Origin of the sequence: Thiothrix sp. (assembly GCF_028714775.1) — a bacterium.
In the GTDB taxonomy this organism is placed as follows: domain Bacteria; phylum Pseudomonadota; class Gammaproteobacteria; order Thiotrichales; family Thiotrichaceae; genus Thiothrix.
The window spans coordinates 57,672-173,014 of the sequence record NZ_JAQTLS010000011.1 but is presented as its reverse complement, the minus strand read 5'-3'; the positions used below and the strand labels follow the sequence as shown (position 1 = coordinate 173,014).

At 52.7% G+C, this 115,343-nt stretch carries 112 protein-coding genes and 1 tRNA gene (2 of these 113 cut by a window edge); 52 read left to right on the top strand and 61 right to left on the bottom strand.

Annotated features, from left to right (window positions below; genetic code table 11):
* The 4 genes from ilvB to PHE17_RS12420 form a co-directional block, all read left to right on the top strand.
* Positions 1 to 1,286: the 3' portion of a biosynthetic-type acetolactate synthase large subunit gene (gene ilvB, locus PHE17_RS12435; protein WP_301016183.1), read on the top strand. Its footprint begins 415 nt before the window's first position; 1,286 of the gene's 1,701 nt are visible here — the last part of the coding sequence; its start codon lies beyond the left edge, outside the window; its stop codon occupies positions 1,284 to 1,286.
* A gap of 8 nt (positions 1,287 to 1,294) precedes the next feature.
* Positions 1,295 to 1,789: an acetolactate synthase small subunit gene (gene ilvN, locus PHE17_RS12430; protein WP_301016182.1), complete on the top strand. Its 495-nt coding sequence runs from the start codon at positions 1,295 to 1,297 to the stop codon at positions 1,787 to 1,789.
* A 39-nt stretch (positions 1,790 to 1,828) separates the two neighbouring features.
* A complete protein-coding gene (gene ilvC, locus PHE17_RS12425) occupies positions 1,829 to 2,845 on the top strand; it encodes a ketol-acid reductoisomerase (protein WP_301016187.1) in 1,017 nt (338 codons plus the stop codon).
* Between the two features lie 177 nt (positions 2,846 to 3,022).
* The gene (locus tag PHE17_RS12420) at positions 3,023 to 3,367 is read left to right on the top strand and encodes a hypothetical protein (protein WP_301016181.1); all 345 of its coding nucleotides are present in this window, start codon (positions 3,023 to 3,025) and stop codon (positions 3,365 to 3,367) included.
* Between the two features lie 3 nt (positions 3,368 to 3,370).
* Here the strand turns inward: PHE17_RS12420 and PHE17_RS12415 are convergent, their stop codons facing one another.
* Positions 3,371 to 4,546 carry a glutathionylspermidine synthase family protein gene (locus tag PHE17_RS12415; RefSeq protein ID WP_301016180.1) on the bottom strand — a complete coding sequence of 392 codons (1,176 nt, stop codon included), beginning with the start codon at positions 4,544 to 4,546 and terminating at the stop codon, positions 3,371 to 3,373.
* 6 nt (positions 4,547 to 4,552) lie between these two features.
* The gene (locus tag PHE17_RS12410; RefSeq protein ID WP_301016179.1) at positions 4,553 to 5,227 is read right to left on the bottom strand and encodes a hypothetical protein; all 675 of its coding nucleotides are present in this window, start codon (positions 5,225 to 5,227) and stop codon (positions 4,553 to 4,555) included.
* Between the two features lie 193 nt (positions 5,228 to 5,420).
* On the opposite strand from PHE17_RS12410, the gene PHE17_RS12405 reads away from it, so the two are divergent.
* The 3 genes from PHE17_RS12405 (at position 5,421) to PHE17_RS12395 (ending at position 7,745) form a co-directional block, all read left to right on the top strand.
* Positions 5,421 to 5,834, top strand: a complete 414-nt coding sequence (locus tag PHE17_RS12405) for a helix-hairpin-helix domain-containing protein (RefSeq protein WP_301016178.1) — start codon at positions 5,421 to 5,423, stop codon at positions 5,832 to 5,834.
* A 66-nt stretch (positions 5,835 to 5,900) separates the two neighbouring features.
* On the top strand, positions 5,901 to 6,932 hold the full coding sequence (gene galE, locus PHE17_RS12400) for a UDP-glucose 4-epimerase GalE (protein ID WP_301016177.1): 1,032 nt from the start codon (positions 5,901 to 5,903) through the stop codon (positions 6,930 to 6,932).
* Between the two features lie 123 nt (positions 6,933 to 7,055).
* A complete protein-coding gene (locus PHE17_RS12395; protein WP_301016176.1) occupies positions 7,056 to 7,745 on the top strand; it encodes a polysaccharide biosynthesis/export family protein in 690 nt (229 codons plus the stop codon).
* Positions 7,746 to 7,798: 53 nt separating this feature from the next.
* Here PHE17_RS12395 and PHE17_RS12390 read toward each other — a convergent pair whose 3' ends face one another.
* The 3 genes from PHE17_RS12390 to PHE17_RS12380 are packed head-to-tail and all read right to left on the bottom strand — an operon-like array spanning position 7,799 to position 11,118.
* Positions 7,799 to 8,293, bottom strand: a complete 495-nt coding sequence (locus PHE17_RS12390) for a DUF3465 domain-containing protein (RefSeq protein ID WP_301016175.1) — start codon at positions 8,291 to 8,293, stop codon at positions 7,799 to 7,801.
* A gap of 19 nt (positions 8,294 to 8,312) precedes the next feature.
* Positions 8,313 to 9,707: a DUF697 domain-containing protein gene (locus PHE17_RS12385; RefSeq protein ID WP_301016174.1), complete on the bottom strand. Its 1,395-nt coding sequence runs from the start codon at positions 9,705 to 9,707 to the stop codon at positions 8,313 to 8,315.
* Complete coding sequence (locus PHE17_RS12380; protein ID WP_301016173.1) at positions 9,631 to 11,118, bottom strand: GTPase; 1,488 nt, start codon at positions 11,116 to 11,118, stop codon at positions 9,631 to 9,633. The genes PHE17_RS12385 and PHE17_RS12380 overlap by 77 nt, the downstream gene beginning before the upstream one ends.
* A gap of 111 nt (positions 11,119 to 11,229) precedes the next feature.
* Here PHE17_RS12380 and potB point away from each other — a divergent pair, with 111 nt between their 5' ends.
* Positions 11,230 to 12,102 carry a spermidine/putrescine ABC transporter permease PotB gene (gene potB / locus PHE17_RS12375; RefSeq protein ID WP_301016172.1) on the top strand — a complete coding sequence of 291 codons (873 nt, stop codon included), beginning with the start codon at positions 11,230 to 11,232 and terminating at the stop codon, positions 12,100 to 12,102.
* On the opposite strand, the gene dcd is transcribed toward potB, so the two are convergent.
* From dcd to apbC, 4 genes are all read right to left on the bottom strand, one after another.
* Positions 12,099 to 12,665, bottom strand: a complete 567-nt coding sequence (gene dcd / locus PHE17_RS12370; RefSeq protein WP_301016171.1) for a dCTP deaminase — start codon at positions 12,663 to 12,665, stop codon at positions 12,099 to 12,101. The two genes, potB and dcd, sit on opposite strands and share 4 nt — an antisense overlap.
* Positions 12,662 to 13,105 (bottom strand): LEA type 2 family protein, encoded by a 444-nt coding sequence (locus tag PHE17_RS12365; protein ID WP_301016170.1) that lies wholly within the window; start codon positions 13,103 to 13,105, stop codon positions 12,662 to 12,664. Before PHE17_RS12365 ends, dcd begins: the two co-directional genes overlap by 4 nt.
* Positions 13,106 to 13,219: 114 nt before the next feature.
* The gene (locus tag PHE17_RS12360; RefSeq protein WP_301016169.1) at positions 13,220 to 15,256 is read right to left on the bottom strand and encodes a tetratricopeptide repeat protein; all 2,037 of its coding nucleotides are present in this window, start codon (positions 15,254 to 15,256) and stop codon (positions 13,220 to 13,222) included.
* Positions 15,257 to 15,425: 169 nt separating this feature from the next.
* The gene (apbC, locus tag PHE17_RS12355; protein ID WP_301016168.1) at positions 15,426 to 16,514 is read right to left on the bottom strand and encodes an iron-sulfur cluster carrier protein ApbC; all 1,089 of its coding nucleotides are present in this window, start codon (positions 16,512 to 16,514) and stop codon (positions 15,426 to 15,428) included.
* Between the two features lie 339 nt (positions 16,515 to 16,853).
* On the opposite strand from apbC, the gene PHE17_RS12350 reads away from it, so the two are divergent.
* Positions 16,854 to 17,525 (top strand): hypothetical protein, encoded by a 672-nt coding sequence (locus tag PHE17_RS12350; protein WP_301016167.1) that lies wholly within the window; start codon positions 16,854 to 16,856, stop codon positions 17,523 to 17,525.
* A 6-nt stretch (positions 17,526 to 17,531) separates the two neighbouring features.
* On the opposite strand, the gene PHE17_RS12345 is transcribed toward PHE17_RS12350, so the two are convergent.
* On the bottom strand, positions 17,532 to 17,783 hold the full coding sequence (locus tag PHE17_RS12345) for a hypothetical protein (protein WP_301016166.1): 252 nt from the start codon (positions 17,781 to 17,783) through the stop codon (positions 17,532 to 17,534).
* A gap of 361 nt (positions 17,784 to 18,144) precedes the next feature.
* Between PHE17_RS12345 and PHE17_RS12340 the strand changes: the two genes are divergently transcribed.
* The 5 genes from PHE17_RS12340 (at position 18,145) to PHE17_RS12320 (ending at position 21,515) form a co-directional block, all read left to right on the top strand.
* Positions 18,145 to 19,023 carry an N-acetylmuramidase family protein gene (locus PHE17_RS12340; protein ID WP_301016165.1) on the top strand — a complete coding sequence of 293 codons (879 nt, stop codon included), beginning with the start codon at positions 18,145 to 18,147 and terminating at the stop codon, positions 19,021 to 19,023.
* A 15-nt stretch (positions 19,024 to 19,038) separates the two neighbouring features.
* Entirely contained in the window at positions 19,039 to 19,467 is a 429-nt protein-coding gene (locus tag PHE17_RS12335; RefSeq protein ID WP_301016164.1) for a hypothetical protein, read from the top strand.
* A 67-nt stretch (positions 19,468 to 19,534) separates the two neighbouring features.
* Positions 19,535 to 19,870, top strand: a complete 336-nt coding sequence (locus PHE17_RS12330; protein ID WP_301016163.1) for a thermonuclease family protein — start codon at positions 19,535 to 19,537, stop codon at positions 19,868 to 19,870.
* A 31-nt stretch (positions 19,871 to 19,901) separates the two neighbouring features.
* A complete protein-coding gene (gene cobB / locus PHE17_RS12325) occupies positions 19,902 to 20,630 on the top strand; it encodes a Sir2 family NAD+-dependent deacetylase (RefSeq protein WP_301016162.1) in 729 nt (242 codons plus the stop codon).
* Positions 20,631 to 20,633: 3 nt separating this feature from the next.
* The gene (locus PHE17_RS12320) at positions 20,634 to 21,515 is read left to right on the top strand and encodes an NAD(P)-dependent oxidoreductase (RefSeq protein WP_301016161.1); all 882 of its coding nucleotides are present in this window, start codon (positions 20,634 to 20,636) and stop codon (positions 21,513 to 21,515) included.
* On the opposite strand, the gene PHE17_RS12315 is transcribed toward PHE17_RS12320, so the two are convergent.
* From PHE17_RS12315 to PHE17_RS12285, 7 genes are all read right to left on the bottom strand, one after another.
* Positions 21,512 to 22,006 carry a Gmad2 immunoglobulin-like domain-containing protein gene (locus PHE17_RS12315; protein WP_301016160.1) on the bottom strand — a complete coding sequence of 165 codons (495 nt, stop codon included), beginning with the start codon at positions 22,004 to 22,006 and terminating at the stop codon, positions 21,512 to 21,514. The two genes, PHE17_RS12320 and PHE17_RS12315, sit on opposite strands and share 4 nt — an antisense overlap.
* A 114-nt stretch (positions 22,007 to 22,120) precedes the next feature.
* Positions 22,121 to 23,464 (bottom strand): DEAD/DEAH box helicase, encoded by a 1,344-nt coding sequence (locus tag PHE17_RS12310; RefSeq protein WP_301016159.1) that lies wholly within the window; start codon positions 23,462 to 23,464, stop codon positions 22,121 to 22,123.
* Positions 23,465 to 23,471: 7 nt separating this feature from the next.
* Positions 23,472 to 23,957, bottom strand: coding sequence for a CYTH domain-containing protein (locus PHE17_RS12305; protein WP_301016158.1), 486 nt, complete (start codon positions 23,955 to 23,957; stop codon positions 23,472 to 23,474).
* Positions 23,957 to 24,925 carry a beta-ketoacyl-ACP synthase III gene (locus PHE17_RS12300; RefSeq protein WP_301016157.1) on the bottom strand — a complete coding sequence of 323 codons (969 nt, stop codon included), beginning with the start codon at positions 24,923 to 24,925 and terminating at the stop codon, positions 23,957 to 23,959. Before PHE17_RS12300 ends, PHE17_RS12305 begins: the two co-directional genes overlap by 1 nt.
* The gene (plsX, locus tag PHE17_RS12295; protein WP_301016156.1) at positions 24,922 to 25,950 is read right to left on the bottom strand and encodes a phosphate acyltransferase PlsX; all 1,029 of its coding nucleotides are present in this window, start codon (positions 25,948 to 25,950) and stop codon (positions 24,922 to 24,924) included. Before plsX ends, PHE17_RS12300 begins: the two co-directional genes overlap by 4 nt.
* Before the next feature lie 88 nt (positions 25,951 to 26,038).
* Positions 26,039 to 26,233, bottom strand: coding sequence for a 50S ribosomal protein L32 (rpmF, locus tag PHE17_RS12290; protein WP_301016155.1), 195 nt, complete (start codon positions 26,231 to 26,233; stop codon positions 26,039 to 26,041).
* 7 nt (positions 26,234 to 26,240) lie between these two features.
* Complete coding sequence (locus tag PHE17_RS12285) at positions 26,241 to 26,786, bottom strand: YceD family protein (RefSeq protein WP_301016154.1); 546 nt, start codon at positions 26,784 to 26,786, stop codon at positions 26,241 to 26,243.
* A 126-nt stretch (positions 26,787 to 26,912) separates the two neighbouring features.
* Between PHE17_RS12285 and PHE17_RS12280 the strand changes: the two genes are divergently transcribed.
* Positions 26,913 to 27,500: a Maf family nucleotide pyrophosphatase gene (locus PHE17_RS12280; RefSeq protein ID WP_301016153.1), complete on the top strand. Its 588-nt coding sequence runs from the start codon at positions 26,913 to 26,915 to the stop codon at positions 27,498 to 27,500.
* 6 nt (positions 27,501 to 27,506) lie between these two features.
* Here PHE17_RS12280 and PHE17_RS12275 read toward each other — a convergent pair whose 3' ends face one another.
* The 4 genes from PHE17_RS12275 to prfB form a co-directional block, all read right to left on the bottom strand.
* The gene (locus PHE17_RS12275; protein WP_301016152.1) at positions 27,507 to 27,821 is read right to left on the bottom strand and encodes a hypothetical protein; all 315 of its coding nucleotides are present in this window, start codon (positions 27,819 to 27,821) and stop codon (positions 27,507 to 27,509) included.
* A gap of 119 nt (positions 27,822 to 27,940) precedes the next feature.
* Positions 27,941 to 28,603 (bottom strand): c-type cytochrome, encoded by a 663-nt coding sequence (locus tag PHE17_RS12270; protein WP_301016151.1) that lies wholly within the window; start codon positions 28,601 to 28,603, stop codon positions 27,941 to 27,943.
* Between the two features lie 162 nt (positions 28,604 to 28,765).
* On the bottom strand, positions 28,766 to 30,271 hold the full coding sequence (gene lysS, locus PHE17_RS12265; RefSeq protein WP_301016150.1) for a lysine--tRNA ligase: 1,506 nt from the start codon (positions 30,269 to 30,271) through the stop codon (positions 28,766 to 28,768).
* Positions 30,272 to 30,304: 33 nt separating this feature from the next.
* Positions 30,305 to 31,400, bottom strand: a protein-coding gene (gene prfB, locus PHE17_RS12260; protein ID WP_301016149.1) for a peptide chain release factor 2 whose coding sequence is annotated in 2 segments (ribosomal slippage) — positions 30,305 to 31,327 and positions 31,329 to 31,400 — 1,095 coding nt in all. Because the reading frame shifts where the segments join, the coding sequence is not laid out codon by codon here.
* Between the two features lie 122 nt (positions 31,401 to 31,522).
* Between prfB and PHE17_RS12255 the strand changes: the two genes are divergently transcribed.
* The 4 genes from PHE17_RS12255 (at position 31,523) to PHE17_RS12240 (ending at position 38,336) form a co-directional block, all read left to right on the top strand.
* The gene (locus PHE17_RS12255) at positions 31,523 to 32,941 is read left to right on the top strand and encodes a glutamate--cysteine ligase (RefSeq protein WP_301016148.1); all 1,419 of its coding nucleotides are present in this window, start codon (positions 31,523 to 31,525) and stop codon (positions 32,939 to 32,941) included.
* An 11-nt stretch (positions 32,942 to 32,952) separates the two neighbouring features.
* Positions 32,953 to 33,966, top strand: a complete 1,014-nt coding sequence (locus PHE17_RS12250) for a M14 family metallopeptidase (protein WP_301016147.1) — start codon at positions 32,953 to 32,955, stop codon at positions 33,964 to 33,966.
* Between the two features lie 73 nt (positions 33,967 to 34,039).
* Positions 34,040 to 36,073, top strand: a complete 2,034-nt coding sequence (gene metG / locus PHE17_RS12245) for a methionine--tRNA ligase (RefSeq protein ID WP_301016146.1) — start codon at positions 34,040 to 34,042, stop codon at positions 36,071 to 36,073.
* Positions 36,074 to 36,086: 13 nt separating this feature from the next.
* Positions 36,087 to 38,336: a DUF349 domain-containing protein gene (locus PHE17_RS12240; protein ID WP_301016145.1), complete on the top strand. Its 2,250-nt coding sequence runs from the start codon at positions 36,087 to 36,089 to the stop codon at positions 38,334 to 38,336.
* Here PHE17_RS12240 and PHE17_RS12235 read toward each other — a convergent pair.
* From PHE17_RS12235 to PHE17_RS12215, 5 genes are all read right to left on the bottom strand, one after another.
* Positions 38,326 to 39,222 (bottom strand): recombination-associated protein RdgC, encoded by an 897-nt coding sequence (locus tag PHE17_RS12235; RefSeq protein ID WP_301016144.1) that lies wholly within the window; start codon positions 39,220 to 39,222, stop codon positions 38,326 to 38,328. The genes PHE17_RS12240 and PHE17_RS12235 overlap by 11 nt on opposite strands.
* A gap of 48 nt (positions 39,223 to 39,270) precedes the next feature.
* On the bottom strand, positions 39,271 to 40,407 hold the full coding sequence (locus PHE17_RS12230; protein ID WP_301016143.1) for a DUF1501 domain-containing protein: 1,137 nt from the start codon (positions 40,405 to 40,407) through the stop codon (positions 39,271 to 39,273).
* Between the two features lie 15 nt (positions 40,408 to 40,422).
* The gene (locus PHE17_RS12225) at positions 40,423 to 41,715 is read right to left on the bottom strand and encodes a DUF1800 domain-containing protein (protein ID WP_301016142.1); all 1,293 of its coding nucleotides are present in this window, start codon (positions 41,713 to 41,715) and stop codon (positions 40,423 to 40,425) included.
* Positions 41,716 to 41,785: 70 nt separating this feature from the next.
* Complete coding sequence (locus PHE17_RS12220) at positions 41,786 to 42,811, bottom strand: hypothetical protein (RefSeq protein ID WP_301016141.1); 1,026 nt, start codon at positions 42,809 to 42,811, stop codon at positions 41,786 to 41,788.
* An 18-nt stretch (positions 42,812 to 42,829) separates the two neighbouring features.
* Positions 42,830 to 43,966: a molecular chaperone DnaJ gene (locus PHE17_RS12215; protein ID WP_301016140.1), complete on the bottom strand. Its 1,137-nt coding sequence runs from the start codon at positions 43,964 to 43,966 to the stop codon at positions 42,830 to 42,832.
* A 149-nt stretch (positions 43,967 to 44,115) separates the two neighbouring features.
* Here PHE17_RS12215 and PHE17_RS12210 point away from each other — a divergent pair, with 149 nt between their 5' ends.
* Entirely contained in the window at positions 44,116 to 44,328 is a 213-nt protein-coding gene (locus PHE17_RS12210; protein ID WP_301016139.1) for a hypothetical protein, read from the top strand.
* A gap of 46 nt (positions 44,329 to 44,374) precedes the next feature.
* On the opposite strand, the gene ychF is transcribed toward PHE17_RS12210, so the two are convergent.
* The 8 genes from ychF to PHE17_RS12170 form a co-directional block, all read right to left on the bottom strand.
* Positions 44,375 to 45,466, bottom strand: a complete 1,092-nt coding sequence (ychF, locus tag PHE17_RS12205; protein WP_301016138.1) for a redox-regulated ATPase YchF — start codon at positions 45,464 to 45,466, stop codon at positions 44,375 to 44,377.
* A 35-nt stretch (positions 45,467 to 45,501) separates the two neighbouring features.
* A complete protein-coding gene (gene pth / locus PHE17_RS12200) occupies positions 45,502 to 46,077 on the bottom strand; it encodes an aminoacyl-tRNA hydrolase (RefSeq protein WP_301016137.1) in 576 nt (191 codons plus the stop codon).
* 16 nt (positions 46,078 to 46,093) lie between these two features.
* Positions 46,094 to 46,666 carry a 50S ribosomal protein L25/general stress protein Ctc gene (locus PHE17_RS12195; protein WP_301016136.1) on the bottom strand — a complete coding sequence of 191 codons (573 nt, stop codon included), beginning with the start codon at positions 46,664 to 46,666 and terminating at the stop codon, positions 46,094 to 46,096.
* Between the two features lie 82 nt (positions 46,667 to 46,748).
* Positions 46,749 to 47,690, bottom strand: a complete 942-nt coding sequence (locus PHE17_RS12190) for a ribose-phosphate pyrophosphokinase (RefSeq protein ID WP_301016186.1) — start codon at positions 47,688 to 47,690, stop codon at positions 46,749 to 46,751.
* Between the two features lie 42 nt (positions 47,691 to 47,732).
* Positions 47,733 to 47,807, bottom strand: a tRNA-Gln gene (locus PHE17_RS12185).
* 13 nt (positions 47,808 to 47,820) lie between these two features.
* Complete coding sequence (ispE, locus tag PHE17_RS12180; protein WP_301016135.1) at positions 47,821 to 48,672, bottom strand: 4-(cytidine 5'-diphospho)-2-C-methyl-D-erythritol kinase; 852 nt, start codon at positions 48,670 to 48,672, stop codon at positions 47,821 to 47,823.
* Between the two features lie 3 nt (positions 48,673 to 48,675).
* On the bottom strand, positions 48,676 to 49,308 hold the full coding sequence (gene lolB, locus PHE17_RS12175) for a lipoprotein insertase outer membrane protein LolB (RefSeq protein WP_301016134.1): 633 nt from the start codon (positions 49,306 to 49,308) through the stop codon (positions 48,676 to 48,678).
* 24 nt (positions 49,309 to 49,332) lie between these two features.
* Positions 49,333 to 51,054, bottom strand: coding sequence for a tetratricopeptide repeat protein (locus tag PHE17_RS12170; protein WP_301016133.1), 1,722 nt, complete (start codon positions 51,052 to 51,054; stop codon positions 49,333 to 49,335).
* A 146-nt stretch (positions 51,055 to 51,200) separates the two neighbouring features.
* On the opposite strand from PHE17_RS12170, the gene hemA reads away from it, so the two are divergent.
* Genes hemA through prmC form a run of 3 tightly spaced genes read left to right on the top strand, consistent with a single transcriptional unit; the run spans position 51,201 to position 54,462 of the window.
* Positions 51,201 to 52,463 carry a glutamyl-tRNA reductase gene (gene hemA, locus PHE17_RS12165; RefSeq protein WP_301016132.1) on the top strand — a complete coding sequence of 421 codons (1,263 nt, stop codon included), beginning with the start codon at positions 51,201 to 51,203 and terminating at the stop codon, positions 52,461 to 52,463.
* A gap of 6 nt (positions 52,464 to 52,469) precedes the next feature.
* Positions 52,470 to 53,549, top strand: a complete 1,080-nt coding sequence (prfA, locus tag PHE17_RS12160) for a peptide chain release factor 1 (RefSeq protein WP_301016131.1) — start codon at positions 52,470 to 52,472, stop codon at positions 53,547 to 53,549.
* Positions 53,542 to 54,462 carry a peptide chain release factor N(5)-glutamine methyltransferase gene (gene prmC / locus PHE17_RS12155; protein WP_301016130.1) on the top strand — a complete coding sequence of 307 codons (921 nt, stop codon included), beginning with the start codon at positions 53,542 to 53,544 and terminating at the stop codon, positions 54,460 to 54,462. Before prfA ends, prmC begins: the two co-directional genes overlap by 8 nt.
* On the opposite strand, the gene PHE17_RS12150 is transcribed toward prmC, so the two are convergent.
* From PHE17_RS12150 to pilV, 5 genes are read right to left on the bottom strand one after another with little or no spacing between them, the layout of a single operon-like run.
* A complete protein-coding gene (locus tag PHE17_RS12150) occupies positions 54,459 to 58,382 on the bottom strand; it encodes a PilC/PilY family type IV pilus protein (protein ID WP_301016129.1) in 3,924 nt (1,307 codons plus the stop codon). The two genes, prmC and PHE17_RS12150, sit on opposite strands and share 4 nt — an antisense overlap.
* A 28-nt stretch (positions 58,383 to 58,410) precedes the next feature.
* A complete protein-coding gene (locus PHE17_RS12145; RefSeq protein ID WP_301016128.1) occupies positions 58,411 to 58,887 on the bottom strand; it encodes a type IV pilin protein in 477 nt (158 codons plus the stop codon).
* A gap of 13 nt (positions 58,888 to 58,900) precedes the next feature.
* Entirely contained in the window at positions 58,901 to 59,419 is a 519-nt protein-coding gene (locus PHE17_RS12140; RefSeq protein WP_301016127.1) for a PilX N-terminal domain-containing pilus assembly protein, read from the bottom strand.
* A gap of 11 nt (positions 59,420 to 59,430) precedes the next feature.
* Entirely contained in the window at positions 59,431 to 60,330 is a 900-nt protein-coding gene (locus PHE17_RS12135) for a PilW family protein (protein ID WP_301016126.1), read from the bottom strand.
* A gap of 8 nt (positions 60,331 to 60,338) precedes the next feature.
* Positions 60,339 to 60,854: a type IV pilus modification protein PilV gene (pilV, locus tag PHE17_RS12130; RefSeq protein WP_301016125.1), complete on the bottom strand. Its 516-nt coding sequence runs from the start codon at positions 60,852 to 60,854 to the stop codon at positions 60,339 to 60,341.
* Between the two features lie 67 nt (positions 60,855 to 60,921).
* On the opposite strand from pilV, the gene PHE17_RS12125 reads away from it, so the two are divergent.
* On the top strand, positions 60,922 to 61,053 hold the full coding sequence (locus PHE17_RS12125; RefSeq protein WP_301016124.1) for a hypothetical protein: 132 nt from the start codon (positions 60,922 to 60,924) through the stop codon (positions 61,051 to 61,053).
* A 74-nt stretch (positions 61,054 to 61,127) separates the two neighbouring features.
* Here the strand turns inward: PHE17_RS12125 and PHE17_RS12120 are convergent, their stop codons facing one another.
* Positions 61,128 to 61,310 carry a hypothetical protein gene (locus tag PHE17_RS12120; RefSeq protein WP_301016123.1) on the bottom strand — a complete coding sequence of 61 codons (183 nt, stop codon included), beginning with the start codon at positions 61,308 to 61,310 and terminating at the stop codon, positions 61,128 to 61,130.
* A 137-nt stretch (positions 61,311 to 61,447) separates the two neighbouring features.
* Between PHE17_RS12120 and PHE17_RS12115 the strand changes: the two genes are divergently transcribed.
* From PHE17_RS12115 to PHE17_RS12090, 6 genes are all read left to right on the top strand, one after another.
* Complete coding sequence (locus PHE17_RS12115; protein WP_301016122.1) at positions 61,448 to 62,338, top strand: formylglycine-generating enzyme family protein; 891 nt, start codon at positions 61,448 to 61,450, stop codon at positions 62,336 to 62,338.
* 10 nt (positions 62,339 to 62,348) lie between these two features.
* Positions 62,349 to 62,840 carry a hypothetical protein gene (locus tag PHE17_RS12110; protein ID WP_301016121.1) on the top strand — a complete coding sequence of 164 codons (492 nt, stop codon included), beginning with the start codon at positions 62,349 to 62,351 and terminating at the stop codon, positions 62,838 to 62,840.
* A 107-nt stretch (positions 62,841 to 62,947) separates the two neighbouring features.
* On the top strand, positions 62,948 to 63,280 hold the full coding sequence (locus tag PHE17_RS12105; protein ID WP_301016120.1) for a type II toxin-antitoxin system prevent-host-death family antitoxin: 333 nt from the start codon (positions 62,948 to 62,950) through the stop codon (positions 63,278 to 63,280).
* A complete protein-coding gene (locus tag PHE17_RS12100; RefSeq protein ID WP_301016119.1) occupies positions 63,277 to 63,777 on the top strand; it encodes a DUF3368 domain-containing protein in 501 nt (166 codons plus the stop codon). The genes PHE17_RS12105 and PHE17_RS12100 overlap by 4 nt, the downstream gene beginning before the upstream one ends.
* A 367-nt stretch (positions 63,778 to 64,144) precedes the next feature.
* On the top strand, positions 64,145 to 65,656 hold the full coding sequence (locus PHE17_RS12095; protein ID WP_301016118.1) for a hypothetical protein: 1,512 nt from the start codon (positions 64,145 to 64,147) through the stop codon (positions 65,654 to 65,656).
* Between the two features lie 2 nt (positions 65,657 to 65,658).
* Entirely contained in the window at positions 65,659 to 65,871 is a 213-nt protein-coding gene (locus tag PHE17_RS12090; RefSeq protein WP_301016117.1) for a hypothetical protein, read from the top strand.
* 81 nt (positions 65,872 to 65,952) lie between these two features.
* Here PHE17_RS12090 and PHE17_RS12085 read toward each other — a convergent pair whose 3' ends face one another.
* From PHE17_RS12085 to PHE17_RS12075, 3 genes are all read right to left on the bottom strand, one after another.
* Positions 65,953 to 68,196 (bottom strand): VWA domain-containing protein, encoded by a 2,244-nt coding sequence (locus tag PHE17_RS12085; protein ID WP_301016116.1) that lies wholly within the window; start codon positions 68,194 to 68,196, stop codon positions 65,953 to 65,955.
* 5 nt (positions 68,197 to 68,201) lie between these two features.
* Positions 68,202 to 69,005, bottom strand: coding sequence for a CbbQ/NirQ/NorQ/GpvN family protein (locus PHE17_RS12080; protein ID WP_301016115.1), 804 nt, complete (start codon positions 69,003 to 69,005; stop codon positions 68,202 to 68,204).
* 141 nt (positions 69,006 to 69,146) lie between these two features.
* Positions 69,147 to 70,526, bottom strand: a complete 1,380-nt coding sequence (locus PHE17_RS12075; protein WP_301016114.1) for a ribulose-bisphosphate carboxylase — start codon at positions 70,524 to 70,526, stop codon at positions 69,147 to 69,149.
* Between the two features lie 163 nt (positions 70,527 to 70,689).
* On the opposite strand from PHE17_RS12075, the gene PHE17_RS12070 reads away from it, so the two are divergent.
* Positions 70,690 to 71,610, top strand: coding sequence for a LysR family transcriptional regulator (locus PHE17_RS12070; RefSeq protein ID WP_301016113.1), 921 nt, complete (start codon positions 70,690 to 70,692; stop codon positions 71,608 to 71,610).
* A gap of 4 nt (positions 71,611 to 71,614) precedes the next feature.
* On the opposite strand, the gene PHE17_RS12065 is transcribed toward PHE17_RS12070, so the two are convergent.
* Genes PHE17_RS12065 through PHE17_RS12055 form a run of 3 tightly spaced genes read right to left on the bottom strand, consistent with a single transcriptional unit; the run spans position 71,615 to position 73,723 of the window.
* Positions 71,615 to 72,412, bottom strand: coding sequence for an ankyrin repeat domain-containing protein (locus tag PHE17_RS12065; RefSeq protein WP_301016112.1), 798 nt, complete (start codon positions 72,410 to 72,412; stop codon positions 71,615 to 71,617).
* 59 nt (positions 72,413 to 72,471) lie between these two features.
* Positions 72,472 to 72,891, bottom strand: coding sequence for a hypothetical protein (locus tag PHE17_RS12060; protein ID WP_301016111.1), 420 nt, complete (start codon positions 72,889 to 72,891; stop codon positions 72,472 to 72,474).
* 28 nt (positions 72,892 to 72,919) lie between these two features.
* Positions 72,920 to 73,723 (bottom strand): hypothetical protein, encoded by an 804-nt coding sequence (locus tag PHE17_RS12055; RefSeq protein ID WP_301016110.1) that lies wholly within the window; start codon positions 73,721 to 73,723, stop codon positions 72,920 to 72,922.
* Between the two features lie 117 nt (positions 73,724 to 73,840).
* Between PHE17_RS12055 and PHE17_RS12050 the strand changes: the two genes are divergently transcribed.
* Positions 73,841 to 74,533 (top strand): metal-dependent hydrolase, encoded by a 693-nt coding sequence (locus tag PHE17_RS12050; protein WP_301016109.1) that lies wholly within the window; start codon positions 73,841 to 73,843, stop codon positions 74,531 to 74,533.
* A 6-nt stretch (positions 74,534 to 74,539) separates the two neighbouring features.
* On the opposite strand, the gene PHE17_RS12045 is transcribed toward PHE17_RS12050, so the two are convergent.
* Both PHE17_RS12045 and PHE17_RS12040 read right to left on the bottom strand, forming a co-directional pair.
* Positions 74,540 to 75,403 (bottom strand): hypothetical protein, encoded by an 864-nt coding sequence (locus PHE17_RS12045; protein WP_301016108.1) that lies wholly within the window; start codon positions 75,401 to 75,403, stop codon positions 74,540 to 74,542.
* A gap of 131 nt (positions 75,404 to 75,534) precedes the next feature.
* On the bottom strand, positions 75,535 to 76,533 hold the full coding sequence (locus tag PHE17_RS12040) for a hypothetical protein (RefSeq protein WP_301016107.1): 999 nt from the start codon (positions 76,531 to 76,533) through the stop codon (positions 75,535 to 75,537).
* Between the two features lie 126 nt (positions 76,534 to 76,659).
* Here PHE17_RS12040 and PHE17_RS12035 point away from each other — a divergent pair, with 126 nt between their 5' ends.
* The 4 genes from PHE17_RS12035 (at position 76,660) to PHE17_RS12020 (ending at position 79,723) form a co-directional block, all read left to right on the top strand.
* Entirely contained in the window at positions 76,660 to 77,880 is a 1,221-nt protein-coding gene (locus tag PHE17_RS12035; protein WP_301016106.1) for an argininosuccinate synthase, read from the top strand.
* A 4-nt stretch (positions 77,881 to 77,884) separates the two neighbouring features.
* Complete coding sequence (locus PHE17_RS12030; RefSeq protein WP_301016105.1) at positions 77,885 to 78,088, top strand: SlyX family protein; 204 nt, start codon at positions 77,885 to 77,887, stop codon at positions 78,086 to 78,088.
* Positions 78,088 to 78,771, top strand: a complete 684-nt coding sequence (locus tag PHE17_RS12025) for a class I SAM-dependent methyltransferase (protein WP_301016104.1) — start codon at positions 78,088 to 78,090, stop codon at positions 78,769 to 78,771. The genes PHE17_RS12030 and PHE17_RS12025 overlap by 1 nt, the downstream gene beginning before the upstream one ends.
* A gap of 193 nt (positions 78,772 to 78,964) precedes the next feature.
* Positions 78,965 to 79,723 (top strand): metallophosphoesterase, encoded by a 759-nt coding sequence (locus tag PHE17_RS12020; RefSeq protein ID WP_301016103.1) that lies wholly within the window; start codon positions 78,965 to 78,967, stop codon positions 79,721 to 79,723.
* On the opposite strand, the gene PHE17_RS12015 is transcribed toward PHE17_RS12020, so the two are convergent.
* Entirely contained in the window at positions 79,692 to 80,192 is a 501-nt protein-coding gene (locus PHE17_RS12015) for a Fe-S cluster assembly transcription factor (protein WP_301016102.1), read from the bottom strand. The genes PHE17_RS12020 and PHE17_RS12015 overlap by 32 nt on opposite strands.
* A 94-nt stretch (positions 80,193 to 80,286) precedes the next feature.
* The gene (locus PHE17_RS12010; RefSeq protein WP_301016101.1) at positions 80,287 to 80,673 is read right to left on the bottom strand and encodes a DUF1249 domain-containing protein; all 387 of its coding nucleotides are present in this window, start codon (positions 80,671 to 80,673) and stop codon (positions 80,287 to 80,289) included.
* Between the two features lie 123 nt (positions 80,674 to 80,796).
* Between PHE17_RS12010 and PHE17_RS12005 the strand changes: the two genes are divergently transcribed.
* A complete protein-coding gene (locus PHE17_RS12005; RefSeq protein ID WP_301016100.1) occupies positions 80,797 to 82,434 on the top strand; it encodes an alpha-D-glucose phosphate-specific phosphoglucomutase in 1,638 nt (545 codons plus the stop codon).
* Positions 82,435 to 82,479: 45 nt separating this feature from the next.
* Here PHE17_RS12005 and PHE17_RS12000 read toward each other — a convergent pair whose 3' ends face one another.
* The 5 genes from PHE17_RS12000 to carA are packed head-to-tail and all read right to left on the bottom strand — an operon-like array spanning position 82,480 to position 88,715.
* The gene (locus tag PHE17_RS12000) at positions 82,480 to 83,208 is read right to left on the bottom strand and encodes an adenosylcobinamide-GDP ribazoletransferase (RefSeq protein ID WP_301016099.1); all 729 of its coding nucleotides are present in this window, start codon (positions 83,206 to 83,208) and stop codon (positions 82,480 to 82,482) included.
* 26 nt (positions 83,209 to 83,234) lie between these two features.
* Positions 83,235 to 83,840: an alpha-ribazole phosphatase family protein gene (gene cobC, locus PHE17_RS11995; protein WP_301016098.1), complete on the bottom strand. Its 606-nt coding sequence runs from the start codon at positions 83,838 to 83,840 to the stop codon at positions 83,235 to 83,237.
* Positions 83,840 to 84,325, bottom strand: coding sequence for a transcription elongation factor GreA (greA, locus tag PHE17_RS11990; protein ID WP_301016097.1), 486 nt, complete (start codon positions 84,323 to 84,325; stop codon positions 83,840 to 83,842). Before greA ends, cobC begins: the two co-directional genes overlap by 1 nt.
* Positions 84,326 to 84,340: 15 nt before the next feature.
* Positions 84,341 to 87,562: a carbamoyl-phosphate synthase large subunit gene (gene carB, locus PHE17_RS11985; RefSeq protein ID WP_301016096.1), complete on the bottom strand. Its 3,222-nt coding sequence runs from the start codon at positions 87,560 to 87,562 to the stop codon at positions 84,341 to 84,343.
* Positions 87,563 to 87,575: 13 nt separating this feature from the next.
* Positions 87,576 to 88,715, bottom strand: a complete 1,140-nt coding sequence (gene carA / locus PHE17_RS11980) for a glutamine-hydrolyzing carbamoyl-phosphate synthase small subunit (RefSeq protein WP_301016095.1) — start codon at positions 88,713 to 88,715, stop codon at positions 87,576 to 87,578.
* 295 nt (positions 88,716 to 89,010) lie between these two features.
* On the opposite strand from carA, the gene PHE17_RS11975 reads away from it, so the two are divergent.
* The 6 genes from PHE17_RS11975 to PHE17_RS11950 all read left to right on the top strand — a co-directional run bounded on the left by PHE17_RS11975 (position 89,011) and on the right by PHE17_RS11950 (position 97,574).
* Positions 89,011 to 89,742 carry a GntR family transcriptional regulator gene (locus tag PHE17_RS11975; RefSeq protein ID WP_301016094.1) on the top strand — a complete coding sequence of 244 codons (732 nt, stop codon included), beginning with the start codon at positions 89,011 to 89,013 and terminating at the stop codon, positions 89,740 to 89,742.
* A complete protein-coding gene (gene prpB / locus PHE17_RS11970; RefSeq protein WP_301016093.1) occupies positions 89,693 to 90,580 on the top strand; it encodes a methylisocitrate lyase in 888 nt (295 codons plus the stop codon). Before PHE17_RS11975 ends, prpB begins: the two co-directional genes overlap by 50 nt.
* Before the next feature lie 12 nt (positions 90,581 to 90,592).
* Entirely contained in the window at positions 90,593 to 91,741 is a 1,149-nt protein-coding gene (gene prpC, locus PHE17_RS11965; RefSeq protein ID WP_301016092.1) for a 2-methylcitrate synthase, read from the top strand.
* Between the two features lie 139 nt (positions 91,742 to 91,880).
* The gene (gene acnD, locus PHE17_RS11960; protein ID WP_301016091.1) at positions 91,881 to 94,484 is read left to right on the top strand and encodes a Fe/S-dependent 2-methylisocitrate dehydratase AcnD; all 2,604 of its coding nucleotides are present in this window, start codon (positions 91,881 to 91,883) and stop codon (positions 94,482 to 94,484) included.
* On the top strand, positions 94,484 to 95,662 hold the full coding sequence (gene prpF / locus PHE17_RS11955; RefSeq protein ID WP_301016090.1) for a 2-methylaconitate cis-trans isomerase PrpF: 1,179 nt from the start codon (positions 94,484 to 94,486) through the stop codon (positions 95,660 to 95,662). Before acnD ends, prpF begins: the two co-directional genes overlap by 1 nt.
* 22 nt (positions 95,663 to 95,684) lie before the next feature.
* Positions 95,685 to 97,574, top strand: coding sequence for a propionyl-CoA synthetase (locus tag PHE17_RS11950; RefSeq protein ID WP_301016089.1), 1,890 nt, complete (start codon positions 95,685 to 95,687; stop codon positions 97,572 to 97,574).
* Between the two features lie 62 nt (positions 97,575 to 97,636).
* On the opposite strand, the gene PHE17_RS11945 is transcribed toward PHE17_RS11950, so the two are convergent.
* The 5 genes from PHE17_RS11945 to PHE17_RS11925 form a co-directional block, all read right to left on the bottom strand.
* A complete protein-coding gene (locus PHE17_RS11945; RefSeq protein WP_301016088.1) occupies positions 97,637 to 98,569 on the bottom strand; it encodes an MBL fold metallo-hydrolase in 933 nt (310 codons plus the stop codon).
* Between the two features lie 21 nt (positions 98,570 to 98,590).
* Entirely contained in the window at positions 98,591 to 99,370 is a 780-nt protein-coding gene (locus tag PHE17_RS11940; RefSeq protein ID WP_301016087.1) for a toll/interleukin-1 receptor domain-containing protein, read from the bottom strand.
* Positions 99,371 to 99,373: 3 nt separating this feature from the next.
* Positions 99,374 to 103,525 carry a HEAT repeat domain-containing protein gene (locus tag PHE17_RS11935; protein ID WP_301016086.1) on the bottom strand — a complete coding sequence of 1,384 codons (4,152 nt, stop codon included), beginning with the start codon at positions 103,523 to 103,525 and terminating at the stop codon, positions 99,374 to 99,376.
* Positions 103,522 to 104,997: an SIR2 family protein gene (locus PHE17_RS11930; RefSeq protein WP_301016085.1), complete on the bottom strand. Its 1,476-nt coding sequence runs from the start codon at positions 104,995 to 104,997 to the stop codon at positions 103,522 to 103,524. The genes PHE17_RS11935 and PHE17_RS11930 overlap by 4 nt, the downstream gene beginning before the upstream one ends.
* An 86-nt stretch (positions 104,998 to 105,083) precedes the next feature.
* Positions 105,084 to 106,256, bottom strand: a complete 1,173-nt coding sequence (locus tag PHE17_RS11925; protein ID WP_301016084.1) for a pyridoxal phosphate-dependent aminotransferase — start codon at positions 106,254 to 106,256, stop codon at positions 105,084 to 105,086.
* 34 nt (positions 106,257 to 106,290) lie between these two features.
* On the opposite strand from PHE17_RS11925, the gene PHE17_RS11920 reads away from it, so the two are divergent.
* The 9 genes from PHE17_RS11920 (at position 106,291) to PHE17_RS11880 (ending at position 115,089) form a co-directional block, all read left to right on the top strand.
* Positions 106,291 to 107,082, top strand: a complete 792-nt coding sequence (locus tag PHE17_RS11920) for a peptidoglycan DD-metalloendopeptidase family protein (RefSeq protein WP_301016083.1) — start codon at positions 106,291 to 106,293, stop codon at positions 107,080 to 107,082.
* A 651-nt stretch (positions 107,083 to 107,733) separates the two neighbouring features.
* Positions 107,734 to 108,942, top strand: a complete 1,209-nt coding sequence (gene hflK, locus PHE17_RS11915) for an FtsH protease activity modulator HflK (RefSeq protein WP_301016082.1) — start codon at positions 107,734 to 107,736, stop codon at positions 108,940 to 108,942.
* Positions 108,942 to 109,811, top strand: a complete 870-nt coding sequence (hflC, locus tag PHE17_RS11910; protein WP_301016081.1) for a protease modulator HflC — start codon at positions 108,942 to 108,944, stop codon at positions 109,809 to 109,811. Before hflK ends, hflC begins: the two co-directional genes overlap by 1 nt.
* Positions 109,812 to 109,817: 6 nt before the next feature.
* Positions 109,818 to 110,009 carry a DUF2065 domain-containing protein gene (locus PHE17_RS11905; RefSeq protein WP_301016080.1) on the top strand — a complete coding sequence of 64 codons (192 nt, stop codon included), beginning with the start codon at positions 109,818 to 109,820 and terminating at the stop codon, positions 110,007 to 110,009.
* An 11-nt stretch (positions 110,010 to 110,020) separates the two neighbouring features.
* The gene (locus PHE17_RS11900) at positions 110,021 to 111,211 is read left to right on the top strand and encodes an ATP phosphoribosyltransferase regulatory subunit (protein WP_301016079.1); all 1,191 of its coding nucleotides are present in this window, start codon (positions 110,021 to 110,023) and stop codon (positions 111,209 to 111,211) included.
* Between the two features lie 39 nt (positions 111,212 to 111,250).
* Positions 111,251 to 112,546, top strand: coding sequence for an adenylosuccinate synthase (locus tag PHE17_RS11895; RefSeq protein WP_301016078.1), 1,296 nt, complete (start codon positions 111,251 to 111,253; stop codon positions 112,544 to 112,546).
* Between the two features lie 8 nt (positions 112,547 to 112,554).
* A complete protein-coding gene (locus tag PHE17_RS11890; RefSeq protein ID WP_363320111.1) occupies positions 112,555 to 113,295 on the top strand; it encodes a tRNA threonylcarbamoyladenosine dehydratase in 741 nt (246 codons plus the stop codon).
* Complete coding sequence (gene potC, locus PHE17_RS11885) at positions 113,292 to 114,056, top strand: spermidine/putrescine ABC transporter permease PotC (protein ID WP_301016076.1); 765 nt, start codon at positions 113,292 to 113,294, stop codon at positions 114,054 to 114,056. Before PHE17_RS11890 ends, potC begins: the two co-directional genes overlap by 4 nt.
* Position 114,057: 1 nt before the next feature.
* Positions 114,058 to 115,089 carry an extracellular solute-binding protein gene (locus tag PHE17_RS11880; protein WP_301016075.1) on the top strand — a complete coding sequence of 344 codons (1,032 nt, stop codon included), beginning with the start codon at positions 114,058 to 114,060 and terminating at the stop codon, positions 115,087 to 115,089.
* 3 nt (positions 115,090 to 115,092) lie between these two features.
* Here PHE17_RS11880 and rnt read toward each other — a convergent pair whose 3' ends face one another.
* Positions 115,093 to 115,343 carry the end of a ribonuclease T gene (rnt, locus tag PHE17_RS11875; RefSeq protein WP_301016074.1) on the bottom strand. Its footprint extends 391 nt past the window's final position, so the window shows 251 of its 642 coding nt (coding positions 392-642); its start codon lies beyond the right edge, outside the window — the gene reads right to left on this strand; the stop codon is at positions 115,093 to 115,095.

The following is a 115,343-nucleotide window of genomic DNA, read 5'->3' as shown; positions in this document are numbered from 1 at the left end:
CCACAACCATCAAGAAGGCATTCTATATTGCCAGCACAGGCCGCCCTGGCCCGGTTCTGGTCGACATCCCCAAAGACATTACAGTGGCACGTTGTGAATTCCATTATCCCAAGGAAATCACCATGCGCTCCTACAACCCGACCTACAAAGGCAACAAGCGCCAAGTCCGCCGTGCGGTTGACCTGATGTTGGAAGCCAAGCGCCCGGTACTGTATACCGGCGGTGGTGTTGTACTGTCTGGGGCTGCGCATGAATTGACCGAGATGACCCGTGAATTGGGCTTCCCGATCACCGAAACCCTGATGGGCTTGGGCGCTTACCCGTCAATGGATAAGCAATTCATCGGAATGCTGGGGATGCACGGCACGTATGAAGCCAACCATGCCATGCACAAAGCCGATCTGGTCATTGCCATTGGCGCACGTTTCGACGACCGCGTTACCGGCAATGTAGACAAGTTCTGCCCAGATGCACGCATCATCCACATTGACATTGACCCTGCATCCATTTCCAAGAACGTGCATGTCGATGTGCCTATCGTTGGCGATGTGAAACACGTCATCATCGACCTGCTGGAAGAACTCCGCAGCCGTACTGAGCGCCCCGATCCGGCGGCACTCGCGGTATGGTGGAACCAGATCAACGAATGGCGCAAAGTCAACTGCATGAAATACACGCAGGAACCGGAAGGCCCGATCCGTGCGCAATACGTCATCGACAAGTTGTGGGAACTCACTGGCGGCGAAGCGTATGTTGCTTCCGACGTAGGCCAGCACCAAATGTGGGCAGCGCAATTCTACAAGTTCAACAAACCGAACCGCTGGATCAACTCCGGGGGCTTAGGGACAATGGGCTTTGGCTTGCCTGCCGCAATGGGCGTGCAATTGGCTTACCCGGACGAAACCGTAGCCTGCATCACAGGTGACGGCAGCATCCAGATGTGTATCCAAGAATTGGCAACCTGCCTGCAATACCGCCTGCCGATCAAGGTTATCACCCTGAACAACGGCTACCTCGGCATGGTGCGCCAGTGGCAAGAATTCTTCTACCAAAAGCGTTACGCCATGTCGACGATGGATACCCAACCCGATTTCGTCAAACTGGCAGAAGCCTACGGGCACGTCGGGATGCGCATCGAAAATCCGGCTGACGTGGAAGGTGCACTGAAAGAAGCCTTGGCGATGAAAGACCGGCTGGTCTTCATGGATTTCGTCACGGCGCAAGAAGGCAACGTTTACCCGATGGTTCCAGCCGGTGCTGGGCATAACGAAATGATTCTGGTGTAGGTGACAAAATGCGGCATGTAATTTCCATCCTGATGGAGAATGAAGCGGGCGCGTTGTCGCGTGTTGCTGGGTTATTCTCCGCACGGGGTTATAATATTGAATCCCTGACAGTTGCACCGACCGATGATGCGACCCTTTCGCGCCTGACGCTGGTGACACGCGGCAGCGATGAAATCGTTGAACAGATCGTCAAGCAATTGAACAAGTTGATTGATGTGGTGAAGGTCATGGATCTTTCCCAGTATTCACACATCGAACGCGAAATGATGTTCGTCAAAGTCGGGGTAGAGAAAAATTCTGCCTGCGAAGCGGTCAAACGCCTGTCAGACATCTTCCGTGGAAACATCATCGACGTGACGGATAAAACCTACACGATTGAATTGACGGGCGACAGCAGCAAGCTGGATGCCTTCGTCAATGCGTTGAAGGAATTCCGTATCCTTGAAGTGGTACGTTCCGGCAGCATGGGCATTGCCCGTGGCGAAGCAGCTTTACGCGCTTAATTAAGTATTTGATTGATTTAAGGTAACATTCTCATGGCACTGAATATGTATTACGATAAAGACACAGACCTTTCCATCATCCGTGGTAAGAAAGTGTCCATCATTGGCTACGGCTCCCAAGGCCATGCCCACGCTTGCAACCTGAAAGACTCTGGTGTTGATGTCACTGTTGGCTTGCGTGTTGGCTCCCCTACCGTTGCCAAAGCCCAAGGCGCTGGCCTGAAAGTCGCGTCTGTTGCTGATGCAGTTGCTTCCGCCGATGTGATCATGATCCTGACCCCGGACGAGTTCCAAAGCCAACTGTACAAGCAAGAAATCGAGCCAAACCTGAAAAAAGGTGCAACGCTGGCATTCGCCCACGGTTTCGCTATCCATTACAACCAAATCGTGCCACGCGCTGATTTGGACGTGATCATGATCGCACCAAAAGCACCGGGCCACACTGTGCGTTCCGAATTCGTGCGCGGCGGCGGTATCCCTGACCTGATCGCGGTCTTCCAAGACGCTTCTGGCAAAGCCAAAGACGTGGCTCTGTCTTACGCTTCTGCTATCGGCGGCGGTCGTACTGGCATCATCGAAACCACCTTCAAAGACGAAACCGAAACCGACCTGTTCGGCGAACAAGCGGTTCTGTGCGGTGGCGCAGTTGAACTGGTGAAAATGGGCTTTGAAACCCTGACTGAAGCCGGTTATGAACCTGAAATGGCTTACTTTGAATGCTTGCACGAACTCAAACTGATCGTTGACCTGATGTTTGAAGGCGGCATTGCCAACATGAACTACTCCATTTCCAACAACGCGGAATACGGTGAGTACGTGACTGGCCCGAAAGTCATCAATGAACAGTCCCGTGCAGCCATGCGTGAAGCGCTCAAGCGCATCCAAACTGGCGAATACGCTAAGCAATTCATCCTGGAAGGGATGTCCAACTACCCATCCATGACTGCTTACCGCCGTAACAATGCAGCGCACCCTATCGAAGTGACAGGTGGCAAACTGCGAGCATTGATGCCTTGGATCACCGCTAACAAGCTGGTCGACAAGAGCAAAAACTGATTACTGGAAACCCCGGTAACAATAAAAGGGCGCGTTTATCGCGCCCTTTTTCGTGTTGGTCATAGATGGTACAGCAAGCCTCATTTATTTTTGCTATGAATACAGCAGGCACGTACTTGAGGGCTTGCTGAAACTCCCTCAAATACGTTTTTCCTCTACTTGTCTAGGTTTGCTGTTATGACCAAAGTAGATGTGCAGGCGTATGCTGCATGGCAACGTTCGTTATTCTGGGTGGCGTGGCTGGCGATGCTGGTTCCGCTCTATTTCATTGGGCACGGTTTTGCCCTCGCTGGTTCAATGGTGTTCAACGGCTATGGTGAGATGGTCGATTTCGTACTGATCCTAATCATGGGCACGGCTCTATTGGTCGTACTGCTGATCGGTATTTACACCCTGACGCGCTATTGGCATCAGGGCTATTCATTCAAGCGCTTATTGTTGTGGCTGACGCTCGGCATTGTGGGGATTCCGCTCGCCGCCTTATTGGGTAGCCTTTACGCTTATTTGAACCTGATCGTGTAGGTGCTACACAACCCGATGGGCGACGAACTTGCTGAGGTTATCCAGTATTTCACCACCCCGACGGAAACCTAAGCCGCAGCCTTCCCATGCAAAGAAAACGCCTGCTTGGTAGCTGCGCTCTTGCGCATCTTTCGGGTAGGTGGCGAACTCTTGGTAAATGGTACGGTAACGGTCGTATTCACCGGGCTGTTCTTTCAGGATGCTGCCTGCCGCATCGTAAATAATAGTGTTTGCACCCTCACGCCCGAACATCTTTTTCGCCACTTGTTTCTTGCCGCGCAAAGGTTCTGTGCGGGTTTCCAGCAAATAGGGTGAGTTCGGGAACAAGTCGTACAGCACTTTCATAATGCCCTTGCTTTGGAACAGCAAGGTATAGGCCGGGTTCAAAATCACCGTATCCGTATTGCGCGTAATATCATTCAGGATGCCGTTAATGCCATCGGTTTGCAGGGCAATGTCTTCCCACGGATACAACTTGAACCAGTAATCGAAACGGGTTTGGCTAGGGTTGAAAATACCCTCCTCTTCCAAAAAACCCACTTCGTCCATGTAGCAAAAATCGGTCTGGAAGCCTGCATCGCTCGCCATTTGCTGGAGGAAACGCACGGTGCGCTCATCTTCCGGCTGGTTGCGGATACTGGAGAACAGGATGTTCTGGAAATTGTAATACCGATCAAAGTTTTCCGGCTCGTCCTCGCCCGTCAACAGGCGGCGGAAGTTATTGCGGATGCTGTCGTAAACGGTGTTGAATTGCGCCGCTTCGTCCATGCCATTAGCTTTGAGCAAAGCCCATTGCACCACCGCCGTTTCAAACAGGCTGGTCGGGGTATCGGCATTAAACTCAATCAGCTTAATCGGCAAGCCATCCACCCCGCCCGCGAAGTCGAAACGCCCGTACAGGTGGCGATCGTCGTTATCCCAACTGCGCCGAATCTGGTCAGCCAGATTAAACGGAATATCGAGTTCCAAGAACAGGTCGTGGTCAATGACGTATTGCGCGGCCTCCACGTACATGTCATAGAGTTCGTTGGCGGCGGTGTAATAGGCTTCTGTCTCGGCTTCCGTGACCTGCACGATTTCGTCAGCGACGTAAGGCTGCCCATCCGGGTCAGTGTGCCAAGTCATGCCCACTTCTTCCATCAAAGCGGGGCTGATGGGTTTTACTTTTTGTAAATGCATTATGTATTAACCACCCGCTGAACTGCCGCCAACGGAACTGCCACCAGCCGAACTGCTGGATGAGCCATTGCTAGGATTTCCTGCACTATTACTGCCAAAGAACCCTGACTTGGGCTGGCTCGCGCCTTGGTTCACGCCTCGGGTATCCATACCACCAGCGGGACGGCTGATGCTGGATTGTGCCCGTTGTTGCTGGTATTGCTGATGCTGTTGGTAGTTTGAATTGCCCATCAGTTTATTGGCGATCATGCCACCAACCAAAGCACCCGCAGCGGAAGCCAGAATGGTTTCACCCAAGCTCAAGCCTTGGTTTTCTGCCGCAGGTTGGGCAAGTTTGGATGTGCCATCTTCAACTTTTTTGGCTTCCTCTTCCGCCATTTTTTTCAGTTCGTCTTGCGTCAGGATGCGCTCTTTGCCGTCCATGTCTTTGAGGATGGCGCGGGTTTCGCTGGCAGGGTACTTTTCCTTCAACTCGAACGTGTCAGGGTTCTTACCTGTTTGCTGGATCACCATGAACACACCTTCGCCCTTGGCTGCATCCGCAATCGTCCCAGCGGCTTGATCCTTCGGCGGCGTAGGAGGTTGGTCGCCACCACAACCTTGCAAGCTGGCAACGATGGTCAGGCCGAGACTACCGACCATTGAATAAGATAAGATTTTTTTGATGTAGGGTTTGTGCATGGCTGACTCCTGCAATGAATGTGTGCAGCAAGATAAACCAAGACGCACCGAAAAATCCACTAAACCGTACCATCTCACGGCTTAAAAGTTATCCAGCCGATTATCCAGAAAAATATTCGCAAAAGCAGGGCGATATGGGAAATTGCACACCGACAAATAACCTAAAACATTATTCCAATAAAAGGAACAACCCATGAAGAGAGTCATCTTTACCGCCACACTGCTGGCTTCCCTATTTGCGCCCCCTGCGGCTTTCGCTGAGATGGTTAACATCAACAAAGCAGATGCGGCCACTTTCGACACATTGGACGGCATCGGTGCAAAAAAAGCGGAAGCCATCGTTACCTACCGCACCGAACACGGCGAATTCAAGACGCTGGAAGACCTGAAAGAAGTCAAAGGCATTGGCGATAAGCTGTTCGACAAAATCAAGGCTGACATTTCCCTGACGGAAGGTGCGAGCACGGTTGCAGAAACTTCCAGCAAGGAAAAAGTAGCGGACAAGGCCGAAACAAGCACTGACAGCAAAACAGACAAAGCCGATGCCAAAGCCGCGCCTGCTGACAAAGTATCGGACAAAGGGGCAGCGAAAGCAGACAAATCTTAATTTGTTTTTGCTACCCTTAGGCAAGCGTACTTACCTCAGGTGCGCTTGCCTAATCTGAGAGTCAATATGGAAGCAAACAAAACAATTTTGGTGACGGGTGGCGCAGGCTATATCGGTTCCCATACCTGTGTGGAACTGATCGAAGCGGGTTTCCACGTCATCGTGCTGGATAACCTCTGCAACAGTTCACCAGAATCCACGCGCCGGGTCACTGAAATTACCGGGCAGGACAATATCCCGTTTTACCAAGGCGACATCCGCGATCCCGTCTTGCTGGATAAAATTTTTCAAGCGCATGACATTTACAGTGTCATCCACTTTGCCGGACTCAAAGCCGTCGGCGAATCGGTGGAACAACCGCTGGCCTATTACGACAACAATGTCGCCGGAACCATCACCCTCTTGCAAGCGATGCAACGCCACCGGGTAAAAAACATCGTATTCAGTTCGTCTGCCACCGTATATGGCGACCCGCACACCACGCCGATACAAGAACATTTCCCGCTTTCCGCCACCAACCCTTACGGACGTTCCAAGCTGATGATTGAGGAAATGCTCGGCGATTTGTACAAAGCAGACCCCGCGTGGAAAGTGGCTCTGTTGCGCTATTTCAACCCTGTCGGCGCACATCGCAGCGGCAAGATTGGTGAAGACCCGCAAGGCATCCCTAACAACCTGATGCCCTATATCGCCCGCGTCGCGGTGGGTACGTATGAATACCTGTCCGTCTTTGGCGGCGATTACCCCACCCCTGATGGCACGGGGGTACGTGATTACATCCATGTCGTTGACTTGGCGAAAGGACATGTGAAAGCGCTGCAAGCCTTCCTACGCGGCGATGTGCCCAACTTGCTGACCATCAACCTCGGTACGGGGCAAGGCTATTCGGTGCTGGACATGGCGAAAGCCTTTGCGCTAGCCAGCGGTCGGGAAATTCCCTACCGCATCGTTGCCCGCCGTGCCGGTGATATTGCCTGTTGCTACGCTGACCCCGCATTGGCACAGGAACTCATCCACTGGCAGGCGGAAAAAACGCTGGAAGACATGTGCCGGGATGCATGGTACTGGCAAAGCAATAACCCCCAAGGTTATAGCTGATCAGGAGCGGTTTCCTGTCGTCTGTGTTTTGTTTGCGTTCGGCTGGCAGCTAAGCGCAGCAGGCGCTGGGGCAGCGTAGTATTCCAAACATGAAGCAAAAACAATAAACAGGAAACTAATCCAATGAAAATGACAAGGTTATCGAAAGTCTTGCTGGGTTGTGCGGCAGTAACCACGTTGAGTGCCTGTTCATCCGCCCCCAGCCATTACGATGGTGCGCACATGACCCCGGTTAATGTGCCAATGGACACCACATCGCTGGGTAAAAGCACCAGCGACAGGATTGCACCCCACGATTTACTCGAAATTGATGTATTTAAAGTCCCCGACCTTTCCAAAGACGTGCGGGTAGATAATGACGGCAATATTACCCTGCCCTTGATTGGCTCAGTCCATGCGGAAGGGCTATCTGCCAGCAAACTGGAACAGGTTATTGCCCAACGTTTGGCAAAAGATTACATGAATAACCCGCAGGTTAATGTCTTTGTCAAAGAGTCCACCCACAACAAAGTCACCGTTGCAGGTTCTGTCCAGCAATCCGGCGTATTCCCCGTAACGGGCGAAGTCACCTTGCTACAAGCAATTTCGATGGCGGGCGGCGTAGATAAACTCGCTGATCACGGCAATGTGTACCTGTTCCGCAAAAACGGCAATGTTGTGCAACGTTACCGGGTCAATTTGGATGCCATCAGCCGAGGCTTAGCGCCTGACCCAACTTTGATGCCGGATGACCGCGTGGTGGTGCTGGACTCTCACGGCAAAGTGATGATGGATAACCTGCGTGGCTTGATTGCCCCTATTTCAGTCTTTTAAACCAGTTTCAGCCTGACACGGGCAACTGTTTGGGCGGCTTTTGGTCGCCCATTTTATTCGTAGCGCTTGCCCGCCACTTCAATCCAACCGCTTTTACGCCCTTGCGGGTCATGGTGTGTCCAATGTAAGACACCACCCTTGTCGTTCCACACATATTCCGCATTGAGCGTGATGGTTTCGCCCTGCTGGACCGGCACTCGCGGGGCAAGCTCAATATTGTGGGCAACCAGCAAGGTAATATCCGGCGCAATTTCCACCAAGAAACGTTGGTGCGGGCTGCCTTCGCGGTCATCTTTCAACAGCTTGACCACAGTTCCCTGCACGATTGCCCGGAATTTCGCGTCCGGGTTATTGCGGGAATTGCGGATTTTCTCAACAACTTGTTGGTAATCAGCGCTGGATGGCTTGCTGCCTTGGGTTTGCGTTGAAACCGTCGTGGGTGGGCGGGTGCTAGCTTGGGTATTATTCGGCTGCTGGAAATGCTGGTAAAGCGCCAGCAGGCCAGCGCCTACCAACACGACAACAGTCTTGGTCACATTTTTTTGCATGGGTGTTGAGTTCCTGTGTTCAGCCTTTGACAGTATTGCGCAGGTAAGTGACGATTTCTTCGCGGGCTTCAGCAAGCACGGAATCGCGGTCAAGTGTATCCAAAATCTGTTGCACGGTCAGTTTCGGGCCTGCATCGCCCCACGATTTGCCGTTTGCCAACCATTGTTCGGCGACGCGCCCCACTACCAATGTGCTATACCACGCCACTGCACCTTGGGTTGCCCCTGTAATGAGGGTGGAAAGTCCGCCCGTACCCAATTTAAGTGCGGAAGAAATCAGATGCACCGCCCATACCGTCCCCATCAGCAGCAACATTTGCGCAAGGATAGTACGCACCAAATCCCCTGCTTCACCGCGTGAAATCGGCAAACCGTACAAACGCGACAGGTGGATGATCATGCCTGCATCAATCACCGCAGCGGCAATCAAATCCGCCACTGGAATCGGGTTCAGTGCCACTGCAATGCCTTTACCGAGACAGTATAAGCGGATGGTTTTTTCACCCAATTCACGTTTGATGGCAAGGATACGCTGTCCTACTTCGTTACTGAGATTACCCGCGAATAGGGAGGCGTTGAGCGCGGCAAGGGTTTTGCCTTCCGCTTCGACAATATCCCACAGGCGCGATTTCAGTGCCGTGACATTGAGCGGACGCTCGCGGATGCCTTCGCGTTCCTGACCCTTTTCATCAACGAAAACCACCGTTTGGCGGCTGGCTTGTGCGGTGGTAAACACGATATTTTCCGGGGCAATAATTCCTTGGGTGCGGGTGCGTAAGATGCTGCGTAGTTGGCGCTGTTCGTCTTCGGTGTAGCGGTCGGCTTTGTTCACCACCAATAACAAGGGGCGGTGGGACGCTGCCACGGTTTTCAGTGCTTGGAATTCCACATCGGTCAAATCACTGTCGATCACGAACAGCAACAGGTCGGTGCGGCTGGCGACCTCGTGCGCCATCTTTTCGCGGGCTTCGCCGTCGATTTCATTGATGCCGGGGGTGTCGATGAGGAAGATGCCGCCGTCGGCGTATTCTTCCCACTGCTGCATGTTGACGCTGCGGGTTTCGCCGTGCAACACGCTGACACTGAACGCGGTTTTGCCCAGTAAGGCATTGAGCAAGGACGATTTGCCCACGCTGACGCGCCCGAATACCGCGACGTGCAAATGCCCGTGTTCCAGCTTGTCGAGCATACTGCGCACTTGGGCGTAATCGTCGCTCAGGCTGGTGCGGATGGAATCGGGAATCCGTGCATCTTCCAGCAATTGGCGCAGACTTTCGGTCGCAAGCTGTAAATGGGTTTCGCCAGTGGTGGGGGGAACGGGTTGCGCCTCCGCCAGATCATCCGTCTTGCTTGCCCCGATATTGTTCAATAACCAATCTGGCAAATGTTTTTGTACGTTCTTCCAGATTTCCACTGAGCATCTCCTGAAAAGCCGTTGCTGCCGTGGCTGCTTTCAGCACACCGCGTTGTTCGAGGGTATTTGCGACGGAGTGTCCGAGCGCGTCAAAAATCAGCCCGTAGGCAACCGCGTGAACCAGCCCGCCCGCGACCGTGCCGATACCGGGGAAGGCTTTCAAACCATTGCCCGCCACCGCCAACAACAGCGGCACACTTTTTTTGAGGCGGTCTTGGCTGAAATTGAGAAATTGATCAATATCGAGTTGGCTGACCGGGCTATCGTACAACTTGCAGAGTTCTTGCACCATGCGCGTGCCGATCACACCTTGGATCACGAGGTCAGTGCCGGGGCTGACGGAAGCCAGCGCCCCCAGTATCGCCTTGCGGGTGTAATTGCGCACGAGGTTATTAGCCTGTTCGATGCGGAAAGTAGCGCGGGTAACATCAAGTTTTTCCTGCACCAGATTCAACACACTGGTATCGCGTTGCTGCGACAGCCATTCTAGGCGCTGGTCGATTTCAGTTTGCAAATACTTGGCGAGCGCGGAAACGTCGGCCTTGCGCGGACGTTGCACCACTTCTTCACGTCCGTCCGGGTAGATGCGGGTGATTTCTTCCATCCCACCGGCTTGGATGAACACCACTTCTGCGGGCTTTGTTTTGAAACGCCCACGGATGCGCTCTGCCAGTTGTTGCTGTTCGGTGCGGCTGTATTGGTCGCTTTTGTTGATAGCAACCAGCATCGGTTTGCCGAAAGCAGCAAGTTCCTGAATGTCCTGATACTGGCTGCGGCTCAAGTCGGAGTCGGTCACGTAGACCACAATCTGCGCACGGATCGCTTCATCACGGGCAGCAGCATCCAACCCACCTTCCGCCTCATTACGCCCCGGCAAGTCGGTCAGCAGCAGGCTGTCACCCGCCACTGTCAGCCACGTGTATTCGCGGATGTCACGGGTAGAACCACCGCGCAAGCTGATTTCAACCCCCGCTTCCGGCAATAAGGCTTTGATAATGGAAGATTTGCCCGTGCTGACATCACCAAAAAACGCAATGTGGACTTGCCCAGCCGCCTTGCGCTCATTTAAGCGCTTGAGTTCCGCAGCTAACGGGGTGGTATCCATCCCGGCTGCTTCGATTTGGTTGATTTCTTGGGTAAGCTCGGCTTCTGTAATCGGTTCGAGGCGTTTGGCTTGCACAGGTTTAGAGCGCCCGCCCATCACCAGTTTGTAAATAACCCAAGCACTGAACAGCATGACCGCGCCAACCAGCCCGGTATAGAGGTAAAACAACCATACGGGCACTTGTTGCAGGCGATCCCACAAGTCGAGGAAATTTTTGGTGGCGAAAAATAGGAACAACAGGAATAACAAGGTCATCATCAAAATGACGCCTGCCAATAGCCAACGTAGTCGGGAGGTGATTTTCATGGGGTTACGGGTTCTTCCAAATCCTTTTCAATCCTGACGCACATTATCCATTGAATGTACCTGTGGGGGAAATATAATGGCAGCAACTCCCACCCCACAGGGCGAAAAATCTTGATAAAGCCTCACCTCTCCTTCCGTAGCAGCATTATTTTCCTCACCTTATTCTGGTTGGGGCTGTTTGTGCTGGTTCCGCATGTGCTGGTGTTGCTGACCAGTATTATGTCGCCCGACCCGCAACATCTGGCGGTGTGGCCTTTGACGCTGGATGCTTACGCCCGTGTGTTTGAGCCGCTGTATGCCGAAGTGTTCTGGCATAGTTTGTGGCTTTCAACGGTAACGACTGCAATCTGCCTGCTGTTGGGGTATCCGTTCGCGTGGATCGTGGCGAAATTACCCAAACTGTGGCGCGGGGTATTGCTCTTCCTGATGATCGTGCCGTTCTGGACGAATAGCCTGATCCGTACCTATGCACTCAAGCTGATGTTGGGCAATAAGGGGCTGGTGAATACGGTGCTGGTCGGCTTAGGTTTGAGCGATGAACCTGTGGAATTGCTCTACACCCCATTCGCGGTGATTTTCGGCTTGGTGTACGTGCTGCTGCCGTTCATGGTATTGCCGCTAGTATCGAGTTTCGACAAGCTCGACAAACACCTGATTGAGGCTGCGCATGATCTGGGCGCGGGATTTTGGCAACGCTTCCGCCATATTATCTTGCCGTTGACAATGCCGGGAATCATTGCTGGTTGCCTGATCGTGTTCCTGCCCGCGATGGGGATGTTTTACGTCGCGGACTTGCTCGGCGGTGCGAAAAACTTGCTGGTGGGCAATATCATCCGCAACCAATTTCTGGTGGTGCGGGATTGGCCTTTCGGCGCGGCTTTCAGCATCACCCTGATTGCGATCATGGCGATGCTGATGTGGCTGTATTTCCTTGCCAACCGACGTATCAATCGGCAAGGCGGCTTGGATGATGACGGGATTTAAGCCTTCGGCAGGGTAACGCCCAATTGCCCTTGGTACTTGCCGCCCCGGTCTTTGTAGGAAGTGCCACACACTTCATCCGACTCGAAGAACAGCATTTGCGCCACCCCTTCGTTGGCGTAAATTTTCGCAGGCAAAGTAGTGGTATTGGAAAATTCCAGCGTAACGTGGCCTTCCCATTCGGGTTCTAAGGGCGTTACGTTCACAATGATGCCGCAACGTGCATACGTCGATTTCCCTAAACACACCGTCAGCACACTGCGCGGAATACGGAAATATTCCACCGTGCGTGCTAGCGCGAACGAGTTCGGCGGGATAATACAGACATCACCTTTAAAATCGACGAAGCTCTTTTCATCAAAGGCTTTCGGGTCAACGATCGTGCTGTTGATGTTGGTGAAAATCTTGAATTCGTTGGCGCAACGCACGTCATAGCCGTAGCTGGATGTGCCGTAAGAGACGATCTTTTCGCCATTCGCGGTACGTACTTGCCCCGGCTCGAACGGTTCAATCATGCCCATTTGTGCTGCCATGCGGCGTATCCAATGGTCGGATTTAATGCTCATCGTTTCACCCCTACTCCGCCCTGACGCTGGAACGGCACTTTAATTAATGGCAGGCGCACTGCCCCACTTAAGTTGTATTGCACACTGCGGGCGCGGATCGCTTCCGGTGCTAGCTGCAACAGTTCAGCGAAATTCAATTTGACCGGAACAGTGACTGGCACTTCCTGATGCGCCCCAATAGTGACGCTTTGCGCTTGGTCGCCGCTAGCAACTTGCCGACCATTCAGCGTCAGGCCGTATTCAATGCCTTGTAACGGAATCGGGAAACCATTGGGGTTAGCGACATTCAACGTAACCAGTGCTGTGCCTTGGGTCAGGGAAATGTCCTGCAAACTGATATTCTGCACGGAAACTTTGGGTTGCTCGATAACACCGGGGACACTGCTACAGGCTTGCAGCAGCAAGAGCGTGGACAATAGGGGGAAAACTCGTTTCAGCATGGCTTTTTCTTTGTGTTAAGGGCGATAGCGAATACTAAAACAAAACGGCGGTGGTAAGAAGACCCTCACCCCCCAGCCCCCTCTCCCGCTAAGCGGTAGAGGGGGAGCAAGATACTACTTTTTCAACTCATTTTTCAGATCATCAATTTTCCATTGTTCTGAAGGAATGAGGCGATTTTCATCCTTCAGTCTTTGCAAAACTTTCAACGCTTCGCTTAATAATTCTTTGCGCTTATCCGGCTGAACTTGCGCCAACTTGTAGTAATTTACCACCAAGTCGTTTTGCCAGTCTGCCCGCTTCGGGTCGAATTCCACCAGCCTGTTTCTGATCACCAGCGAATCCTGATACGACTTCAGCGCGACAGGCGTGTCGCCGTTCGCCTTGTACAGGTCGCCGACAATGATGTAGCTCACCGACAGGTCGCGCTGCCATTCTGCCTGCTTCGGGTCGAGTTCCACCAGCTTCTGGGCTATCGACAGCGAATCCTGATACGCCTTCAGCGCGGCGGGCGTGTCGCTGCTCCCTACGTACAGGTCACCGACCTTGATGTAGCTCACTGACAAGTCGCGTTGCCATTCTGCCTGCTTCGGGTCAAGTTCCACCAGCTTCTGGATAATATCATGTCGTTTCTTATAGTTTTCCAACGCGGCGTTTGTGTCACCGCTTGCCAGATACATATTTCCTACCCGTTCATAACTAATTCCAAGATCGTATTGCCATTCCGCCTGCTTCGGGTCGAGTTCCACCAGCTTCTGGGCTATCGACAGCGATTCCTGATACGCCTTCAGTGCGGCTGACGTGTCGCCGTTCGCCTTGTACAGGTCGCCTACCTTGTTGTAGCTCACCAACAGGTCACGCTGCCATTGAGCCTGCTTCGGGTCGAGTTCCACCAGCTTCTTTCGGATCGTCAGCGAATCCTGATACGATTTCAGCGCAGCGGGCGTGTCACCGTGCGCCTTGTACAGGTCGCCCAGCTTCTCATAGCTCACCGATAAGTCGCGCTGCCATTCCGCCTGCTTGGGGTCAAGTACCACCAACTTCTTTCGGATCGTCAGCGAATCCTGATACGCCTTCAGCGCAGTGGGCGTATCGCCGTTCGCCTTGTACACATCGCCCATCCTATCATAGCTCACCGACAGGTCGCGCTGCCATTGAGCCTGCTTTGGGGCGAGTTCCACCAGTTTCTTTCGGATCATCAGCGAATCCTGATACGACCTCAGCGCAGCAGGCATGTCGCCATTCGCCCTGTATAAGTCGCCTATCTTGTTGTAGCTCACCGACAGGTCGCGCTGGCAGGCGGTATTATCGGGTTCTGCTTTGGCGGCTTTTTTTAGTGCTTCATGGGCCTGGAGAAATTTTTCCTGTGCAGTTTTTCCATCGCCGTTGGCTTTCAGGATGTCCGCTTCCCCGACTGTTGCGATAGCAAGCTCACGCTCCTGCTGTTGGGTTTTAGCGGCTTGTTGCATCCCGCGCCATGCGTCGAGGGCTTGGGTGGTGTCGCCGAGCTGTTGGGCGATTTTGGCAAATCTCCACCACGCTGTGACGTTATCCGGTTGGAGTTGGGTGACTTCGTGGTAGCGGGCGAGGGCTTTGTCGTGGTCAAGGCGCAGTTCGGCGACTTCAGCAAGGTCAAAGGCGCGTTGCGCAAGACGCTGGCGCGAGAGTTGGTAGTCTTTGTCGTAGGCTTGTTGCAGCAGGGTTTCGGCTTGGTCGAGGTTGCCTAAGTCGAGTTCGCGGCGAGCTTGTTGGGCGAGTTCGTCGGTTTTGGCGTATTCGCCTAAGCGTTGTTCCAAGTCGGCGTATTTGCGTTTGAGTTCTTCGAGTTCGGCGGCACGGTCAGATTCTGGCACACCTTTGGCAATCAGGTTTTGCAGCAGACGCTCTTCCGCTTCTTTAGAAAGCTGGACACGGACATCCCCATGATAAATGGCATTGTTAGAACTGTTCTGGAAATTGGTGATATTGGCATGATCGCCAGCAACAAAGCTGGTGGCTGCGGCATCTGCTTTTTTACCCCTGAACCAACCTGACAGCGGCCCCGTCGCAGCAAATAACGCACCGACACCACCAAGGATTGCTGAAATCACCGCAACCTTTTCGGGTGTACCTAAAGTGTCGTACCAAGTTAACCAATCCTGCAAAAAATCCATAACACTCCACGGAAACGGGTAGGGTTGCCCGAAAGTGTAGCAAGACACCAAAGGAAGTTATAGCGATTTTCAAGAGGTTATTCGCAAGAAAAGCGGCAATTGCCGCTTTTCTCTTGCTCCCCATCTACCGCTTCGCGGGAGAGGGGGCTGGAGGGGTGAGGGTCTTTGTTTAGACGTTCATGATCTTAATCGTCGGGAACTTGGTGCTGTAATCTTTGGCTTTCTGAGCCAATCGCGCACTCGCCCGGCGGGAGATGTCCTTGTAGATTTGCGCCACTTTGCCATCCGGGTCAGCCACCACGGTGGGGTTGCCGTTATCCACTTGCTCACGGATTTTGATGTCCAGTGGCAGGCCACCGAGGTAGTTCACGCCGTACTGTTCCGCCATGCGCTGACCGCCACCTTCGCCAAAGATATGCTCAACCGTGCCGCAATTGCTGCAAATGTGCATACTCATGTTTTCCACGATGCCCAAGATCGGCACTTCGACCTTCTCGAACATTTTCAGACCCTTACGCGCATCCAGCAAGGCGATGTCTTGCGGGGTGGTAACGATGATCGCGCCGGAAACCGGAATTTTCTGGGAAAGTGTCAATTGGATGTCGCCAGTGCCGGGTGGCAGGTCGATCACTAGGTAATCCAAATCGCCCCAGTTGGTGTCGCCCAGTAACTGTTCCAAGGCTTGTGTAACCATTGGGCCGCGCCAGATCATCGGGGTATCTTCTTCGATCAGGAAACCAATCGACATGGCTTTGATGCCGTGGTTTTGCATCGGCTCCAAGCTCTTGCCATCGCTGGATTCAGGTTGCCCCTTGATACCCAACATGCGCGGTTGGCTAGGGCCGTAAATGTCCGCATCCAACATGCCAACGCTTGCGCCGTCAGCTTTCAGTGCCAGCGCCAAGTTCACAGCAGTCGTGGATTTGCCGACGCCGCCTTTACCGGAAGCGACTGCAATAATGTTTTTGATGCCGTCTTTGCGCTTGACGCTCTTTTGTACTGCGTGGGCTGCCACTTGCGTGGTCACGCTGACATCCGCATCCGCCACGCCCGCTGCTGCCAACGCCGCTTTGATTTCTGCTGCCAATTCATCGCGGTAGCTGCCCGCTGGATAACCTTGCACGACGCGCACCACTACTTTGCCGCCGTCCACACTGATGTCCTTAACTTGGTGCAGGGATACGATGTCCTGTTCCAAATAACGGTCGTTAATCCCTTTCAGTAGCGCTTCAACTTGTTCGCGTGTCATATCTGCCATTCCAGTTTCCTCAATGCTTGAAAATCTGGGGGCGATTCTACACCATCTGTTGGCAGACCCGAAATAAGCACCCATTCAGGAATGGTAATTACCAAGCAGGATACTCAGGAATAGGTAGGCCGTTTGCTGACCGCACACCCGCAACTGATGCTCAAAAGTTGTTAATTATGCTCAAAAAGTATGTTAGCATCGGGTGATAATTTTCATCTATTAGAATTATGATGTCCCGGTTGGTCTGGGGGCTGTCAGGAAATTCAGCGATACCTTCTGTGGGGGTATATTACAAGGATTCCAGTAATCTCAGTAACTGTGACATGCTGTAGCAGGCGCGAGGGGATTATGCGGACAGCAACAAATACATCGGCGGGTTTCATCAGGAAACCCCATCTATTGGGTGCGCTCAGTTTCATGGTCGCGCTGTCTACGGGGGTTATTTTAGGGGTTGGCGCTTATGCATTCTTTGCCTCGTCACTACCCGGTTTTATACCCGCACCGGAAACTGCCTTGACTGACGCGATATTGGAAGAAAAAAGCCTCCAATATTACGTTGGGCAAGTCGATAGCATGATTGATTTCATGACAATGGTATTGGGCGTACTTTTAGCTGCACTAATTATCATACTGCTGGTGTTGGTTATGCAAATGCGGGGTTGGAATGATGACCGCAAACGCCTGATGGTATGGCGTGAAACTGGATTTGTGTGTGAGCGGCTAGAACTCCTGCCCGCTAATCGGCTACGCATTAATAACCTAGAAATACAACTCAACCGCACCCAAATGGACAGTTTTAGGAAATTGGTGAGTAAGCGCCAAGAAGGTTCTCCCTTACACGCCTTAGATATTGGGGATCACGGTGTACAAGCCATTAAACGGCTTCGGGAAGAATTGGGCGCTAAATTCTTGGAGCAGGCTTTCATCAAGGCACGCAAGGGTGAAGGTTATTGGCTGGAAGTCGAACCCGACAGGATTAAAGGGCTACCCCACCCCGAAGATGAAGTAGCCGTTGGATAAACGCACTTAGCGGATTTTGTATGAGATAACTTTCCAGTTATTTTGCTGCACTTTATCTAACGCATTTTTTTCACAGGCTTTTGCATCCGCACCTGTACCTTGGGCAGTACCCGACTTGAATTCTGGCCTTTCTGTCACACCATACCAACGCGGGTCTTTGTTGACACGCTTCGCTTTGTAATCCACCTCACAAGATACCGCCAAGGCATTCCCCGCCAATACAAGCAGGCAGGCTGCGACGTAACAATACGGCTTCATATTTTATACCCCTATTTTTCTCTATCAATAGCCCCAATTTTCGGGAATTTTCTAAATAATGAAAAGACATACCCCGACAAGCTGCAATATTATTTGGTAACACCTCAATGTGATCAGATGACAAGTCATTTTTATCCCGTAACACATTGATTCACTTAACCCTTACTGAATTGTCATCGGGTTCTGACAAGCATCTGATCGGATAATACGCAAAAGTGATCAGATAAAGATTGCGCAAATCCACGCCGGAGTGGATAAATAAAAGCCAGATCAAGCGGTTAACATTTAATCATTGATGGCACAGCAGATAACCACTTGGATCAAATGTCGGTAACACATTTCAGAATAAGGGGATAACATCATGTTCGCGATAATCAAAAAACAGAGCCAAAACAGCCAAGCGGTTAGCCAAGCTCAAGCTATGCTGTTGACTTGCGGTTACACCATCAACGTTGATGGCAACTTCAATGACGTAATGGAAGACGTTGTTAAAACCTTCCAACTCCAAAATAGGCTGGTATCAGATGGGATTATTGGGGAAAAAACATGGCAGTTACTGGTACAGAAATCGGTAACAGATTACCTGCCTGTCGTGACCAGCCGTTTCCTGAGTGAGGATGATCTGGTTAAGGTCGCTACCCGGCTGAATATTGAAGTGGCAACCATCAAAGCGGTTAATTCAGTGGAATCACGCGGCAGCGGCTTCCTTAATGATTTTCCTGTTATCTTGTTTGAGCGCCATGTTTTCTGGAAGCGCCTGCAAACTTACGGGTTTGACCCTGCCGCTTTGGCAGTGGGCAATGAAGACATTTTGAATGTCCAATGGGGCGGCTATAAAGGCGGCGTGGCAGAAGTACGGCGTTTGGAACGGGCTAAAGCCATCCATCCTGAAGCGGCAATGGAATCCGCATCGTGGGGGGCATTCCAAATCATGGGCTACCATTGGAAAAAACTGGGCTACAGCAGCATTGCCGACTTTGTTGAGCGGATGATGAAATGCGAAGCCGAGCATTTGGAAGCATTCGCCCGTTTCATTGTTGAAACCAACTGTGTCAAAGCCTTGCGCCCCCCTAAAGGCGCAGCCAATGGTCTGGAATTGGATAATTTCGCACAGTTTGCACGCGCCTATAATGGCCCTGACTACGAGCGTAATAATTACCACGTCAAGATGTACAAAGCGTACCTCAAATACCGTAAAGATACGCAAGATACACCCGTGCAATTCAGCCAAGCCGCATAAAGGGGGGAACATAATATGGAAGAGATCATTGGCCTGATGGTTGCACTGAGTGTGGCAGCCGAACGTTTGGTAGAAATTACCAAAGGGGTGGTTCCGTTTCTGGCAATCGCACGGGAAGAACCACGGCAAGAAAAACTGCGTAAATCAGCCTTGCAAGTATTGGCACTTGCCAGCGGTATCGTTGTCACATTTCTGGCTGAGCCAATGTTGGCAACCACGCTACCTGCAACGTGGCACAGCACCACAGGCTTGGTGGTGATTGGCTTGATGGCAAGTGGCGGTTCCGGCTTCTGGAATGTCATCCTGTCCTACCTGTTACAAGTCAAGGACATCAAACGGCAAACGCTGCAACAGCTTCAAATGGCAAATACGAGACCGGAATTGCCAAGCGCTGAAATTGCGACACTGCGCCCCGTCAAATCGGTGCAGGACATTGCCGCCTGATGAATATTAACGTATGTTGGCTCTGCCATCACGACAGGGCCAACTTTCCAATAGCGAGGGTAACAACATGTACGAATATACTGCGATAGTACGCGAAGTGTACGACGGCGATACCGTAACAGTGGATGTTGATTTGGGGCTATGCACATGGTTACACGGACAAAAATTGCGCCTGTACGGCATCAATGCCCCAGAAATGCGCGGCGAGCAACGGGCAACCGGGACTGTGACCCGCGACTGGTTACGGGGACAAATATTGGGAAAAACCGTTACCATTAAAACCTACAAAGACCAAACCGAAAAATACGGCAGGTGGTTGGCGGATATATGGGCGGAAGGACAAAGGGTCAGCGTGAATGAGCAAATGGTTAATAATGGTTTGGCAGTCAGTTACTTGCCTTAACAGGTGATAGGTTCATAGAACAAGGAGTTAAGTGATAAACACCACCAACATCGTCATCCTCACTGGCGCGGGCATTTCCGCCGAATCCGGCATCCAAACCTTCCGCGCCAGTGATGGCTTGTGGCACAACCACCGCATCGAAGAGGTTGCCACACCGGAAGGTTTTGCCAAAAACCCCGCGCTGGTGCATGAATTTTACAATGCCCGCCGTCAGCAATTGCACGACCCCAGCGTACAGCCGAATGCCGCGCACCTTGCCCTTGCCCAACTGGAACGCGAATTCCCCGGCAATGTCTTGCTCGTCACCCAAAACGTCGATGACCTGCACGAACGCGCTGGCAGCCAAAACCTCATCCACATGCACGGTGAATTGAACAAAATCCGCTGCCTGCACTGCGGCACAGGCGACCATTGCACCGACAACATCAGTACCGAAACAGTTTGCAAAAGCTGCGGAAAAACGGGCGGAATGCGCCCCCACATCGTCTGGTTCCACGAAATACCGCTACAAATGGACACCATCAAACAAGCCTTGGCAGATTGTGATTTATTCATTTCCATCGGCACATCGGGTAATGTTTACCCCGCCGCAGGCTTCGTGGAATTTGCTCACCAACGCGGCGCAAAGACAGTGGAATTGAACCTCGACCCCAGTAACAACAGCGAAATGTTTGACAAATCCATCAACGGCTTAGCGAGCCAGCTTGTCCCCGCGTTTGTGGCAATGCTGTTAAACGCCCCTACCCTCTTCAAGGAATAACCCATGCATCACCCCACCATCGGCTGGATCGGCCCCGGCATCATGGGCAAACCCATGTGCAAGAATTTGATGAACGCAGGTTTCCCGCTCGCGGTCTATGCCCGCCGCCCCGAATCCGCGCAGGAATTGCTGGACGCAGGCGCAGCCTTCTACCCCACCCCGGCAGAACTCGCGGCAAACGTGGACATCGTGATATCAATGGTTTCCGATACGCCGGACGTGGAAGCAGTCCTGCTCGGCAAAGATAGCGTCATTGAAGGTGGCAAGCTGGGCTTGCTGGTCATCGACATGAGTACCATTTCCCCCGTCAAGACCCGTGAAATCGCGGCGAAACTGGCAGAAAAAGGCATCCGTTTCCTCGACGCGCCCGTTTCCGGCGGGGATGTCGGCGCAATCGCAGGCACATTGACCATCATGGTTGGCGGCAGCGCGGAAGACCTCGCTTACGCCTACGCTGCCCTTGCCGCAATGGGCAAAACCATCACCCACATCGGCGACCACGGCGCAGGCCAATTGACCAAAGCCTGCAACCAACTGATCGCCGCGCAAAGCATCATCGCCATCACCGAAGCGTTTGAAATAGCCAAAGCCGCAGGCGTAGACCCGGCGAAAGTCCGCGCTGCCTTGCTCGGCGGCTTCGCCTATTCCCGCGTGTTGGAGTTGCACGGGCAACGCATTCTGGATGGAAACTTCCAACCCGGCTTCAAAGCGCACCTACACAACAAAGACATGCACATCGTCACGGACACTATCGCCGCTTTCGGCCTGAACTTACCGGGAACGCAACACGCCGCTAACTACATGCAAGCGTTAGTGGATGCAGGTAACGGTGAATTGGACTCTTCCGCGCTCGCAACCGTGGTGCAGCAAAACGCGACCCGTTAAAAATTACGCGGAATGCGCAACATCTGACCAATGCGGAGGGTGTTCGGATTGGTCACAGTATTCTGGTTGGCATGTTGGATGACCGTCCACTTGGCAGTGTCGCCCTCAAAATAGTGCCGCGCAATGCTGGACAGTGTTTCACCTGCGACGACCTTGTGTTCCCAATAACCTTCGTAACCCGCCAAGATCATTGGCCCGAACAGCACCGGGACGGTAACAGAAGGTGCTGCCACACCGTCACCTTCGCCACCTTCATCCGTGACCGTGACAAACAAGCGGTTGAGCTTAAAAGCATGGTTGGCGGGGATCGTGATGCTGGCCTGAAACTGACGGATAGACGTTGAACCAGCCATCGCCAGCGCCGTGTATTCGTCATGGCCTTCACTCACGCGGATGTTCAATTGCCCCTCGAAACCGACCGCATTGCCGCTGATTAGGATGGTGTTACCGACCAAATCAAAGGCTTGGGGTTGCTGGATTTGAATGTTCATGATGTACTCTCCTGAGGTTTGTAACGGGGTTTTTCCATTCCCTACCCTCCGAGTGTAGCCGCTTGAAAGCAATAGGCCACCTGAAACCGTATCTTCGCCAGCAATCCCTTAGCTTTATGCCACCGCTTGCGGTTTATTTGGACGACGGCGGCGCGGCTTGCTGGCAGCACTGCCTTCCGCCCTTTTCACAGGTGGCAAACCCGCCCCTTGGCGATTTGAGGTTTTCTGCGACTTAGTGGGGCGGTTAGCCGGACGGTGTTGCGGACGGCGCGGGCGCTCGGCTTCCGCATCCGCTTTCACTTCTTCCTCAGTACGTGGGCGCACGGGGGCAAGGCTGAAAACTGGCAGCGCTTCACGCGGCAATTTTTGCTTAATCAGCTTTTCGATGCCTTGCAGAAATTTGTATTCTTCCGGCTCGACCAGTGAAATTGCTTCACCCGTCGCACCCGCACGCCCGGTACGCCCAATGCGGTGGACGTAATCTTCCGAGATATTTGGCAACTCAAAATTCACCACATGCGGCAGTTGCTCAATGTCCAAACCCCGCGCCGCAATATCAGTCGCTACCAATACGCGGATGTTGTTTTGCTTGAAATCTGCCAGTGCTTTGGTACGTGCCCCTTGGCTCTTATTGCCGTGGATCGCCGCCGCCGTTACGCCATCACGTTCCAGCTTTTCTGCCAAACGGTTCGCGCCGTGCTTGGTACGGGTGAAAACCAACACCTGTTCCCACTGGTTGCTGCGCACCAAATGGCTCAACAGTGCGGTCTTTTGGGTTTTATCCACCATATACACCGATTGCGTCACTGACGGGGCAGCCGCATTACGCGGGCTAACCGAAATTTGCAGCGGGTTATGCAGCAGACCTTTAGTCAGCGCCACGATGTCATCGGAGAAGGTCGCCGAAAACAGCAGGTTTTGGCGGCGTTTCGGCAGCAAATCCAAAATCCTGCGGATGTCACGGATGAAACCCATGTCCAACATGCGGTCGGCTTCGTCCAGCACCAGCATTTCCACTTGGGTAAATTTCACTGCGTTTTGGTTGTATAAATCCAGCAAACGCCCCGGTGTTGCCACCAGCACATCCACCCCACGGCGCAGCGCCATCATTTGCGGGTTAATGCTCACGCCGCCGAATACCACGGCAGAAGACAATGGTAGGTGCGCACCGTAATCACGCACGCTTTCGCCCACTTGCGCAGCCAGTTCGCGGGTTGGGGTCAGCACCAATGCGCGGATGTGGTTGGCACTGGCACGATGACCGCTCGACAAGCGGTGCAGCAGCGGCAGGGTGAAACCGGCGGTTTTACCCGTACCTGTTTGCGCTGCCGCCATAATGTCACGCCCGGAAAGCACTGCTGGGATAGCTTGCGCTTGAATCGGGGTAGGAATTTCATAGCCTTGTTCGCTGATGGCACGCAACAGCGGCTCGGACAAGCCGAGTTCAGAAAATATCATGTAAGAATTAGCCTCGTTCCTCAGCCGACCATCGGCTGTAGGGATATTGCGTAAGACAGACGTTGTAATAGCGTTCCAGATGGGAAACGTCGTTGCCAGCCCACGTGGGCATGTCAATCACGTCGTCGGGGGTATCGAGTTCGACTTCCGCGACCACTAGGCCCGCGTTGTCACCGTGGAATTCATCTATTTCCCACAGTTTTCCGCCAAACTCGACAAAATGGCGGGTTTTCTCAATCAGCGGGCGTTCGCACAACTGATCGAGTAATTCCATTGCTTCATGCAGCGGAATTTCATATTCGTATTCGGGACGTTGCACACCAATGGTCATGCCTTTGATGTTCAACGTCGCACATTCATCAGCAATCCTTACCCGCACCGAAGCGCGTTTATTATTGCTCAAATAACCTTGACGGAAAGTTTCCGAGCGGCTGACCAAAGCCCGCCACCCGTCAGATACCAGCAGGAATTTACGTTCGATTTCGGTCGCCATCAGAACCTTACTAAGGCCGAACCCCACGTAAAGCCGCCCCCGAAGGCTTCCAGCAGAACCACTTCGCCGCGCTTGATGCGCCCGTCACGCACTGCCGTATCCAATGCCAAGGGGATGGAAGCTGCCGAGGTATTGCCGTGTTTGTCCACAGTCACGACCACGCGCTCCATTGGCATGTCCAATTTTTTCGCGGTGGCTTGGATGATGCGGATATTCGCTTGGTGCGGAACCAACCAGTCCACATCCGCTTTGCTCATGTTATTTGCTTCGAGTGTTTCGTCAACAATACGCCCTAAGGTATTGACTGCTACACGAAAAACTTCGTTACCACGCATCTGGAGCAACGCGCCTTCGTTACGCAGCATCTCGAAATTACGTGAAATACCGGCATTAACACTCAACAAATGTTCGTAAGCACCGTCCGCGTGGATATGGGTGGAAAGCACGCCTTGCTCTTCGCTGGCTTCCAGCACCACCGCGCCCGCGCCATCACCGAACAGGATGCATGTTCCCCGATCTGTCCAGTCCAAAATCTTGGACATGGCTTCCGTACCCACCACCAGCGCACATTTGCTCGTGCCAGTGCGGACAAACTTCTCTGCCACACTCAGGGCAAACACGAAACCGGAACAGGCCGCTTGCACGTCAAACGCTGCACCACCGTTGCGGATACCCAAGTTGTTTTGCAGCAAACAAGCGGTGCTGGGGAAAACCAAATCGGGGGTGGACGTACCCACTATGATCAAATCCACGTCTTCGGGATTTTTCCCTGCCATTTCCAAGGCACGGCGGGCAGCGTGTTCCGCCATATCGGAAGCACTCTCCATTTCCACCACGTGGCGTTCACGAATCCCGGTACGCTCAAAAATCCACTCATCAGTGGTATCGACCATTTTTTCAAGGTCTTTATTGGTCAGCACTTTTTCCGGCAGGTAACTGCCAGTTCCGGTAATTCGTGAATAGATCATGCTTTCTGCCTCTGTGCGAGCAAATGTTCGAGTTGTTTACGGATACGCTGTGGGACTTGCTTGATGATTTCGGTGCGGGCAATGCCAATCGCGTTGGCATACGCCAAACTGTCCGCGCCGCCGTGGCTTTTCACCACGATACCCTGCAAGCCTAGCAAACTGGCGCCATTATAACGTCTTGGATCAAATTTTAACCTGAATGATTTCAGCACTGGCATGGAAATGAGTGCCGCCAAGCGCGTAAACAGGTTGGCGGTATACTCTTTCTTAAGCTGAGCGGAAACCATTTTCGCCAAACCTTCACTGGTCTTGAGTGCCACGTTGCCGACGAAGCCATCGCACACCACTACATCGACATCACCGTGGTAAATGTCATCACCTTCCACATAACCGATGTAATTCAAGGGGCTACCTTGCAGGAGTGCATTGGCTGCTTTGACTTGCTCATTACCCTTGATGGCTTCTTGCCCAATGTTAAGCAAGCCGACTCTAGGGTTAGGGTTGTCGTCAATCGCTTTGACCAATTCGGAACCCATTAGGGCAAATTGGTAAAGGTGTTCAGCTTCGGAGTCGACATTCGCCCCCAAATCCAGCATGTGGGTATGCCCTTTCACCGCTGGAAGGATAGTGCAGATAGCGGGACGGTCAATACCGGGAAGCGTTTTCAGCACAAAACGTGCAGTAGCCATGAGTGCACCTGTGTTTCCGGCACTGACAGCGGCATCCGCTTCACCTGCCTTGACCAGATTGATCGCCACACGCATGGAGGAATCTTTTTTGTTTTTCAGCGCTATTGCTGGGGATTCGTCCATTTGCACCACTTGTGACGCATGATGAATCTTCAGCTTTTCACTAGGAGCTGCCTTGTGTTGCTCAAGTGCTGCTTTGATCAGCGCCTCATCACCGACCAAAACCAGTGCAATATCAGTGTGTTGTTTCAGTGCTTCCAGTGCAGCCGGAACTACTACTGACAAACCATGATCTCCCCCCATCGCATCCAACGCGATGCGATACTCTCCACTCATACTAACCCCTTGTGCTGCTAAAAAAATCGCGGGTCAAGCCCGCGATTTTATATGATTTTGTCATGAAAGCGTGAAACAAGTAGTTAACTTATTCGTCATCCACTTCTGGCGCATTCTTAACAACAATCTGGCGACCACGGTAGAAACCATCAGCAGTCATGTGATGGCGCAGGTGAGTTTCACCAGACGTTGCATCAACTGACAAAGTAGGGTTCTTCAGTGCGTCATGTGAGCGGCGCATACCGCGTTTTGAACGTGTCATTCGAGCTTGACCGACTGCCATCGTTTCGTTACTCCGTTTTTTTCCAATCTTTTAAAACTGCAAAAGGATTCTTTTTGGCACTCGCCGCAGCATCCGCTTGCTCACTTTCTATTGCAGGTTCGTCCGATGGTAAGGCTTCAATCAACTCACGCATCGGCTGGCACTGCTCGTGCTTCGCCACTAAAGGCAAAGCCAGAAGAATTTCATCTTCAACGAAATCCTGTAAAAACAGCCGTTCATCCTCAACCAGCCAGGCTTCCAGTCCTTCCTGTTCGGGGCGTTCATCCGACTCAAACGTTGTCAGGGCAACCTGTATTGGATTATCAATATGAATCTGGACGGGCTGCATACAACGTTGGCATTCCAACATGATGTTACCGCACACATGGCCTTTAACCATGGGTCGCCCGCCAATACTGCGGGTAAACTCCAGTTCCACCGTAAAATCCCCGCTGCCTGCCAAGGCAATACCTGCCACACGCGACAGTTTCTGCAACGGCAAAACACCAGTCAGGCACTTTCTCTGCTCGACCAGCTTAAAGGGATTAACGTCTACGGGCAACCTGTTCAACATAAGCGCGGGATTATATGAATCCAGCCTATGATGTGTAAAGAAATTTTTGCCCTTTTTGCTTGGGGCTTACATATATCTTGCGTATCATCCACAGTTTTTCTACCAGATAAGCCAAAATCACCGAATATGACGACCCGTAACCTGATCCTCGGCTCAACCTCCCCTTACCGCCGCGAACTGATGCAACGCCTGCACATTGCCTTTAACGCCGCCGCCCCGGACATTGATGAAACCCGGCACGATGGCGAAAGCGCCCGCGACATGGTGCTACGCCTATCGTTGGAAAAAGCCCAAGCCGTCGCTGCCCAACACCCCGATGCACTGATTATCGGCTCTGACCAATGCGCCATACTGCACGATCAAGTCATTGGCAAACCCGGTAGCCACGAAAATGCGGTAAAGCAATTGCAAAACTCATCCGCGCAAACCGTCGCATTCCTCACTGGACTGTGCCTGTATGACAGCCGCGATGGCAGCTACCAACTGGATGTTGTGCCGTTCTCGGTGGATTTCCGTGAACTGACGGATGAGGAAATTGACCGCTACTTGCGCAAAGACCAACCGTACAACTGTGCGGGCAGTTTCCGCTCAGAAAGCTTGGGGATTACGCTGTTCAAACGCATGTACGGCGATGACCCCACCGCATTGATGGGGTTGCCGCTGATCCGCCTGAGTGAAATGCTCAAACAGGCGGGTGTGGATTTGCTGGGGTAAAGCCGCTTAGACGACTTCTTCGGCAATCAGAAACTCAGGGCTGTCAACGAACTGCATGAATTCACCCATGACTTTCTGCACAACTTCGCTACCCATGTCTTCGCCGATAAAACCGGCAATATCCAGCACGTCGAAAAACTCGACATAATCGACTGAGGGGGCAGCATCCCCCATCAGTGGGCGTTCAACGCGATAGTTAGTGAAGCGGGAAACCCGCTGCAAGCTGCGCATACTGGGATAATCGGTAGTGCGCGTCCAGTTTTCATACTGCTCGCGCGTCACGCCTGCTTTCAGCTTATATTTGATGATAATTTGTGCCATAACACTCCACTCCTTGCTTTGTTGGTCATATTTATTCATGGCTTTGCCAGCAATGGAGTGTAGTTTACTTATGGCGCAACGCAAACTCCGTTGATCGCCTGCCCAGCGGCGACTTCACATCATTTACAGTCTTTTTGAGGTGCTACCCAACCTTTCTCCAAGGTACTCAGCATGTATTCCGTCATCAGCTTGAATTCCTGCTCGGAAAGGCTGTTGCTGCCACCGTGCGCATACATATGGCCTTTACCATCAATCACGGTTTTCACCAATGCGTCGATGCCCTTGTCCTTACGTCCTGCCCACGATTCAGGGCTACCCAGCTTAGGCGCACCCAAATCACCGTAGTCATGGCACTTAAAGCAAGCCTGCCCATACAATTTGCGCCCATGCACCAAACGTAGATGGCGCTCTTTATCCGCCGCACTGGCAGCACCGATTTGCTGTTGGGTTTCCGCATCCGTCACGGTACTTGTCAGGTAACTGATCATGCTTTTGAGTTCCCACTCAGACCAGATAGGGCTAATACCTTTGGAATACATGTGGCTGGGGCCGTCAATCACCGACGTGAACAGGGTATCTTCACCCAATGGCAACAGCTTTGCCCAATCCCCTTTTTCACCGGGTCGGGGCGCATGACCGAGCCCCCGGTCGTGGCACATAAAGCAATATGTCCCATACAGGTTCTTGCCTGCTGCCGGATCAATTGGCTTATCCCCTGCCCCCGCCATCCACGGCGCAAAACAAAGGGTGGAAAACAAAACGGAAACAATCATCTTTTTCATGTGGCTACTCCTTAGCAACTGACCGTTACTTAACACGTAACGCTTACTTCCAGTGTAGTGTGTTGCCACAATAAAAAAGTGGTCATTGATATAACCTTCGCTTTTATCAACGCTTTGCCCCGAAATACAGCATTGGTGTATCCGGGGCTGATGCGGACGAGGTTATTCCGGGCGCATATGAGGGAATAAAATCACGTCCCGGATCGACGGTGCATTGGTAAACAACATAACCAGCCGGTCGATGCCAATCCCTTCCCCGGCAGTCGGCGGCATCCCGTATTCCAGCGCCCGCACATAGTCAGCGTCGTAATGCATGGCTTCATCGTCGCCCGCATCCTTATCCGCGACCTGCTGCATGAAGCGTTCGGCTTGGTCTTCCGCGTCATTCAACTCGGAGAAGCCATTGCCGATTTCACGCCCACCGACGAAGAACTCGAAACGGTCGGTAATGAACGGGTTGTTGTCATTGCGCCGCGCCAATGGGGAAACTTCCGCCGGGTATTCGGTAATGAAGGTCGGCTGCATCAGGCGGTGCTCGACAGTTTTCTCGAAGATTTCGATCTGCACCTTGCCTAACCCGTAGCTGTCTTTAAGTGGGATGCCCAAACTTTTCGCTACTGCTTTCGCGCCGTCCAACGTGTCGATTTGTTCAGCGGTAACGCTTGGATTGAAGTGCAGGATGGAATCACGCACGCTGATGCGGGTAAACGGCTGGCTGAAATCGAAGGTTTCGTCTTGATACACGATTTCGGTATTACCGATCACGTCGGTAGCGATGCCGCGCATCAAACTTTCGGTCAAGTTCATCAGGTCGTGGTAGGTCGCATACGCCTGATAGAATTCAATCATGGTGAATTCAGGGTTATGGCGGGTGGAAAGCCCTTCGTTGCGGAAATTGCGGTTGATTTCAAACACACGCTCGAAACCGCCCACCACCAGCCGCTTGAGGTACAACTCCGGCGCAATGCGCAGGTACATCGGCAAATCTAGCGCATTATGGTGCGTAATGAACGGGCGTGCCGCCGCGCCGCCGGGGATGATCTGCAACATCGGCGTTTCCACTTCCAGAAAATCGCGCTGGGTGAAAAAGTTGCGGATGTAACTGACGATCTTGGAACGGATCACGAACGCATCACGGGTTTCGTGGTTCATGATCAGGTCGATGTAACGCTGGCGGTAACGTTGCTCGTGGTCGGTCAGTCCGTGAAATTTTTCCGGTAGCGGACGCAGCGATTTGGTCAGCAGGCGGATTTCCTTAACCTTCACCGACAATTCGCCGGTTTGGGTTTTGAACAGCACGCCTGATGCCCAAATAATGTCGCCCAAATCCCAGTGACTGTATTCTTCAAATACGCTGTCGCCCAGTACATTTTTTTGGCTGTAAAGCTGGATGCGCCCGGATACGTCCGAAATCGTGGCGAAACTGGCCTTGCCCATCAAGCGCTTGAGCATCATCCGCCCTGCAACCGTGACGTGTACGGGATTTTCCTCAAACCACGGCTTGTCGTATTCGCCGTACTGCGTGTGCAGGTCGGCGGCTTTGTGTTCACGCGCCACATCGTTGGGGAAAGCCACACCCTGTTCACGCAACTTGGCGAGCTTTTCGCGGCGCTGCGTGATTAGTTTGTTCTCATCATGATGTTCGTGCTGGGTTTCGTGTTCGCTCATTGTCATAACCTTGATCTTGTGCCCGTGAGGGTCTTATAAGCCGCTTTTCAGGCTTGCTTCAATAAATTTGTCCAGATCGCCGTCCAATACCGCTTGGGTATTCGCCGTTTCCACGCCAGTGCGCAAATCCTTGATGCGTGACTGGTCGAGGACGTAGGAACGTATCTGGCTGCCCCAACCGATGTCGGATTTGCTGTCTTCCAGCGCCTGCTTTTCGGCATTGCGTTTCATCATTTCCAACTCATAGAGTTTGGCGCGCAATTGCTTCATGGCATTGTCTTTGTTCTGGTGCTGGGAACGCCCGCTCTGGCACTGCACCACAGTATTAGTGGGAAGATGGGTAATCCGCACTGCCGATTCGGTTTTGTTGATGTGCTGCCCGCCCGCACCGGAAGCGCGGTAAACGTCGATGCGCAAATCCGCCGGATTGATGTCGATTTCGATATTGTCATCAATTTCTGGGGAAACGAATACGCCGCTGAACGAGGTATGGCGGCGGTTGCCAGAGTCGAACGGCGACTTCCGCACCAAGCGGTGTACACCCGTTTCGGTGCGTAACCAGCCGAAAGCGTAAGGGCCTTCAAAGCTGATACTCGCACCCTTGATGCCCGCCACATCACCAGCGGTGACTTCCAACAATTCAACTTTGAAACCTTTGGCTTCACCCCAGCGCAAATACATACGCAATAGAATTTCCGCCCAATCTTGCGCTTCCGTACCGCCAGAACCGGCTTGGATGTCAAGGAAGGCATTATTGCGATCCATTTCGCCGGAAAACATGCGTTCAAATTCGAGTTTGGCGACTTCTTTTTCGATGCTGTCAACGTCGGCAATCACTGCGTCGGCGCTGTCTTCGTCGTCTTCCATTTCCGCCAATTCGAGTAATTCTTTGGCGTCAGCAAGGCCGGACGTGATGCGGTCAATGCCGCCAACAATACCGTCGAGGGTGGAGCGTTCTTTACCAAGCTCTTGCGCCCGCTGGGGGTTGTCCCAGATTTTCGGGTCTTCGAGTTCGCGGCTGACTTCTTCTAGCCGTTCGTGCTTGGTTTCGTAGTCAAAGATACCCCCTCAGAGCGTCGACGCGCCCTTGGAGGTCTTTGATTTTGGTGTAGGTGGGGTTGAGTTCCATTGTAATTTCGCTAATACGAAGAAAAGCGGGGATGATAGCAACCCCGCTGGTAGGATTAAAGGATTATCAATCTGCATCCTCCGCAAACGTGGCATACTATAGCTGTAACGCAGGAGGTGAAAATGGGGCAAGAAATCATCAGTGACCATTTCAGCCAGCAGGATTGGCAGGAATACGCGCAGCGCTTACAAGCCGAAACCGTGCTATTGCGAAAGATGCTGGCAAACGGGCAATTTTCCCAGCAACCCGCCGTCGGCGGCTTTGAACTCGAAGGCTGGCTGGCGGATGCGCAATTCCGCCCATTGCCGCGCAATGCCGAGTTCCTGCAAGCCATCAATAACCCGCTGGCAACTACCGAGCTGGCAAAATTCAATATCGAACTGAATACCCCGCCACGGGTACTCGCGGATTCGGCACTGACAGAATTTGAAAGCAGTTTGCGGCAATTGCTGGCACAAGCGGATCAAGCAGCGGATACGATAGCTGCAAACCTGCTGCTGATTGGCATCTTGCCCAGCACAGTTCAAAGCGATTTCTGTCTGGCGACCATGACCGAATCCCACCGCTACCACGCGCTGAATAACGAAATCCTCAAAGCCCGCCGCCACCGCCCGCTGAGCTTGGATATTGACGGGCGCGAGTCATTGCACATCCAGCACGCCAGTGTGATGTTGGAAGCAGCGACCACCTCGTTTCAGGTGCACATGCAGGTTCCTGCGGATAATGCACACCACTATTATAATGCTGCGATCATTGCATCCGCGCCGATCATGGCAGTTGCGGGCAATTCGCCGTTCCTGTTTGGGCGTTCCTTATGGCAGGAAACCCGCATCCCGGTATTTGAACAAGCGGTGGATGCCGGGCGCGAATTTCCGGCGCGGGTCAGTTTCGGCTCAGGCTTTGCCGACCACAGCATTGTGGAATGTTTCGAGGAAAACCTCGCGATTTACCCAGTGCTATTACCGATGGTGCAAGACAAGCCTGCCGAACGTTTTGCCCATTTACGCCTGCACAACGGTGTAACGTGGCGCTGGAACCGACCGCTGGTAGGATTCGACCCGGATGGCACGCCGCATATCCGTTTGGAACACCGCATCTTGCCCGCAGGCCCAAGCGTACCGGATATGATCGCTAACGCCGCCCTATTCTACGGGCTGACCCAAGCTTTGGGCGCGGAACTAGTTTCAGGCGAACCCTTGCCGATGGCGTTTGCGATTGCGCGGGAAAACTTCTACAACGCCGCCCGTATCGGGCTGGACACCCACGTGCGCTGGCACGGCAAAGAATGGCAGGTACGCGATCTGTTGCTGGATGAATTACTTCCTCAAGCAGCAAGCGGGCTGGAACAATTGGGTATTGCCGAAGCCGACATCCGCCATTACCTCAGCATCATTGCCGCCCGTACCGAAACTGGGCAAACGGGTGCGGTATGGCAACAACGCCAGCTTGAACATTGCCAAGGCGACATCACGCGGCTGTTGCAGGCTTACGCCCACTGGCAACATACCCATACCCCCGCCCATACGTGGGCACTGGATTAATTGAGAAAAACATGCTGCAACTGACAGAACTGGATAGCTTGCCGGAAGGCTTTTTCGCCCTCAACAGCCCGCGTGAACTGCATACCCTAATGCCCAACCCCACCCTGCTGCACTTGCAAGGCAGACGTGAACCGTGTTTGTTCATATCCGTACTGCTGCATGGCAATGAAGACACAGGCTTTTTCGCCGTCCAGCAATTACTGCGCAAGTATCAAGGGCAAGTGTTACCGCGTTCGCTATCCATCTTCTTCGGTAATGTCGAAGCCGCGACTTTCGGCAAACGGCGGTTGGATGGGCAACCGGACTACAACCGTGTGTGGCCCGGTACAGACATGGAAGATTGCGACGAAACCCGCCTAATGGCACAAATTACCGAGATCATGGTGGAAAAAAATCTGTTCGCCAGCATCGACGTACACAATAACACCGGCAAAAATCCGCATTACGGCTGCATCAACGTGCTGGATAACCGCTCATTGCAGCTCGCACGGCTGTTTTCCAATATCGCAGTGTATTTTGAAACCCCGCGTGGCATCCAGTCGATGGCAATGGCGCAATACTGCCCCGCTGTCACCATCGAATGCGGTAAACCCGGCGTTGCCCACGGGATTGAGCATGTGTTGGAATTCTTGGATGCCGTCCTGCACCTGCAAGACCTTTCCGACCATCCATTACCACCGCACGATATTAACCTTTACCAAACCGTTGCCCGCGTGACCTTGCCGGAGGAATACGCATTCAGCTTCAGTAACACTGCCGCTGACATTCATCTGTTGCCCGCACTTGACCGCTACAATTTCTCGGAACTGCCCGCCGGGACGGTGTTTGCCCACAGCAATCACCCACAGGCCAATTTGCAGGCTTGGGATGATGAAAACGTGGAGGTCAGCGAGCACTTTTTCACCCGCGAACAGGGGAAAATTTGCCTGAAATTACCGCTGATGCCAGCGATGTTGACGCTGGATGAAAGCATTATCCGCCAAGATTGCCTGTGCTACCTGATGAAGCGCCTGCCTTGGGAATAAGCGCATCGAAGTAGCGAAACTGCCCGCAACCTGCTACCCTTTCCGCCTCATTAAGGACTCGTCAAACATTGCAATGAAGCCAAGAAAAATACTCATCACCAGTGCCCTGCCCTACGCCAATGGCCCGATCCATATCGGTCACATGGTGGAGTATATCCAGACGGATATTTGGGCACGTTTCCAACGTTTGCGCGGCAACGAATGCTATTACGTTTGCGCCGATGATACCCACGGCACGCCGATCATGCTCCGCGCCCAACAGGAAGGCATTGCGCCAGAACAACTGATTGCCCGCGTTGCTCAAGAGCACCAGCGTGATTTCTCAGGCTTCCGCGTGGCGTTTGACAACTATTACAGCACGCATTCCGACGAAAACCGTTACTTCGCGGAATTCATCTATAAGGCGGCGCGGGATAATGGGCACATCGAAAAGCGCACCATCCGCCAAGCTTACGATGAACAAGCGAAAATGTTTCTGCCTGACCGTTTCATCAAAGGCGAATGCCCACGCTGCGGTGCGCCCGACCAATACGGCGACAACTGCGAAGCCTGTGGCGCGACTTATTCCCCGACAGACTTGAAAAATGCAGTGTCGGCGATTTCAGGCACAAAACCTGTCGAAAAAGAAACCGAACACTACTTCTTCAAGCTGGGGCATTTTGAAACCTTCCTGCGCGAATTTTTGAGCAGCGGCTCAGTACAAAAAGAAATCGCCAACAAGCAAATGGAATGGTTTGAATCTGACCAAGGCTTGAGCGATTGGGACGTTTCCCGCGATGCGCCGTACTGGGGTTTCAAAATCCCCGATACCGACGACAAATATTTCTACGTGTGGTTGGATGCGCCGATTGGCTATTTGGCGAGCTTCAAAAACCTGTGTAACCGCACTGGATTAGATTTCGATGCATTCTGGAAACCGGGTTCCGACACCGAGGTGTATCACTTCATCGGTAAGGACATTGCCTATTTCCACACGCTGTTCTGGCCTGCGTTGTTGCATGGGGCGGGTTTCCGCACCCCCACCGCAGTAAATTGCCACGGCTTCCTGACGGTGAATGGCGCGAAAATGTCCAAGTCACGCGGCACGTTCATTCAGGCAGAAAGTTACCTCAAGCACCTCAACCCTGAATGGCTACGTTACTATTTCGCCAGCAAACTCAGTAACGGCGTGGATGACCTCGACCTCAACTTGGAAGATTTCATCGCACGGGTAAACAGCGATTTGGTCGGCAAAGTGGTTAATATTGCTTCGCGCTGCGCGGGGTTCATCAACAAGCGTTTCGACAACAAGTTGGCTGCGCAATTGCCCGATGCCGCACTGTACCAAGAATTTGCCGATGCTTCCGAGCGCATTGCGGAACTGTACGAAAGCCGCCGTTACAGCCAAGCCATGCGTGAAATCATGGCGCTGGCGGACAAGGCCAACCAATACGTCGATGAACAAAAACCGTGGGTATTGGCGAAAGACCCGGAACGGCTAGCCGAGGTGCAAGGTGTTTGTACCCAAGGCATCAATATGTTCCGCGCCATCGTCACTTACCTCAAACCTGTATTGCCGCAATTGGCGCTGGATGCCGAAGGCTTCCTCAATGCCGGTGAATTGACATGGGATAGTGCTGCCGCACCGTTGTTAAACCAAGACATCACCACTTTCAAAGCACTCATGACCCGCGTGGAAGCACCAATGGTAGAAGCCATGCTCGAAGACAATAGACAAGCCATGCCTGCACCCGCAGAAGCACCGAAAGCGACTGGCCCATTGGTGGATGACCCGATCAGCCCTACCATTGAGTACGATGATTTTGCCAAAATCGACTTGCGCGTTGCTACAATCATTAAAGCCGAGCACGTTAAAGGCGCGGACAAGCTGGTGCAACTGACCCTTGATCTGGGTGGCGAAACCCGTAATGTGTTCGCAGGCATCAAATCAGCCTACGAACCATCCGATCTCGAAGGCCGCTTAACCGTCATGGTTGCCAATCTTGCCCCGCGCAAAATGCGGTTCGGTGTTTCTGAAGGCATGGTGTTGGCGGCTGGCCCCGGTGGCAAGGATTTATTCATCTTGACCCCTGACAGCGGCGCACAAGCTGGAATGCGCGTAAAATAAGGTTCACAAAATAATGCTAGGGAATTTATTCAAGCCAAAATGGCTGCACAAGGATGCCAAGGTGCGCATTCAAGCGCTCAATGGTCTGGCGGGCGACAGTGTAGAGCTGATCAAACTGGCGCAGACTGACCCGGATTCCGAAGTACGTATCAAAGCCATTGCCCACCTCACCCATTTGCCAACGTTGGTGCAATTGGGGCATCTATCCGGCTCACTGGCGGAACAGGCTCGACAGCGGGTGATCGGGCTGGCGGCAACTGACCATCATCACGACACCCTGCTGGCGGATGTTTATCATTGGTTACAAAACCCGGCGTTATTACGCAGCATTGCCCGCGACAGTGAACGCGCCGCCAAATTGCGCCGCCACGCCATTGAACAACTCAACGACCAAGAGCTGCTGTTTGACATTGCCAGCAATGACCCTTCCAAAGAAATCCAGTTCCTCGCGGCTAACCGCATCCACGATTTGGAAAAGCTCAAGCTGCTCGACAAGCAACACGGCAAAAACAACAAGCGCCTGCGCCAATTGCTCAAAGAACGGCTGGATCAGGAAGAGCACATCCAGCAACAACAGCTCCAGCTAGAAACCCTGTGCACCAACGCTGAAACACTGGGCAAAACCAAAGCATGGGCACAAGACAAAACCCGCGCCCGCATCCTGCAACAAAGCTGGAATAACGTCGCCAAACACGCATCGCCCGCCCAACAGCAACGCTTCAGCGCCGCAATCGACGCTTTCCAGCAACAGCTAGAGGCTTACGAAACCGAACAAGCACAAATAAACCAACAGCTTGCCCAGCAAGCCGAAGAGCAAGCCCGCTTAGCCGCCGAAGCGCAACTGCTGAAAGAACAGGCAGAACAAGCCGAGCGCGAACAGCAAGAACGCAGCCAGCAAGCGCAAGCCGAAGAGCGCCGCTTACGCAAGCAACAACAAGCTCAGCAAGCCGCCGCCCTCCAGCAGCTACACGCCGACTTGCAAGCCTTAGAAAACCACCTTGAAACCGAACATTACGGCGAAGCTATCGACCAACACCAAGCCCTGACCGCACGGCTCAAGGAAACGGCTGGCCTGCCTGCTGCCGAACGTACCTTTTTCCAACGCCGCATCCAGATGCTCACCCCGTATATCCGCGAATTGCAGGATTGGCGGCGCTGGGGAACCGATCAAGTGCGCAAACAACTGATCGAAACAGCCGAAAACCTGCGTTCCGACGATGAGCTTGACCCGCAAGAACGGGCGAAAAAGGTGCAAGGCTTACGTGACGAATGGCGCAAGCTCTCGCACATGGAACCCGGTCAGCAACGCGCCCTGTGGAAAGAATTTGACTCCACCGTTACTGCGGCTTACGAACCCAGCAAGCAGCATTTCAACGAACAAGCACAACAGCGCAAGGCTAACCTCGAACAGCGCCAAGCCCTGTGCGAACAATTGGAAGCGATGGAAACCGCCACCGATTGGGGCGACGTTGACTGGCGCTCCCAACAAAACGCCGTCAACCAACTGCGCAAGCAGTGGAAAGAAACCGGCACGGTTGGGCACAAAGAGTGGAAAATCATCAACGAACGCTTCAATGCGGCAATGGATGCACTCGAAACCCACTTCAAAGCCGAACGCACCCGCAACTGGCAAGCGCGCGAACAACTGGTTGCCCAAGCCAATGATTTGCTGGCGTTAGAAGATACCGCCCAAGCCATTGAAGAAGCCAAGCAATTGCAAAGCCAGTGGCAGATTACCCTTGCTGCCCGCCCTTCTGATGAACAACGCTTGTGGAAACAATTCCGCGAACCGATTGATGCGCTGTTTGCCCGTTCCCGCGAAGAACGCCAGCAACAACGTCAGGAACAAGACAGCCAACTTGCTGAAGTTGCCCGTCAAGAAGCCGAACAGCGCCAGCGCGAACTCGAACGCCAGCAGAAAAAACAAGCCGAATGGGAGGCTTTAGCTGCCCAATCCGCGCTCAACAAACAAGCTGAAACCGACGCGGATACCCAAGCTGCCAACCAGTCAGCCGGGGAGTTGCTGTGTATGCAACTGGAAATCCTGCTGAACTTGGAAACGCCCGCAGCGTTCCAGAAAACCCGCATGGAATACCAGATTGCACAGATGTCGGAAGCGATGCGCAGCCGCAAAGAAACCAGCAGCCCGCAAGAGCAGGCGTTGCCATTGCTGAAACAGTGGTATGCATTGGGTGGGATGTCCGCCGATGCAGCGACAGAACAAGCCGCCCGCATCGGCGCAGTTAAGGATGCTATGCGCTAAAGCACTTCATCAAATCCGCTAACAACTGCGTGACTTCCCCGGTCATCAGATTGAATTCTATGTCGAGTTTTTCGGCATGGGATTGCGGGTCGGAGTCTTTGAGGCGGTCTTCCAGTACGTCGAGGAAACGCACCCGGCGTACCCCCAATTCATCGGTCAGGATGAAACTGATCTTTTCATCCCACACCAACCCCAGCTTTGACACCATTTTGCCCGCCGCAAGGTTGGACTGGACTTCATCGGTCAGCAATTCGTGGCGTTTGAATACGGCAACGCTTTTTTCATCACCTTGGCTGCGCAACTCACACTCTTCGCCCAACGTAAACGGCGCAGGCAAGCCACCTTCTTTCAGCCATTGGGTCATGAGGCTAGTGGGGCTATTTTCAGTTTTTGGCGCGGCTACTGGCAAACTGCCCAAGCAGGTACGCAGCAATTTGGTCATTCGCTCGGCTTGGCTAGCGGATGAGGTATTGACTACCATCCAGCCATTCGCGGTATCCAACCATGCATCCATTTTGCGGGTACGGGTAAAGGCTTGCGGCAGCAATTCAAACTCAATCTGCTCGCGCATGTCCTTCTTTTCGCGGCTGCCCACCTTGCGGTTTTCCTTGTCCTGCAACAGTGCAACACGTTCATCCAGCTCTTCACGGATCACCGACGACGGCAACATACGTTCCTGATGCGCTACGGTGAACAACATATAACCGTTGACCACATGCACCAGTTGCTCACTATTACGCCCAAAGGGTGACACCCAACCAATGGCTTCCCGCTGCTCCTTGTTGCACCCCAGAAACGGCTTGGACTCCAGTGCATCATGCAGGTCTTCGGGAGTCAGGGCAAAATCACGGCTAAGCTGGAGCAGATAGAGGTTTTTGAACCACATGGGAACGCCTTTTTATAGATTAATGGAAGGCCGATTATGCCGGAAAACTCACACAAAAGGCAGCGTACCGAACTTAGCCCACGGATTACTTTGCCCCAACCAACGTTGCGCCACTGTGCCATAAACTTGACGGAAATCGACTGTGTGGTGCGGGTTGCCGTCGCTATCCAAGGCATTTAAGCGCGGTGCATCACCGTAAATGCCGCCACGGACTTTGCCGCCCAGCACCAACTGCACCGAAGCCGTGCCGTGGTCAGTGCCTTTGCCGTGATTTTCCTGCGCCCGCCGCCCAAATTCGGAATACGTTACCACCAGCACATCATCCCAACGTCCGGCGCGTTTCATGGCTTGGGCAAAGGAATCCAACCCGCCCGCCAGATGGTGCAACAAATTGCTCTGGGTAACGTTTTGGTTAACGTGGGTATCGAAACCGTCAAGCGTCACCAGATACGCCAAGGCATCCACCCCGCTGACAATCATTTTCGCTACCGATTCGAGGTCACGCCCGATTTCACTGGTGGCAAAATTTACCCCCAGCGGCGCAGGGCGTTGGAGCTTACTGCCGATCTGTTGGCCTGCGCCGTACAATTGGTGCTGGATGTTGGTGAGGTGCGCCAGAGCCGGGTTAACCCGCACAGGCTGGATGTCTTCCACCAAACTGACTTGACTGAGGAATACTTGCGGGCTTTGCATCGCCAGCGCATGGCAATCTTTACCCGCCAGCGGCCCCATTTGGTCGCCCATGATAATGCCGTGCAACCCGGCTTGCGGCGAGACTGCCCGCGCCAACCAACCGTCATTGAGGTATTCGCTGGCGTTACTGGCGGTTTCCCAAATATCGTTGGAACGGAAATGCGACAAATCGCCCTGCGGATAACCAACACCTTGCACCCACGCCATTTGCCCCGCATCCCACAAGGGTTTCAGCGCTTGCAGATAAGGGTTCAAGCCCATGCCTTGCCCAATATCCAGCACCTGATGCTGCGGGATCGCCACCGTCGGGCGCAATTGGTAATACAAAGGGTCAGCGTGCGGAATCAGGGTATTCAACCCGTCATTGCCACCCGCGAGCTTGACCAGTACTAAAATTCGTTGGCCTGTGCCGCCCTTTGCTGATGCCCACGAGGGCAATAGCCCCATGAATGGCAACGCCGTCGCCAAGCGTAAAAAATCGCGTCGTTTCATGCCCATCCCTCCCATTTAAACCACCTGAAAAGCCGGATCAAGCAATAACGCCCGCACCAAACGCCGGTCGCCCGGAATGTCCGGCAAAGGTTGGATCGGCCTGACAGGCAACATCCATTCGACCAACTGTTCCGGTGGCGCTTGCGGCAACCTCAACCCGGTTTCGACCTTTTGGTTAAGGTCGCCACGTGAGAGCTTGGTTAAATAGGAAGTCCGCACCAGCAAGGTTTGGGTGCTGATCCAATATTCACCGCCACGCCAGCCACGCACATTGGGTGGGTCGAACAATTCCTGCCCCAACAAACGGCACAGATTGACCAACTCGACCGTGGGTTGGCGTGGGTAAGGGATCATGCGCACGGTTCCCAGCAGGATTTCGACCGGCAACTTGATCAGCGCGCCCCGGTTATTGGCTGCCCAAAATGCGTCACTGTTCAGCACTGCACGCATCAAGGCTTTGATGTCATACCCACTACTACGGAACGCTTGCGCCCACGTTTTGATGACAGCCGCATCGGGCGTGCCGTTATTGACGAAGTTGCGCCAGAATTTTTCGCTGATTTGTTCGGCAATACGTGGGTGTTCCAACAAGATTTTAATGATGTCATCGCCATCAAAGTTACCGGATTTCCCCAAGAAACTGACACGCCCACCGTCGTGTTGGTCAGCGCGGAAAGTGAATTGCCCATTGCGGTTATCCACACCCCAACCCGTAAAGGCTTTGGCGGCGGCTTTGACATCGGCTTCGCTGTAATGCCCACGCCCCAAGGTGAATAATTCCAGCAGTTCGCGGGCAAAGTTTTCATTCGGGCTGCTTTTGGTGTTTTGGTAGCCATCCAGATACACCAACATCGCGGGGTCTTTGGCAATCGCGTGTAACAATTCGGCGAAATTGCCCAGTGCGTGTTGGCGCAGTAGTAGGTTTTGTTTGTGCAGCAGGCTGGGTTGTAAGGTTTTCTGGATGGAGGAGGTGAAATGGTTATGCCAGAACAGCGTCATGCGCTCGGTGAAAGGGTCGCGGGTAGCAAGTATTTGTTCGACCCACCAGCCTTGTAAGCGTTTGCCTTCGCCTTGAGCCACCATCCACGCACGTTTGCGGTTTTGCGCATCCGTCAAGCGCATCGGCTCAAGGGTATACCAAGGTGTCATCGCGGGTGCGGCTTTGACTGGCGAGGCAGGCGGGTTAAGCACTTGCTCAATGGCTTCCGGTCGCGCCTTTCCCTCAAGACGCCGGATCGACTCCCACTCCGCACCCAGCCCGGTACGGGCGACAAGGTGCGTCGCCTCCCCGAAGGTGAGTATTTCCATAACTTTTGATGCCCATAATCGTTACTATTGGAATTATTTAGAATACGGGCGTGTTATAAAGTTCAAATGCTTATGCCGACGAAGTGCGCCGTAAACCTGCTAAAGACATAAGTGTTGAAAGGGAAGAAATCAGCGTTACTAATCCACTGAGCAATAGTTCTACCGACTTGCGCAATATCCTCACCGAGCCAAGCGCCCCTCTCCCTAAAAGCTTCAGGATACCCTTGGTTCCCGCCCCGTATTTGAGCGTGAGCTTTTCCAAACGCACAAGGTCGCCACTATTTTCAACATACTTCAATACGTGCAAAGCATCGGCAGTAGAACTGGCTTTACGGATATTATTGACCTGTTCCGCTGTTTGCTGGAGAGCTTTAACCGCTTGCGGGTTATACGCTTTAAGCGCGGCCTTACCAACGCCATCCATACCTCTTTCTGCCCGTGCTGCCAGCATGAAGGCTTTGTAGTTGAACACGTCTGAACCTTGCTTCAACAGGAGTTTCTGGAAATCAGGGGTCAAACGGCCCGCACGCGCTGCCAGCTTGGTGGTGGAAACGCCGCCTTTAGCCGGTGTTGCTGCCCCAGCACTGGCAACGGTTGCCGCCGTCAAGCCGATCCCTACCCCCGCGAGTGTTACTACCAATTCGTTGACAGGCTTGTTTTGGGCGTAAAGTTGGTATTGTTCCCACAAATCACGCACATCCCCCACCACGGTAAAATCGGAGGTGATTGCGCCAGCAACACCCGCTCCGCTTTCCGCTTTCCCGTCGATAAAGCCGGTGCTGAAATCGTTGACAGTACGGCGAGCGGTATTGAATGGCGATTCCAACTCTTGCAGTTTCGCTTCAAATTCCGTCGGGGCAATGGTGTAACCGAAGGTCTTGGCAAGGCGCAAGTACATGCGGGCATCTTCCGGGTTATCCGCCGCAATCGCTTCCCGCACCGAAGCGCGTATATCGTCAGTGCTGACCTGATGCAACATCATCTGCGCCACATCCGCCGCGATTTCATCGTATTGCCAATAGCTCAGCAACGCCTTGACGCTGCCACCCAACAGCAGCAGGGAAATCAACAGTACCGAGAAATTCCAGATTTTCATGGGTATAAGCCTAGTGCATTAACGGTTGCCAAAGGGGGAAAAGAAGCTGCCAAACGGGTCGAAATCATCTCGCAGCAGCGTGTAACTTTTCAAATACAGCCTGAACTGTTTCACATCACGGAATAGCCGCAGGTCATGTTTAATGCTGGCAATCTCTTCCTGCATGGTACGGATGTCCTGTTTCAACAACGTCCACAAACGTTTGGGGGTCAGCGGTTCATACGGCGACAGCCCGACCGTGCTTTTGAGCTGCAACTCCATCATCCTCACCTCTTCCTGAAGCTCGTCCAATTGGTTTTGCAGGACTTTATTGTAGTGCTTGAGGCGATCTTCGGCGATATTGTTGATTTTGCTTTGGTCGATCTGTTCGACGGAAAGTTGCAGTTCCAGCAATTGCAGCAAATCCTTATTGCCGTAAGCCACCGTGACTTTTTGCATCAATTCGGTTTTGCGGTCACGCTCCACCGGGTCTTGCTCGCGGTCGGGGTGTAACGCTGCCACCAGTTGGCGGTAAACGGCTTGGATGGATTTACTGACGTTGGCTTGCTCTTCCGCTTCACGCGCTTCTTTTGCCAATTGTTTGGCGGTTTTCTTGCGTTTGGAACGCTGTTCTTCGGCTTGGCGCTGGTGTTCTTGGATTTTCCCCATCAGCAACTCAGCGGCCTTTTCCGGGTCAGACAGGTCAAAATCCTCATCCACCGGGACACCTAAGCGCTGCTCCAAGAGGGTTTTCAGCATTTCACCCTGCATATCCAATTCTGCTTGCGCTTCGGCGTCGAAATCGCCACCACTGTAGCGGTTATAAAGCGGTTTCAAATCCTCACGCCCGTGGACAGTGATCAATTCCTCACAGATTTCGCTGATCATGTGGGCAATTTTTTCTTGCTGGTTCGTGGTGAATTTTTGTGTTAGGTAAAGTTCGTCCAGCATCGTAACCAGTTCTACCTGATGTTCACTGTAGGTTGCCTTCAAGGGGTTGAGCTTCGCGCTAACTTCTTGCAGGCATTGAGGAACCGTTTCTTTCCATGTGGCGAGCAGTTGCTTCTGCACGTCGATTTTCTTGATCAGCGCGTTGAATTTTTTCTGTGCAGGGGTAAGGCTGGTCTGCTGCGCGTTATCGGCAATACGGACGGCTTTAGTATGGGTTTTTGGCATGGCTAGCAAGGGTTGTGGTCAAGTGGGATGAAGTGTAGCAGATAACAGCGCGGAATTACCTGTTTGCACGGGTGGGTTCTTGGTTGCTGCACGTCAATCTGGTAATCTTCCACGCTCGAACAAACCATTGCAAAAAAGGGAAACCCAAGATGAATATTAACAAGACTGTAGACAAAGCATACCTTGGCAAATCACTGAACGAAGTACTGGCAGCTCCGGTTGGCGCACTGAAAGGTCTGTCTGAAGGCGATGCTGCCGCACTGAAACAAGCATTCAACGTTACCACCGTTGCTGATCTGGCTAACTGCAAATTCTTCCTGTGGGCGCAAGCTATCCAAACGCTGGCTGCTACCGAAGAATAAAAACGAAAAAGCCGGGAATTTCCCGGCTTTTTCTTGAAAGCACCGTTTAGACGTTGAACAAGAAGTTCAGCACATCCCCGTCTTTCACAATGTATTCCTTGCCTTCCGCCCGCATCTTGCCCGCTTCCTTCGCCCCCTGCTCACCCTTGTAAGCAATGAAGTCCTCATAAGCAATCGTTTGCGCCCGGATAAAACCACGCTCGAAGTCAGTATGGATCACACCCGCCGCTTGTGGCGCAGTAGCATTCTTACGGATCGTCCAAGCCCGCACTTCTTTCACGCCTGCCGTGAAATAAGTCTGCAAGCCCAGCAAATCGTAACCTGCGCGGATAACGCGGTTCAAGCCCGGCTCATCCAACCCCATGCCCGCCAAGAATTCATCGCGTTCGTTATCTTCCAACTGCGAAAGTTCGGATTCCATTTCCGCACACACTGGCACAACCACCGCACCCTCACGCACCGCGATTTCACGCACGGTATCCAGATACGGGTTATTTTCAAAGCCATCTTCGTTGACGTTGGCAATGAACATCAGCGGCTTGATGGTAATCAGGTGGAATTCCCGCGCTACCAGCCGCTCTTCTGGGGACATTTCCAGTGAACGTGCCGAATGGCCTTCTGACAGGTGCGCAAACAAGCGATCGGCTAAGTTCTTTTGCACCAGCATGTCTTTGCTACCGGACTTAGCAGCACGCGCCAGCCGGTTGACAGCTTTTTCAATCGTATCCAAATCCGCCAACGCCAACTCGGTATTGATAATGTCGATGTCAGAAGCTGGGTCAATCTTGCCCGCGACGTGGATGATGTCATCGTTATCGAAGCAGCGTACTACTTGTGCAATCGCGTCGGTTTCGCGGATGTGTGCAAGGAACTTGTTGCCCAAACCTTCACCTTGCGATGCGCCTGCCACTAAGCCTGCGATGTCCACAAACTCCATCGTGGTCGGTAAAATTTTGATGGGTTTAACGATTGCTGCCAATGCATCCAAACGTGGGTCTGGCATTGGTACGATCCCGACATTCGGCTCAATGGTACAGAAAGGGTAATTCGCCGCCTGAATGCCTGCTTTGGTCAGGGCGTTGAACAGGGTGGATTTGCCCACGTTTGGCAAACCAACAATTCCGCACTTGAATCCCATGAGTCGTACCTACTTTATCCATTAACGCGGGTGATTTAACGGGTATGCAGCGCATTCATCGCTTTCTGCATTTCACCCTGCAAAATCAGTTCAATTTGGTCGGCAGCTTGATCAATCGCCCGCGCAATGAGGATTTCATCATCCACGGAGGGGCGTGACAGCACATAATCGACCACTTGGGTACGGTCGCCTGGATGCCCAACACCCAAACGCAACCGCCAATAATTTGCGCCCAAATGGGCATGTAAGTCACGCAAACCGTTGTGCCCGCCGTGACCACCCGCCTGTTTCAGGCGTGCATCACCTACCGGAATGTCCAACTCGTCGTGCGCAACTAAAATTTGTTCTACCGGAATTTGGTAGAAATTAGACAACTGCCGTACCGCCAAACCGCTACGGTTCATAAACGTCATGGGCTTGATCAGCCACACCGTTTGGCTGCCGACTTGCAGTTTACAAACATCCCCAGAAAAACGCTTTTCAGCAGCAAACTTGCCGGAAAAGCGTCTTGCCAGTTCGTCAACAAACCAAAACCCGGCATTGTGCCGGGTTTTGTCGTACTGGCTGCCGGGGTTGCCCAAGCCTGCAATGAGGCGTATGGGGGTTCCCATCAGTCTTTACCTTACCTTAGTGGCAAGCCGCAACCGGCTGGTCGTGGTCTTCGCCCAAAGCCAGTTCAGTCAACGTGACACCTTCTGGAAGCTTCAGGTCAGACATGTGCAGAATTTGGCCTTTTTCGATAGCGATCAGGTCAACTTCGATGAACTCTGGCAGGAACTTAGGCAAGCAAGAAACTTCTACTTCAGTCAGGTTATGGCTCATAGTAGCGCCCTGCTCTTTCACGCCTTTGGATACATCAGCGTTGATGAAGTGCAGTGCAACGTGGACGTTGATTTCTTCGTCATCCTTGATGCGTTGCAGGTCGGCGTGCATAACCACTGGCTTGGCTGGGTGACGTTGCAGGTCACGCAGGATAACGCTTTCTTTACGGTCGCCAAAATCAACAGTAATGATTTGAGAATAGAAAGCTTCATCCAGCAAATTACGGATCAGCTCGTTATGGCGCAATGTGATGGACTGGGCTTCTTGGCCTGCACCGTAAACCACGGCAGGAACCAGACCTTCGTGACGCAGGCGGCGGCTCGCACCCTTGCCCTGCAATTCACGTACCTGCGCTTGCAGAACGTATTTCTTTGACATATTTCATCTCCAACAATAATGGCTACCGACCCGCGACCAGACGGCAACCGCAACAAACCCGCAAAAGGCGGGGACTAAAAACTTACAAGCCTTCAAACAGGGAGCTAACCGACTCGTCCTGATTGATGCGTAAAATGGTTTTCGCCAGTACACCAGCGACAGAAAGCTGGCGGATCTTAGCACAATCTTTGGCGTTTTGGCTCAATGGAATGGTGTCGGTGACAACCACTTCGTCCAATTGGGAATTTTCGATATTGCTGACGGCCTTGCCGGAGAACACCGCATGGGTTGCATACGCCACCACGCTCAATGCCCCATGCTGCTTGAGGGCAACAGCTGCATTGCATAATGTGCCGCCGGTATCAATCAGGTCGTCAATCAGTACGCAATGACGCCCATCGACATTACCGATGATATTCATGATCTCGGACTTGTTGGGTTCAGGACGGCGCTTGTCGATAATCGCCAGTTCCGCTTCACCCAAGCCTTTCGCCAATGCCCGTGCACGCACTACGCCGCCCACATCCGGGGAAACCACCATCGTATTCGGCAGGTTTTTCGCCAAGATGTCGTTCAGCAACACGCCAGAAGCGTAAATATTGTCGACCGGCAGGTCAAAGAAGCCCTGTACCTGATCGGAGTGCAAATCAATAGTCAGCACCCGGTCAACGTGCCCGGTAGAAATCATGTCTGCCACCAATTTGGCAGAAATCGGCACGCGCCGTGAACGCACGCGGCGGTCTTGGCGGGCATAACCGTAATAAGGGATAACTGCGGTGATACGTCCGGCTGAGGCGCGGTAGAGCGCGTCTGCCATGATCAGCAGTTCCATCAGGTTATCGTTGGTGGGTGCGCAAGTAGATTGCACAATAAAAACATCCCGACCACGCACGTTTTCCAATATCTCGACATGCGCTTCGCCATCGCTGAAGCGTTCAGCCTTAACTTTACCGAGAGGGATTCCGAGGTGATCGACGACTTTGTGGGCTAGCTCCGGGTTTGCATTACCCGTAAACACCATCATTCTATCGTCGGACATGACTTGCTCACATTGGAGTAGGGAAAATGGCAGGGCCGCCAGGATTCGAACCTGGGGATGCTGGAATCAAAATCCAGTGCCTTACCGCTTGGCGACGGCCCTTTAGGAAACCAAATTAAAACTTTTGCAGCGTTGCTAGCTTCTGTTGCAAAGGTGAAATGGATGCACCTTCTGCGACAAATCCAAACCATTTGTCAGGCAAACTGTTCAGGATTATTTCACCTTCGTGTTTGCTACTGACCGATGCGAACAGGCAACTGCCTGAACCGGTCAACATTGCTTTTGCGTATCCTGACAACCAACCGATAGCCTCGGCGACTTCAGAATAACGGCTTTCTACGACTGGCTGAAAGACGTTTTTGCCCTGCCCGTCGTGGAAGGTCGCTAATGTAATGGGAGGGCAGTTTCGTGTCAAGTCTTCTGCCGTAAAAAGTTCAGCCGTTGGTACATGTACCCGTGGATGAACCACCACATACCACGCAGGAACCAGATCAACCGGGGTTAACTGTTCCCCGACGCCTTCTGCCCACGCTGCACGACCGCGCACGAACACTGGCACATCTGCACCTAAACGCAGACCCAATGCTGCCAGTTCGTCATCGTTTAAACCACATTGCCACAGGTAATTTAATCCCTGTAACACCGTGGCTGCATCAGAACTGCCACCACCCAAGCCACCGCCCATCGGAATGCGTTTTTGTACCTGAATGTCTGCACCTAACAGGCAACCCGTTTCCTTTTGTAGCAAACGCGCTGCCCGCACGGTCAAGTCAGCATCCTCCGGCACATCTGCTGCACCGGAAGGACGCCGGATTGCACCATCGCTGCGGACTGTCAGCGTGATTTCATCGGCAAAGTCGAGAAACACGAACAGGGTCTGCAACAGATGGTAGCCATCCGCCCGCCTGCCGGTAATGTGCAGGAACAGGTTGAGCTTCGTAGGTGCTGGCAAGGTCAGTGATTGCATCCATTAATACCGTGTCTGCCATTCCTTGGCGATGACCTTGACCTTGGTGTTTTCTGCCTGCCTGCTTAGGTTAACTTTGCTTGGCAGGGCATTCCAGCCCTCACCTTGCCAGCCGGTGTATTCCACCCGCCAACCGGATTGCTGCAATACCTGCGGACGTCCGCTATTATCCAACGTCACCTGTTCTACTGGCGAATCGGGTGATGGCACCCCGCGCACCCAATATTTCATGCCTGAAAGCGGCAAGGAAACACCCATCTGGCCTTGCAGCAAACGCTCGGCATCAGCATCGCGGTAAGTCTTGCCATCGGCTTGCATGGTGACTTCGTTAGCCGTGCCTTTCAGGTAAGCCATAATGGAGCCTGTCAGCGGGTTTTTGATGTTCATTTCATACTGGTCGTTGCCCTGCTGCAACCACGCAATATTGAAAGAAGCGCTTTGGTCACGGAATTGCATCCCGACCTTGCCCTGCAAACGCCATGAACGCATCTGGGCAAACTTGTCTTGGCGTTGTTTCCATGCCGCCTGGTTATCCGTAGGCGCTGTAACTGCCCCCGGCGTAACACTTTTGTTTTGTGTGGCACATCCGCCCAATGCAAGCACGCATAAGGAGGCCGCCAATATCCATTGTTTCATGATGTTCTTCCTGAATGATTAAGGTTATAAACCGACCAGCTTTTCCTTGAGTTTGATTAACGTCTGGTCGTTCGGAAATTTGCTCAGTATGTCCTGCAAAATGGCTTTAGCTTCTGCGGCCTTGTTGCGTGCCGACAGAACTTCCACCAAATGGCTGGCAATTTCAGGCTCGTGAAGCTGCGCGTAGGCTTTGCGTAACAAACCTTCCGCTTCGTCCTGCTTGCCGGTATGGAACAGTATCCAACCCATGCTATCCATAATCGCCGGATCGGTGGGACGGATCGCTAAGGCTTTGCGGATCAGTTCTTCAGCTTCCGGGTAACGGTTGGTATTCACCACCAACATGTAGCCGAGGGCATTCAATACCGTGGCGTTTTCGGGCTGCAACTTGATCAAGGCGCGTAAATCAGCCTCGGCAGCGGCAAAATTCCCCAGCCGTTCATTGCTTAAAGAGCGGTTATAGAGTGCATCAACGTCATCTGGTTTCAATACCAGCAGCTTGTCGAAAACGCCAACCGCTTCTTTGTATTGCTCACGCTCGTGCAGCAACTTGCCTTCCACCAGCAGGATATGTGCTTTGCTGGCGTCATTGTTAGCAGCCTTTAGTTGTTCACCCAACCATTGGCGGGCAGCATCCAGACTATCGGTTTCCATCAGCAGACGGGCTGCACGCCCGGTGGATTCGACCATAAAACTGCTGGTGGTCGCCCGCTTATAGGCTTCGATAGCTTCTTTAGGGTGTTTCTGCCCTTCGTAAATTTGTCCCATGAAATAGCTGGCATCCGCCGCCCGCTCAGGTACTTTTAATAGCTTCTTGATTAAGGGTTCGGCAAATTCAAATTTTTTCTGTTCCAGATACAATAAACCCAAGGTATACACGACATCGCTGTTTTCTGGCTGGCTGGCATACAGTTGCTTGTACAGCGGGGTCGCTTCAGCCCGACGGTCGGTTAGGATCAGCATCCGCCCGTAATCGAGTTTCAGGTCGACATCTTTGCTGGTTTTGACCACGGGCGCAAGCTCGTCAATGGCTTTATCAACCTGTTGTAAGCCCATGTAAGCGCGTGAAGCCAGACGTGCCGCTTGTACCTTTTGCAGCCTATCCCCGGTCGCTTTGACCGCTTGTGCCGCTTTCAAGCCATCGTCAAAGCGTTGGGCATTGATTGCCAGCGATGCCAGCACCAATTGCGCACGGGTTGAATTGTCTGCACTTGCCACATAACGCTTGAAAGTTTCATAAGCTTTGCCGTCAGCGGCTGGCTCCATTTCCAGCAAGGAGGCGATAAACTCGAAACCATGCCCCTCTTTCTTCTCGACATAATCACGCACTAACACCAAGTCTTTGACCGCTTCGTCGTAACGCCCTGCCCGTACATGGCTCAGTGTGCGATACTCGCGGGCATCCTCGGAGTTCGGGTCGAGTTTCGTCCACAACTCCAAAGCACGGCTTGCCAGTTGGTTATCATTGGCGCTGGTCGCCAGTTCCGAGGCGCGTTGCGCAAACTTGGCACTTTCAGCTTGCTGGGCAGCCGCAATGTAGTGCAGTGCCGCTTGCCCCGGATTTCCCTGTCGGATGTACATTTCTGCCGCCAGTATATTGTACATCTGGTAGCTGAGCGGGCTGCTGAAAGTCGCCACAGTATTAGTTTGTTGGTCGGCAAGTGCTGCCTCCCCGACGACGCCACCGACCATGCCCACCACCAAGGCGAGGCCAGCAAACTGACGGGGCAAACGAAAACGCTGCATGAATGTCTCCGATAGGGTTCAATACGAGATAGCCGTTATGTTGTGGGAGATTTTAAGGGGGTATCCTGCGAATCACCTTGTAATCGTGCATAACGTAGCAGAAAATTCGCGGTTCTGAAAATTATATCGTTGGTATAAGTGACTGAATGCCTATCCTGATTGTCGGAGTTAACCATAAAACCGCACCTGTAGCCATCCGGGAAAAAGTAGCCTTTTCCCCCGAGAGTATGCCGCAGGCGTTGCACTCTGCCCGTCAGGTTGTGCAGGAAAACCTGATCCTTTCCACCTGTAACCGCACCGAGATTTACGCGGTCTGCGAGCAGCAGCAACCTGTCGAGACGATCATCGACTGGCTGGCAGAGTGGCACAAAATACCGGCGGAACAACTGCGCCCTTACCTGTTTATCCACCAACAGGAAGCCGCAGTACGCCATGCGCTGCGGGTTGCGTGTGGGCTGGATTCCTTGGTATTGGGCGAGCCGCAAATCCTTGGGCAACTGAAATCCGCCCTGCAAACCGCCAATGACAACACCGTAACGGGCAACCAGTTAAGCCGCCTAATGCAACACGCTTTCTCGACGGCAAAGAAAGTGCGCACCCAAACCAGCATCGGCGCAAACCCGATTTCGGTCGCCTTCGCGGCGGTCAGTCTGGCGAAACAGATTTTCAGCCAACTGGAAAAACAAACTGCGCTGCTGATTGGCGCGGGCGAAACCATCGAACTGGTCGGCAAACACCTTGCTGCCAACAAGATCGGCAAAGTGCTGGTTGCCAACCGCAGTGTCGACAAAGCGCAAAAACTCGCCGCAGAATACGGTGGTAAAGGCATCGGCCTGTTAGAGCTTGCCGACCACTTACCGCAAGCTGACATTGTGATTTCCTCCACCGCCTCCCCCGTTCCAATCTTGGGCAAAGGCACGGTAGAACGCGCCCTCAAAATCCGTAAGCACCGCCCGATGTTCATGGTCGACATCGCCGTGCCGCGAGATATTGAGCAGGAAGTGGCGGAACTCGACGACGTTTACCTTTACACCGTCGATGACTTGCAATCGGTGATCGAAGAAAACCTGCAATCACGCCGCGCCGCCGCCGAACAAGCCGAAGGCATGGTGACGGAAGAAACCGCCAAATTCATGGCATGGTTGCGGGCGCAAGACCACATGGATACCATCCGCCAGTACCGCGCCCGCACCGAACAACTGCGCCAAGAAGTCTTCGACAAGGCACTCGGCTTGCTGCATAACGGCAAAAGCCCGGAAGAGGCGCTGCAATTTCTGGCGCATACCTTGAGCAACAAACTCGTCCATGACGCTACCCAAGCCATGCACCACGCCGCCCGCAACGGCGACCATGCCTTGCTTGCCAGCGCCAAAACCTTATTCAACCTGTCTTCGGACGAAAACGGCTAAACACCTGTGAAAGCATCCATCCTGCAAAAACTGGAAAACTTAAGCGAACGCTATGCGGAAATCGCTTTCCTGCTGGGCGAATCAGACGTAATCAGCGACCAAAACCAGTTCCGCAAACTGTCGATTGAATACAGCCAGCTAGAGCCGGTCGCGCAAGGTTTCCACGCCTACCAGCAAACCGCTGCCGACATTGAAGCCGCGCAAGAAATGCTCGTCGACCCGGAAATGCGCGAGATGGCAGCGGAGGAAATCGAAGCCGCGAAAGCCCGCCGCGATACGCTCGAAACCGACCTACAAAAGCTGTTGCTTCCCAAAGACCCGCACGACAACAGCAACGTGTTCTTGGAAATCCGCGCTGGGACGGGCGGGGATGAAGCGGCGATTTTCGCAGGCGACCTGTTCCGTATGTATTCGCGTTACGCCGAAAACCGCCGCTGGCAGATTGAAGTCATCAGCCAAAACGAAGGTGAACACGGTGGTTACAAAGAAATCATTTCCCGCATCATCGGGCAAGGTGCGTATTCACGGCTGAAGTTTGAATCTGGAGCACACCGCGTACAGCGCGTACCTGCCACCGAATCGCAGGGGCGCATCCATACTTCTGCCGCCACCGTTGCAGTCATGCCAGAATTGGATGAGGTGGAAGCCACCGACATTAACTCGGCGGATTTGAAGGTGGACACCTACCGCGCTTCCGGTGCGGGTGGGCAGCACATCAACAAAACCGAATCCGCGATCCGCATTACCCACTTACCGACCGGGATTGTGGTGGAATGCCAAGACGAACGTTCGCAACACAAAAACCGCGCACGCGCGATGGGGCTGTTACAAGCCCGCATTTTCGAGGGTGAGCGCCAGAAACAAGCCGCAGAACAGGCGGAAACCCGCAAAAATCTGGTCGGTTCCGGCGACCGCTCGGAACGTATCCGCACCTATAACTTCCCGCAAGGGCGAGTGACTGACCACCGCATCAACCTGACGTTGTACAAGCTGGACGAAATCACTGCGGGCAGTGTGGATCAGGTGATTGAGCCGCTGATCAATGAATATCAGGCGGATCAGTTGGCAGCGTTGGCGGATGAATAGGGGAAACCCCTCACCCCCTACCCCTCTCCCTCAAGGGGAGAGGGGGGGAAGAATTCGGGAGTTACTGGCAAATGCGGTGTTGAAACTGCAAGCAAGCTCTGAATCGGCGCGGGCGGATGCGGAAATTTTACTGGCGCATTGTTTGCAAAAATCGCGTACTTGGTTGTTTACGTGGCCTGAAAAAGAAGTAGATAGCACTATCGCAACGGCATTTATGCGTTTACTTGATGAACGTTCAAAGGGCGTACCCATCGCCCATTTGACGGGGCAACGCGAATTCTGGACGCTGAACCTAAAAGTAACACCTGATACCCTAATCCCCCGCCCCGAAACCGAATTGCTAGTCGAAACTGCCCTACTCTTACTCCCCTCGCCCCTTGAGGGAGAGGGGCTGGGGGTGAGGGGTTATTCCCTCCTTGACCTCGGCACTGGCACTGGCGCAATCGCCCTTGCCATCGCCAGCGAGCGCCCGGATGCGCACGTTATTGCCTGCGATTTCTCGCCAGCCGCACTTGCCGTAGCGCAAGAAAATGCGCACGCACACCACATCCGCAACGTACAGTTCGTGCAATCGGATTGGTTTGGCGCCCTACCCGCCCAGCGTTTCAGCCTGATTGTTTCCAACCCGCCGTATATCGAAACCGATGACCCGCACCTAAGGCAAGGCGATGTGCGCTTTGAGCCGTTGAGTGCGCTGGCTTCGGGAATGGATGGGTTGGATGACATCCGCCACATTATCCAAACTGCGCCGCAGTGGTTGGAAGCAGGTGGCTGGTTGCTGCTGGAGCACGGTTATAACCAAGGAGCGTCTGTAACCGCGCTGCTACGCAATGCCGGTTTCCAGAAAGTGCGTTGCCTGCCGGATTTGGCAGGCAACGATAGGGTTAGCGTAGGGCAATGGCTACAGGGCTAGTTCCCTGACACATCGTCGTCACGCCAGAACATGCGCGGCAGGATATTGCCAATATTCACACTTCCAGCCACACCCGCTCCTGAGGCATTGTCATTACCCATCAGTGGCAGGCTCATTTTACCCACGCGGATTTCGACATACTGCTTATCACAACTGTCCTTGTTGGCGCTGTTACAAGCTGTGCCATCGGCAAGGCTAGGGGCGCGGAAGATAATCTGGGCAGCGTCCAGAATCTCATTCACACCCGCAATCACCGAACGTTCATTGCCACTTACCCGGTCGAGGTCAGCGACGGCTTGCCCGTTAAACAGGTCCAGCACATACGCGCGGGCGCTGTTTGGTGGCGACTCGCAAGGGTCGGTCGATTCACCGGCATCCGCTGAGAAAGTGGTGAACACGACCTTGTTGAGGAACGTCACCGCCGGAGCCAGCACTTTTTCACCTGTGTTCGGCAAGCTGTAATACCAACCATTGAGCGAGGTATCGGTCAGTATCAACCTGTCGTTGCTCGTACCTGTCGTCCCCAGCTTTGAGGTATTGTCCGTGCCATCGCCGTTGACGATGCTGACCAACTTGGAATCCTCCGTAATCGGGAAAATGCTGTTACTCGGCGCATCAAACGGGTTACGGTCGACCAGCATGTAAAAACGGTCTGCCCCTTGGTGCAACGGACGGGTACGGTAGCCACTGCCAATCGACAAGGTTAAGATCGCTTTACCACCGCTTTGCAGCAGCGCCACATCTGGCTCGTAGAAGAACATACGCTTGTTCAAACCGGAACCGCCCAGATTAGCAAACTCACTCAAACTCGCCTTGGTGTAGTTGTAAAGGGTCGTATCGGGTGAAACCGTGCCATCTTTCGTGTCTATATCCATATCCACCCGCCAAATATGACCGCCGGTATCGGCGAAATACAAGCGATCCAGAGCACCGTTCCTGTCCATATCCAGCACACGGATGTCACCCGGAATGCTGTCGAGCAATTTGGCGGCTGCCCCTGAAACATTGTCACGCAGTGACCAAATCAAAGCGCCAGTTTTGGCATTGACAATGTAAACATTGCGGCCTTTGCTATCCGCCGGACGGGTGTAAGCCGGAGACTGGGTATTGACATTATTTTTGACAGGATCGTAACCACCACCAAAGACCAAGACATCAATCAGGTCACTGGCATGGGTGGCGGCATCTTCCGGGCTATCATGGGCAACACGCATTTTTGCCATTGCCGGTTTTGACCACGTATAACCTAATTCACCGAAACCCGTTGTGCTTGGATCAATGTGCCAAACGATTTTAGGTGTGTTCACGTCGGTAATGTCGATCATGTAGTATTCCTTACCGCCTTGGCGCAAACCAAAATACAGGTAAGTTTTGTAACTGTCGGCACTGTTAATCACACCGTCAGTGTTGCTGTCGTACTGGAATTTCCACACGCTCACCGCGCCGTCAATACCCGAGATGTGTTTCTTAGGAATGCTGTTATTGTAGAACGTGCTGATATTTCCCAGTAAGTTTTTCGGCATAAATGCCCATTTCTCGACCCCGGTACTGCTGTCAATCGCGTGCAGGAAACCTTCATTGGTGCTGGTAAACACCGTCGGGGTTGCCCCAGTATTGACCACGACGGGCTTACCGTTGAGCATATCCCCCATGCGGTTACGGGGTTGCCCATCTGCACCCACACCCCGTATATAGCTCAGCCAATTGTTCCGGTCGGTGGTGGTTACGCTCGTACCCAATGCTGGGCAGGTTGTCACGGAAGCAATGTTGACACAACCGACATTGGTGGTTGGATTACCAAGGACAAAATGGGTACTGCCTGAGCAGTCCTTGTACCAACCTGCGCAACTGATCCCATCCGTCACACCGTTGTAGAAATCCAGCAGGGTATTCTGGGTAGTATACGTTTGCCCCGCCACTAACATGGTGTTAGTCAGGCTGGTATTCGTGGTATCCAATTTATTGGTGGCGCTGGTCAGGTCAGCCGTTGCACTGACATCGGTATACAGCTTGCGGCTAGCCGGAGCGGGCAGCTTGTTTGCTGCACCGCCCAAAGTGACATCCTTACCATCCGGCGTGGCACTGGCGCTCCATAAATCTTTGGCGGTATCCAAAAACTCACCTTTTTCATTAAGGGCAGGCGTACCGTCAGCATTCACAATTTGACCACTGCTGTCGCGCTTAAACTTTTTCAAATTACCCGGCCAACGCGGCAGGTTGTTACGGTCAAACACCGGGATATACACAAACTCGTTATGAGCCAACAAAGTATTAGTATCAACCTGATAACTGGGTGAGCTGAAGGATGAGGCAGACGCTGTTACCTTATTAATGATGCTGTTGAATGCATCCAATAAGGAAGCGGTATCAGTTGCCTCAAAGAAACCACCGACTGCCAATGTCCGCCAATAACTCAGCGGGTTCAGGAAAGAAGACAATACTTGTTGTTCCTGTTTATTAAAGCCTTCCACCGCTAATGGTGTGGACATTAACTTTTTAAGCTCGCCATCTGGTTTATTTTGGGCTAACGCCTGTTTTGGTTGTACCGCTTTCGGCACTACTTGGGCGGCAGGTGCGCCGGATAATTGCAGCTTGGAGGAAGTTCCCGCTTTTACCTGCTTGAGGATGTCCTCAAACGCTAACTTTAAACTTTTCTCATCATTCGCCGCCAAAGCACCATCCGATACGCTCGCCAATGCCTTAAGGTAATTTGTTGCATTGACATCACTCAAACCAAAACCGATAGTGAAGGTCTGGACAAACTGATCACCATCAACCGCAGTAGACTGGTCGTGGGTCGACAAATATTTGGTGAGTTCAGGCCCACAAGTCCCACTGTTGTAACCGTTCGGGCCATCCGTACACGTCCCCGCTATCATGTCTTTGACCTTATCCATAGAGGGGGGGAAAAAGGCCGTGCTATCTGGCGTGTCCCAAGTTGCGGGATACTCAGGCTTCCCATCCGACATCAGGACAAGATAATTGGATTGGCATTCATATTGGATAGGGGAAATATACGTAGCTGTTCCTTCAACAGCCCCGTCGCAGGTATATTGTTGGCATACTTGTACCGTACCGGGGTGAGGCGTATCCAAGCACCCGTAATTCTCACAAGTATTACTGGAACAATAACCACCCGTCGCATTGCCCGATTCGTCTACACCCGTCGATACCCAACAGCACCCATTATTGTTGATTACGCCCCAATTACAGACATCACGGGTTTCCGAATGGCAACTGTCCGGTACAATTGTTGCCCAGCATTCACCCCAATCTTGGACGCAATCGGTCGGCGTACCACAACCCGCATTTGGGTTCCACGTCAAAGTTCCTGTGTAGGTGGAGGGGTGGGCAGCACGGACATGATCTGCTGTCAAACGCCCCCAATCCACATCTTCCCCCCGGTAATAGCGGCTAGCCTCATACAAAGCATCGACAATGGGAGTATAACCTTGAGCCGACCAGCTATTGCCAACATCTTGCAAGAATGACCGTACAGGCTGATTAGCAGAAGGGTTGGGCAGGTTATCCCCCCCCTCTGTGATACCGCTGGAATTGGCAAGGATAATATCGCGGGCGCTGCCATTACCGTCCTTGTCCAAATCAACTGGCTTTACCGGAAAACTGACCCCACTGGCTGCATCGTTGTGCCCGCTGTAACGCATCAGACCAATATTGAGGTTACTCGGTACAGAAGCCATTACTGATGTGAATACTTCCTGCAACACTTTCATCCGGGTTTTAGTGCCAATTTTGTTCTGCTCCATGCTGCCAGAGTTATCCAGCAAAAACAGTATATTAGGATTCGCTGACGTGTTTTGCGCGTAGTAAAGGTCGGTTTCATCCGCCATCAGCACTGAGGCAAACCAGAGAGGAGCCAGCAACAGTAGCCAGCGCAAAGTACGGGATATATTTTTCATGATTGTCTTTCCGTCATTTACTTACTTGTTACCAACAGACAGTGGAAGCCGCATTGCTGTTGTCTTTCGCTGCCTTAGTTCCCCTGTTATCCAGCGTGATGGTTTTACACGCGCTATCACTGGCCTGCGGCGAACCTGTCACGGGTGTTGCCGACAGTGTGAAACTCACGCAAGCATCCGCGCTTAACCCCGTACACGCACCACCACCCGCATCCAATGCCGCAACGGATAGGGTATACAAGCCTTGCGGGCTAGTCGTGCCATAACCCAGCTCCCCCGACGTAGCCGTCAACCCTTTTGCATAACTGCGGTTGAGCAGAAAATAACGTTCCTGCCGCTGCGCCATCTCATTCAGGGCAACAAACGCATCAGAACGTTTGGCCTTGCGCACTTGCGACACATAACTGGGGTAAGCAACCGCAGCCAGAATGCCCATAATCGCCACCGCTATCATCAACTCGACCAAGGTAAAACCACGTTGGGAGGATTTCATCATTGTTATCATTATCTGTTCCTTATCAATTTGCTGTGGGGACAGGCTTTAACACCCCTTCCGAATGTTGGCTGCGAGCGCCTGTTCCCGTGAGGGATGCATTGACATCCGTCGTGAACACCCGGCAGGTAATACCGCCCGTATCAGAAGTCATTTCCGTGGTGATAGCGATCTTCAACAGTGGGCAACCTTGCGATTCACCCATGTCCGATACCCCTATAGCAGTAACATTGCTGTAGCTATCCGTGTAGCTATTGCTCCCATCCAGCGTGCGTTCCTTGACCACACCTTTTTTCGGGGTAGCGGGTGCTGTACCATTCGTCGCGGTTTGGAGCACTTCATACAAGGTAGCCGATTTGCGCAACATGGAATCAGCACCTTGGAAGGTCAGCATGTACATCATCTGGTTCCCCGCAATCCGGGTATCCGTGCCCGCCATGCGCGAAGCAGCGACACCCATCACAGTCAACACCAGTAAAATGACCAGCCCCCACAGCAGCACTGAGCCTTGTTGCCTGTTTATTGTATGTATTGGCTTATTCATCATTCCCCCTTTTAGCCGTCCACCACATTGCGCAACTGGATAACCGTCGTGTAAACCCGCCGCTGGTAACGGTCAGGTGTTGTTATGTTCACCGTTTTATCCAGTAATTTATAAGATGACGCTGTGGCTGTCTCCAATACTGGCTCAAGTGACCTAACCAAAATTGCAACTTTAATACTGATTACCCGTCGCCACAAAGCGCCACTAGTGGTATCGGTAGCATTCAAAAAATAATCGGCAGTACCATCCAAATTGCCGTCAATACCATACATGAACTGCAAATTTTCAATGCCGTTTACGATAGGTTGACGGTTATTTACATTAGAACCAACCGCATAAAGAATTGGAACCCACTCATTTAAGCTATTTTTAGTATTGCCATCTGTATCAACGTGAAAAGCATTATAAATAAAACTCGCTTGTATATTCGTAGATTTTTCAACACGGCAATTATCACTTGCACCACCGGGCAACACTCCACCCGCAGCATCAGCAAATAAGTTATCATCTCCTAAAAATCGAATACTAATAGCATCGCCAAAGGTATTAAAGGCATCCTGCGTACCCCGCGAATTGAAATCATTGACATCCCTAACATTTGCTTCCCCTAAACCACCACAAATAAAAGCAACGGGGGCAGTAGTGGAATCGCCATTCACATAAAAATAATTCCCACCCGGCAACGGTAACTTAGCGGCAGTGGCGTAACCCGCGTGTTCGAGGTGTTGTTGCAGGGTTTCGAGCGCGACACGGGCATTTTCATTCATCATGGAAAGCTGGTCACGTGCCTGATAGTTGCGCTTGCTGCTTAAGTACACAGTGCCGACCCCCGCCGCCAACACCAAACTGACCAGCATTGCGATCATCAGTTCGACTAGGGTAACGCCTTGCTGCCTCATACGGTTTTTCATGTTTCCCCCTACAGGATGGCGTTAAGTTGGATGGTGAAAGTTTCAATGTTCGCGCCGCTTTTTTGTGCCGCATTGCGCTCATCCCAACGGAGGCTGACATTCACCCCTTTGGTGCATCCCCCGGCTACACAAGCCACGGTCAACACGCCATTCATCAGTTCATTGGCGAACCCACCGTTGGAGCCTGAGCCGCATTTCACTTGGTACAAATCGACTTTGGCCATTTCTGTGGAAGTACAAGCGGTTGCGCTGAGGCAAGTTGGTGGTGAACCACACGCATTGATGGCAACGTTGTAGTCACCTGCCGCTGCGCCGGGTTTATTGGCACGCATACGTTCCAGCAAGTCTTGCACCATCCACGTGGCTTGCTGCATTTGGTAGGAGTTATGGGTCGTTTTCATGCCTGCAATCTGTAAGCTGGCGAGGCCAAGCAGGCCAATAGACAGCACTAGCGCTGCGATCAACACTTCTAGCAGGCTCAGACCTGCCTGTCGTCCACGGGAACAGGATCGGAATCTCATCATAAGGCCACCCATTAGTATTATGATTTGGGGCTATATATTTCGTTACGCCTAGTATAAGGGCAAACGCATGAGCGACGATAAAAAATACAAATATTGCCGACAAGCTGCACTTTTTGGCGTACCAGCGGCTAACTGCGCAATTATTCCACACAAAGAAAAACCCCGGCTGTTAAACCGGGGTCTGACCTTAACTCAATGACTCATGGCGCTACTGCGTCATTAAAGTAGACGCGCTGGAACCGCAAAAGGTTCATCACCACAAGCTTTATATTTTTAATGACAACGGGATGCAAAAACCGGGTCTAAGCTCGAACGCACACCATGCTGACGCAACAGACGTTCTAGCTGCTTACCCAGTTCCCCCAACTCCTGACCGTAGATGATCAGGCCATCCAACAACGCTTGCGCATTGCGGGATCGACGCTCAAACCCACTTGCAACCATCCGTCTTTTCATGCAGTTATCCCCTTTACCGACCACTGATATGAACCCTCAGACCAAATATATAGCGCAAAATCAGGGTTTCTGTGTTGTCTTACGCCCTGATTTAGTGATAATGATATATTTCGCTTTATTAACGTGCGCTGATACAGATGGCAATACCAGAAAACTTCCCCCCCGATTCGCGCCTACCTTATGTTGATGAACTCAACGACCAACAAATCAAACAATTACAATCCGAAGCAGCGCAAAGCGTGGGAATGGTGACTTTCTGCCGCGATACCCTCAAATCCGGCGCACTTGCCCCTGAGCTTGCCATCATTCCCGCCGGACGTTTTGAAATGGGTTCCGACCCGACGGAATTCGGGCATCAGCGCGAAGAAGCCCCGCGCCACCTCACCAACGTTAGTCGCCCGTTTGCGCTGGGTGTTTACCCTGTCACTGCGGAAGAATTCGACCAGTTCCGCAAAGCCACCGAATGGTACTTGCGCCCCGAACTGATCTGGCACAGCGGGCGCTACCCGGTCATCAATGTGCGCATGGAAGACATCAAGCTCTACCTCGCGTGGCTCAGCGAACAAACCGGGCATACTTACCGCTTACCCACCGAAGCCGAATGGGAATACGCTGCCCGCGCTGGCACTGCCACACCGTTCTACCACGGCGAAGAAATAAGCTGCAAGGAAGTGCATTTCAACCCACTGTTCCCCTACAAAGAAGCGCGGGACAACCGCCGCTGGTACATACCGCGCTGCTTCCCTACCCCCAAGGCCAGCGAAACCGGCATCCGCACCCCCAACGCCTGGGGCTTGCACGATATGCATGGCAATGTCTGGGAATTCACCGGCAACCACTGGACACCTTCGCACCTCAACGCCAACCGCGACGGTAGCCCTTCCACGTCTGCCGATCCGCATTGGTATGTGACCAAAGGCGGTTCATGGTTTGACCCGGCAACGCTGGCGCGTAGTGCTGCCCGCAAAAAACGCTATTTGGATGAAATGGATACAAATTTAGGCTTCCGCGTATTGCGGGAATTGTGAGGAATTCAAGATGCGATTAAAGTACCAGCGCCGTTGGGCAGGTTTATTGTTTGCATTGGCACTGGCGGGCTGCGCCACACCTGCCACCAAAGCACTCGCCCCACAAGCCGCCGTTCCGCAAGAAGCTGGGGCGCAATACCATATCCCGAAAACCGACTGCGAAGTCCGTGATTGGTATAACTATCAGGTCGTTGCCATCCCTGCGATCAACAACCGCTGGGTTCAAGAAGGCATGAGCGCTGAAGAACGCGCCAAACACGCCTACGAGATACGCCACGAAGCACGGGTCAACGCCCGTTTCATGATGCCCGACCAATCCGAAGTCAAAGAACTGCGCGAACGCGACAAACAAAAATATGGCAGCCCGGATGGCCCCACTTTCGATTATCTGGTGAAGAAAGGGCTAACAGAAGGCGGCAAGGAAAATCAGGTTTACGAAGAAATCATCCAGAGTTCGAGCCGTACTGACACGACTTATAATGCGGCGTGCCAGAAACACTGAGCGGTTTTGTCGGGCGAGTGGAATCCGTTTTAACATTTCCAGATGTCCGTATACGGCATGGATGATATGCTACACTTTGTGTACATAACTGATTCGAGGAATACGCCATGCAAGCAGTCGAAGTATTCAGCGCCCGCGACTTGCGCAACCATTCCGGTGATTTACTGCGGCAAGCCGAACTTGGAAACATGAGCGTTATCACCAAACACGGCAAGCCCTCCTTCCTGACCATTCCATTTGATGAAAACTTGTTGCGGTACGGTGTGCAACGCACCTTGGCGCTGCTTTTCGTGCAAACCCGACAAATGACGCTCGCACAAGCTGCCCGTTTCGCTGGGCTGGATTTAGAAGCATTTATCGACTTGCTAGGTAAAATTGGCATTGATGCGGTGGATTATCCGGCGGATGAGGTGGATGCCGAATTGGAGCACGTGCTTTGAGTGGCATCGTCATTGCGGATGCCAGCCCATTGATTGGACTAGCCAAAATCGGGCAATTGCCGCTGTTGCCGCTGTTGTATAAAGAAATTTGGATTCCGCCCGCTGTTCATGCTGAATTAAAACCTGACGCCAAGCGTCCAGGCAGTGAGAAGTTGAAACAGGCATTGGAAGCCGGATGGTTGCGTGTTGCCGCCGTTGAACAGTTTTCTGCTGAGGTTTATGGGGAACTGAGCCAAACACTTGATCCCGGAGAATCTGAGGCAATTGCATTGGCTGAAGCCCTAAACGCCCGTTTTTTGCTGATTGATGAACGCCGAGGGCGGGATATGGCAGCACGTAGGGGCATCCCAATTGCGGGTATTGGCGCGGTACTGCTGGCAGCTAAGCGGCACGGTCATATTACCAATATCACTACCGAACTAAATGCCTTACAGAAAGTTGGGTATCGTTTATCCGCAACTCTAGTACAAAAGTTGGTTAAGTTGGCAGAGGAGTGAAGGCAGAATGCACTTGAATACACCCATATCAGCTCGCTGTGTTACCATTCGTTGAAGGGATGGGCAAGTTTTCAGGGAGGCACGTTTATCTGCACGGTCATGAGCCAATATGTCTACTTTCTAATACCACACTGCTTTCTACTCCACGCAGGGTGCTGTCTAAACAAAAATAGATCAGCAACTTCCATCCAAGCTTTTCAAATAAATTATAGACATTTTGTTGATTTTGTGATAGCCTAAAGGTATTAATATTTGGACTTGAAGTTTAACTATTTTACTTATGATATCGCTATTTAAAAACCCAATTAATTCCGAGAGCTTAAACAACTTTCAGGTAAGGAAAATATGGGATAACAAGAAGTTCGTATTGCGATTTTCTTTTGCAATATTTACATCTCTATTAATTATAATAGGTGCGGAATTATCTAGTCCAAACTATAGCGCAACCACACTAATCACAGAAAAGCTAGTAGAGAATTCTGAAACATTAAAATTAGTCATAAAAAACAACTGGCTGGAAAATATTTTTATTGAAGGCTTTGACTCAAACAAAGCACTCCCCATATATTCTGGAGATCCATTAAAACTATTTATATTTCTTTGTCTAATTATTTTTACATCGCTACACTTCTTAAGCAACGATCCACTTAGCAATGGCGAATTACTGAGAAACATTGTAAATAAAGAAAAAAACTGTCACCTTCCAGTCATATATAAATTAATGGATGAGGTACATTATTACGCAAGACACTTGCCATCTAACAAACTACCCAATATATGCGAAAAATGTATCACAGAAGAATGTGGAAATCGATTATTAATAAACGACGACAACAAATCTTACAGATGGAACTCTATATTTGCCGAATTACCTGCCAGCAAAATAAATGATCTTTTGTGGTTTACATATAAATGCAGGTACATATTCCTTTTACGCTACAGTGTATGGATTTCGGCCACTGCACTTATCCCAATATACATGATTGCACGATTACTAGAATGGAAGCTAAATAAAAACGTTGACACCAACGAATCATTAATGCTTTACATTTTATTATTAATGGGAACTGGGATTATAATAGGACTATTCAACTCTGCCAATGACGAAAACAATAGGGGAATATGGGGACAATTTTCTGAAAACATTAATAATCTTTTTGAATCAACTGAATTCAAGAAAGTTTATATTTCAAATGTCTGCAAACATGATGAGGAAGACAATGCTTTTACGAAGAAAAACTCTGACATTAGAACACCAAGCAATGAAATACAACGACTTATAACAATAATGGATTTTTTAGATAACATTGTCAAACAAAAAGTCAAACAAATTTTAACCTCCAATAAAATATTAGGAGATAGAAACTCACTAAGATCCATTTTAATGGCAATGATAGAAATGCTCCACGTTATAAATCAAGAAAAAATTCGCTTCAGATGCGCTTTGTTTGTAAAACGCCAAAGCCACCTTATCCCTTTGGTTGACATTCCTTTCGATGGACAGCCTTTTCTTACTTTAAAATCAAAAGAACATATTGAGAAAAAACTCTTAATAGATAAAGACAGTGTAGCATCTCGCGCCTGGAAAACAGAATCCATAATCAGTGCAGACAAGACAACCATCAATTACTTTCACAACAAACAAGAAAAATACTTAAAATCAATGATTGCCATTCCGCTACTAATAGACAATGACATTCAGAATTCAACGACAACCAATGATAGACATCTTGATAAAACCATAGGGATAATAACTATCGACTGTGACAATGACAACTATTTCAGCGACAAGAACCAAAGTGCAAACCTTATTGAAATAACTCCTTTTATCAATAGAATAATACTCGAAATGATATATTCTTTTGCATGGAAGAAATAAATATGAACAAGATAGATTTTATTGACATTTACAACACTGATTCAGCAACAGAAGAGTCATACGTGTTAATACTTAATGAATACAAGAAGATAGCAAAAGCTTGCTTTCATAAAGCGGAAGCATTGCTACCAGACATAAACTCAATAAAAGGGAAAAAAAATACTCAGTGGCAGTTTAGAGAAAGAGGTTCGCTTAAAATCAAAAATAGCACCTAGATCATCTTAGTCGACAAAGTATCGCCCATAAAAACCAATAAAAAAACAAGGTCGTTTGTTAATCAAATGAAACAGCTTAGCTTACCCCGTCAACGTAACAAACACCTGCGTCATCCTTTCCGGTAAGCGCTGCACATTATCCACCACCGTGACTCGCTTGCCGAAAATATCCCGCACGTATTCATCCGCTCGCGGATCAAGGCTAATGCAATAACTGTAAATGCCTTTCTGGTCGAGTTCCTTCACCGCTTGCCGCGCATCTTGCGTCAATAATTGCGGATCATCCACGTCAATATCAGACGGCTCGCCATCCGTTAAAATCAGCAGCAGTTTTTTATCAGCTTGCTGGTGTTCAAGATAATGCGCTGCATGACGCATTGCCGCGCCCATACGGGTGGAATAGCCTGCGTCCATCGCCGCTAGCCGCCCTTTTACCGCATCACCCCAATGTTCCTTGAAACCCTTGATGTGCTGGTAACGCACTTCGTGGCGCGTATTGGACGCAAATCCCGCAATCGCAAACGGGTCGCCCAGCGCCTCAATCGCATACGCCAGCAGCGACACCGCTTCTTGGCTCAATTCCAGAATGCTTTGCGTTGCGCCTTCCGGCACTTCGCTGATCGAAGCCGACAAATCCAGCAGCAACATGACCGCGATATTACGCCCGTCATGCTTGTGGCTCATATTGATGCGCGGGTCAGGGTTCGCCCCACCCTTGAAATCAATCAGTGAACGGATCGCCACATCAAGGTCAAGCTCACTGCCCTCCTCCTGATAACGCACCCGCGTATAATTTTGCGGCTTGAGCAAATCCACGATCTGCTTCAAACGCTTCGCCAGTGCCGCGTGTTTCTGTAACAGCGCATCAATCACCGCCGGATTGCCCATCGGATGCAGGCTTTCATACACGCTCGTCCAATCCGGGCGATAGGTCTGGGTGCTGTAATCCCATTCCGGGTAATGGCGCGGCGGCAAACCGGATTGCTCGTTCTGCTGTGCGGTTTGTTTGTGTTCGTCGAAGAATTCTTCGTCGTCGCTTTCCTCGATGTACTGCCACAAATGGCGGTTATCATCGCGGTAAGGGATCGCGGTATTGGTGAAATACACGTTCGGTAACTGGTCGGATTGCAGGCGCGTTTTCGCCACAAACGAAATCGCCAATTGCACCATGTCCGCCGTGGTCGCGTTGCCTTCCGCCATTTTCGTGTGGAAACGCTGCGCAAATTCGTTCACCTGCGGATGCTGGTAGCCATGTGCCGGGTTCAAAATCGCCCACGACAACATTGCCAAACGGTGACGGAAGCACGATTCCACCTGCGCTTGGCATTCAGTTTCCGAAGGAACGGGGTGCAATGCGGTGAAAATGCGCCGTAAACCGGGGTATTCCTGCATCGCCAGCCATTCCACCCGGCTGTCTTCCATGCGTTCAATCGCCATGCGCTGCTGCGGGCTGAAATTATCCGCCACCACGCGGCCTGACCACCGCCGATGCGCCGCCATGTGCGCCAACACCGCGCGATAACGGTCAATCCCCGCCACGCCGTGTGCATCGTCAAACACATCGGGAATGCGCATCCCGAACTCGTCAAAATACGGTTGTTGTTCACGCACATCGCGGAAATCCACCGAATACGGCACGAGATACTCGGTATTTTCCCAGCAGGCTTTCAAATACAGATTCAGCTTGCGCTCGTGGTGGGTGAATAGCGTGCCGTGGCGTTCGTGCTGCAACATCGCCTTGCTGTCGGCAGATTCCAACGCGAAATATTCTTCCTGCCGCTGCGGGTGCTTGCCGTAGTTACGGATGCCGTATTCGATCCAGTTCTTCAAGCCACCCAAGGCTAGCTGGCTCATCAAATAAGGCATTTGCTCCAGCAATTTCGGCAAACCGGGGCTGGGAATGGTGGTGTGGAAACCGTGGATCGAGCCGGTAGTGCGCTCCATCATGTCGAACACGATGGTGATGTAATTTGCCACCAATTCAGCACTACCAAAACGGCGGCTGGCTTCCGGCAAGGCTTGCAGAAACGCAGGGATGGAACGCCCGTTCGGGGTACGCGACATTTTCCACACCGCTTGGCTGACTTGCGTGAGCAAACCTTCGCCGAGGCGATGCGCCAATACCGGCATTTCTTCCAGATAGGTCAGCACGGGGTCGAAACCGCGCCCGATTTTGCACACCAACGACGCACCGTCGAGGTAATCCTTGATGCCTTGCTCACTCAACAGGGCGATGGCGTCCTGCATACAAGCGGCGAAGGCTTCATCAAGCTGCTTGAAATTGCAACTGAGTTGGGCGCGGTAACGGGCGATGGTGGCTTCCATACTGCTTACCCGAAGATCGCGTCAATCGTATGGTTCAAGGTGCTGCGGATGTCCGCATCATCGGTAATCGGGCTAACCAATGCCATGCGGCAAGCGTCAACCGTGTCAATGCCGCCTTTGATCAAGCTGGCAGCGTACACCAGCAAACGGGTGGAAATGCCTTCGTCCAGCCCATGCCCTTTCAGGTTACGTGCGGTGTGTGCAATCTTCACCAGCTTGTCCGCCAGTGCTGCATCAATACCGGCTTCTTGCTGCAAGATGCTGGATTCGGTTTCGGCAGTGGGGTAATCAAAATCGAAGGCCACGAAGCGTTGCTTGGTGGATTGCTTGAGGTCTTTCATCAAGCTCTGATAACCGGGATTGTAAGAAATCACCAGTTGGAAATCGGGGTGTGCCTGCACCAATTCGCCTTTTTTATCCAAAGGTAAGGTGCGGCGGTGGTCGGTAAGCGGGTGGATGACTACAGTCGTGTCTTGCCGCGCTTCGACAATTTCATCGAGGTAACAAATCGCACCGATACGTGCGGCGGTAGTCAGTGGGCCATCGAGCCAGCGCGTGCCATTGGCTTCCAGCAGGTAACGGCCTACGAGGTCGGAAGCGGTCATGTCTTCGTTGCACGCCACAGTGATCAGCGGCTTGCCGAGCTTCCACGCCATGTGTTCGACGAAACGCGATTTGCCACAACCTGTCGGGCCTTTCACCATCACCGGCAGGCGGGCGTTGTAGGCTGCTTGGTACAGTTCCACTTCGCGCCCGGTGGCTTGGTAGAACGGCTCTTGCTGGATGAGGTATTGGTTCGTGTCGGTCATGGCTTTTCCTACCAAAGAACTCTGTTTTTCATTGCTTAAAAAGCCGCATCAACGCGCTAGGCAGAAGTGCGGCTTTGTATTTTCCCGTCGGCCTCCCTAGAACAGGGAGGCTTCCGGTTTCTAACTTATGGTACTTGCGGCTTACTTGTGAACGCCCAACTTTTCGCGCCAGCCTGGGAACAGCTTGTCAGCATCGCCAGGGAATGACTCAAACGCGCGAGCAAATTCTTTGTGCTCTTTCGCGAATTCGATTGGGTCAGCACCGGATTTCCAGCACTCATAAGATTGACGCAGGGAGATTGCGCCAGCCGCTGGGCTGTCGATGTGACCGTAAGAACCACCACCGGAAGTGTTGATAACGTTACCGTGACCCAGGTTCGCAAAGAAGCCCGGCAGACGCAGTGCGTTCATACCACCAGAGATGATTGGGGTGGTTGGCTTCATGCCGTACCATTTTTGGAAGTAGACTGGCCCTTGGCACTCGTCACGTTCGATCATGTACGCGATGATTTTGTCATCAGCGCCACCTTCCATTTTGCCGTAGCCCATTGTGCCTACGTGGATACCGGAAGCACCTTGCAGACGGGACATTTTCGCCAGAACAAACGCAGTATAACCACGCTTGGAAGATGGGGAAGTGATCGCACCGTGACCAGCACGATGGTAGTGCAGGTACTGGTTAGGGTACTGGCGACGTGCAGTCGTGATCATGCCAGGGCCACCAACGTAACCGTCAACCAAGAACGCTACTTTGTCCGCATCCGGGCCAAACGCTTCGAGGATGAAGTCAGCACGGGCGCACATTTCGTAATGGTCGTCAGCGGTGATGTTCGCGGAGAACAGTTTCGCTTGCCCAGTTTCGTCTTGCGCACGCTTCATGGCGTCATAAACGAGTGGGATAACTTTCTTCGCAGGGCAGAAAACTTGGTTGCCTTGTGGTTCATCGTTCTTGATGAAGTCACCACCGAGCCAGAATTGGTAAGCCGCGTGAGCAAATGGCTCAGGACGCAGACCCAGCTTAGGCTTGATGATCGTGCCCGCGATGTAACCACCGTTTTTAACATCACGACCCAGAATACGCCACAGGTCAGAAATGTCTTTCGCCGGGCCATCGAACAACTGGATAGCGCGTGGCGGCATGTAGAAGTCGATCATCTGTGCGTGTTCGATGTCGCCCATGCCTTGGTTGTTACCGATAACCAGTGTCAGGAAAGACACCAGCATCATGCGACCATCGGTGATGTTACGGTCAAACAGGTCAAGCGGATAAGCGATACGCATGTCTTCAGTCGCTTCGTCGATGTGGTACACCAGCGCGTCAACGCCTTTGGTGAAATCATCGGTAGTGCAAACTTCAACGTTAGTACCAGTAGAAGATTCTGCTGCCAAATGCGCAGCCGCTTCCAGATAGCCATAGCCAGTTTTCGGCTTCATTTTGTAGGCAACCAGAATGTGCCCACCACCTGCGATCAGGTCTTCTTCTTTCAGACTAAGATCAGCGTAACGTCCAGATTGGTCCATGACTCTCTCCTCAATGGGTAAATAACCGTGCGATATTTGCGATGGGGTGGATTATAAGTCAACACTAAGATAAGTAAAACTCATTTGTTCTGATTTAAACATAACGAATCATTATGGTTTGTGCTATGTTTTACGTACAAAACATTATGGTTGTTTAGCGCACATGCACATCTCACTACGCCAAATCCACATTTTCCAAACCGTGGCACACACGGAAAACTTCACCCGTGCGGCAGAGCTGCTGCACATGACCCAACCGGCGATTTCCATGCAGGTAAAACAACTGGAAGATAACACCGGGCTAGCCCTGTTTGAGCGCCAAGGCAAACGCATCGTCATGACCGTGGCGGGGCGGGCGATGCACACTTACACCTGCGAAATTCTTGCGCAATATCAGGGCATGGTGGAAACGCTGGAAGAGCTAAAAAACGTGCATCAGGGCTACATCCGGGTATCCGCTGCCACCACGTCCATTTACTTCATCACCCGAATGCTAGCGGGCTTTTCCAAACTGCATGGCGGGATTACGGTTTCGCTGAACATCACTAACCGCAAACGGCTGGTAGAGCAATTGCAGAATTACGAAGCGGACTTGGTAGTGATGGGCGAACCGCCTGCCAACCTTGACCTGCATTCCCAGCGCTTGATGTGCAACCCGCTGGTGTTGATTGCCCCTGCCGACCATCCGCTGGCTGGCAAAAAAGACATCCCCATCGCCAACGTCGCCAATGAAAAATTTGTCGTGCGCGAACCGGGGTCAGGGACACGCGCCGCGATTGAACGCTTCTTCGCCGAACACGGGCACACGTTTTCCAGTACCTTGGAAATGGGCAGCAATGAATCCATCAAACATTCGGTCATCGCCGGGTTAGGATTAGGCGTGGTATCGCTGCACAGTATCCGCTTGGAACTGCAAGCCCACGTACTGGTACTGCTGGATGTGGAAGGCTTCCCCCTGCAACGCCATTGGCACATCGTTACCCGCGAAGGCAAATCGCTCTCCCCGGCGGCACAAGCGTTCAAGGAATACGTGATTACCGAAGCCGCGCGTTACGCACAGGACTACCAACAACTGTTACTGTAGTCACCTACTGCTGCTGGGAGCATTCCGCATAGGTTTTCGCCCCCGCCTTGCGCAAAGCGGCAACAATCTCGGGTTTGGCTTTTTTGATAGCGTAATCCAATAGCGTTGACCCCATGCACTCATCCATCATTTCATCAATCTGCACCCGTGCGCCGTGCTTGATTAGGATGTTGAGCGACTCAAGGTCATTGCTGTTGATGGCGGAAAGGATGGGAAGCTGGTTGAATTCATACAACTCGCCAGTACTGTTGGCATCGCCGCCATGTTCCAGCAGGTATTCGAGCATTTTCGGCTTACCCACAAACATCGCAATCGGACTCCAACCCCCGTTGAAGGTCGCATTCGGGTCTTGTCCCAAGCCGATGAAAAACTTAATCAGGTCTTCGCGCCCGTTGCTCATGGCGACAAACAGCATCTTGCCGTCGTTGCCCTGCATCCCTTCGTAATCAAGGTCTGCCCCGGCTGCCAGCAATTGTTGGGTGCGGGAAAGCTTGCCTTTTTGCACCGCTGCGATCATTTCCCCGCCGAGATCATCGGGGATCAAACTCAAATCGCCATCATTGACGCCGACATCCGTACCGAAACAGGTCAGCAAATCCTTGGCGCGGGCGAGGGTTTCAGCCTGCGCCACCTCTTCACGCACGCTGCTGCACCATTTCTGCTGCCCTTCAAGGTCATCACTCCAACGTACCCCGGAAAACTCACACTTGGCGGCTTGCGCCGTTTGGTTTTGGCTTACGGCTTTGGTGGCGTAGGCATCGCAGAAACTGATGTCAGGTGCATAAATAGAAGGTGAAGCCATCGCCCCCTCTATCGGAAACAAAATTAATAAACTCACATAGACCCTGCGAAATATACCATTCACGCCTTTTTTCCCTCTGTTTTGACAAAGAAGACGCCTAATACGAGGTTAACAAGCCCTTGGACTGACGACAGCCACAACGTGGAGTCTTTCAAATTAGCTCCCTCAACCAATTCGTAGTAAACGATACTCACCACCACCAATACCAAATAGAAGGTGGAGAGCCAGAAAGTCAGCCAGTAAATAAATGAATCCACTTTTTGCCCAACTTGCTGCTCCTTCTGCGCATCCGCCACCATCACCCCAACCATAAGCAAGGCATTGGGGGCAAGCAAAGGCACGCACCACTCCCATGTCGCCCTAGTGCCTTCACCATCACCGAAGCTCTGCACGAACAGCAAAAGAAAAATGCCTGCTGCCCACGAAAGCCACAATATGACCAAATTTTTCTTACAACGGGTAAAATCCAATTTTTTCATCGTTGACCACCTGCAATATCCGTATCACTTACTTAAAAATGCCTGCTTTCTCGATGTGCCTCTTAGCACTGACCAAACCCGGCAATTTAAGTTTGGGTTTACCCTTGTTTGATTTCTTCTCAAACTCATAGACCAACGCAGTACAGAAGTTTTTCTTGTTGGTAAATGGGGCGCTACCAATGGAATCTGGCAAAGAATCCCAACCAGAAGACAGCCACGCTTGCGCCTCTTCCTCCGTCAATTGCTTACCTGAATCTTGTTGAACAGGGTTGGCAGTGAACACAAAAGCAATCACCCGATAGCGGCCTGCTTCCATGTGCAGTAAGACTTTGAGGACATTGCCAACAGAGAAATCTGAACCCAGTAAAGAAAGTTCACCACTAGGCCAGCGGTCTGGCTGCTTTGGCGACCCATCCTTGTTAATGGCTTCAACACGAGTCACGAGCACAAATCCCGGCATTTCCTTTTCTGGAAGTTGGTAATACTGCTTTTCCTCATAACCCGCTTGATCCAGTGCTTTGCTAATAATCCCATCCGCATCAGCGAGCGTGTGGGGTCGCCTACTCAGATTTGCCAATGGGACAGCATAAGTGCTGGATGCTTTTGGTGGAGGCCATTGAAATACCCGCACTTCCTCACCCGTAATCGCCTTGGGTATCACTGCGCGGGGCGGGGCAGGTTTCGGAGGCTGAGGTTTTGGCGGGGCTGGCACGGGTGCTGTTGGTGTTTCAGCCGTCTGCTGCACGGGATGCCCGACTACACACCCATTCAACAACAACAATATCGCGCACATTGACATAAACGTGGTTGCAAGAATCTTTATTTTTGGCATGATCGCACTCCCTGCTAGAAAATCAGTTTAGCTTTTCACTAGTAGCATAGGACATTGCCGGGCGCTTGCCAGCAACATAGCCGTATAGGCATAACAAAAAAACAGACAGAGGGATTGATGGCAAATTTTAACACACATATTACCGTGGCGGCTGCGGGGGCTGGGTTACTTTCCGTGCTGTGCCTGCAAGTCGGGTTGGTCGCGCCCCGCGAAGCCTTGGTGCTGGCATTGATGGGAACCATCGGCGGTATCTTGCCGGATGTGGATTTGGAACACGCTTACCCCAGCCGCATCATGTTTTCTTTATTCGGCATATTGGCAGCGTTTTTGGCGATTTTCTCCGTTGAAAAGCCGTTGGCGATTGTGGAACTGTGGGGAATCGGGCTGACCGTGTTTGCTGTCGTGCGCTGGCCGATATGGATCATATTCAACCAATACACCCACCACCGGGGTTCCATCCACTCCGTCGTAGCAGCCTTACTGTTTACCTGTTTCGCGGTGATGTTCAGCCATCACATTATGGGTAAAAACCCCTTTGTAGCTTGGCTGAATGGCTTGTTTATCTTCCTCGGCTTCATCCTGCATCTAGTGCTGGATGAGCTTTTCAGCGTTGATTTCATGAACAGCAAAATCAAACGCTCATTCGGCACGGCCCTGAAAGTGCTGGACACCAAAAACCCTGCCAAGGCAACCGCACTGGTATGCCTTGTCATCGTTGTCTGGGCGTTAACCCCAACATCCAAAGCGTTTTGGGACACGCTCATGAGCAAGGAAACCTATCACATCATCCATGCCCGCATGTTCCCGTGAACGGCATCAGAACGGCATGAACGATTTGAACATTTTGGTGAACGGGCTGACCGCAGAAGCGGCTTCGCCCATCGGCGCGGCAGCTTGCGCCAATGTGCCGACCTTCTGGTTCATCTGTGCAACATTGCCGCTCATGTAGGCCACATTATTGTTCATGTAGTACATGGATTCGTTCATGGTCTGGATGTTTTGCGTCATGACTTGGGTATCGCCCGCCATCGTACCCATGTGGGTATTCATGGTGTTGATGTTCCCCGACATTGCCGTCATTGAGCCTTGCATACTGGTCAGCACGTACAGCATGTAGCCACCCGCCGCCATCCCCGTCAGCGCAAGCGGAACCAGCCACAGGCGTTTTTTCTGCGTGGTTCCCTGCAATAGGTGGTGGTGTTGCGCCAACGCCTGCATTTTCAATTCAAGCTGGTGTTCGCGCTCGTTGAATTCATGGTGCAAGCGTTTGAAAGCGTATTCCAGCCGCTCAGCAACCCCATCTGTATGCAGGTTATCGCGCTTAGCAGGTGGACGCATCGGGGAAACCTTCACCACTTTGGTAACATTCTGCTCAGCAGACTTTCCCCATGATGGCAATAAACGCCCCAATAAACTGGGCGCAACAGGAACCAGTGCGGTCTGTTTACTGCCCGCTTTGCTGGATTTAGCGGTTTTAGCGCGGCTTTTACGGCTGGGTTTCAGGGCAATTTCCTGCTGTTTCACGACCCGCAAAGATTTGCTGCTGCCCTCCACCTGTGCGCTGGGCGCTACCGGAATGGCATTGCCAAACACGTCAAGCCCTACGGTCAAGGTTGCCGCTTGCTTGGTTTTGGTTTGGGATGGTTTGCGCTTAAATAGTGTCAGACTGGCTTTCATCATTATTTTTCCCCTCGGCCCCCTGTGGTATCTGGCGGATTGTGGCTCATCCGCAACAAGAGTCCAGTATATAAGGGAAAACTTATATTAACAAGCACAAAAAATGATAACTTTTATCCTTTCTCGTCAGTAGCTTAGCAGCGTAAACGTGCCAGTTGCGCAGCAATCTCAACTGCCCCAATACCCTCCAATGCCGCAAGGTCTGGCAGGGTAAATACGCCGCAGATTTCATGCCAAGCCATACCTTGCGCCCATGCTGGCAGCGCCACCAAGCCCTGCCCTTGGCGTGGCACAATGTAGCAAGCATCCGCCCGATACAGCAGGTTGTAGGGCTGATTGGCTGCGTGCAATGCCTCAATCATTTGCCAACTTTTTTGCGCCGAAGCCGTGCGCAAACAATCCAGCGGATAAGCTTCCAGCCCACCATTGTGCTGCCAGCGCGGCAGTTCCAACGGCAACGGTGTTTCCCGCATGAACCCCTGAAAATGCAACTGGTTGACGGAGGCGTAAGCACCCAAACTGTTGAACGCCATCCCCAACCCCGGCAGGCTATGACTTTGTTCCGCCACCAAAGCCAGCATCCGCACATGGTGTTCGCGGGTCAGGAATTGCTGCAAACACTGCTGCGGTTCCGGCACGACCAACAAATGCCACGGCGCAAACGGAAACTTGTTGTACAGTACCCGCAGTTGCCCACCCGACCATGCGCCTTCCCACAAAATTTCCGGGCGCAAGAACGGCTTGTTGAAATGGAATTTGCTGGGGTCGAAGGGTTGCTGGATTTCCCGGAAAACGTCGCTGGAAACCCGCGCCGGACGCAAGGAACGCAAGGGGTTCAGCACCCGCTCCCACGGTTCCTGCGGGCAATGTTCCCAGCAATCCAGCGCGTCGATCCCGCTAGCAAGTAGCGCGGCGAATACGTTGCGATCATCTTCCGGGCCATCCGGGTTATTTTCCCGCAACTGTGCAAAGGTTTGGGACAAGGGCGCGGATAGGCGGGCGAACAGTTCCCGATCCTGCATACTGTTTGCCAGCACCAGAATGAACGCGCCCAACCCAGTGGGGGTGAGCATATTTTCTAGGCCAGCGGCAAAGTCGGCTTTAAACGCATCAATATCGGCAGCAATGAACATGGCTCTATCGGGTCTTGAAATGGGTCAGAAATCATAGCCGATTACAAAATATCCCGCGCTACATTTATTTAGCCACGCGGCGGGCATATAATCCCCCGTTTCGATTTACCTACGGGAACACTCAACATGGCACAGTCAGTCAAGAAAGTCGTGCTGGCCTACTCAGGCGGGCTGGATACCTCCATCATCGTGCGGTGGCTGCAAGAAAATTATGGGTGCGAAATCGTCACCTTCACCGCTGACATCGGTCAGGGCGAAGAGGTCGAACCCGCACGCTCCAAAGCCCTCGCAATGGGCATCAAGCCGGAAGAAATCTTCATCGAAGACCTGCGCGAAGAATTCGTGCGCGACTACGTGTTCCCGATGTTCCGCGCCAACACCATCTACGAAGGCGAATACCTGCTGGGCACTTCCATCGCCCGCCCACTGATTGCCAAGCGTTTGATCGAAATCGCCAACGAAACTGGCGCAGACGCGATTTCCCACGGCGCGACTGGCAAAGGCAACGACCAAGTGCGCTTTGAACTCGGTGCTTACGCGCTGAAACCGGGCGTAAAAGTGATTGCCCCGTGGCGCGAATGGGACATGAATTCCCGCGCTGACCTGATGGCGTATGCTGAAAAGCACAACATCCCGGTCGATTTCAAAAAAGCAGGCAAGAAATCCCCGTACTCTATGGATGCCAACCTGCTGCACATTTCTTACGAAGGCGGCCCGCTGGAAGACCCATGGTTTGAAGCCGAAGAAGACATGTGGCGCTGGAGCGTTTCCCCGGAAACTGCCCCCGACAAACCGACTTACGTCGAGATCACCTTTGAAGGCGGTGACCCGGTAGCACTGGATGGCGAACGCCTTTCCGCTGCCACTATCCTCGAAACGCTGAACAAACAGGCAGGTGCAAACGGCATCGGTCGTCTGGACTTGGTGGAAAACCGTTACGTTGGCATGAAATCACGCGGCTGCTACGAAACTCCCGGCGGCACAATCCTGTTGCCTGCTCACCGTGCGATTGAATCCCTGACCCTCGACCGCGAAGTCGCGCATCTGAAAGACAGCCTGATGCCCAAGTACGCCGAACTGGTCTACAACGGCTACTGGTGGAGTCCTGAGCGCAAGATGATGCAGCAAATGATTGACGCCTCCCAAGCCTTCGTGAACGGCACGGTACGCATGAAACTGTACAAAGGTTCTGCAACCGTCGCAGGCCGCAAGTCTGACGACAGCTTGTTCGACGCGCGGATAGCCACCTTTGACGATGACGGCGGCGCATACAACCAAAAGGATGCGGAAGGCTTCATCAAGCTCAACGCCCTGCGGATGCGTATTGCTGCGGTCAAAGGCCGTTAATTCCGTGGAAGCACGACTGGAAAAACTGGAACTCCTGTTCATGGAACAGGAGCAGACCTTGGAAGCATTGAGCCATCAGGTTTACCTGCAACATCAGGAAATCCGCACGGCTTTGCTGGAAATTGAGCGTTTAAATGAAAAACTCAAGTCCCTTAGTCCCTCTGCGGTCGGCAGTCAGGCTGATGAAACCCCGCCACCGCATTACTGATGCCTGAGCGTTACCAGTTAGTACAAACCCCAGCACGGCTGGAACTCCACGATACCCAAGACCCGAAAATCGGCGCGGTTTACGTCGATTTCGTCGAAGGCAAAGCCCAACACCGTCGCCTATTTGGCGGCGGCAAAGGCCAGGACATTGCCAAAGCCATTGGCTTGCACAAGCGCAAAAACCCTCACGTCATTGATGCCACTGCCGGATTAGGGCGCGAATCATTCGTGCTCGCCACCCTCGGTTGCACCGTTACCTTGCTGGAACGCTCGCCTACCGTCCACGCATTACTGGCAGATGGACTTACCCGCGCCCGTGCCAGTGATGATTCTGAAATCAATGCCATCGTTGGACGCATGACCTTGCATCACAGTGATGCGTACACATGGCTACAAAACCTGCCTACCGACGCCCTTCCCGATGTCATTTACCTCGACCCGATGTTCCCGGAACGGCAAAAAACCGCACTAGTGCAAAAAGAAATGCGCTTTTTCCATGAAGTGGTCGGCGAAGACCCCGACAGTGACCGCTTGCTGGACATTGCCTGCCAACGCGCCAAATACCGCGTAGTGGTAAAACGTCCGCGCCATGCCCCCGAGCTTGCCGGTTGCAAACCTGCGTTTGTAATTGCGGGTAAAGCGGTGCGTTATGACGTGTACTTAGGCAAGGCAACTGCGCAATAAGACCAGTGTGACAAACACGATGCCGAACCACGCCATTGCTTTCAAAATGACCCTGTATAACTGACGTTTTTTATGCGTATCCATAGTCGCTGCAATCACACCTTTTGGCTGTACTTCGTTCATTGTGGAGGGGCGGTTTTTGTTATGATACACGAACACCACCGCAGACCGCATAACCCCGGTACATAATCACATGGCTTACACCCCATTCAAATTTTTCACCAAAAACCGTACCGGACGGGATTTTGTCGTGGGTGATATTCATGGTTCGTTTACGGCGTTGGAGTCGTTGCTACAGCAAATCCATTTTGCGCCTGCACACGACCGAGTATTTTCTGTTGGGGATTTGATCGACCGGGGAACGGAATCGTACCGCGCTATTGAGTTTCTCAATTACCCGTGGTTCCACGCCATCATGGGCAACCACGAACAAATGCTGCTGGATGCCAACCATGACGAGATCATGCGCGAAAGCTGGATAGACAATAACGGCGGGGCATGGTGGCAACGCATCCCACCCGCACTGCAAAGCCGCATTTACCAGATTATTGCGCAGTTACCCGTGGCGTTTGAGGTGGCAACCGCGAATGGGCAAATCGGTATCGTACACGCCGACATCCCCTACGCTACCTCGTGGAAGGACTTCATCCAAGCCCTGAACCGCGATTCCGATATTGTCGAATACGCGCTGTGGTCACGTAAGCGTTACAAAAATATCTGCATGACGGGCGGGAGTTCGCCAATAGAAGGCATTGATTTGGTGGTGTTTGGGCATACCCCGCTGACCCAGCCCCTGCATGTCGCCAATATGTACTACATCGACACTGGCGCACCTTTCCGCGACGAGGCTGGATTGGGGAAACTGACCCTGCTAGAAATACAGCCCCAGTTGGCTATTCACCAACTGGATACCCGTACCCTTACGCTGCTGCCATCCGCGCACTCAACATAGCCCGTGGCGGGAACATGGTGGCGATGCGGTTGGCAATCGTGTCTTGGCGATGGGAAACCTCACGGATTTCTGGACGCTGGATAAAGCTTGCCAAAGTCAGGTTATCCAGAAAATCGTACAGACGGGTGCTCAAGTCTTCCCACAACTGATGGGTCAAGCATTTCTCGCCGCCGTGGCAATCTTTATTACCCAAGCAACGGGTGACATCAATATTTTCGTCGACGGCCTTGATGATTTCGGCAATGCTGATCTGGCTGGCTGGACGCCCCAAACGGTAACCACCGCCCGGCCCACGCACACCTTCCACCAAACCGTCTTTACGTAATTTGGCAAACAATTGTTCCAAGTAAGACAGCGAAATCCCCTGACATTGGGAAATGTCTGCCAGTGTCACCGGCCCCAAAGGATCATGGATAGCCAGATCCATCATGGCAGTGACTGCGTACCGACCTTTGGTTGACAGTTTCATGAAAAAACTCCTTAAACAGTATAACTGCCTTTATTCCTACTAATTAAGTAGGCATTCTAGAGAAACCTAGCTATACAGTCAAGAATTATTGATGCTATGCAGTAAAGGAGTGGCCTTGGCGACGCAGGTAGGTTGTCCATTTGTACAAGAAGCGGTTCATGCGCCAGCGGCACAACAGCATGGTGTCCAATTCTTTGCCCCAATACCGCACTGGCTCATCCACCAAACGGCAACGGTGGCTGATCACCTCAGCCTGACGCGAATCATGGTAAACACGGATCAGCATGTCCGGGCGGCTATCCACCCGCTCCCCGGCCTCATCGAACAGGTAGGTCATCAGCAAGGTTGAGGTATGGCTGGCGTTTTCCACCATCCACAAAGCAACCGGAATACCGCCTGCAATGCGAGAGACCGTCTCTTCCGGCAGGGCACGTAAATTACCGCACAACAAGCGCAGTTGCAGGTAATTGATTTCATACATCTCCATCAATCCGGCAAAGGATTTTGCCCTCGGAGGGATTACAATAGGTTGTTCTTTAACTAACATAAATCCATAATGAGCGATCAGAAACCGATCCTAACAAGAAGCTAACAAGTGTGACTCATGACTATCCAAACCATTAAAACCACACCCTACAATGACCAGAAACCCGGTACATCCGGCTTGCGTAAAAGCGTCAAACAATTCAAGAAATCAGATTACCTGCAAAACTTTGTGCAGGCCATCTTTAATACACTGGAAGGCATCCAAGGCAGTACCCTGATTTTGGGCGGCGACGGGCGCTATTTTAACCGCGAAGCCATCCAAATCATATTGCGCATGGCAGCCGCTGCCGGTTTTGGGCGCGTTATCATTGGGCAAGGCGGCATCCTGTCGACCCCGGCAGCCTCCAACCTGATCCGCCAATACCAAGCGTTGGGTGGCATCATCCTCTCTGCTAGCCACAATGCAGGCGGCCCGGAAGGTGATTTCGGCATCAAATTCAACATTGCTAACGGTGGCCCCGCCCCGGAAAGCCTGACGGAAGCCATTTTCGCCGCGTCCCAACATATCCACGAATACCACATTGCCCCGATCAACCCTGTCCCGCTGGACAAACTGGGCGCTTACGAAATATCCGGGATGCAGGTCGAAGTGATTGATTCCGTCAGCGCTTATGAAGAGCTGATGGAAAGCCTTTTCGATTTCGACAAAATTGCCGCCCTACTCCAGTCCGGCAGCTTCAAGATGCGCTTTGACGCCATGCACGCCGTCACCGGGCCTTACGCCCACCGCATTTTGGAAGAACGCTTAGGCGCACCGGAAGGCACGGTCATTCATGGGCAACCATTGGCAGACTTCGGTGGCGGGCATCCTGATCCTAACCAAGCCCATGCCAAAGAATTGATGTCCTTGCTGTATGCCCGCAATGGTGACATTGATTTCGGCGCAGCCTCTGACGGTGATGGCGACCGCAACATGATCCTAGGCAAGCAATTCTTCGTCACGCCCAGCGATAGCCTTGCGGTATTGGCAGCCAATGCCACCGCAGCCCCCGGCTATCGTAATGGCATTGCAGGTATCGCCCGTTCCATGCCCACCAGCCAAGCCCCCGACCGGGTAGCAGTCAAGCTCGGCCTGCCTTACTTTGAAACCCCAACGGGCTGGAAATTTTTCGGCAATTTACTGGATGCGGGCAAAATCACCCTCTGCGGTGAAGAAAGCTTCGGCACAAGCTCGAATCATGTGCGTGAAAAAGACGGCCTCTGGGCGGTACTGTTCTGGCTGAACTTGCTGGCAGAAAAGCAGGATTCCGTCAGTAATATTGTGCGCAAGCATTGGGCAGAATACGGGCGTAACTATTACTCCCGCCACGATTACGAAGAAATTGACCTAAAAGCCGCCAATGAACTGGTAAATGCTTTGCTGGAACAACTGCCAAGCTTGTCCGGTAAAACTTTCGGCAAACTCTGTGTAGCTAACGCTGATAATTTTGCCTATACCGATCCGGTTGATGGTTCCGTCAGCAAAAACCAAGGCATCCGCATCTTGTTCACCGATGGTTCGCGCATCATCTTCCGCCTGTCAGGGACAGGTACGCAGGGTGCGACATTACGGGTTTATCTGGAAAAGTATGAAGCAGACCCCAGCAAGCATGACCAGGATGTGCAAGAGGCGCTGTCTGAACTGATTGCTATCGCCGAGCAGGTTGCGAAAATCGTGGCATTTACCGGACGCGAAGCCGCCGACGTTATTACCTGATACGGGAAAAAACGACAAAAGGGCGCAGATCATGCGCCCTTTTTTTCAAGACAGTACGGCAGCAGCAAACAAGCCCAGTGTTTCCAGCAACACAATGCTTGCCCCAATGCCTTCCCATGTCATGCCGCCGCTACGTTGCACCATGCGGAAGCGGATCAGCATCAAAGCAACAAACATCACAAACATCGGCAACCCCACCACCAAGGCCAACGGCACTGCCATCAGCAGCCAGACGAACAGGGCAAGGTAAGGAAACTCGATGCGGAATTCGTGCGCCAAAGTCGCGTTACTGGCAACCGGGGTAAAACCAATCAGGGCAACTGCCAATAGACGTGCCACAATCGGCGCTAGCAGGATGTAGATTAAAGCATCATATTCGAGCAATACCGACAGCGCAGAAAACTTCATCATCATGATCAGGGCGATAACCCCCATCACCCCGAGATTATCAGAGGCAGACGCACCACCCTCTTGATCTTCCGAGCGGGCAAACATCCAACCACTGACGCAATGCGCCAAGGCATCCAGATGGTGCAATTCACTGACGAATAACCACACCGTCAATAAGATGACCGAAGCCAAAATCGGCTCCACATCACGCAACACCCACCACGCTGTAGCGACCAACACCGCCCCCATCAATCCCCCAATAATGGGGAACCAAATCAGGCCGCGCCCCCGTTCCTCAGCAGAAAAGCTGGCGACCTTCGGGGCTGGCAGGCGCGTCAACATGGCTAGGGCAGCCTGAAATGAACGCCATAAATTTTTCACCATGAGTGCCCCCTATCTATTTCTTTTGATCAACAACCGTGAGTTAGCAGACTTGCCCATTCTCCGCTGCGGTCACGCAAAACCCGGAGACGGGTCAACGTACCGTATTCAACATTCAAGGACAGCAAACGCTCATCCGGCATTTGCAAAACATGCCCGACCAACAAACGGATGATGCCTGCGTGTGTTACCACCAGAATTCGTCCGCCGCGCCATTCCTGCTGCAAGTCGTCCCACACATCCAATACCCGCGCTCGAAATTCAGCGAAATCTTCACCACCAACAGGCGTAAACTGTGCCGGGTTTGCCCACCATTGCGCCAACTTTTCAGGCTGGCTCTGCATGATTTGCTGGGGGGAACAACCTTCCCAATCACCGAAGTGGATTTCCCGTAAACGCTCATCCACCGTCAGGGGCAGGCTATGCTTGTCAGCATACCACTGCGCGAACGCTGCACATTGCACTTTCGGGGAAGTGACAACCGCATCCCACGCGGGTTTGGCCTGCCCAAAAGCTTGTTTAAGCTGTTTCCAGCCTGCCTTACTTAACGGCGTTTCCAGCTCGCCACAGAAAACATCACCAGCTTCCACCGCACCGTGTTGCAGCAAGCCGATATGGGTAGTATTGGCTGGCACTACTGGTAACGGATGTCGATAATTTCATACTCACGTACACCGCCGGGCGCTTGCACCACAGCAACATCGCCTTCTTCCTTACCGATCATGGCACGCGCAATCGGGGAAGAAACCGCCACCCGGTTTTGCTTGATGTCAGCTTCCAAATCACCCACGATCTGGTAGGTAATGGTATCGCCCGACTCGATTTCTTCCAGTTCAACGGTCGCACCGAAAACGACCTTACCGGCATTCATCGCACCCACAGCAACCACGTCAATGATTTGCGCCAATGACAGTATGCCTTCCAGCTCTTTGATGCGGCCTTCGCAGAAACTTTGTTGTTCGCGGGCAGCATGGTATTCGGCGTTTTCTTTCAAATCGCCGTGTTCCCGCGCTTCAGAAATAGCCTGAATAATACGCGGGCGGTCTTCCGTTTTTAGGCGTTGCAGTTCGGTTCTCAAACGTTCAGCACCCGTAGCAGTTAGCGGTGGTCTTGCACTCATCGCTCGTTCATCCTCTTATTGTGTTATTTCCTGATGTAAATCTTGTAAGCAGTAGACTTGCTCGCTATCAGTGTAGGCCATCGCCATGCACAATGCCCGCGCACCTTCAATCGTGGTGGTGTAGGTAATTTTGTGCTGCAAGGCTTCGCGGCGAATCTCAAACGAATCGCGGGTCGACTGCTCACCTTCGGTCGTATTTACGATCAGGTCAATCTCTTCATTCTTAATCATATCGACAATGTTAGGGCGGCCTTCGCGCATCTTATTGACGATTTCGCAGGCAACACCGACGTTTTGCAATTCACGCGCCGTGCCACGGGTAGCAATGATCTTGAACCCCTGCCCTGTCAACATATCACCCACTTCCTTGAGATGGCGACGGTCAGCTTCGCGCACGCTGATGAATGCCACACCCGACGTTGGGTAAACTTCGCCTGCTGCGTATTGCGCTTTGCCGAAAGCTTCGGCAAAGGTTCTGCCCACGCCCATAACTTCGCCAGTGGATTTCATTTCCGGGCTGAGGATCGGGTCAACGCCGGGGAACTTGATGAACGGGAATACCGCTTCTTTCACCGCGTAGTAAGACGGGATGATTTCGTTCAACGCCTTCTGGGTAGCCAGACTCTGGCCTGCCATGCAACGTGCCGCCACTTTTGCCAGTGGGCGACCAATTGCTTTGGAGACGAATGGCACTGTACGTGACGCACGTGGGTTCACTTCCAAAATGTAAACGTCATCGCCCTTGATCGCAAACTGGGCATTCATCAGGCCGATAACATTGAGGGCTTTGCCCATGCGCACCATTTGCTCACGCAGTTGGTCTTGGATGTCCGCACGCAAGGAATACGGCGGCAAGGAACACGCCGAGTCACCGGAGTGGATGCCCGCCTGTTCGATGTGCTGCATAATGCCGCCGATCAGGACGTTTTCACCGTCGCAAATTGCGTCAACGTCGACTTCAATTGCGTCATCCAAATAACGGTCGAGCAACACGGGGGAATCGTTGGAAACCGATACAGCCGTAGTCATGTAACGGCGCAGTTCGGATTCGTGGTAAACGATTTCCATCGCCCGACCACCAAGCACGTAAGACGGACGCACGACCAACGGATAACCAATTTCATCCGCCAAGCGTACTGCTTCATCAATGCTTTTCGCGGTACGGTTTGGTGGCTGCTTGAGGCCGAGTTTATTGATCAATTGCTGGAAGCGTTCGCGGTCTTCTGCCAAGTCGATGGAATCTGGCGATGTACCGATGATTGGCGCACCCAAGGCTTCCAAATCACGCGCCAATTTCAGCGGAGTTTGCCCACCGTATTGCACGATCACGCCGTAAGGTTTTTCCAGATCGACGATTTCCATCACGTCTTCGAGCGTCAGCGGCTCAAAATACAAACGGTCAGAAGTATCGTAGTCGGTAGAAACAGTCTCTGGGTTGCAGTTGACCATGATGGTTTCAAAGCCATCATCACGCAAGGCCAAGGCCGCGTGCACGCAGCAGTAGTCGAATTCGATCCCTTGACCGATACGGTTTGGGCCGCCACCCAGTACCATGATTTTCTTGCGGTCGGTCGGGTTGGATTCGCACTCTTCTTCGTAAGTGGAATACATATACGCGGTGTTGGTGGCGAATTCCGCCGCGCAAGTATCCACGCGCTTGTACACGGGGCGCACATTCAGGCGATGACGCGCTGAGCGCACAGCCTTTTCAGTTTCGTGCAGCAATTTGGCTAAGCGACGGTCAGAGAAACCTTTACGCTTGATATTGCGCATTTCATCGGCGGAAAGGCTGTTCAGCAGGCGTTCTTTCAGGCCGTTTTCAATATCCACCAGTTCTTTCAACTGCACCAAGAACCACGGGTCGATGCTGGTCAAGCCAAACACTTCTTCCACGCTCATGCCGAAACGGAAGGCATCAGCAACGTAGAGAATACGTTCGGCGCTGGCTTCGGTCATTTGGCGACGCAGGGTATCTTTGGCATCCGGCTCTTGCGGGTTAACGCGCTCGTTCAAACCGTCAATGCCAGTTTCCAAACCACGCAAGGCTTTTTGGAACGACTCTTGGAAAGTGCGCCCCATCGCCATGACTTCACCCACGGATTTCATCTGCGTGGTCAAGCGTGCATCGGCTTGCGGGAATTTCTCAAAGGTGAAACGCGGGATTTTGGTCACTACGTAGTCGATGGAAGGCTCGAACGACGCAGGTGTTGCCCCGCCAGTGATTTCGTTGCGCAACTCATCCAGTGTGTAGCCAACTGCCAGTTTCGCCGCGACTTTGGCAATCGGGAAACCTGTGGCTTTGGAAGCCAGCGCGGAAGAACGTGACACGCGCGGGTTCATTTCGATAACGATAATGCGCCCGTTTTTCGGGTTGACCGAGAACTGCACATTGGAACCGCCGGTATCCACCCCGATCTTGCGCAATACCGCGATGGATGCGTTACGCAGCAACTGGTATTCCTTGTCGGTCAAGGTCTGCGCAGGTGCAACGGTGATGGAGTCACCCGTGTGGATGCCCATCGGGTCAAGGTTTTCAATGGAACAGATAATGATGCAGTTGTCGTTACGGTCACGCACGACTTCCATTTCATACTCTTTCCAGCCCAGCAGGGATTCTTCCAGCAGGACTTCGGTGGTCGGGGACATATCCAAGCCACGCGCCACGATGGTTTCAAATTCCTGACGGTTGTAGGCAATCCCGCCGCCGCTGCCACCCATCGTGAATGAGGGGCGGATAACAATCGGGAAACCCAAGCCAGCTTGTACCGCACGCGCTTCGTCCATCGTATGCGCCACGCCAGAACGGGCGGATTCGAGGCCGATTTCATCCATTGCAATGCGGAATTTCTGACGGTCTTCCGCCATGTCGATGGAAACTTCGTTCGCACCGATCATGTCCACGCCGAACTTTTCCAGCACGCCGTGGCGGGAAAGGTCGAGGGCGCAGTTGAGCGCGGTTTGTCCGCCCATTGTCGGCAGCAGCGCATCAGGGCGTTCTTTTTCAATGATCTTGGCGACGGTTTCCCAACGGATTGGCTCGATGTAAATCGCATCAGCCATTTCCGGGTCAGTCATGATGGTCGCGGGGTTGGAGTTGACCAGAATGACGCGGTAGCCTTCCTCACGCAGCGCCTTACACGCTTGTGCACCGGAGTAGTCGAATTCGCACGCCTGACCGATAATGATCGGGCCTGCACCAATAATCAGGATACTTTTAATGTCTGTCCGTTTAGGCATGATCTCTCACCAATCAGTTTTTTGCGGCACGCATCAAGTCAATGAAGCGGTCGAAAACAGGCGCAACGTCGTGCGGGCCGGGGCTGGCTTCGGGGTGTCCTTGGAAGCTCAGTGCGGGGCAATCAGTACGTTCAATGCCTTGTAAGGTTCCATCAAACAGGGAGCGGTGAGTGGCACGCACGTTCGCAGGCAAGGTGGTTTCATCCACCGCAAAACCGTGGTTTTGGCTGCTGATCATGACGCGCTTGCTGTCCAAATCCTGCACCGGATGGTTGGCTCCGTGATGCCCGAACTTCATCTTGACGGTTTTCGCACCGCTAGCAAGGCCGAGTAATTGGTGGCCTAAGCAAATGCCAAAGGTTGGCACTTTCTGTTCCAGCACTTCACGGATCGCGGTGATGGCATAATCACACGGCTCTGGATCGCCGGGGCCATTGGAAAGGAACACACCGTCCGGTTGCATTGCCAAGACTTCTGCCGCAGGAGTTTGCGCCGGAACCACAGTCACACGGCAACCACGGTCAACCAGCATCCGTAGGATATTGGTTTTCACGCCGTAATCGTAAGCCACCACGTTGAATTCAGCCGTATCGGCGGTGGAAGGGCGCGGGGTTGCTGGGTTCAACTGCCAACTGCCTTCTGTCCACACATAGCTTGCGCCGACAGTGACTTCTTTCGCCAAATCCATGCCCTTCAGGCCAGGGAATGAACGTGCTGCATCGAGCGCGGTATCCACGGAAAGGTTTTCACCTGCCATGATGCAACCACGCTGCGCACCTTTTTCACGCAGGATACGTGTTAGGCGGCGTGTGTCGATGTCCGCAATGGCAACAACCTTATGACGGGCAAGGTAATCAGGTAGCGATTCTTCCGCCCGCCAGCTACTGTAAACCGTGGGTACATCACGCACGATTAAACCAGCGGCATGGACTTGCGTGGATTCGCAATCTTCCTGATTAACACCGACGTTGCCGATGTGGGGGTAAGTCAGGGTGACAATCTGACGTGAATACGACGGGTCAGTCAGGATTTCCTGATAGCCTGTCAGCGCGGTATTAAAGACCACTTCGCCAGTGGTTTGGCCATCACAGCCGATAGAACGCCCGTGGAAAACACTCCCGTCTTCCAGCACCAGCAGTGCTTGCTTGTTCAAAAGAACCTCCGAAATCTACATACAAAACGGGATGAGGCAATGGCTCATCCCGTCGAAAATCAGTAGAAGCGCATTTTACTCGCTGCCCGACAGAGTGTCTATGTAAGGATTTGTCAGGATGTGCACCGCAGCATCCATAAAAACCCAACAAAATGCACCAAAAACCCTGTAACGTAGGGGCGAACACAATAACCTATTTTTATTGTTGTTAACAAAATTCCAGAAATACTTCACTTTTTCGCCAAAAGTGATACCATCGAACCAGAGATTGTCAACAATCCAAGAGATAAGTACCATGTTAGCACCATACACAGCGGAAGGTACATTAGCAGATATGGCATCGTCGCGACTGACACAAGCCATTATCACAGGTGAACTGATCCAAGGCCAAAAACTGAATGAAACAGACTTGGCGGAACGCTACGGCATCGGGCGCGGCCCTTTGCGCGAAGCCTTACGCCAACTCGAAGGAATGCGTTTGGTCAGGCGCATCCCCCATGCAGGTGTGCGCGTCGTCACCCTTAACCGGGAAACGATGGCGGACTTGTATGCGGTGCGCGAAGCACTGGAAGGCATGGCTTGCCGCACTGCCGCCATGCGCATGACCGATGAAGAAGTTGCCACGCTGCAAAACCTGCTCGACAAACATGCCGAACAAGTGGAAGCCAGCGATGGCAAAGAATATGTCCAGAGCGAAGGGGATTTCGATTTCCACTACCAAATCGCCTTGGGCAGCCGCAACCAGATGCTGATCGACTTGTTGGCAGATGAGTTGTACCAATTATTACGCATGTGCCGTTACCGCACGAGCCGTTTGGCGAAACGTACCCGCCCGGCACTGCAACAGCACCGCCACATTGTCGAGGCAATTGCAGCCCGCGACGGTGAATTAGCGGAAATTTTAATGCGCCGCCATATCAGTGGGGCATGGTTATCAATCAGTAACATGATGGAAATGGAGGAGGAAGCAAACGATTATGGGAAAACAAACACCAGGCCAAAAACTGCGTCAGGCTGTGCTGGATAATCATCCTTTACAAGTAGTAGGCGCTGTCACTGCCAATTGCGGCATCCTCGCGGAAAAAGTTGGGCACAAAGCCCTGTACCTGTCAGGCGGTGGCGTTGCCGCATCCTCATTGGGTATCCCTGACCTTGGCATTACTACCCTGCACGACGTGCTGGAAGATGCCAAACGCATTACTGCCGTCACCTCTTTACCGCTGCTGGTTGACGTTGATACAGGCTGGGGCGGCACATTCAACATTGCCCGCGCTACCCGCGAAATGATCCAAGCTGGCGTTGCCGGTTTCCACATCGAAGACCAAGTAATGCAAAAGCGTTGCGGTCATCGCCCTAACAAAGCCATCGTTAGCCTTTCCGAAATGGTTGACCGGGTGAAATCCGCTGTGGATGCACGTACTGACGACAGCTTCGTGATCATGGCACGTACTGACGCACTGGCGGTGGAAGGGATGCAATCCGCTATCGACCGCGCCATGGCCTGCGTCGAAGCCGGTGCAGACATGATCTTCCCTGAAGCCATGAACAAACTGGAACAGTACGCAGAGTTCACTAACGTGATTAAGGTTCCGGTACTGGCAAACATCACCGAATTCGGTGCAACCCCGCTGTACACCACCACCGAACTCGCTGCTGTCGGCGTGCAACTGGTGCTGTACCCGCTGAGTGCCTTCCGTGCGATGTGTAAAGCGGCTGAAAATGTTTACACCCACCTGTTGAATGATGGTACGCAAAAGAACGTGATCGACACCATGCAAACCCGTATGGAACTGTACGACACCATCGGCTACCACGCCTTTGAACAGAAACTCGACCAGTTGTTTGCCGAAAAAGGCGCAGAATAATCAGGAGGCTCCATGTCAGAACAGATTTTACCTAAGGCGAAAAAATCCGTCGCCCTGTCCGGCACGGCTGCCGGTAATACCGCCATTTGTACCGTAGGTCGCACTGGCAATGACCTGCACTATCGCGGCTATGACATCCTCGACTTCGCCGAACAGGCCGAATTTGAAGAAATCGCCCACCTGATCGTCCACGGCAAACTGCCGAATGCGTCTGAACTCAAAGCGTACAAACGCAAGCTGAAATCGCTGCGCGGCCTGCCGATGCCCGTCAAGCAAGCACTCGAAGCCCTGCCACCTTCCACCCACCCGATGGATGTGATGCGCACCGGCTGTTCCGTGCTTGGCGCGTGTATGCCTGAAAAAGAGCATCACCCTGCTGCTGATGCCCGTAACATCATCGACCGCATGATTGCCAGCTTCGGTTCCATGCTGCTGTACTGGTATCACTACGCCATCAACGGCAACATGATTGAAGTGGAAACTGACGACGAAACCGTCGGCGGACATTTCCTGCACCTGCTGCACGGCGAAAAGCCTAGCGAATCGTGGGTACGTGCCATGCACACCTCGCTAATCCTGTACGCGGAGCACGAATTCAACGCCTCTACCTTCGCTGCTCGCGTCATTGCAGGCACGAATTCCGATATGTATTCCTGCATTACAGGTGCTATCGGCGCACTGCGCGGCCCTAAACACGGCGGCGCGAACGAAGAAGCGCAACGCATCCAAACCCGCTACAACAGTGCCGATGAAGCCGAAGCCGACATCCGCGAGCGCGTCGCCAAGAAGGAAATCGTCATTGGTTTCGGGCATCCGGTTTACACCATCGCTGACCCACGTAACGTAGTCATCAAGCGCGTTGCCAAACAGCTTGCTGAAGAAAACGGCGACATGAAGATGTACGACATCGCCGACCGTCTGGAAAGCACCATGTGGGAACTGAAGAAAATGTTCCCGAACCTCGACTGGTTCTCTGCCGTGTCCTACGGGCAAATGGGCGTGCCAACCGATATGTTTACGCCGATTTTCGTCATCTCCCGCGTGACTGGCTGGGGTGCGCATGTGATCGAGCAGCGTGAAGACGGCAAGATTATTCGCCCGAGTGCGAACTACGTGGGGCCAGAAAATCTGGTGTTTGCGCCGTTGGCAGAACGTGGCTGAAGAACCCCTCACCCCCTAGCCCCCTCTCCCTCAAGGGGCGAGGGGGAACAAGAAAAAAGCCACTCTTAGCCCCTCTCCCCTTGAGGGAGAGGGGTTGGGGTGAGGGGTATCCCGTAGGGACAAAACAAGGATTAACTAAATGATGAACACCGAATACCGTAAACCGCTCCCCGGCACGAATCTGGACTACTTCGATACCCGCACAGCGATCGAAGCCATCCAACCGGGCAGCTACGACATCCTACCCTACACCTCACGTGTACTGGCAGAACAACTGGTACGCCGTTGCGAACCGGAAATGCTGACCGATTCCCTAAAGCAGCTCATCGAAGGCAAGCAAGACCTTGATTTCCCGTGGTATCCAGCCCGCGTTGTCTGCCACGACATCCTCGGTCAAACCGCACTGGTTGACTTGGCTGGCCTGCGTGACGCGATTGCTGACCAAGGCGGCGACCCTGCGAAAGTGAACCCTGTCGTTCCAACCCAGTTGATTGTTGACCACTCGTTGGCAGTCGAATGCGGCGGCTTTGACCCCGATGCCTTCGCCAAAAACCGCGCCATCGAAGACCGCCGCAACGAAGACCGTTTCCACTTCATCGAGTGGACCAAAACCGCCTTCAAAAACGTCGACGTAATTCCGGCGGGCAACGGCATCATGCACCAAATCAATCTGGAGAAAATGTCTCCGGTGATTCAGGCGCGTGAAGGCGTGGCATTCCCTGATACCTGCGTCGGTACTGACTCGCACACCCCACACGTTGATGCTTTGGGCGTTATCGCCATCGGCGTCGGTGGTCTGGAAGCCGAAACCGTCATGCTGGGTCTGCCATCCATGATGCGCCTGCCCGACATTATCGGCGTGAAACTGACCGGCAAACGTCAACCGGGCATCACCGCCACCGACATCGTGCTGGCCATCACCGAATTCTTGCGTAAAGAACGTGTGGTTTCTGCTTGGCTGGAGTTCTTCGGCGAAGGTGCGAAAAACCTGACCATCGGCGACCGTGCCACCATTTCCAATATGACCCCGGAATTCGGCGCGTCTGCTGGCATGTTCTATATCGACGAACAAACCATCGACTACCTGAAACTGACAGGTCGTGAGCCTGAACAAGTTGCTCTGGTTGAAAACTACGCCAAAACCACTGGTTTGTGGGCAGATGCACTGGTTAACGCAAAATACCCGCGTGTACTGGAATTCGACCTGTCTACCGTCGTGCGTAACATGGCTGGCCCTTCCAACCCACACCGTCGTTTACCAACATCTGACCTGGCAGAACGTGGCATTGCGGTGAATCTGGCAGCGGCGCAAGCCGAAGAAGCTGAAGGCAAAATGCCGGATGGCGCGGTGATCATTGCCGCAATCACGTCTTGCACCAACACCTCCAACCCACGCAACGTGGTGGCGGCTGCCTTGCTGGCACGCAACGCCAACAAGCTGGGTCTGGTACGTAAACCGTGGGTCAAATCCTCGTTCGCACCGGGTTCTAAAGTAGCCGAGCTGTACCTGAAAGAAGCGGGTTTGCTGACGGAACTGGAACAACTGGGCTTCGGGATCGTCGCATTCGCTTGCACCACTTGTAACGGCATGTCGGGCGCACTCGACCCGGTTATCCAGCAAGAAATCATCGACCGCGACCTGTACGCAACCGCTGTATTGTCTGGCAACCGTAACTTCGACGGGCGTATCCACCCGTATGCCAAGCAAGCGTTCCTCGCGTCCCCACCATTGGTCGTAGCTTACGCGATTGCCGGAACAATCCGTTTCGACATCGAAAAAGATGCATTGGGTACGGACAAAGATGGCAACCCCATTACGCTGAAAGACATCTGGCCTGCTGACGAAGAAATCGACGCCATTGTTGCCGCCTCAGTTAAGCCTGAACAGTTCAAACAAATTTACATCCCGATGTTTGATTTGGGTGTGATTGAACAGGCGAAAAGCCCATTGTACGACTGGCGACCTATGTCCACCTACATCCGCCGCCCGCCTTACTGGGAAGGTGCATTGGCAGGTGAGCGCACCTTGAAAGGGATGCTGCCGTTAGCGGTGTTGCCCGACAACATCACCACTGACCACCTGTCGCCTTCCAACGCGATCATGCTGAACAGTGCGGCGGGCGAATACCTGCACAAAATGGGCTTGCCGGAAGAAGACTTCAACTCTTACGCCACCCACCGTGGCGACCATTTGACGGCGCAACGCGCTACTTTCGCCAACCCCAAGCTGATCAATGAAATGGCAGTGGTGGATGGTCAAGTCAAGCAAGGTTCTCTCGCTCGCGTAGAGCCAGAAGGCCAGGTCATGCGCATGTGGGAAGCCATCGAAACCTACATGGAACGCAAGCAACCGCTGATCATCGTCGCGGGCGCTGACTACGGTCAAGGTTCCAGCCGTGACTGGGCTGCCAAAGGCGTGCGTCTGGCAGGTGTTGAAGCCATCGTTGCGGAAGGTTTCGAGCGCATCCACCGTACCAATCTGGTCGGTATGGGCGTGCTGCCGCTGGAGTTTAAGGCTGGCGAAACGCGCAAGACTTACGCCATCGACGGCACCGAAAGCTATGACGTGGAAGGTGAGATTTCCCCGCGTGCAACGCTAACCGTGGTAATGCATCGCAGAAACGGCGAAACCGTGCGTATTCCTGTGACTTGCCGTCTGGATACTGCTGCGGAAGTGCGCGTCTATAATGCGGGCGGCGTACTGCAACGCTTTGCGCAGGACTTCCTCGAAGGAGCAGCGTAATGTCCCACGTTCCTCAAATCAAAATCCCCGCTACGTATATGCGTGGCGGCACATCCAAGGGTGTATTCTTCAACCTGACCGACTTGCCCGAAGCCGCGCAAGTCCCCGGTGCTGCACGGGATGCAATCTTGTTGCGCGTTATCGGCAGCCCCGACCCGTATGGCAAGCAAACCGACGGCATGGGTGGCGCGACTTCCAGCACCAGCAAGACTGTGATTCTGGCGAAAAGCGAGCAGCCCGACCATGACGTGGATTACCTGTTTGGGCAGGTTGCCATCGACAAGGCGTTCGTGGACTGGAGCGGTAACTGTGGCAATTTGACCGCAGCGGTTGGCTCTTTCGCCATCAATAATGGCTTGGTCGATGCCGAGCGCTTACCGCAAAACGGCATTGCCGTGGTACGCATCTGGCAGAAAAACATCCAGAAAACCATTATCGCTAACGTGCCGATGACCAATGGCGAAGTGCAGGAAACCGGCGATTTCGAGCTGGATGGCGTGACCTTCCCAGCAGCCGAAGTACAGGTGGAATTCATCAGCCCGGTGGATGCCACTGACGCAATGTTCCCCACTGGCAATCTGGTGGACGAGCTGGACGTGCCGGATGTGGGCACGTTCCAAGCCACCATGATTAATGCGGGTATCCCCACCGTGTTTTTGAACGCGGCAGACCTTGGTTACACCGGCTGCGAATTGCAGGAAGCCATCAACGGCGATGCCAAAGCACTGGCAATGTTTGAAACCATCCGCGCTTACGGTGCGGTAAAAATGGGCTTGATTGCGGATGTTGCCGAAGCCGCAGGTCGTCAGCACACGCCTAAAGTCGCGTTTGTTGGCAAGCCAGAAGCCTACGTGTCATCCAGCGGCAAACAGATCAATGCCACCGACATTGACCTGAATGTACGCGCCTTGTCGATGGGTAAGTTGCACCATGCGATGATGGGCACGGCTGCTGTTGCTATCGGTACTGCCGCTGCGATTCCCGGTACATTGGTGAACCTCGCCGCTGGCGGTGGTGATCGCAGTGTTGTGACCTTCGGACACCCTTCCGGTACGTTGAAAGTGGGCGCTGCTGCCAGCGAGACTAACGGCGACTGGAAAGTGGAAAAAGTCGTGATGAGCCGCAGTGCGCGGGTGTTGATGGAAGGCTGGGTACGCATTCCGGGCGACAGTTTTTAAGCTAGAGAGGAGGAGAGACAAAATGAGTTACCAAGCAGAATACGACCGTTCGATGAATGACCCAGAAGGTTTCTGGAAAGAAAAATCCGAAGCCCTCAAATGGTTCAAAGCCCCTGAGAAAATCCTGTCGCAAGACGAACACGGCATTTACCACTGGTTCGCCGATGGCGAAATGAATACTGCGTACATGGCGCTGGATTACCACGTTGAAAACGGGCGTGGCGATCAAGTGGCGGTCATTTACGATTCGCCTGTTACTGACATCAAGAAAACTTACACTTACGCCGAACTGCGCGATGAAGTCGCAAAAACTGCCGGGATGCTGGCGGGTTTGGGCGTCGAAAAAGGCGACCGCGTAATCATTTACATGCCGATGATCCCCGAAGCGGTGATCAGCATGTTGGCAACGGCACGTCTGGGCGCGATCCATTCCGTGGTATTTGGTGGTTTCGCCGCGCCGGAACTGGCACAACGGATTGAAGATGCGCAACCGAAAGTGATGATTTCGGCTTCCTGCGGTATTGAAGTCAAGCGCGTGATCGAATACAAACCGCTGCTCGACAAAGCGATCAGCCTCTCTGCGCACAAGCCGCAAAGCTGCATCATTTTCCAACGCCCGCAAGTGACTTCCCCGCTGACCGAAGGCCGTGACCACGATTGGAACACGCTGATAGCAACTGCTGAACCTGTTGGTTGCACACCTGTGAAAGGCACTGACCCACTGTACATCCTCTACACTTCCGGCACGACCGGCAAGCCGAAAGGCGTGGTGCGTGAGAATGGCGGTCATGCGGTGGCGCTGAATTACAGTATGCAAGCCATTTACAACATGAACCCCGGCGATGTGTTCTGGGCTGCGTCTGACGTGGGCTGGGTCGTGGGTCACTCCTACATCGTGTACGCGCCATTGCTGCGCGGTTGCACCACGATTGTGTACGAAGGTAAGCCGGTTATGACACCGGATGCGGGTGCATTCTGGCGCATTACCGAAGAATACTGTGTGAAAGGTCTGTTCTCTGCCCCGACCGCATTCCGTGCGATTAAGAAAGACGACCCGAATGCTGATCTGATCAAAAACTACGACATCAGCAGCCTGACCACCATTTTCTCTGCCGGTGAGCGCCTCGATCCGCCAACCCAAGAATGGATGATGGAAAAAACCGGCAAGCCCGTGATTGACCACTGGTGGCAGACTGAAACGGGCTGGGGCATTACTGCCAACCTGCAAGGCGTGGAACCAATGCCAGTCAAACTGGGTTCTTCCACCATGCCAACACCGGGTTTCAACGTCCAAATTCTGGATGAAAACGGCCTGCGTCTGGAAGCCAACGAGCAAGGCTACATCGCCATCAAACTGCCACTGCCACCAAGCTGCTTGGCAACCATCTGGGGCGATGTCGATAAGTTCAAGCAAGGCTACCTCAGCACCTTCGATGGCTATTATGCCAGCGGTGACGGCGGCTACATCGACGAAGATGGCTATGTATTCGTCATGGGGCGCGTCGACGACGTAATGAACGTCGCAGGCCACCGCCTCTCAACTGGCGAAATGGAAGAAGTGGTCGGTGGGCATCCAGCGGTTGCCGAATGCGCGGTCATTGCGCGTGACGACGACCTCAAAGGCCAAATCCCATTGGGTCTGGTAGTGCTGAAAACTGGCGTGGACATCAGCGAAGAAACGCTGGCGAAAGAACTGGTACAGATGATCCGCAACACCATCGGTGCGATTGCCTGCTACAAGGAAACCTACATCGTCAAGCGCCTGCCGAAAACCCGTTCGGGCAAAACCTTGCGTAAGAGTTTGCGCCAGATGGTGAATGGGCAACCGTATGTAGTGCCATCCACCATTGATGACGTGACGATTATGCCGGAGATTGAGGAATTGCTGCGGGAGAAGGGTGTGATTGCCTAATTCGCGGTAAATGATCAAGGTAGGTATCCTTTGCGCTAAGGCGGGATACCTACCCTTTAAAGCTACTCCGCCTCAAGCTGCAAATAAGTCTGATGGATATTGCGCCCGTGCAAGTCTTTGGACAGTTGCAGGAAATCGAAGCGCTTGTCGGCGGAAAGGCGTTTGACCGCATCGCCCAAATCTTCCATTTCCTCCAGCGACTTGCCGACTTCTGTCACCAGCCAATCGAGGTAATCGCCCGTATTTTTCTGCGCAGTTGCCAAATCACTGGGATTGCCATGCCCCGGAATCAGGTGTTCAGGCTTGAGTTCCGCCATTTTCTTGAAGGTCGCTTGCCAAGCCTTGACCTTGGAAATGTCCGGCAGCACGCCTAACATGCGGTCGTTGAACACGATGTCACCCGTGAACACCAGCTTTTCCTTGGGCAACCACAGCACCGCATCGCCGGGAAAATGCCCATCACCCAAATAACGCAACACCATTTCCACGCCGCCAATGGTCAGGGTCTTTTCGTCACCGGGAAAGGTTTCGCTGGCATATTCCACCTTCAAATCTTCCGGTTTGCCGCCGATGCCTGCGGATAAGCGCATCCGGTTGCCCATTTCCTGCTGCTTTTGGCTTTCTACAGTGCGGGCAAGTGCCACAACTGGGATTTTTTGCGCAAGGAAATAGCTATTGCCCATCCAATGGTGGTCTTGCACACCGATGTTGATCACTTGCTTGATGGGTTTGTCGGTCACTTTCTTAACCGCTGCTTCCAGCATTTTCGCGCTGTCTGCGGTTGCGCCAGCGCCGACCAATACCACGCCATCAGCGGTGATGATGAAGCCAGTGGTATTGTTCAACCCTTGGTTTTCTGGGTTGCGCTGGTCGATTTCGCCGACGATGGCGTAGACATTATCTGTCACCTGTTTCGTGGTCGGTTCAAAGGCGTGAGCAGCGTGGGCGGCGAATAGCAGCAGGCCGAGGAATGTGGAGAGGAATTTGTGCATCATGGTGGTGGCTTCCGGGTGGGGTCAGGTCGTGGCAAGTATCGCGGTGATTTCGGCTTCAACCTGATCAGCGCTGGCTTGGGCGGCTTTGATGTCGCGTTCGAGGCGCATCTGGCGTTTGGGGTCATCGGTGAGGTCAAGCTCTTCGCGCTGGCGGGTCAGGAGTTCGTGCAAAAGGGCGCGGCGCGATTCGAGTGCGGCGAGTTTTTGTGCGGAGAAATCCCCCCCTACCCCTCTTTTGCCAAAGGAAGCGGAGGAAGGAGGCACAGCATTTACAACTGGCTCTTCGCCTCCCCCTTTGCAAAAGGGGGATTGAGGAGAGTTTTCCCGTTGCAACGTGGCTGCGATGTCTTTCGCCAAATCAATCAAGCGGATTTCGTAATCAGGGTGATTCGCCGCCAGTGGGTAGGTACGTTTGCTTTGGGCATCTTGCCACCAGTAGCGGTAGCCAAGCGTGGGGGTAAACGCGGCGGGCTTGTTTTCCAGCGGGATGTGGTCGAGTTCGATGCAGAAAATGCGCCCGGAATTTGCACCAACGCGGGCGCTGAAGGTGGCAAGTTCGTACATGCACCATTCGGAAGCGAGATAACCGGGGGAAAGGATGCTGACAAGGCAGCGGGCTTGCGCCAGTTGCGCATCAATTTCGGGGGAAATCGCGGCGTTGCCGCTGAAACGGTTGTCTTTCCAGAGGCGGTCGGGTTTGGCACGCCCGACGTATTGGTTGACGCGCTGTTCGAGCAGGGCAGCGAAGGTGTCTACCCAGTGTTTGTCGACGTGGGCGTAGCTGAGGAAGAGGTCAGGCATTAATCACCTTTCAATCGTGCATTCTTCGGGTTTCATATCCGTGCCGTCGGGGTTGATGCAGTATTCTTTCAGCAAGCCCGGTAGTTGACGGTCTGCCAGTTCCTTGAGTTCTTTGAGGGCATCCACACGCCATTGGAGTTGGATGCGCGTCCATTCGACACGCGGTTTGATGGAGGCGGCGGAACGCTCGTTGGTCAGGGTGGGTTCGTAGGTTTTCAGGGCTTCAAGTTCTTTGTCTGCGCCGGTGCCTTCCATTGCCAGCAGGGCGATGTCGATGGCGTGGAACAATCCTTGGCGGGTGATGGGGTTGTCGGTTGCCAACCATTCTTGTTCGAGCTTTTGCAGCAGAGGTACGCCAAGAAAATCGCTGTTGGCGAGGCCACGGGCGGCGGCTTCGCGGACTTTAGCAAGGTTGTGGCCTAGCAGTTTGATGCCTTCGGCTTCGTCCATGTTGGCAATGGCGTAGGCGTATTCGTAGATGAAGGGGGCGGGATCGGCGAGTTTGTCGGTGGTGCTGTCTGTGGCTGGCTTATCAGTTGCGACGTTTTCGGTAGGCTCAGCATCACGGCGTTCCCGCCAATCAGCATAGGCGTGATCGAATTCGCCCAGTTTGGTTTTTAGTTCATCCAGTGTTAGCGGTTTTGTTTCCATAATCGGTTGATTGACTGGATGCTGCCGTGCTGTTTCTTCAGCTCCCAGTTTATCTTCATCCGCCAATTGTTTGACGGCTGCATCACGAGTTTGTTGATCAACTAAGGATAATGCCTTGCGTAATAGGAGTTTTTGGATTTCTCTGAGGTTGCTGCCTCGTTCCATACGCAGAGCTGCAATGTAAGCAGATTGACGAATGCCCCGATCCCCATTTTTCAAGCGACGCAGAAGGAAGTCTAGTAACTCGGTTGATGCCACGCGGCTGGACGTTTCGAGGCTAATATCCATGACAGCAAATAAGTGTGGCATCATACCATATAAGTGTAAGTTAGCCAGTGCTGTTGCTGCTGTCTTGCGGACATCTATATTTCCATCCTGTAGCAAACTCAGCAATGTGGGTACAGCCTCTTTGGCTCGTAATTTACCTAATGCCGCTGCCGCTACGTAGCGGACATTCCCATATTCATCTTTGAGCAATCCTAGCAAAGCAGGGATTGCGTCCTTGACTTGCAACTCGCCTAGTACCACTGCGGCTGCGTAACGGACATCTTCATTCTCATCCTTAAGCAGCTCAAGCAAAGCAGGGACGGACTCCTCTGCTTGTAATTGGACTAGTGCCTTTACCGCCGTCCCACGAACTACCTCATCTGCATCATTGAGCAAACCTAACAATGAGGAGATAGAGTCTTTGGACTTTAATTTACCTAATGCCATTGCTGCTGAACAGAGAATTTCTCTATCCTCATTATTCTTAAGTAACTCTAGCAGTGCGGGGATAGAATCCTTGGCCTGCAATTCTCCTAGTGCTGTTGCTGCTGCGCTGCGGATTTCCTTATGCCCCTCCTTAAGCAAGTCTAACAGGACTGGGATAGAATCCTTAGCCTGCAATTCTCCTAACGCTGCTACCGCTGCACTACGGATTTCCTTGTGCCCCTTCTTGTTGAGTAACACTAATAGAGCGGAAATCGCATTCTTGGCTTGCAAGTTGCCTAGTGTTTCTACTACCACACAAAGAACTCTCCTGTCCTCCTCCTTCTTGAGTCTACCCAGCAGTGCAGGAGTGGCTTCTGTAGCCTGCAATTTGCCTAGTGCTTCTGCCGCTGTGAGGCGGACAGCCCTATAATTATCACTTAGCAAGCTCAATAATACAGGGACTGCCTCTTTTACTTGTAATTTACCTAGCGCATCTGCCACCTCACGTCGAACATTCTCATCTTCATCTTTATCTTTGAGTTTCCCCAGTAGGGTAGGAAGTGCTTCCTTGACCTGTAAGCGACCTAACGCATCTACTGCCAAGCGTAGAGTTTCTTTGTTATTGTTATCATCTTTAAGCAAATCTAACAGAGTAGGGATTGCTCCCCTAGCCTGCAATTCCCCTAGTGCTTCCGCTGTTGCGCGACGGACATCTGGGTTCTCATCTTTGAGCAATCCCAACAGAGCGGGGATTGCTCCCTTAGCTTGTAAGTGGCCTAGCGCCTCTGCCGCTTCACGACGGACATCAGAATCCTCATTTCTGAGCAAATCAGTCAAATACATGATTAACTTCAGAGCATCAGGTGTGTTAGCAAGAGCTCTTACTGATGCCCTGTCATCTCCACCTAAAGTGATAAGCTGATCACGAGCCGACTGGGTAACTATTTGCATCGAAAGCTGCTGTCGCCAAAATCGCTTATCTGTATCGGATACAACTTGGTTAATATTATGTTTGTCCTGGAATAAGAGAATTCCAATAGCCGCGTCCGCCCCCCGCCTTATATTGCCAGAATCATCTGCACTTCCAACAATTTCTGTCTTGATTGCATCATTTGGCATTGTTTGCAGAATACGATAAACAGAGTCTGCCGCCGCTGGCACTTTCATTGCTGCAATATGTGGCAATACTCGCTTTGCCAAGTTGATATTTTCTGGAATAATAGATTCTTTTGCCAATTTTAGTGATTCTTGGTAACTTCCATTATTAGCATAGGCGGTAATCCGTTGATCAATTGGTTGATTATGAACCAGCTCCGTTTGTACTTCTATATAGTCAGCAATTAATTTTTGGTTAAACTGTTTATCTGGTTCAAGCTGATAACGTTTGAATTCTGTTTCGGCAATATAGTGCTGTTGGTGAAATAGGTCGAAGCTTGGCTTGCCTTGCCACAATTCAACTTGATCAGAAATTCCTTGTTTTGAGCTAAGGCGTAGTTGGTAGTTTGTAGCATTGACGTAGTAATCCCATCCTGTAAACAATGCTGCAATACTGACAAATCCTGTTGCGCTTATTTGTAGCATCTTGCGCTTTCTCATCCGGTCTTTCCACAGATTATTCCAGCTTTCAATACTTCCAGAAAACATGTCGTGGTAAAGTTCATACCATGTCGTATTTCCCCGCTGTTGGCTACGCAGAATACGTTCCACCGTCAGTTTTTCTAGCATTTTACCCAATGCGATTTCATTTACCCTTACTGTTTCCGCCAAGGCTGCGGCTGTATAGGCCATCTTCACCCCGCGCTGGCTCGCCAAATGATCGAAGGCTTTGGAGGCAAGCTGCTTTTCCGCTAACGTGAAAGTTTGCAACACGCTACTGAGATAATTACTTAGGATACCCTTGGCCTTACCCGCCTTTTCGTAAGTCACCAGACGCAGCAACTTGTCAGGGTCGGTCTTATTCAGTTCCCACAGTTGCGCACAAACGATTTGGAGGTAAGGAGGCTCGACCGTTTCTAGTAACTCGACTACGGGCGAATGAGGGTGGCGGTCAAGTTCACGGCTAAGCAAATCATCCAGCAAAATTTCCAGCAGCACTGGCTCATAGTGGAAGTCGATTTGTTCCACGGGTATGACAATCGCTTCGCGTGCACCTGCCCGCCCCAGCTTCTCCAGCCGATAGAAATTCTCAAACAGGATAGTCGGCAAACGCGGCTTGAACGCATTCAGTTCCAGCGCGAAATCTTCCCGCATTGAAAGCACCAGACTCACAGGCAGTTGCGGAGTGGTGATGACCGCTGTCAGTTGCTCAATGAATGGCTGGAAACTGGCGGTTGCCCGCTGGTAACGGAAAAACTCCTCAAACTGATCAAGGATCAGAACCAATGGATGGCGCACAAACAACCCGCAGAATTCCAGTAACTCCGCCAACGTTTGCCCCACTCCCTCCGCTGCACCGTTTGGAAACTTGCCGCTGGCGTGCAAAGCTTGTAGCACCGCCGCTCTTACACTACTGATCGGTTCACTTACCCAATCAGTGTGGTAAGCCACTTCCAGATTTTCCCCGGTCGGCGACTTCAAACGCGGGATCACCGCCGCCTGCAACAACGAACTTTTACCCACCCCACTCGCCGCAAACAACAGCGTCAGCCGATTGGTCAGCACCTTATCAATCAGGACTTCCGCATCAGTATCCCGTCCAAAAAACTTCCCCTGTTCATCCTCATGATAAGGGCGCAACCCTGGGTAAGGAGCACCTCTTGATTCCTCCCCTGACAAGGGAATACTGGGCGAGATTTCTTTCTTGATACTCATACACCAACTCCCTCCAAATAAGCATCCAACTCACGGAAATCAAAATGATACTGCTTGACGTTGCGGTGTTCCCAAAACGCACTTTCCAGCAGCTTGGGTTGTTCGCCCACCTGTGGCGCATTGCCAATCACGTAGCATGGCTCTTGCGCATTGCGACGTTTTTCTAACAAGGCACTGACTAGCAAGCGGTCTTCCCACTCTTTCGGACGGTAGCCAATGAACAAAAAGCCACGGTTGCGGAATTGCCGTGCCAGATAATCAGGGATAATGCGATCAGCGTAGCGTGCAAAGCTAAAATAATTGCTTTCTGAGAGAGTCATAGCATCACGGCGCAATAGGTCTGCATTAGTATCTTGAAATTCGCCTGTTTCGCATGACCCCCTAATTTTATAGATGATCGAATAGCCATTCTCCAACAAACGAAAGCGTGACAGCTCTTCCTCTGGATAAACGCAGGTTGGTTGACTATGGTCAGAATAACTTACCAGCACATGACCAATGTCATAATCTTCGCTACGATTAATGATTGAGGCGAGTTCCACAAACTGTTTGCCCGCTGCTTTAAATGTACTCTCCAGCAAATTGTCATAACCCGATGAAATCAAAATCAGCGGTATTTTGACCTTGGCAAGTGCTTCATACAAGTTAATCACTCGAGCAGCGTCTGGCAGAGACTTGCGCAAATTATCCAATAAAGAAACCACGCCTAAGTCAGGGCGTAATTGGTAATACTCGGCGATGGAAGACAGCGTACCGTCAAAATGTGTATAGCCAATTTGCTTGGCAAGCTGCCCAACCAAGGCGCGTTCTTCGTGTGGCTCATCGCAATAGGCTGAAACCACGTCTGAACCAAGGAACAACACCACTTCTCCTCGCCGCACGCGCCGTGCCAATGCTTCAATGTTGACCCCATGCCCCCCTGCGTTGGGTTTCATTACTGCGAACCAGTCTATAAAATCGCTGACATCCAATTCACCATTCAAAAAGGCTTCGGTTTGCTCCAATATCGCGCTGTATTCAGAGCTGTTATCTGGCTGGTTCAAAGTGGTGGCCAGTTCTTTGAAAATTGGTTTGATGTCTTTCATGCGAAACGACAAACGCTTGACCACTTCCACGGCTTTGGTTTGGTTGGTGTGCAGGGTTTCGAGTGCAGCAATTTCCTTTGCGGCAAAAGAGTTACCGGGGTAAGCGAACTGGATTTGATACCAGCAATTCAATGCTTGTGTATACGCGCCATTGCGTTTGAGTTGGCTCGCTTCAGCAATCAGACTGCTTTGTTGCAGCGTTAGGAGTTCAGTTTCGACTTGATCCAAGGCATCCTGTGTCTTGGCGATGAGCTTTTCGATCCGCATTCGTTCCTCCTCGCGGGTTTCGAGGTCGAGTTGACTTTGCAAGCGGGCTAGCTTTTCTGCTAGCAATGCTTGGCGAATGGTGAAGTCATGCAGTTTTTGCTGATGGGGATCGTCTGGCATGGCAGTAAACCTTATTGAAGGAGGGGTAATCTGCGCTATTTTTATACCAATTTGCCACCCAATACCACCCTATAACATAAAAAACTTTAATCGTGCAAATATTTCGCCAGCCTCCCCACCGCCTCTTCCAACCGCCCTACCCCACACGTATACGCAAACCTCACATGCGTCTGTGCCTGATGGCTACCGAAATCAATTCCCGGCGTAAATGTTACCCCGGTTTTATCCAACATCTCGCGGCACAGGGCTTGGGCATCATCCCCAAAACGTTCCGAACCCGCATAGATATAGAACGCCCCCTGCGGCTCAGTACGCACCGCGAACCCCAATTCCGTCAACGCGGGCAAGAGGAAATCGCGCCGCCGTTGCAATTCCTGCCGCTGCGCTTCCATGATGGCTAGCGATTCCGGGGTAAATGCGGCTAACGCGGCATACTGCGCGGGTGTGGGTGCGGCGAGGAAAATGTTTTGCGCCAAACGGTCGAGCGTTTCCACTGCGTATTCCGGCGCGACTACCCAGCCCAAACGCCAGCCGGTCATGCCGAAGTATTTGGAAAAGCTATTGATCACCCAAAGGTTATCCGGGTCTACCGACAAGGCTGTGACATCGGGCACGCCATAGGTCAAGCCCTGATAGATTTCATCAACGATCAATTCCCCACCGCGCTGGCGGGTTTCCGCGTGGATTGCCGCCAGTTCTGCCAAACCCAGCACCGTACCCGTCGGATTGGCGGGGCTTGCCAGCAATACCGCACGGGTCGCCGCATTCCAATGCTGACGGACATGCGCCGCCGTCAACTGGTAAGCCGTATCCGCACCCACCGGAATGCCGACGGCCTTGCCTTCAAACAGGCGCACGAAATGGCGGTTGCACGGATAGCCGGGGTCGGTCATCAGCACTTCATCCCCCGGATTCAGCATTGCCCCCAACACCAATTGCAGCGCCCCCGACGCACCGGGCGTGACCAAAATGCGTTCCGACGACACTGTTACCCCGAAACGGCTGGCGTAATACCCCGCAATCGCCTCCCGCAAGGCAGGCAAACCACGTGCTGCCGTGTATTTGGTCTGCCCATTTTGCAAAGCGCGGATACCTGCTTCTACAATCGGCGGCGGCGTTGGAAAGTCCGGCTCGCCCACTTCCAGATGGATGATGTCCTGCCCGGCGGCTTCCCGTTGACGCGCTTCCGCCAGTAATGCCATGACATGAAACGGCTGGATGTCCCGCATACGGGCGGCGGCTCGACTATACTCATTCATAAATCGGACTCATAGAAACAATCAGGGAAATGAAATGAAAAAATGGCTGTTGCTTGGCTTTGCGCTTTATTCCGCCCATGCCGGGGCATTCCCCCGCGCTAACCCCGTACCGGGTGGGATTGCAGAAATCCCACTTGCTCCCCAATCAGCCAGCGCCCCGATTGTACAGTACGCCGGGCGGCGGGTAACGGTCGCTGCCAATAACGGGCAATGGGTAGCACTGGTAGGCATCCCCTTCGATGCACAGGCAGGCACGTACAGTGTGCAAGTCCGCAACGGCAAACCCATCGAATTCAGCGTGCAAGACAAACAATACCGCACCCAACGCATTACCCTCAGCGACAATAATATGGTCGAGCCGGATGAAGAATCCAGCGCCCGTATCGTGCGTGAATTGGCAGTCCAGAAACAGCTTAAAACCCGCTTCAGCGCTGGGGAAGCCGATTTAAATTTCATACGCCCTGCCCCCGGCGCAGACACCGGGCGTTTCGGAATGCGGCGCATTTTCAACGGGCAACCACGCAATCCCCACAGCGGCATGGACATTGCCGCCGCTGCTGGTACACCCGTCAAATCAACCGCTTCCGGGCGGGTATTGCATACCGGCGATTTCTTTTTCAGTGGCAATGTGGTGTACGTCGATCATGGCGCAGGCGTGATTAGCATGTATGCGCACCTGAGCAAAATCTCGGTGAAAGTAGGCGATGTGGTGCAACAAGGGGACATTCTCGGCGAGGTTGGCAGCACCGGACGTGCGACCGGCCCGCACCTGCATTGGTCGGTTTATCTCAACGGCGAAGCGGTCGATCCTACCCTGTTTTTATAGGCGAAAAATCAATCTAACGATTCAGGTTCGATTCAGCGCCCCCCCCTTACTATGGTCTCACTTCAGCAGGAGTCGTGAACTTGGGGTTTGTGGTAACGATTTCGTCGTCAGAGGTTTCTGAAATACAAAAAATAAGCTGTTCCGCCGTTCTGACACTCAATGGCATAAGAGATTCGGGATGACGGCAGGCTGAAGTTACATTCTCGATCGAGCCCTTTCAACCGGCCATTCATTGGGGAGCTGGTTAGGGGGCTGGACTTCGGGAACGAGCGTTGCATAACGACTTGATAAACACTGGGAGTTGATCAAGTAAGCATGTTGCTCTACGGGCGCGATGGCGCAAACAGGGGGTTTGCCTGCGTCCAACCGGGATACCGTTCCGGCGTTCTTGAGTCACCTTCACAAAGCGGCGGGTCTTTATGGCCCGCTTTTTTTTGTGCGCTTTATTATACAGATTCTATGTATAAATAAAATCTTTTTGTTCAAGTAGTTGGTTGGCATCTGCATCCCGCCTTAACCGTCCTCGCTACGCCTATTTGCCTATTTTCCTGGGTAAGTTTGGTGATCGGCCCACCGAATCTGCTATGCTTCGCGTTGCGCCGCTTTATAGCGCTCAATCTAGCGACAAGACAGTCTATTTAGGAGCAAACTATGCCCTGGAATGAACCGGGTGGGGATCAAAAAGACCCGTGGACAGGAAAAAAACGTGGTTCGAGCAACGACCCCGAAGAATTCATCCGCAAACTGACCCAAAAACTGGGCGGCCTGTTTGGCTCCGGCGACGGTTCTGACGGCAATAACAATGGCACTAAGGGCATCGCGCTCCTGTTGACATTAGTGGTTGCGGGCTGGCTGTTATCTGGCATTTATACTGTAGATGCACGTCAGCAAGGACTGGTATTACGCTTTGGCGCTTTTCAGGAAATCATGGGTGCGGGCTTGCATTGGCATCTACCCTACCCAGTTGAAACCGTCGAAATCATTGACGTGGAACAAAACCGTAGCGCCCAAGACCGCAGCACCATGCTGACCAAGGACGAAAACATCGTCGAGATTGGCGTTTCCGTGCAATACAAAATCCGTAATGCGCAAGAGTATGCCTTCAATGTCAAAGACGTGGACAGCAACGACCAAAGCAGTGGCACATTGTACCAAGTGATGCGCGGCGCAACCCGTGAAGTGGTCGGGCGCAATGACATGGATTTCATCCTCAAAGAAGGCCGCGAACAGATTGCTGGGGACGCACAAGCGTTGATGCAAAAGGTGTTGGATGATTACAAATCCGGCTTGCAAGTCCTCAAAGTCAACTTGACCTACGCCGAAGCGCCCACCGAAGTTAAAGAAGCTTTCGATGATGCCAATAAGGCACGCGAAAACGCCAACCAGTTCAAGAACGAGGCGGAAACTTACAGCAATAAAGTCTTACCGGAAGCGCGTGGTAAAGCTGCCCGTTTACTGGAAGAAGCCAACGCCAAACGCCAAGAGGCCATTGACCGTGCGGAAGGGGATGCAGCTCGCTTCACCCAATTGGTAGCCGCGTACCGTAAAGCGCCTGAAATTACCCGCGAACGTCTCTATCTGGAAACGATGGAAGCCGTCATGGGTGGCAGCCGCAAAGTGGTGGTTGATGCCACGAAAGGCAACAATATGATTTACCTGCCGATGACCTCAAGCAACGATCCAGCAGCCGCGATTGCTGCCGATGCGGTTAACAATGCAGCCGCCGCGACCGCAGCCAAAACCGCGCCAACCGCCAACGCTGCTGCCGGGGCAAGTAAAACCCCTAGCGATACCGACAAAACTGAAGGTGAAATTGTGCGTGGAACAGACCGCGAAAGCAGTACTCGGGGAGGCCGCTAATGGACATTAAAAACCTAGTTATCGGCATCGGTGGACTGATCGTATTGCTGTTGCTCATGTCTGCCTATACGGTTGACCAACGTGAGCAAGCCATTTTGTTCGAGTTCCGCAAAATCAAGCAAGCGGACATCCAGCCGGGGCTGCACTTCAAACTCCCGCTGATGAACACTATCAGCCGGTTCCCGTCGCAAATCTTGACCCTGACTTCCAAGTCCGAGCGTTTCCTCACGGGCGAAAAGAAATACGTGACCGTCGATTTCTTCGTCAAATGGCGCATCAAAGACGTGTCCAACTTCTACCGTTCCACGGGTGGCGGACGCATGGCCGATGCCGAAAACCGCTTGGAACAATTGATGAAAGACGGGCTGCGTAACGAGTTCAGCCGCCGCACCATCCAAGAAGCGTTGGCTGCCGAACGTGACAAAATCATGCAAGGGCTGGCAACCAAGTCCAACGACGTTGCTAAACAACTGGGTATTGAAATTGTCGACGTGCGCGTCAGCAAAATTGACTTCCCCGATACCGTCAGCAACTCGGTATACGAACGGATGCGCTCTGAACGCCAACGGGTCGCGCAAGACTTCCGTTCCCGTGGGCAGGAAGAGGCTGAAAAGCTGAAGGCAACCGCTGACCGCAAAGCCACCATTACTTTGGCAGAAGCGTACAAGGAAGCGGAAAAGATTCGCGGTGAAGGCGATGCCAAAGCAGCGGAAATTTACGCCAATGCCTACCAGCAAGATGCCGAATTCTATTCCTTCTACCGCAGCTTGAGCGCTTACCGTAATACCATCGGCAAACCGGGCGATGTGATGGTGGTGGAACCGGACTCCGAGTTCTTCCGTTACTTCAAGCAAAAAACTGTGCCGTAAATCCGCGTGGATGTTAACTGGCACGATTTGTTTAATGCACTCGCTCTGGTATTGGTACTGGAGGGGCTTTTGCCATTCGCAAGCCCCTCGCGCCTTAAGCAAACCTACGCAAACCTGCTGAACTTGCCTGACAAAACCTTACGAAGCATTGGTCTGGCGAGTGTAATTGCTGGTATCCTACTGCTCTTTGTGACTTAACTAGCTGGAATATGCCACACACAAACCTTTACTGGGCGCTCCCGGATGGGATCAGCGAAGCCCTGCCCGACGAAGCCGAACGCTTGGAGCAATTGCGCCGCGAGCTGCTTGACCTCTATGCCACTTGGGGCTACCGCCTCGTGATGCCGCCGTTAGTGGAATTCATGGAATCCTTAAGCACCGGGCATGGCACGCATCTGGATGTGCAAACCTTCAAGCTCACCGACCAATTGAGTGGGCGCATGATGGGTGTACGGGCGGACATGACCCCGCAAATTGCCCGCATTGACGCGCACAAACTGAAAACTGACCAGCCGAACCGCCTGTGTTACATCGGCAGCGTATTGCGTACCCGCAGCTTCCACCGCGATGGTTCACGTTCACCGTTGCAAGTGGGCGCGGAACTGTTCGGGCACGCGGGGCTGGACAGTGACGCCGAAGTCATTTCCTTGCTGCTGGAAACCCTGACCCATTGCCACATCCCTGATCTGGTGTTGGATATTGGGCACGTCGGTATCTTCCGCAGCCTTGCGCGTGCCGCTGGCATGAATGCGCAACAGGAAAACGCTTTCTACGACATGCTAGAACGCAAATCCCTGCCGGAAATTGATGCGTGGCTGGAAAACGCCAAGCTGCCTGCCGACCTTGAGCATTACTTGCGCCAATTGCCGCGTTTGAATGGCTCAACCGAGGTGCTGGATGAGGCTGATGCGCTGTTTGTTAACGCCCCGGCGGAAGTCCGCGAAGCCTTGGTTTACCTGCGCACCCTGACCGGACGCATTAGCGCCCTTTTCCCCGCGTGCAATATCCATGTTGATCTGGCTGAATTGAGCGGTTATGACTACCATACAGGGATTGTGTATGGCATATACACCCCCGGATTAGGGCGGGAAGTGGCACGCGGCGGCCGTTACGACGGTATCGGCGAAGCCTTCGGGCGGGTACGGCCTGCCACAGGTTTCAGCACTGACCTGCGCACTCTGGCGAAATATGCCCTGCCGCATCAACAAGCGCACGGGCAAGCAGCAATTTTTGCCCCAGCAACAGCGGATGCGGCATTGGAACAACTGATCCGCGAGCTGCGCCGCCAAGGCAAGTGCGTCATCCGCGCCTTGGATGGGCAAGCAACTACCCCCGCCGCGCTGGGGTGCAAGCAACAAATTATAGCGGGAGACGGACAGTGGGCCGTCGTCGCAGTTTGACATTTACTGACACATTGAAAAATCTTGAGCGAGACTGACATGGGAAAATTCGTCGTTGTATTGGGCACACAGTGGGGTGATGAAGGCAAAGGCAAGATCGTTGACCTTTTGACCGAAAATGCATCTGCTGTCGTCCGTTTCCAGGGCGGGCATAACGCCGGGCACACACTCGTCATCAATGGCGAGAAAACCGTATTGCACCTCGTCCCTTCCGGCATCCTGCGCGAAGGCGTGGAATGCATGATCGGCAACGGCGTAGTACTCGCCCCTGATGCCCTGCTCAAAGAAATCGAAATGCTGGAAGCACGCGGTGTACCTGCGCGTGAACGCCTGAAAATTTCCGCAAGCTGCCAACTGATCCTGCCGTACCACGTCGCCCTTGATGCGGCACGCGAAAAAGCCCGTGGCAAGCAAGCTATCGGCACAACCGGACGCGGCATTGGCCCAGCTTACGAAGACAAAATTTCCCGCCGTGGTTTACGTGTTGGCGACCTGCTGAACCCAGAACAGTTTGAAACCAAACTGCGCGGCATCATGGAATACCACAATTTCATGCTGGTAAATTACTTCAAATGTGACGCGGTTGACCCGGACGCAGTGCTGGCAGAAGCCATGAAAATGGCAGAAATCATCAAGCCGATGATTACCGACATCCCTAACCGTTTGGCTGAACTGCGTAAAGCGGGCAAAGACGTGATGCTGGAAGGCGCACAAGGCACGCTGCTGGACATCGACCACGGCACTTACCCGTTCGTTACCTCATCCAGCACTACCGCTGGTGGCGCTTGCACAGGCTCTGGCATTGGCCCGCGTAACCTTGATTACATTCTCGGCATCACCAAAGCCTACACCACTCGTGTTGGTTCTGGTCCATTCCCGACTGAGTTGTTTGATGATGTGGGCGCATACATCGCCAAGCAAGGTAATGAATTCGGCTCCACCACAGGTCGTCCGCGCCGTTGCGGTTGGTACGATGCGGTGTCTTTGCGCCGCGCCATGCACATCAACTCCATCAGCGGCTTGTGTATCACCAAACTGGACGTGCTGGACGGTCTGGAAACTGTGCGTATTTGCACAGCCTACAAGCTGGATGGCAACATCATTGATGTCCCACCCGTTGACACCGATGAATTCTCCCGTTGTGAGCCGGTCTACGAAGACATGCCGGGCTGGACAGAATCCACCTTTGGCGCAACCAGCTATGATGCGTTGCCTGCCAATGCGAAAGCCTACCTCAAACGTCTGGAAGAAGTCGTGGAAACCCCGATTGACATCATTTCCACCGGCCCTGACCGCGACCAAACCATCATCTTGCGTGACCCTTACGCCGCGTAATGGATGAAATGGATGTCAGCCGCCGATTCGGTGGCATCATCCGCACTTACGGTGAAGTGGCATTTGCCCGCTTCACCGCTTCCCACGTTTGCGTCATTGGTGTCGGTGGCGTTGGCTCTTGGGCCGTCGAAGCCCTTGCCCGCAGCGGTATTGGCACGCTTACCCTGATCGACCTCGACAATGTAAGCGAATCCAACATCAACCGCCAATTGCCCGCCTTGGGCAGCACCGTAGGCCGCGCCAAAGTTGATGTACTGAAAGAACGTTGCCTCGACATCAATCCCGCGTGCCAAATCCACACCATCGAAGATTTCATTGAACGCGAAAACCTTGGGCAACTGATCCGCCCCGAATTCCATTACGTGCTGGATTGCATCGACAATGCCCGCACCAAAGCTGTACTGATTGCTTATTGCCGCCGCAATAAAATTCGCCTGATTACCTTAGGCGGCGCTGGCGGGCAAAAAGACCCGACCAAAATCCGCCTCACTGACCTGAGCCGCACCTTACAAGACCCACTGCTATCCAAGGTGCGCAAGGAATTACGCCAGCATTACGGTTTCAGCAGCAACCCCAAACGGCGCTTTGACGTGCCTGCGGTGTGGTCGGAAGAAGCCGTGAGCTTGCCCAAGCAAACCGACGGTGCAAGTGCTTGCGATTTGAGTTGCGCGGGTGGGATTGGCTCAGTGATGACCGTGACCGCCAGTTTTGCGCTAGTTGCGGTTAGCCACGTCTTGGGTAAATTATGAAAACCCTCAAATGGAGCTTCATCTCCGCCATCTTCGCCTACCTCTACCTGCCCATCATCATTCTGGTGATCAACTCCTTTAACGATTCCAAATACGGTTACGAGTGGAAAGGCTTTACCGTCAAATGGTATGAAAAGTTACTGGAAGATGATGCACTTACGCAGGCATTTTTAAATTCACTGCTAATTGCCGGGCTTGCCGCGACAGTTGCGACCGTGGTTGGCACGCTGATGGCGCTGGCAATCCACCGTTACCGCTTCCCAATGAAAACTACCGCCAGCAGCCTGCTGTTCGTGGTGATGATGTCGCCGGATATTGTGCTGGCAATCACGTTTTTGGTGATTTTCATCGCGCTGGGTATCCAATTGGGGTTTTGGTCGTTATTGATTGCGCACATCACGTTTTGCCTGCCCTTTGTGGTCATCACGGTTTACGCGCAACTTAAAGGTTTCGATAAGCACCTGTTGGAAGCCGCACAAGACTTGGGCGCGGGCGAAAGCCGCATTTTCCGCCTGATCATTTTCCCCTTGGTATTTCCCGCGATTGTGGCTGGGTGGTTATTGAGCTTTACCCTGTCGCTGGATGATGTAATCATCAGTTCATTCGTCACCGGCCCCGGCTTTGAAATACTGCCTATCCGCGTGTTTTCGATGGTAAAAGTTGGTGTATCCCCGGAAGTGAACGTACTCGCAACACTGTTGCTGACGATTTCACTGTTACTGGTCACTTTCTCAACTCTGCTGCTCAGGAGGAAATACTGACATGAAAATTCCCGCCCTCATTGCTGCCCTGCTCATGAGCGCCGCCTGCGCACTGCACGCCGAAGAAAAAGTCGTGGTTTACAACTGGGCTGAATACATCCCGGAAAGCACGCTACAAGATTTTGAGAAAGAAACCGGCATCAAGGTTGAGTATTCCACCTACGAAAACAACGAGGTGATGTATTCCAAACTCAAGCTCCAACAAGGCAAAGGCTATGACATCGTAGTTCCCTCTTCCTATCTGGTCTCGAAAATGCGCAATGAGGGCTTGCTGCAAAAAATCGACCACAAAAAGCTGACAAACCTGCGTAACCTGTCAATCAGCCTCATGAACAAGCCGTATGACCCCGGCAATGAATACAGCATCCCCTACCTATGGGGCAGCACCGGCATCGCGCTCAACAGCAAAGAAATCGACCCTGCAAGCATTACTAGCTGGGCAGATTTATGGGATGCGAAATGGCAAGGCAAACTGCTGCTCGTGGATGACGTGCGCGAAGTGTTTAACATGGCACTGAAAAAACACGGTTTTTCCACTAATAGCACCAACCCGGATGAAATCAAAACCGCTTACGAAGACCTGCAAAAACTCATGCCGAATGTGCGCGTGTTCAATGCGGATGCCCCACGTGAGCCATTCCTTGCCGGTGACGTAAACCTAGGCATGATCTGGAGCGGCGAAGCGATCATGGCGCAAAAGGAAAACCCCGACATCAAATACATCTACCCCAAAGAAGGCGCGGGTTTCTGGGTAGACAGTTTCACCATCCCGGTCGGGGCGGAACACGCTGACAATGCCCACAAGTTCATCGACTACATGCTCAAAGCCGACGTTGGCAAGAAAGTGGTAGAAGAACTCGGTTACAGCACCCCCAATGGCGCATCCCGTGACTTACTGGACGAAGCCACCCGCAATAACCCGACCATCTTCCCGCCTGCCGAAGCTATCGACAAAGGCGAATTCCAGAATGACATCGGCGACGCCATGAAACTGTATGACGGGTATTGGGAAAAACTAAAGACTGGGAAGTAAGCCTTAATTCTCGACGGCTTTAAACGCGGCATCCAGCGTTTGCCAAGTATTCACGAAATGGCAAAATAAATCTGCTGTCTTTTCAGCATCATACACCGCCGAATGCGCAGAATCGCTGTCCCAGCCCATGTTTGCCGCTTGCGCCAGCCGCGCCAAGACGGTTTGTCCGTACATTACCGCGCCCAGTGAAACGGTATCGAGGGTACTGAATGGGTGGAAAGGGTTGCGGGTTGCCTTGATACGTTCGGCAGTGG

Coding starts and splice junctions, on each gene's coding strand:
- ilvN (WP_301016182.1), top strand. CDS start 1,295: ATGCGGCATGTAATTTCCATCCTGATGGAGAATGAAGCGGGCGCGTTG.
- PHE17_RS12420 (WP_301016181.1), top strand. CDS start 3,023: ATGACCAAAGTAGATGTGCAGGCGTATGCTGCATGGCAACGTTCGTTA.
- PHE17_RS12415 (WP_301016180.1), bottom strand. CDS start 4,546: ATGCATTTACAAAAAGTAAAACCCATCAGCCCCGCTTTGATGGAAGAA.
- PHE17_RS12410 (WP_301016179.1), bottom strand. CDS start 5,227: ATGCACAAACCCTACATCAAAAAAATCTTATCTTATTCAATGGTCGGT.
- PHE17_RS12405 (WP_301016178.1), top strand. CDS start 5,421: ATGAAGAGAGTCATCTTTACCGCCACACTGCTGGCTTCCCTATTTGCG.
- galE (WP_301016177.1), top strand. CDS start 5,901: ATGGAAGCAAACAAAACAATTTTGGTGACGGGTGGCGCAGGCTATATC.
- PHE17_RS12395 (WP_301016176.1), top strand. CDS start 7,056: ATGAAAATGACAAGGTTATCGAAAGTCTTGCTGGGTTGTGCGGCAGTA.
- PHE17_RS12390 (WP_301016175.1), bottom strand. CDS start 8,293: ATGCAAAAAAATGTGACCAAGACTGTTGTCGTGTTGGTAGGCGCTGGC.
- PHE17_RS12380 (WP_301016173.1), bottom strand. CDS start 11,118: ATGAAAATCACCTCCCGACTACGTTGGCTATTGGCAGGCGTCATTTTG.
- dcd (WP_301016171.1), bottom strand. CDS start 12,665: ATGAGCATTAAATCCGACCATTGGATACGCCGCATGGCAGCACAAATG.
- PHE17_RS12365 (WP_301016170.1), bottom strand. CDS start 13,105: ATGCTGAAACGAGTTTTCCCCCTATTGTCCACGCTCTTGCTGCTGCAA.
- PHE17_RS12360 (WP_301016169.1), bottom strand. CDS start 15,256: ATGGATTTTTTGCAGGATTGGTTAACTTGGTACGACACTTTAGGTACA.
- apbC (WP_301016168.1), bottom strand. CDS start 16,514: ATGGCAGATATGACACGCGAACAAGTTGAAGCGCTACTGAAAGGGATT.
- PHE17_RS12350 (WP_301016167.1), top strand. CDS start 16,854: ATGCGGACAGCAACAAATACATCGGCGGGTTTCATCAGGAAACCCCAT.
- PHE17_RS12345 (WP_301016166.1), bottom strand. CDS start 17,783: ATGAAGCCGTATTGTTACGTCGCAGCCTGCCTGCTTGTATTGGCGGGG.
- PHE17_RS12340 (WP_301016165.1), top strand. CDS start 18,145: ATGTTCGCGATAATCAAAAAACAGAGCCAAAACAGCCAAGCGGTTAGC.
- PHE17_RS12335 (WP_301016164.1), top strand. CDS start 19,039: ATGGAAGAGATCATTGGCCTGATGGTTGCACTGAGTGTGGCAGCCGAA.
- PHE17_RS12330 (WP_301016163.1), top strand. CDS start 19,535: ATGTACGAATATACTGCGATAGTACGCGAAGTGTACGACGGCGATACC.
- PHE17_RS12320 (WP_301016161.1), top strand. CDS start 20,634: ATGCATCACCCCACCATCGGCTGGATCGGCCCCGGCATCATGGGCAAA.
- PHE17_RS12315 (WP_301016160.1), bottom strand. CDS start 22,006: ATGAACATTCAAATCCAGCAACCCCAAGCCTTTGATTTGGTCGGTAAC.
- PHE17_RS12310 (WP_301016159.1), bottom strand. CDS start 23,464: ATGATATTTTCTGAACTCGGCTTGTCCGAGCCGCTGTTGCGTGCCATC.
- PHE17_RS12305 (WP_301016158.1), bottom strand. CDS start 23,957: ATGGCGACCGAAATCGAACGTAAATTCCTGCTGGTATCTGACGGGTGG.
- PHE17_RS12300 (WP_301016157.1), bottom strand. CDS start 24,925: ATGATCTATTCACGAATTACCGGAACTGGCAGTTACCTGCCGGAAAAA.
- plsX (WP_301016156.1), bottom strand. CDS start 25,950: ATGAGTGGAGAGTATCGCATCGCGTTGGATGCGATGGGGGGAGATCAT.
- rpmF (WP_301016155.1), bottom strand. CDS start 26,233: ATGGCAGTCGGTCAAGCTCGAATGACACGTTCAAAACGCGGTATGCGC.
- PHE17_RS12285 (WP_301016154.1), bottom strand. CDS start 26,786: ATGTTGAACAGGTTGCCCGTAGACGTTAATCCCTTTAAGCTGGTCGAG.
- PHE17_RS12280 (WP_301016153.1), top strand. CDS start 26,913: ATGACGACCCGTAACCTGATCCTCGGCTCAACCTCCCCTTACCGCCGC.
- PHE17_RS12275 (WP_301016152.1), bottom strand. CDS start 27,821: ATGGCACAAATTATCATCAAATATAAGCTGAAAGCAGGCGTGACGCGC.
- PHE17_RS12270 (WP_301016151.1), bottom strand. CDS start 28,603: ATGAAAAAGATGATTGTTTCCGTTTTGTTTTCCACCCTTTGTTTTGCG.
- lysS (WP_301016150.1), bottom strand. CDS start 30,271: ATGAGCGAACACGAAACCCAGCACGAACATCATGATGAGAACAAACTA.
- PHE17_RS12255 (WP_301016148.1), top strand. CDS start 31,523: ATGGGGCAAGAAATCATCAGTGACCATTTCAGCCAGCAGGATTGGCAG.
- PHE17_RS12250 (WP_301016147.1), top strand. CDS start 32,953: ATGCTGCAACTGACAGAACTGGATAGCTTGCCGGAAGGCTTTTTCGCC.
- metG (WP_301016146.1), top strand. CDS start 34,040: ATGAAGCCAAGAAAAATACTCATCACCAGTGCCCTGCCCTACGCCAAT.
- PHE17_RS12240 (WP_301016145.1), top strand. CDS start 36,087: ATGCTAGGGAATTTATTCAAGCCAAAATGGCTGCACAAGGATGCCAAG.
- PHE17_RS12235 (WP_301016144.1), bottom strand. CDS start 39,222: ATGTGGTTCAAAAACCTCTATCTGCTCCAGCTTAGCCGTGATTTTGCC.
- PHE17_RS12230 (WP_301016143.1), bottom strand. CDS start 40,407: ATGAAACGACGCGATTTTTTACGCTTGGCGACGGCGTTGCCATTCATG.
- PHE17_RS12225 (WP_301016142.1), bottom strand. CDS start 41,715: ATGGAAATACTCACCTTCGGGGAGGCGACGCACCTTGTCGCCCGTACC.
- PHE17_RS12220 (WP_301016141.1), bottom strand. CDS start 42,811: ATGAAAATCTGGAATTTCTCGGTACTGTTGATTTCCCTGCTGCTGTTG.
- PHE17_RS12215 (WP_301016140.1), bottom strand. CDS start 43,966: ATGCCAAAAACCCATACTAAAGCCGTCCGTATTGCCGATAACGCGCAG.
- PHE17_RS12210 (WP_301016139.1), top strand. CDS start 44,116: ATGAATATTAACAAGACTGTAGACAAAGCATACCTTGGCAAATCACTG.
- ychF (WP_301016138.1), bottom strand. CDS start 45,466: ATGGGATTCAAGTGCGGAATTGTTGGTTTGCCAAACGTGGGCAAATCC.
- pth (WP_301016137.1), bottom strand. CDS start 46,077: ATGGGAACCCCCATACGCCTCATTGCAGGCTTGGGCAACCCCGGCAGC.
- PHE17_RS12195 (WP_301016136.1), bottom strand. CDS start 46,666: ATGTCAAAGAAATACGTTCTGCAAGCGCAGGTACGTGAATTGCAGGGC.
- PHE17_RS12190 (WP_301016186.1), bottom strand. CDS start 47,690: ATGATGGTGTTTACGGGTAATGCAAACCCGGAGCTAGCCCACAAAGTC.
- ispE (WP_301016135.1), bottom strand. CDS start 48,672: ATGCAATCACTGACCTTGCCAGCACCTACGAAGCTCAACCTGTTCCTG.
- lolB (WP_301016134.1), bottom strand. CDS start 49,308: ATGAAACAATGGATATTGGCGGCCTCCTTATGCGTGCTTGCATTGGGC.
- PHE17_RS12170 (WP_301016133.1), bottom strand. CDS start 51,054: ATGCAGCGTTTTCGTTTGCCCCGTCAGTTTGCTGGCCTCGCCTTGGTG.
- hemA (WP_301016132.1), top strand. CDS start 51,201: ATGCCTATCCTGATTGTCGGAGTTAACCATAAAACCGCACCTGTAGCC.
- prmC (WP_301016130.1), top strand. CDS start 53,542: ATGAATAGGGGAAACCCCTCACCCCCTACCCCTCTCCCTCAAGGGGAG.
- PHE17_RS12150 (WP_301016129.1), bottom strand. CDS start 58,382: ATGAAAAATATATCCCGTACTTTGCGCTGGCTACTGTTGCTGGCTCCT.
- PHE17_RS12145 (WP_301016128.1), bottom strand. CDS start 58,887: ATGATAACAATGATGAAATCCTCCCAACGTGGTTTTACCTTGGTCGAG.
- PHE17_RS12140 (WP_301016127.1), bottom strand. CDS start 59,419: ATGAATAAGCCAATACATACAATAAACAGGCAACAAGGCTCAGTGCTG.
- PHE17_RS12135 (WP_301016126.1), bottom strand. CDS start 60,330: ATGAAAAACCGTATGAGGCAGCAAGGCGTTACCCTAGTCGAACTGATG.
- pilV (WP_301016125.1), bottom strand. CDS start 60,854: ATGATGAGATTCCGATCCTGTTCCCGTGGACGACAGGCAGGTCTGAGC.
- PHE17_RS12125 (WP_301016124.1), top strand. CDS start 60,922: ATGAGCGACGATAAAAAATACAAATATTGCCGACAAGCTGCACTTTTT.
- PHE17_RS12120 (WP_301016123.1), bottom strand. CDS start 61,310: ATGAAAAGACGGATGGTTGCAAGTGGGTTTGAGCGTCGATCCCGCAAT.
- PHE17_RS12115 (WP_301016122.1), top strand. CDS start 61,448: ATGGCAATACCAGAAAACTTCCCCCCCGATTCGCGCCTACCTTATGTT.
- PHE17_RS12110 (WP_301016121.1), top strand. CDS start 62,349: ATGCGATTAAAGTACCAGCGCCGTTGGGCAGGTTTATTGTTTGCATTG.
- PHE17_RS12105 (WP_301016120.1), top strand. CDS start 62,948: ATGCAAGCAGTCGAAGTATTCAGCGCCCGCGACTTGCGCAACCATTCC.
- PHE17_RS12090 (WP_301016117.1), top strand. CDS start 65,659: ATGAACAAGATAGATTTTATTGACATTTACAACACTGATTCAGCAACA.
- PHE17_RS12085 (WP_301016116.1), bottom strand. CDS start 68,196: ATGGAAGCCACCATCGCCCGTTACCGCGCCCAACTCAGTTGCAATTTC.
- PHE17_RS12080 (WP_301016115.1), bottom strand. CDS start 69,005: ATGACCGACACGAACCAATACCTCATCCAGCAAGAGCCGTTCTACCAA.
- PHE17_RS12075 (WP_301016114.1), bottom strand. CDS start 70,526: ATGGACCAATCTGGACGTTACGCTGATCTTAGTCTGAAAGAAGAAGAC.
- PHE17_RS12070 (WP_301016113.1), top strand. CDS start 70,690: ATGCACATCTCACTACGCCAAATCCACATTTTCCAAACCGTGGCACAC.
- PHE17_RS12065 (WP_301016112.1), bottom strand. CDS start 72,412: ATGGCTTCACCTTCTATTTATGCACCTGACATCAGTTTCTGCGATGCC.
- PHE17_RS12060 (WP_301016111.1), bottom strand. CDS start 72,891: ATGAAAAAATTGGATTTTACCCGTTGTAAGAAAAATTTGGTCATATTG.
- PHE17_RS12055 (WP_301016110.1), bottom strand. CDS start 73,723: ATGCCAAAAATAAAGATTCTTGCAACCACGTTTATGTCAATGTGCGCG.
- PHE17_RS12050 (WP_301016109.1), top strand. CDS start 73,841: ATGGCAAATTTTAACACACATATTACCGTGGCGGCTGCGGGGGCTGGG.
- PHE17_RS12045 (WP_301016108.1), bottom strand. CDS start 75,403: ATGATGAAAGCCAGTCTGACACTATTTAAGCGCAAACCATCCCAAACC.
- PHE17_RS12040 (WP_301016107.1), bottom strand. CDS start 76,533: ATGTTCATTGCTGCCGATATTGATGCGTTTAAAGCCGACTTTGCCGCT.
- PHE17_RS12035 (WP_301016106.1), top strand. CDS start 76,660: ATGGCACAGTCAGTCAAGAAAGTCGTGCTGGCCTACTCAGGCGGGCTG.
- PHE17_RS12025 (WP_301016104.1), top strand. CDS start 78,088: ATGCCTGAGCGTTACCAGTTAGTACAAACCCCAGCACGGCTGGAACTC.
- PHE17_RS12020 (WP_301016103.1), top strand. CDS start 78,965: ATGGCTTACACCCCATTCAAATTTTTCACCAAAAACCGTACCGGACGG.
- PHE17_RS12015 (WP_301016102.1), bottom strand. CDS start 80,192: ATGAAACTGTCAACCAAAGGTCGGTACGCAGTCACTGCCATGATGGAT.
- PHE17_RS12010 (WP_301016101.1), bottom strand. CDS start 80,673: ATGTATGAAATCAATTACCTGCAACTGCGCTTGTTGTGCGGTAATTTA.
- PHE17_RS12005 (WP_301016100.1), top strand. CDS start 80,797: ATGACTATCCAAACCATTAAAACCACACCCTACAATGACCAGAAACCC.
- PHE17_RS12000 (WP_301016099.1), bottom strand. CDS start 83,208: ATGGTGAAAAATTTATGGCGTTCATTTCAGGCTGCCCTAGCCATGTTG.
- greA (WP_301016097.1), bottom strand. CDS start 84,325: ATGAGTGCAAGACCACCGCTAACTGCTACGGGTGCTGAACGTTTGAGA.
- carB (WP_301016096.1), bottom strand. CDS start 87,562: ATGCCTAAACGGACAGACATTAAAAGTATCCTGATTATTGGTGCAGGC.
- PHE17_RS11975 (WP_301016094.1), top strand. CDS start 89,011: ATGTTAGCACCATACACAGCGGAAGGTACATTAGCAGATATGGCATCG.
- prpB (WP_301016093.1), top strand. CDS start 89,693: ATGGGAAAACAAACACCAGGCCAAAAACTGCGTCAGGCTGTGCTGGAT.
- prpC (WP_301016092.1), top strand. CDS start 90,593: ATGTCAGAACAGATTTTACCTAAGGCGAAAAAATCCGTCGCCCTGTCC.
- acnD (WP_301016091.1), top strand. CDS start 91,881: ATGATGAACACCGAATACCGTAAACCGCTCCCCGGCACGAATCTGGAC.
- prpF (WP_301016090.1), top strand. CDS start 94,484: ATGTCCCACGTTCCTCAAATCAAAATCCCCGCTACGTATATGCGTGGC.
- PHE17_RS11950 (WP_301016089.1), top strand. CDS start 95,685: ATGAGTTACCAAGCAGAATACGACCGTTCGATGAATGACCCAGAAGGT.
- PHE17_RS11945 (WP_301016088.1), bottom strand. CDS start 98,569: ATGATGCACAAATTCCTCTCCACATTCCTCGGCCTGCTGCTATTCGCC.
- PHE17_RS11940 (WP_301016087.1), bottom strand. CDS start 99,370: ATGCCTGACCTCTTCCTCAGCTACGCCCACGTCGACAAACACTGGGTA.
- PHE17_RS11935 (WP_301016086.1), bottom strand. CDS start 103,525: ATGAGTATCAAGAAAGAAATCTCGCCCAGTATTCCCTTGTCAGGGGAG.
- PHE17_RS11930 (WP_301016085.1), bottom strand. CDS start 104,997: ATGCCAGACGATCCCCATCAGCAAAAACTGCATGACTTCACCATTCGC.
- PHE17_RS11925 (WP_301016084.1), bottom strand. CDS start 106,256: ATGAATGAGTATAGTCGAGCCGCCGCCCGTATGCGGGACATCCAGCCG.
- PHE17_RS11920 (WP_301016083.1), top strand. CDS start 106,291: ATGAAAAAATGGCTGTTGCTTGGCTTTGCGCTTTATTCCGCCCATGCC.
- hflK (WP_301016082.1), top strand. CDS start 107,734: ATGCCCTGGAATGAACCGGGTGGGGATCAAAAAGACCCGTGGACAGGA.
- hflC (WP_301016081.1), top strand. CDS start 108,942: ATGGACATTAAAAACCTAGTTATCGGCATCGGTGGACTGATCGTATTG.
- PHE17_RS11900 (WP_301016079.1), top strand. CDS start 110,021: ATGCCACACACAAACCTTTACTGGGCGCTCCCGGATGGGATCAGCGAA.
- PHE17_RS11895 (WP_301016078.1), top strand. CDS start 111,251: ATGGGAAAATTCGTCGTTGTATTGGGCACACAGTGGGGTGATGAAGGC.
- PHE17_RS11890 (WP_363320111.1), top strand. CDS start 112,555: ATGGATGTCAGCCGCCGATTCGGTGGCATCATCCGCACTTACGGTGAA.
- potC (WP_301016076.1), top strand. CDS start 113,292: ATGAAAACCCTCAAATGGAGCTTCATCTCCGCCATCTTCGCCTACCTC.
- PHE17_RS11880 (WP_301016075.1), top strand. CDS start 114,058: ATGAAAATTCCCGCCCTCATTGCTGCCCTGCTCATGAGCGCCGCCTGC.